The organism is Streptomyces sp. CC208A (genome assembly GCF_030010625.1).
Classification (GTDB): domain Bacteria; phylum Actinomycetota; class Actinomycetes; order Streptomycetales; family Streptomycetaceae; genus Streptomyces.
Map to the genome: position 1 here is coordinate 168,143 of NZ_JASCXN010000003.1, position 113,323 is coordinate 281,465.

Consider the following 113,323-nt stretch of genomic DNA (forward strand, 5'->3'; position numbering starts at 1 on the left):
TCGCCGCCACCAAGGCCGACGACGAGCTCTTCTCCACCTTCACCTTCCTCCCCGGCACCGGCCTCACCGACAACCTCGGCGAACTCACCGCCTACCGCGACGGCATCTACTGGAAGTGGATGGGCAACTCCGTCCTCTACGCCGGCCTCGGCGCCCTCCTGTCGACCGTCGTCTCCGCCTTCGCGGGCTACGCCCTCGCCGTCTACCGCTTCCGGGGCCGCGAGGTCTTCTTCAACGTCATGCTCACCGGCGTCCTCATGCCGCCGGTCATCCTCGCCATCCCCCAGTACCTGCTGATGGCCGAGGCCGACCTGACCGACAGCCACGCCTCCGTGCTGCTGCCGCTGATCCTCTCCCCGTACGGCGTCTACCTCGGCCGCGTCTACGCCGAGGCCGCCATCCCCATGGAACTGGTCGAGGCGGGCCGCATGGACGGCGCCGGCGAGTGGCGGATCTTCACCCGGATCGCCGTCCCGATGCTCGCCCCCGGCCTGGTGACGATCTTCCTCTTCCAGTTCGTCGCCATCTGGAACAACTTCCTGCTGCCGTTCATCATGCTCGGCGACGACGAGAAGTTCCCCATGACCGTCGGCCTGTTCACCCTCCTCAAGCAGGGTGCCAGTCAGCCCGCCCTCTACACCCTCGTCATCACCGGCGCACTGCTCGCCGTCGTCCCCCTGATCGCCCTCTTCCTCGTCATCCAGCGGTTCTGGAGCCTCGACCTGCTGTCGGGCGCCGTAAAGTCCTGAGCACAGGGGAACGAGGGGAAACACACAGCATGAGCACAGCAGCGAGCAGGCGCCGCCCCGCGACCATCCACGACGTGGCCCGCGAGGCCGGCGTCTCCCGCGGAACCGTCTCCCGCGTCCTCAACGGCGGCCACTACGTCAGCCCGGCGGCCAAGGCGGCCGTCGACGCCGCGATCCGCAGAACGGGGTACGTCGTCAACCGGCACGCCCGCTCGCTGATCACCGGCAGGTCCGACTCGGTCGCCTTCCTCCTCACCGAACCGCAGGAGCGCTTCTTCGAGGACCCCAACTTCAACGTCCTCCTGCGCGCCTGCACCCAGGCCCTCGCCGACCGCGACATCCCCCTCATCCTGATGATCGCCGGCACCGAGGACGAGCGCCGCCGCAACCTCCGCTACATCGAGGCCGGCCACGTCGACGGCGTCCTCCTCGTCTCCAGCCACTCCGGCGACCCCGTCGTGGCACGGCTCCACGAGGCCGGCGTCCCCGTCGTCGCCTGCGGCAAACCGCTCGGCCAGACCACCCGCATCGGGTACGTCGCCGCCGACGACCGCGACGGCGCCCGCGAGATGGTCCGCCACCTGTACGCCACCGGGCGGCGCCGCATCGCCACCGTCACCGGCCCCCTCGACACCCCCGGCGGCGTCGAACGGCTCGCCGGCTACCGCGAGACCCTCGCCGCCTGCGGCCTCCCCGTCGACGAGGAGCTGATCGTCACCGGCGACTACAGCCGCGCCGGCGGCGCCGAGGCCGCCCGCACCCTCCTGGAGCGGGCGGCGGACGTCGACGCCGTCTTCGTCGCCTCCGACCTGATGGCCCAGGGCGTCCTCGACACCCTCGCCCGCGCCGGCAAGCGGGTCCCCGAGGACATCGCCGTCGGCGGCTTCGACGACTCCCCGGCCGCGCTCGACTCCCAGCCGCCGCTCACCACCATCCGGCAGCCCTGGGACCGGATCAGCGCCGAGATGGTCCGCACCCTCCTCGCCCGGATAGCGGGCGAGGACCCGGCGACCGTCATCCTCCCCACGGAGCTGGTGGTCCGCGACTCGGCCTGACCTCCCGTCAGGACGCGCCCCGGACCAGGACCACCTCCAGGGTCCGGGGCCCGTGCACGCCCTCGACCCGGTCGAGCTCGATGTCACTGGTCGCGGAAGGGCCGGAGATCCAGGTCAGGGGCCGCCGCGGATCGAGCCGCGGCAGCGCCAGCGGCACGGAGGCGACGACCTGGTCCTCCCGTACGACACAGACGTGCAGGTCCGGCACGAGCGTGAGCACCCGGCGGCCCTGCCCCGGCCCGCCGTCGAGGACGATCGTGCCGGTCTCGGCGACGGCCAGCGCACAGCCCGTCACCACGGCGTCGACCGTGTCCAGGACGCCCGGCGCGAGCCCGGTGTCCGGTACGCGCTCCACCCGCGCGGCGGCCAGCCACGCCGACGGCAGCCCGTCCGGCACCGCGACCGTACGGGCTCCGCGCCCGTCGAGCAGCCGGGCGACAAGGCCGGGCAGCCCGGCCGGGTCGGTGCGGTGCACATGGGCCCGGTAGTCGGCCAGGTTCTCGTGGAGCAGATCCAGCACCGCGTCCGGATCGTCCGGGGTGTGGCGCGTCCGGTAGGCGCGGGGCGGCTCCGGCGCCTCGGGGGCGTCCGCGACGGCGGACCGGATACGGGCGAGGATCCGCTCGCGGGAGTTCTGGTTCACGTACGGTTCTTCTTCCACCAGTCACGGAACGGTTCCGCGGGCAGTCCGGGCAGGTCGCGGCTCTCCGACCACGGACCGACGCCCGGCCCGGGCAGCTTCCTGGGGTGCAGCGCACGGGTCTTCGACGCGACGCGCTCGCCCGCCGCGAGGACGCCCGGGTGGTCGAGGACCCAGCCCGCCGCCTTGATCGCGGCCTTCTCCAGGCGGTGGCCCTTGCCACCCCGGTCCGCGACCTTCCCCCGCAGATGGACGAGGACCTCGGGGATGTCGATGGCGACCGGGCACACCTCGTAGCAGGCCCCGCACAGCGAGGACGCGTACGGCAGGGAGGCGTCGACCTCGCCGGCCGTGCCGCGCAGCTGCGGGGTGAGGATCGCGCCGATCGGCCCCGGGTAGACGGAGCCGTACGCGTGCCCTCCCGCCCGCTCGTACACCGGGCACACGTTGAGACAGGCCGAGCAGCGGATGCAGCGCAGCGCCTGCCGGCCGACCTCGTCGGCGAGCGCGTCGGTGCGCCCGTTGTCGAGGAGGACGAGGTGGAAGGTCCGCGGGCCGTCGCCGTCGGTGGTGCCGGTCCACATGCTCGTGTACGGGTTCATCCGCTCGGCCGTCGAGGAGCGGGGGAGCGTCTGGAGGAAGACCTCCAGGTCCCGCCAGGACGGCACCACCTTCTCCACGCCGACGACGGAGATCAGCGTCTCGGGAAGGGTGAGGCACATCCGCCCGTTGCCCTCCGACTCCACCACCACGAGGGTGCCGGTCTCGGCGACCATGAAGTTCGCCCCGGAGATCCCGACCTTCGCCCGCAGGAACTTCTCCCGCAGGTGCAGCCGGGCCGCCTCCGCGAGCTCGGCGGGGGAGTCGGACAGTCCGTCCGGCGCCGGGCGCCCCCAACGCCCCATCTCCTCACGGAAGATGTCGCGGATCTCGCCCCGGTTGCGGTGGATCGCCGGGACCAGGATGTGCGAGGGCCGGTCCTCGCCGAGCTGCACGATCAGCTCGGCGAGATCGGTCTCGTAGGCGCGGATGCCCTCGGCCTCCAGGGCCTCGTTGAGCCCGATCTCCTGCGTGGCCATCGACTTGACCTTGACGACCTCGGTCTCGCCGGTGGCCTTCACCAGGTCCGCGACGATCCGGTTGGCCTCGGCCGCGTCCGCCGCCCAGTACACGGTCCCGCCCGCCGCCGTCACCGCCTCCTCCAACTGGAGGAGATACACGTCGAGGTGACGGAGCGTCCGGTCCTTGATCCGCCTGCCCGCCTCGCGCAGCTCGGCCCAGTCGTCCAGTTCGGCCACGGCCCGCGCCCGCTTGTCGCGGATCGTGTGCGTGGCGTGCCGCAGGTTCGCCCGCAGCGTCGGGTTCCGGGTCGCCTCCCGCGCGGCCTCCGGGAAGGCCGGCATCCCCATGAACGCCCGCCCGTCACCCGACCACCGCCCCTCATCGAGCGCTGACGCGCACCCCTTCTCGTCTTTCACCGCCAGGGCTCCTCTTCCGTGCTCGCCAGGATCTCCGCCAGGTGCACCGCCCGCAGCGGCGCCCTCTGCCGGCTCAGCATGCCGCCCACGTGCAGCAGGCACGAGTTGTCCGCGCCGCACAGCACCCCGGCGCCGGTCGACACCGCGTTCGCCACCTTGTCCGCGCCCATCGCCGCCGAAACGTCCGGGTTCTTCACCGCGAAGGTGCCGCCGAAGCCGCAGCACTCCTCCGCCCCCGGCAGCTCCACCAGACCGAGCCCCTTCACCGCCTCCAGGAGGCGGCGCGGCCGCTCGCCGAGGCCCAGAAGCCGCAGCCCGTGACAGGACGGGTGGTACGTCACCTGGTGCGGGAAGTACGCGCCCACGTCGGTCACGCCCAGCACGTCCACCAGGAACTCGGTCAGCTCGTACGTGCGCGGCCCGAGCGCCGCCGCCTCGGGCCCGAAGGGCGGATAGTGGTGGCGGACCATCGCCGCGCACGACCCCGACGGGACGACCACGTGGTCGTACCCCGCGAAGGCGCGGACCGTGCGTCGCACCAGCGGACCGGTCTCCCGCCGGTAGCCGGTGTTGAACTGCGGCTGCCCGCAGCAGGTCTGCGCCGCCGGGAAGTCGACCTCCACGCCGAGCCGTTCGAGGAGCCGGACCGTGGCCACCCCGGTCGACGGGAAGACGGCGTCGTTGACGCAGGTGACGAAGAGGGCGACGCGCATCAGCAGTTCCTCGGGGACGGTTCGACCCGGGCGGCGGCCCGGTCCCAGGCGGAGCCGTCGCCCCGCGGCTCGTAGTGTCGCAGGGGCTGGGTGCGGGCGACCAGGCGACGCACGGAGGCGAGATCGCCGACCAGGCCCGCGGCGCGTGCCTGCACCAGCACGTTCCCCAGCGCCGTCGCCTCCACGGGGCCCGCCGTGACCGGCAGCCCCGTCGCGTCCGCCGTCCACTGGCACAGCGGCGCGTTCCGCGCGCCGCCGCCCACCAGGTGGATCCGGCGGACGTCCCGCCCGGCGAGCGCGGCGGCCCGCCGCAGGGTGCGGCGGTGCGCCAGGGCCAGCGACTCCAGGACGCAGCGCAGCACCGCCGCCGGAGACCCGGGAACCGGCTGCCCGGTGCGCCGACAGAACTCCGCGATCCGCTCCGGCATGTCCCCGGGTGCCAGGAACTCCGGCGCGTCCGGATCGATCAGCGAGATGAACGGCCGCTCCCGCACCGCCTCTTCGAGCAGGGAGGGCAGGTCCACCGCGTACCCCCGTCCCTCCCAGGTCCTGCGGCACTCCTCCCACAGCCACAGCCCCATCACGTTCCGCAGGAACCGGACCGTGCCGTCCACCCCCCGCTCGTTGGTGAAGTTCGCCGCCCGCGCCTCCTCCGTCAGCACGGGCCCCGGCAGCTCCAGGCCCGCGAGCGACCAGGTGCCGCAGGAGACGAACGCCGTGTCGGGCCCGGTGGCGGGCACCGCCACCACCGCCGACGCCGTGTCGTGCGAGGCGACCGTCGTCACCGGCGTCCCCTCCGGCAGACCCGTCTCCGCGGCGACGTGCGGCAACAGCGTTCCCGCCGGGTCGCCGGGGGCCCGCAGCGGCGGCAGCAGCCCGGGAGCGATCCCGAGCCGGGCCGTCAGCTCCTCCGACCACCTGCCGGCCCGCACGTCGAAGAGCCCGGTCGTCGAGGCGTTGGTCTCCTCCGCGCCGACCGTTCCCGTCAGCCAGTACGCGATCAGGTCCGGTATCAGCAACATCGTTCGCGCCGACGCGAGTTGGGCGGTTCCGGCGGCGGACGCCAGCTGGAAGACGGTGTTGAACGGCAGGTGCTGGAGCCCGGTCGTCCGGTACAGCTCCGCCGCGCCCCCGACCCGCTCCCCCACCTTCTCCGCGACCCCGTCCGTCCGCCCGTCGCGATAGTGGTACGGGGCGCCCAGAAGGGCCCCGTCGGCGTCGAGGAGCCCGTGGTCCACCGCCCAGGCGTCCACCCCGACCGAGTCCACCGCACCCGAACGGCTCGCCGCCCGCAGCCCGTCGAGCACCCCCCGGTAGAGCCCGAGCACGTCCCAGCGCAGCCCGTCCGGCAGCCGTACCGGCACGTTCGGGAAGCGGTGCACCTCCGTCAGCTCCAAGGTCCCGGGGCCGACCTGACCGACCATCACCCGCCCGCTGGTGGCCCCGAGGTCGGCCGCCGCGAAACGCCCGCTCACCGCAGGAAGGCCGCGGCGACACCCGCGTCGACGGGGACGTGCAGGCCGGTGGTGTGGGTGAGGTCGCCACCGGTGAGGGCGAAGACCGCGTTCGCGACGTGCTCGGGCAGGACCTCGCGCTTGAGGAGGGTCCGCTGGGCGTAGAACTCGCCGAGCTTCTCCTCCTCGATGCCGTAGGTGGCGGCGCGCTGGGCACCCCAGCCACCCGCGAAGATCCCCGAACCACGCACCACGCCGTCGGGGTTGACCCCGTTGACGCGGATGCCGTGCTCGCCCAGCTCGGCGGCGAGGAGCCGCACCTGGTGGGCCTGGTCGGCCTTGGTGGCGGAGTAGGCGATGTTGTTCGGTCCCGCGAAGACCGCGTTCTTGGAGACGATGGAGACGATGTCGCCGCCGAGGCCCTGCGCGATCATGATCCGGGCGGCCTCGCGGGAGACGAGGAAGGAACCGCGGGCCATGACGGCGTGCTGGAGGTCCCAGTCGCGGGCCGTGGTCTCAAGCAGGGGCTTGGAGAGGGAGATGCCGGCGTTGTTGACGACGAGGTCGACGCCGCCGAAGGCGAGGACGGCCTCACGGAACGCGGCGGTGATCTGCTCCTCGGAGGTGACGTCGACGGTGACCGCGACGACCTTGTCCGGCCCGCCCAGCTCCTCGGCGACCGCACCGGCGTTGTCGCCGTTCAGGTCGGCGACCACGACGCACGCGCCCTCGGCGGCCAGCCGCCGCGCGACGGCCTTGCCGATGCCCGACCCCGCACCCGTCACCAGCGCCACCCGGGTGGCGAGCGGCTTCGGCTTCGGCATCCGCCGCAGCTTCGCCTCCTCCAGCTCCCAGTACTCGATGCGGAACTTCTCCGCCTCCTCGATGGGGGCGTAGGAGGAGACGGCCTCGGCGCCGCGCATCACGTTGATCGCGTTGACGTAGAACTCGCCCGCCACCCGGGCGGTCTGCTTGTCCTTCCCGAAGGAGAACATGCCGACGCCGGGCACGAGGACGATCGCCGGGTCCGCGCCCCGCATCACGGGGGAGCCCTCGGTGGCGTGCCGCGCGTAGTAGGCCGCGTACTCCTCCCGGTAGGCGGTGTGGAGTTCGCCGAGCCGGGTGAGGACGGTGTCCAGGGGCGCGTCGGCCGGCAGGTCCAGGACGAGCGGGCGGACCTTGGTGCGCAGGAAGTGGTCGGGGCAGGAGGTGCCCAGGGCCGCGAGGCGCGGGTGCTCGGTGCGGGCGAGGAAGTCGAGGACCGTGCCGGAATCGGTGAAGTGGCCGACCTGCGGCCGGTCCCGGGAGGCGATCGCCCGGACGTACGGGGCCAGGGCCGCGGCCCGCTCCCGGCGCGCCTCGGCGGGCAGAGCTCCGTACCCCTCGATCACCGGTCCGAACGGCTCGGGCCGTCCCCGCTCCGCGAGGAAGGCCTCGGCCGTGCGGATCATCCACAGGGCGTTCCGCTCGCACTCCTCGGCGCTCGCGCCCCAGGCGGTGATGCCGTGCCCGCCGAGGACCACGCCGACGGCCCCGGGGTGGTCCTCTTCGACCGCCGCGATGTCCAGGCCCAGTTGGAAGCCGGGGCGCCGCCACGGCACCCACGCCACCTTTCCGCCGTAGCACTCCGCCGTCAGCTTCTCGCCGTCGGCGGCGCAGGCGAGCGCGATGCCCGAGTCCGGGTGGAGGTGGTCGACGTGCGGCGCGTCCACCAGGCCGTGCATGGCGGTGTCGATCGACGGGGCCGCGCCGCCCCTGCCGAACAGGCAGTGGTCGAAAGCGGCGACCATGTCGTCCTCGCGTTCCACGCCCGGGTAGACGTCCCTGAGCGCCCGCAGCCGGTCGAGGCGGAGGACGGCGAGGCCGTCCTCGGTGAGGGTGCCGAGGTCGCCCCCGGAGCCCTTCACCCACATCAGCTCCACGTCCCCGCCGGTGACCGGGTCGGTGACGGAGCCCTTGGCGGAGGCGTTGCCGCCCGCGTAGTTGGTGACGGTCGGGTCGGCGCCGAGGCGGTGGGCGCGGGCGAGGAGCGCGGCGACCTCGGGGTGCGTGCCGGAAGTCATGAGGGTCTTCCTTCGGGAGATCGGGGAGAGGGAGGCGGGGGAGGGGAGGAGCGGGTCACGCGCCCCAGCCGGCCTGGGCGCCGCCGACGCGCTCGGCGGCGATCCGCTCCAGGCGGCCGGAGCGGAGGGTGGCGGCGAGCGGGTCCGGGTCGAGGCCCTGCTCCTCGCGGAGTTCGCGCAGCAGCGGGCGTACGTCGGTGTCGTAGGCGTCCATCAGGACGGCGTTGGCGCCGAGCACGTCGCCGGAGCGCTGGGCGGCGGCGAGGGCGTCGGCGTCGACGAGGAGGGCCTTGGCGGTGGCCTCCTGCACGTTCATCACGGAACGGATGACGGCGGGGACCTTCGCCTCGACGTTGTGGCACTGGTCGAGCATGAAGGCGATGCCCGCCTCGGGGGCCAGGCCGCCGCCCCGGACCACCTCGTGCATGATCCTGAAGAGCTGGAAGGGGTCGGCGGCGCCGGCCATCAGGTCGTCGTCGGCGTAGAAGCGGGAGTTGAAGTCGAAGCCGCCGAGCTTCCCCCGGCGCAGCAGCAGGGCGACGATGAACTCGATGTTGGTGCCCGGCGCGTGGTGGCCGGTGTCCACCACGACCTGTGCCCGGGGGCCGAGTTCGAGGCAGTGGGCGTAGGCGGTTCCCCAGTCCGGGACGTCGGTGGTGTAGAAGGCGGGCTCGAAGAACTTGTACTCCAGGAGCAGCCGCCGGCCGTCCCCGAGCCGTCCGTAGACCTCCGACAGCGCCTCCGCGAGCCGCTCCTGACGAGCCGTCATGTCATCCTGGCCGGGGTAGTTGGTGCCGTCCGCGAACCACAGCTTCAGATCCGTCGACCCGGTCGCGTCCATGATGTCGACGCATTCGAGGAGGTGGTTCACCGCCCTGCGGCGGACCCGTGCGTCCGGGTGGCAGACGCTGCCCAGCCGGTAGTCGTCCTCCTGGAAGGTGTTGGAGTTGATCGCGCCCAGCTCCAGACCCCGCTCCTTCGCGTACGCGGCGAGGGCGGCGTAGTCGTCGACCCGGTCCCACGGGATGTGCAGGGAGACCTTCGGGGCGACGCCGGTGCGGGCGTGCACCTCGGCCGCGTCGTCGAGCTTCTCGTACGGGTCCCGGGGCACGCCGGGCTGGGTGAACACCTTGAAGCGGGTGCCGGAGTTCCCGTAGCCCCAGGAGGGGGTCTCGATCCGCTGGGCGGCGAGGGTGGCCTTCACGGCGGCGATGTCGGGCATGTCCACCTCGGTGAGTTCAGAGTGTTCAATGAATCGATTCATTCCCGGTGGAAGCTAGTGTGCACCCAAGGTGCCGTCAAGGTCCTTGACCGTTGCCGTGGCGCCGATCTAGCGTCCGGAGGGAAGAAATCTGAAACATTTCATTCACTGCCTCTGATCCGAGGAGCCCGCCGTGCAGAGGGTCTGTTTCCTGCTGAAGGTCCGCGCCGAGCGCGCCGAGGAGTACCGGGCGCGCCACGTCGAGGTGTGGCAGGAGATGCGCGACGCGCTCACCGCCGCCGGCTGGCGCGACTACTCCCTCTTCCTGCGGGAGGACGGCCTCCTCGTCGGCTATCTGGAGACCGAGGACTTCGACGCGGCCCGCGCCGCCATGGAGGCCGCCGACGTGAACGCGCGCTGGCAGGCCGAGACGGCCGGCTTCTTCGAGGAGCTCGACGGGCGGCGGCCGGACGAGGCGATGCGCCCGCTGACCGAGGTCTTCCACCTCGCGTGAGCGGAGCCGTACATGTGAGTGGAGCCGTACAGGAACGGGCTGTGCGGAGGGAGCCGTACGTGCGCGAGCGGGCCGCATAGGATGCGACAGGTGGCGGCGACCCCGGGCGGACGGGGCGGCAGGGGCAGGACGGACGACCAGGTGGGACGCAGGTGGGACGGGTGACGGGCGCCGCGCGGACGGTCGGGATCAAGGACGTGGCCCGGGAGGCCGGCGTCTCCGTCGGCACCGTCTCCAACGTGATCAACCAGCCCGACCGGGTCTCCCCGGCGACCCTGGAACACGTCCGCCGGGTCATCGACCGGCTCGGCTACGTGCGCAGCGAGTCCGCCCGCCAGCTGAGGGCCGGCCGCAGCCGGATCATGGCGCTGCTCGTCCTCGACATGGGCAACCCCTTCTTCGTGGACATCGCGCGCGGCGCCGAGCGCACCGCCCGCGCCGCCGGGCTCGGCGTCATGGTCTGCAACAGCGACCAGAACCCCGGCGATGAGGCCGACTACCTCTCCCTCTTCGCCGAGCAGCGGGTCCGGGGCGTCCTCGTCACCCCCGCCGACCCCAGCGGCGACAACCTCCGCGACTTCCGCCGGCACGGCATCCCCTACGTCCTGGTCGACCGGGTCGGCGGGGACGGAGGCGGCTGCTCGGTCTCCGTCGACGACGTCGCCGGCGGCTCCCTCGCGATCCGCCACCTCGCCGCCACCGGCCACCGCTCCTTCGCGTACGTCAGCGGCCCCGACCGCCTCCAGCAGGTGCGGGACCGCCGCGAGGGCGCGCTGCTCGCCCTCGCCGAGGCGGGCCTGCCCGCCACCGCCCTCCAGGAGATCCCGGCCGACCGGCTCGACGTGGCCTCGGGGCGGGACGCCGGCTCCCGGCTGCTCGGCCTCGCCGATCGCCCGACCGCCGTCTTCTGCGCCAACGACCTGCTGGCCCTCGGTGTCCTCCAGGCGCTGTACGCGGCCGGGGTGCGGGTCCCGGAGGACATGGCGATCGTCGGCTACGACGACATCGAGTTCGCGGCCGCCGCCACCGTGCCGCTCACCTCCGTGCGCCAGCCGGCCCTGATCCTGGGGGCCAAGGCCGCCGAACTGCTCCTGGAGGAGACCGGCGAGGCGGCGGCGGAGCACCGGCACCGGCAGGTGGTGCTCCAGCCGGAGCTGGTCGTCCGCCGCTCCACCCTCTCCGGTCGCTGACGGCCGCCGCCCCGGGAGCAGGCCTCAGGGCCGTACGCCCAACAGGTGCTCCAGGGCGAGCTGGTCGAGCCGCTCGAAGGCCATCGAGCGGGCGGCGGCCGCGTCCACGTCGAAGGTCTCGTACGCGGTCGGGTCGGCCAGCAGCTCGGCAAGGCCCTCGCCGGCGGTCGGCACGGCCAGTTCGGGCAGCCGGGAGGCGGCCAGGGCCTCCCGGACCTCCGGGTCGGCGCGGAAGGCGGCGGCCCGCTCCTTGAGGATCAGGTAGTTGCGCATGCAGTTCCTCGCCGACTCCCAGACCCCGTCGAAGCCGTCGGTGCGCACCGGCTTGAAGTCGAAGTGGCGCGGTCCGGTGTAGCCGGCCGACTCCAACAGGTCGACGAGCCAGAACGCCTGGCGCAGATCGCCCGCGCCGAACCGGAAGTCCTGGTCGTACTTGATGCCGGACTGGCCGTTGAGGTCGATGTGGAAGAGCTTGCCCGCCCACAGGGCCTGCGCGATCCCGTGCGGGAAGTTGAGCCCCGCCATCTGCTCGTGGCCCGTCTCCGGGTTCACGCCCACGAGTTCGGGCCGCTCCAGGCGCTCGATGAAGGCGAGGGCGTGGCCGACGGTCGGCAGCAGGATGTCGCCGCGGGGCTCGTTCGGCTTGGGCTCGATCGCGAACCGGAGGTCGTACCCCTGCTCGGCGACGTACTGGCCGAGCAGGTCGAAGGCCTCCTTCATCCGGTCCAGGGCCACCCGCACGTCCTTGGCCGCGCCGGACTCGGCGCCCTCGCGCCCGCCCCAGGCGACGTACACCCGCGCGCCGAGCTCCACGGCCAGATCGATGTTCCGGATCGTCTTGCGCAGCGCGTAGCGGCGCACGTCCCGGTCGTTGGCGGTGAAGGCGCCGTCCTTGAAGACCGGGTGGGCGAAGAGGTTGGTGGTGGCCATGGGGACCTGGAGGCCGGTGCGGTCCAGGGCGTCCCGGAACCGCTTCACGGCGGCCTCGCGCTCCCCCTCCGGCGCGCCGAAGGGGATGAGGTCGTCGTCGTGGAAGGTGACGCCGTACGCCCCCAGGGCGGCCAGCCGCTCGACCGACTCGACCGGGTCGAGGGCGGGGCGGGTCGCGTCGCCGAAGGGGTCGCGGCCCTGCCAGCCGACGGTCCACAGACCGAAGGTGAACCGGTCCTCGGGGGTGGGGGAGAAGCGCTCGGGCATGGTGATCCTTCTTCTGCGGATTGCCGATGGCTGCTGACGGGCTGCTGACGGAGCTGGCGGCCAGATTTGTTTTCTGCGATAACTAATACGCCACCGGCGCCGCGCGGCGCCAGACCCGAACCGAGTGAGAAGAAGTGGGAAGAGGTGAGGACGTGTCCGTGAGCCGCTCCGTCGTGATCGGTGTGGACAGCTCCACGCAGTCCGCCAAGGCCGTCGCCGTCGACGCCGCCACCGGCGAGGTCCTCGGCATCGGCCGCGCCCCGCACACCGTCACCGGCACCGGCGGCGCCCGCGAGAGCGACCCCGAGGAGTGGTGGACCGCTCTGGTCACCGCCGTCCGCGCGGCGGTACGCACAGCGGGCATCGCCCCGGAGGCGGTCACCGGCATCGCCGTCGCCGGACAGCAGCACGGGCTCGTGGTGCTCGGCTCCGGCCACCGGCCGCTGCGCCCCGCCCTCCTCTGGAACGACACCCGCTCCGCCCCTCAGGCCGCCGCCCTCACCGAGCGCCTCGGCGGCCCGAAGGCCTGGCTGGACCGGACCGGCTCCGTCCCCGTCGCCTCCATGACCGCCGCCAAGTGGCAGTGGCTGCGCGAGCACGAACCCCACCACGCCGAGGCCGCCACCGCCGTCCGCCTCCCGCACGACCTGCTCACCGAGCGCCTCTCGGGCGAGGCCGTCACCGACCCCGGCGACGCCTCGGGCACCTGCTGGTACGCCACCGCCGACGGCGCCTACGACGCCCGCCTCCTGGACCTCCTCGGCCTCGACGCGGCGCGGCTCCCGGTGGTGGCCCCCGCCGGCGCCACCCGCGCCGGCGGCCTGACCGCTGCCGCCACCGAGGCCCTGGGCCTGCCCCGTACGGTCGCCGTCGCCGCCGGCACCGGCGACAACATGGCGGCCGCCGTCGGCCTCGGCCTCGGCGCCGCCGGCCTCCTCGACCACCCGGTCGTCAGCCTCGGCACCTCCGGCACCGTCTTCGCCGCGACCCGCACCCGCCCCGCCGACCCCGCCCTCGCGGGCTTCGCCGCCACCGACGGCACGTATCTGCCCCTCGGCTGCACCCTCAACTGCACGCTCGCCGTGGACCGTTTCGCCACGCTCCTCGGCCTCGACCGCGAGGACGCACGTCCCGGCGGAGAGACGGTCGTCCTCCCGTACCTCGACGGCGAACGCACCCCCGACCTGCCCGCCGCCTCCGGCCTCGTCACCGGCCTGCGGCACACGACCGACCCCCGTGCGGTCCTCGGCGCCGCCTACGAGGGCGCCGCCTTCACCGTGCTCCGCGCCCTCGACGGCCTCCTCGCCGCCTGCGGCCTCGACCCCGCGGACCCGGCCGTACGCGACCGGCCGCTGCGCCTGATCGGCGGCGGCGCCCGAGGCAGGACCTGGACCGACACCGTCCGCCGCCTCTCCGGCCGCCCCCTCGTCGTCCCCGCCGCCGACGAACTCGTCGCCCTGGGCGCCGCCGCCCTCGCCGCGGGCGCGGCGACCGGCGAGGACCCGGTGGCCGTCGCGACCGCCTGGGGTACCGGCACGGGACGGACCCTGGAGGCCGTCCCCCGCGACGAGGAGACCTGGCGGCGGATCGAGGGGGTGCTGACGGTGGCGACGCCCGGGTTGCTGGCCTGAGGGGGATCGCCCCCCTCCTCCCGACGGGAGCCCGGCCTAGGCTTCCTCGCCCTTCACGTCCGTACCGTCAGTCTCGCCCGTCGCGTCGGTCTCGTCCGTGCTGTCGGTCTCGTCCGCGGTCTCGTCTGTGTCGTCGTCGCGCTGCTCGGCTTTCGCCGCGGCGAACTCCGCCGCCGCCGAGTAGGTCTCCGGGACCGACAGCAGGGCCGCCACGCCGCGCGCCGCCGCACTGGTCGCCCTCACCACGGCCTCCGCCAGTTCCTCCACCATCAAGGCCCCCTCGTTCCTCGGTACTACTCGGTAGTACGTCGTGCTTCACCCCTACTGACGTGCGGAGACGTCGAAAGGTTGAGCGGCCGGCGCGGTTTTCGCGGCGGCGACGAAGGCGCGGACCAGATCGTGGTCCTTCACGCCGGGCGCCGACTCCACGCCGCTGGAGACGTCCACGCCCCAGGGGCGGGCGGCGGCGATCGCCTCGGCGACGTTGGCGGGGGCGAGACCGCCCGCGAGGAGCCAGCGGCCCTCCGGGCGGGCCGCGTCCAGAAGCGAGAGGTCCCAGCGCGCGCCCGATCCCGCCCTGGGCGAGTCGAGCAGCAGCACCTCCTCGCCCAGCGCTCCCACCCGCGTGTCCGGCCCGTCGGCGAGGGCGGTCGCCCGCCACAGACGCGGGAAGACCCCGGCGGCGGTCTCGAACTCCTCGCGGCCGTACGCCCGCCCGTGCAGCTGGAGCGCGTCGAAGCCCAGGCCGGCGGCGATCCGGGCGGCCTCGGCGGCCGGGGTGTCGTTGACGACGAGCACCGAGACCACGCCGTCCGGCACGTGCGCGACGAGCGCCGGCACACGGTCCCGGCCGAGCCCGCGGACACTGGTCCCGCTGATCACCAGGCCGATCGCGTCCGCGCCCGCCTCGGCGGCCACGTCGATGTCGGCGGTCGTGGCGAGCCCGCACACCTTGACGAACACTCTGTCGCTCCTCTGCTCCCGTCCCGGCGCCGTCGAGCCTACTGACCGCGCCCGGCGGCGTCGATCCGCCGCTGGTGGACCCGCAGGTGGAGGGTGGCCAGGTCGAGCAGCGGGGTCGGCACGCCCAGGGCGCGGGCCCGCGCGGTCAGGTCGCCGAAGAGGTGCTCGACCTCGGTCGGCCGGCCCGCCGTCAGGTCCCGGTAGAGGGAGGGGACCATCGGGGAGCCGGGGGCCGCGACCACGGCGAGCGTCGCCGCCCGCTCCTCCTCCGGCACCGGGTGCCCGGCCGCCGTGGCCACCGCCGCCGCCTCCGCCAGGACGGCGGGGCCCAGCTCGGGCCCGCCGGGCGCGTCGTACACCTCGCCGACCGTGCCGCGCATCAGGCTCGTCACCGCGCCGATCGTGGTGATGAAGACCCACTTGTGCCACATCGCGGTGACGATCGACGCGGGCACGGGCGCGTCGATGCCCGCCGCCTCCAGGACGGTACGGATCTCCTTCACGCGCGGCGAGACCACGCCGTCCCGCTCGCCGAGGGCGAGGTGCGCCAGCGGCGCGAGGCGCCGGATCACCCCCGTCCCGTCCAGCGTCGTCACCACCTTCGCGACCCCGCCGAGGACGGCCCCCGCGCCCAACCGGGCCTCCATGGCGTCGAGATGGGCCATGCCGTTCAGCAAGGGCAGCACCGCCGTGCCCGGGCCGGTGAACGGGGCCAGGTCCGTGAGGGCCGCGTCCAGGGCGGTGGACTTCACCCCGAACAGGACGAGGTCGTACGCGTCGCCCGCCGGCCCCTCGCCGGCCGTGATGAGCCGGGGCGCGTCCAGCACCCACTCCTCGTCCCGGCCCACCACCCGCAGTCCGCCCTCCCGCAGCGCCGCCGCGCGGGCGGGCCGGACCAGGAAGGTGACGTCCTGCCCGGAGCGGGCCAGCATCGTGCCGAAATAGCCACCGGTGGCACCGGCGCCGACGACCAGGATCTTCATGGGGGTTCCCTTCGGGGAAGCGTGCGAGACGGTCTGGACGGCAGCGTAACCCATAAGGTTCATTCATTGAACTGACTGGAGGGGGGGGTGCGGGGGGCCTGAGGAAGCGTTTCTGTTCGCGTGGAAGGGGCGACTAGGCTCTCGCTCACCATGAACCAGCCCACGGAACCCAAGGCCGACAAGTCGGGCGTGCGCCGGCACAACCTGAGCCTCGTCCTCAGGACCGTCCACGACGCGGGCGAGACCACCCGGGCCGCCGTCGCCGCCCGCGTCGGGCTCACCCGGCCCGCCGTCTCCTCCCTCGTGGAACAACTCCTCGACCTCGGGTTCCTGGTCGAGTCCGGCAAGACCTTCAGCGGCCAGGCCGGCCGCCCCGGCACCGTCCTCAAACCGGCCGTGACCGGCCCCGCCGGCCTCGGCGTCGAGATCAACGTCGCCTATGTCGCCGTCTGCCTCGTGGACCTCACCGGCGCCGACCGGATCCGCCGCACCGTACGGCTCGACAACCGCGCCGCCGCCCCCGAGGTCCTCGCCCGCGCCGCCGCCGTCGCCGCCGAGGCGCTCGCCGAGGCCGAGACCCTCGGCCTGGAGCCGGCCGGCGCCGCCCTCGCCCTGCCCGGCCTGGTCTCCGACGGCACCGTCCGGCAGGCCCCCAACCTCGGCTGGCACGACACCCCCGCCGAGCGCCTCTTCGGCGACGCTCTCGCCGCGCTGCGGCCCGCCGTCCGCCGGCTCCCCGTCGCCTCCGACAACGAGGCCAACATGGCGGCCCTCGCCGAACTCCGCTTCGGCGCCCCCGACGCCCCCCGCACCTTCCTCCACCTCACCGGCGAGACCGGCGTCGGCGGCGCCGTCGTCGTTCACGGCGAACTCCTGCGCGGCGCCCACGGCTTCGCCGGCGAGATCGGCCACCTCGTCGTCGACGCCGAAGGTCCCCGCTGCCGCTGCGGCTCGCGCGGCTGCCTGGAGCAGTACGCCGGTCAGGCCGCGCTGCTGAGCGCGGCGGACGCCGCCGACGTCGACGAGCTCGCCGCCCGCGCCGAGCACCGCGACCCCCGCGCCCTCGCGGCCCTCGCGGAGGCCGGCCGGATGCTCGGCCGGGCCCTCTCCGGCGCGGTCAACCTCCTCGACCCCGAGGTGGTCGTCCTCGGCGGCATCTACCCCCGGCTGATGCCCTGGCTGACCCCGGCCGTCACCGCGGAACTCGCCGAGCGGGTCGTCTCCGGCCTCTGGCCCCCCGACGCCCGCCGTCTGCGCGCCGCCTCCCCCGCCACGGACGCGGCCCGCGGCGCCGCCGCCCTCGTCCTCCACGACATCCTCGCCGACCCCCTCGCCCACACCCGCTGACGCCCGGAGGAAAAGGGCAGGTGGGAGCGGGGACGAGGCCGTTAGGGTGCGGGAATGACCGAGATCGTCGTCCCTCCCAAGCCGCGCCCCGGAGACCGGGTCGCCGTGCTGTCGCCCGCCGCCGGACTGCCCGAAGTGCTTCCCCTCCCCTTCGACCTGGGGGTGCGGCGGCTGGCCGAGGAGTACGGGCTCGTGCCCGTCGAGTACCCGACCACGCGCAAGCTCGGCGCCTCCGCCCGGGACCGGGCCGCCGACCTGCACGCCGCCTTCGCCGACCCCACGGTCACGGCGATCGTCGCCAGCATCGGCGGGGACGACCAGATCACCCTCCTCCCGTACCTCGACGACGAGTTGATCAGGGCCCACCCCAAGCCGTTCTTCGGGTTCAGCGACAACACGAACCTGCTCATGCGGCTGTGGAACCTCGGCGTGGTCGGCTACCACGGGGCCTCCGTGATGACCCAGTTCGGACGGCCCGGCGCCGTCCACCCCGTCACCGACGCCTCCGTCCGGGCCGCGCTCTTCGGCACCGGCACCTACGAACTCCCCGCCCCGACCGACACCAACGACGTCGAACGGCCCTGGGGGGACCCCCGTACCTTCGACACCGCCCCCGTGATGGAACCCGCGGGACCCTGGCACTGGCACCGGGCCGATCGGGTCGCCGAGGGCCGCAGTTGGGGCGGCTGCCTGGAGGTCGTCGCCCAACTCCTCATGGCGGGAGGGGAGATCGCGGAGCCGGAGGCGTACGAGGGCGGGGTGCTGTTCCTGGAGACCTCCGAGCTGCTGCCCACCGCCGACGAGGTCTTCCGCGTCCTGCGGGCCATGGGGGAGCGGGGCCTCCTCGGCCGCTTCTCCGCCCTCCTCATGGGCCGGGCCCGCGCCTGGTCCTTCGACACTCCCAACGACCCCGCCGCCCGGGCCGCCCACCGCGAGGCCCAGCACGCCGCCGTGCTCCGCGCCCTCGACACCTACGCCCCCGACACCATGGCCGTTCTCGACGTGGACCTCGGGCACACCGACCCGCAGGTGGTGATCCCGTACGGCGGGACGATCCGCGTCGACGGACCCGCCCGCCGGATCACCGTCACCTACTGACCGCCGTCACCGTCCGGCCGAGGCGGTGACGACAGGCCCGGTGGCGGCCGGCGGGAAGGGCTGAGACGCGGATCACGCCACCGCACCCTTGTTCGGCAATGCCGAACGCGGCGTACGGTGGCGTGACCGATCAGCGAGCGGGCAGAGGAGCCGGAGCACGCCATGTTCACCTTCACCTCCCAGGACGGCGTCCGCATCCACGTCCACACCTGGCTCCCCGAGGGCCCGGTCCGCGGCGTCGTGCAGATCGCGCACGGCATGGGCGAACACGCCCTGCGCTACGCCCCGCTCGCCGAACACCTCACCGCCCGGGGGTACGCCGTCTACGCGGCCGACCAGCGCGGCCACGGCCGGTCCATGCACGCGGGCCCGGGCCACCTGGGCGCCGACGGCTGGAACCTCCTGGTCTCCGACCTCGCCGTCCTCACCCGCACCGCCCGCGACCGCCACCCCGGCGTCCCGGTCGTCCTCCTCGGCCACAGCATGGGCTCGTTCGCCGCCCAGCAGTACCTCCTCGACCACGCGGAGCTCGTCGACGGGGTCGCCCTCTCCGGCACCACCGCCGTCGACGCCCTCCTCGCCGCCCTGGCCGAGGCCCCCGGAGCGGGCGGCGGCCCCTTCGACGCGTTCAACGCCCCCTTCGCCCCCGCCCGCACCGAGGCCGACTGGCTCAGCCGTGACGAGAAGCAGGTCGACGCCTACCTCGCCGACCCGCTCTGCGGCTTCGGCCTCGACCTCCAGGGGCTCGCCGACATGGCGGGGGCCGCCGGCCGGCTCGCCGCCCCCGCCGGCCTCCCCGCCGCCCTCCCGGTCGCCCTCTTCGTCGGCGACCGCGACCCGCTCAACGGCGGCCTCGCCCACAGCGACCTGCTGGTCTCCCGCTACCGCGAGGCCGGCCTCACCGACCTCGCCTACCACCGCTACGAGGGCGCCCGGCACGAGGTCCTGAACGAGACCAACCGCGACGAGGTCGTGGCCGACCTCACCGCCTGGATCGAGCGCGTCACCGGCTGACCGGGCCCGCCCGGCGGCTTCGCCGGAGGCCGTTGTCAGTGGCGCCCCCTACGGTTCAGATCATGACGACGACCTATCTGGAGCTGTCGCAGGACGGCGGCGGTGCCCACAAGTTCTACGAAGTGACCGTCCAGGGCCTTGAGGTGGCGGTCCGTTACGGCCGGATCGGCGCGACCGGACAGATCCAGCGCTCCTCCTTCGCGACCGCCGAGAAGGCGCAGGCCGCGGCGGCGAAGAAGATCGGCGAGAAGGTCCGCAAGGGCTACGCCCCGGCGGTCCCCGGGCAGCGCGCCGCCCGGGCCGTCACCCGCCGCGCGGTCGGCTCCGCGCCCTCCACGGCCCGGGCCGTCGCCCCCGTCCTGTGGCGCTTCCGCACCGGCTCCGCCGCCTTCGGCATCCACGTGGACGAGGAGCGGATCTGGGTGGGCAATCAGGCGGGAGACGTCTTCACCCTCGCCCACGGAGGCGAGGTGCTGGCCCGCTTCAGCCTGCCGGACGGCGTGAAGTGCCTGGTCGCCGACGACTTCTGGATCTACGCGGGCTGTGACGACGGCAAGGTCTACGACCTCTCCTCCAAGCTGCCGTTCGCCGCCTACGACATCACCGCCGACGTCGACATCTTCTGGCTCGACATCCACGAGGGCGTCCTCGACGTGGCCGACCGCGCCGGCCGGCTCACCGTCATCGACCACGAGGACGAGCACCAGTGGTCCCGCTCCGGCCGCGGCGAGTACGCCTGGATGGTCCGGGCGGACGCCCGCGCCGTCTACTACGGAGACACGAGCGGCGTGACCGCGTACGCGGCGGACGGCTCGGGCGAGCTGTGGCACACCGCCACCGACGGCGCGGTGCTGTTCGGCTGGCAGGAGGACACCGCCGTCTACGCGGGCACGGGCCGCAAGAAGGTGCAGCGGCTGGCGAAGCGGGACGGCAGGACAGAAGCCGTCTACGGCTGCGACGCGACGGTGTACTCGTGCGCCACCTCGCCCGGTGGGCGGTTCGTCTTCGCAGGCGACTCGGCCTCCTCCGTCTACTGCTTCGCCGAGGACGGCACCCGGCTGTGGAAGCTGGGCACCGGCGGCGGTTCCGCCCTCTCCATGCAGTACCGCGACGAGCGGCTGTACCTGGTGACCACCGACGGCTCGCTGGTCTGCGTCGACGCGAGCGAGGCGGCGATCGAGGCCGCCCAGCAGGGCAGTGTCCCGGTCGTACGGGACGTCAAACTGGCCGCCGCGCTGCCCACGTACACCCCGGCGACCACCGTGTCCGCCGTCGCCTCCGTCGGTTCGGTGGGCGAGGCGCCGGCCGGCTCGATCGTCGTGGAGTGCGTCCAGGACGGCGGCCGGACCCGGGTCCGGGTGGTCACCCCGGGCTACGAGCCGTCGTGGAACGTGCAGTTCCCGCGCGCGATCCGGGAGCCCGGCGTGCGGTACGTGGTGGAGGCGCTGCACCCGGCGGTGGGCGGCTTCTACCGGGTCCGCGGCGAGATCCGGCGGCTGCTGTGAGCCAGGACCCGGGCGGCAAGGGCGCGTTCGAGGCGGCGACGGGCGACGGCCCGCCGTTCACGGGCGACGCCGAGCAGCGCTCCCGCGAGGTGCGGTCCGCGCTCGACGGGCTGCGGCAGATCCGGCGGCTGACCGGCGCCCCGGGCGGCGACGCCGGGGCCGTACCGGCGCTGTGGGAGCGCCGGCAGCCGGTACGGGCGGTGGCCCTGGCCCTGGAGGCCGCCGGGCTGCCCCCGTCGGCGGTGGACGCGGACGGGGCGCGGACCGCGACCGGCTACCGGGTGCGGGCGGGGGAGCGGCCCGCCACCGCCGTGGTCGAGTGGCTGGGGCCGCCGGGCTCCGGCGCCGCGGGACAGGAGACCGAGGCGCTGACGGCCTGCGCGGAGGCGCTCGGACGGCTCGGCTGGGAGGCGCTCCTCTACAAGGGGCCCCGCGGCCGCCGCTTCCTGGAGGCGGAACCGGCCGGGACGGCCGCCGGCCCGGGCCCGTCCTGAGCGGATCGGGGCCGGGCCGGCGACAGTGGCGGCGATACCGGGCGCGTCAGGCGATCGAGGCGGAGACGATCGCGGAGACGGCGATGTTGCACGAGGCGGTCACCCAGACCGCCGGGTGCGGCTCGGGATCGACCAGCGCGGCGCCGAGCTTGCCGGGCGTCATCAGGTCCACCACCAGGAAGGCGACGGCCATCATGACCAGGCCGAGAAGGCCGAACACGGCCGTGGAGAGCAGGCCCTTGCCGAAGTTGTCGTAGGTGGTCCAGATGGAGGTGAAGACGATCCCGCCGACACCGAGCAGGGCGGAGCTGAGCAGGATGGAGGCGTTGCGGTTGCGCTGCTCCCATATGAGCCGGCTCAGCCTGCCGGGGGTCAGGATGTCCACCAGGACGATGCCGAGGATCAGCAGGACCACGCCGAGGGCGCCGTAGGCGGTGGTACGGCCGAGGCCGTTGACGATGTCGGTCATGGGAAGCCGGCTCCGGAGAGTGGTGATCGCGAGCGATCGACGGTCGGGGACCGGCAAAATCTAGCGCACGGATCAAGCCGGTCCGCCGTCTGCCCGGAGATCGAGGGGACGATCGGGCGGACGGCGGACGGCGGACGGCGGACGGCGGACGGCGGACCGGAGGAGCGTGGCCGGCCGGGCGGATCAGGCGCCGGGCGGCAGGTGCTCGGCCCGTGACCGGACCTGGAAGGCGGTGACGATCTCGGCCGCGCCGACCGCGATCAGCCAGATCCCGCCGAGCACGGTCAGCACCGCGACCGACTCCAGCGGGGAGACGATCAGCACCACGCCGGCGACGGCGCTGACGATGCCGAGGAAGACCTGCCAGCCCCGGGCCGGCATCGCGGGATCGGAGGCCGCCGCCACCGTCTGCGTGATGCCGCGGAAGAGCCAGCCGATGCCGATCCACAGGGCGAGCAGCAGGATCGACTGAGTGGCGCCCCGGAAGCAGAACAGGCCGAGCAGGATCGACAGGGCGCCGCTGATGAAGGCCATCACGCGCAGCGAGGTGGTGGCGTGCGTGCCGAAGGCGGCGACCAGCTGCATCACACCGCTGAAGAGCAGATAGAGGCCGAAGAGCACCCCGGCCGCGACCAGCGAGGCACCCGGCCACACCAGCACGAGGACGCCGAGGACGAGGGCCACGACCCCGGCGAGCAGGAGTGCCTGCCAGGCCGCCCCGGCCAGCACCCCCAGCGGGCCCGGCGGCACGTCGCTCCGCGCGGACCGGTCGTGCGGCCTGTCGTGCGGTCGGTCGTGCGTCTGCGTCATGGGTCCGTGTCCTTTCGCTTGCCGGCCGCGTGCCGGTCACCTGCCGTCACCTGCCGGCGGAGCGCGCGAACGCCTCGGTGAAGGCCCGCCCCAGTCAAGCAACACCGTGCGAACGCCGCAAAAGATGACTCATGTGGCGTATCGGTCGGTGTTCCGGGCGGCGGCGGGGGAGCCGCACGCCGAGAGTGGAGACGTACGCGTCCCCTCCCGCACCTGGAGAACGTCATGGCCCACCCCAACCGACGCGACCTCGGGCTGCTCGTGCTGAGGGTCGGCACCGGCGCCGTGCTCGCCGCGCACGGCACCCAGAAGCTCTTCGGCTGGTTCGGCGGCGGGGGCATCGAGGGCACCACCAAGGCGATGGAGGCCATGGGCTTCAACCCCGGCCGCGAGTCCGCCGTCGCCGCGGGCCTCGGCGAGGCGGGCGGCGGCGCGCTGCTCGCCCTCGGCCTCGCCACCCCCGCCGCCGGCGCGGCCGCCGCCGGAGCCATGGCGGGCGCCGTCTCGGTGCACGCCCCGGCCGGCTTCTTCGCCCAGGCCGGCGGCTACGAGTACCCGGCCTTCCTCGGCTTCACCGCCGCCGCCATCGGCATCACCGGTGCCGGCCGCTACTCCCTGGACCACGCCACCGGGCACGTCCTCGACCGCCCCTGGGTGGTGGCCGTCGCCTTCGTCGGCTCGGCGCTCGCCGCCGCGGCCGTGGTCGGCCGCCGGGCCCAGGGCAAGGCGGCGACGGCCGCCGCCACCGAGGCCGACCTGGCCCCTGACGGCAACGGCAACGGCAACGGCAACGGCAACGGCAACGGCAACGGCGAGGGCGACGAGGAGCAGGACCACAACTGAGCCACCGACCGCCGAACTCCGTGCGGGGCGTTAGGCTCGCCGCTGAGGAAGGGACGGACGCCGGGCAATGAAGATCGATCTCACGGACACCAACTCCAGCGCGGTCAACAAGGCGATCCTGCAGGGCCGGAGGGCCGCCGGCACCCCCACCGTCGGCGTCGTCCTCACCCTGGTGATCGTCACCGACGAGGAGAACGCCTACGACTCCGTGCGGGCCGCCAACGAGGCATCGAAGGAACACCCCTCGCGCACCCTCGTCGTCATCCGGCGCCGGGCGCTGTCGCCCCGCGAGCGCCATGTGACCCGGCTCGACGCCGAGGTCCGCCTCGGCACCGACGCGGGGTCCGGCGAGACGGTGCTGCTCCGCCTCCACGGCGAACTCGGCGCCCGCGCCGACTCCGTGGTGCTGCCGCTGCTGCTGCCCGACGCCCCCGTCGTCGTGTGGTGGCCGGTGGACGCCCCCGCCGTCCCCTCCAAGGACCCGCTCGGCGCCCTCGCCCAGCGGCGGATCACCGACGCGTACGCGGTCGAGGACCCGCTCGGCGCACTGGAGAGCCGGGCCGCCTCGTACGCCCCCGGCGACACCGACCTCGCCTGGACCCGGCTCACCCCCTGGCGCTCCATGCTGGCCGCCGCCCTCGACCAGGCCGGGACGGAGGTCGTCTCGGCCGCCGTGGAGGCCGAGGAGGCCAACCCCAGCGCCGAGTTGCTGGCCCGCTGGTTCGAGGTCCGGCTCGGCGTCCCGGTGGAGCGGATCGTCTCCGAGGGCCCGGTCGTCACCGCGGTCCGGATGGGCACCCTGCAGGGCGAGATCCTGATCGACCGCCCCGAGGGCCCGGTCGCCCACCTCGCCATCCCCGGCCAGCCGAGCCGCGTCATGGCCCTCAAGGTCCGCACGACCGCGGAGCTCATCGCCGAGGAACTCCGCCACCTCGACCCCGACGACGCCTACGCGGCGGCCCTGGAGGGTCGCCCCTCCTGAACCGCCGCTCGACGAGGGCCTTCCGGGCTTAGACCCGCTGCCAGAGTGCCGGTACGTTCGGCGGCTCCCAGCCGGTCTGCGCCTGGTGGCCCTGGATGCAGCGGTAGGTGGAACCGCCGTACGTGACGGTGGCACCGGCCGCGTACACCGTGCCCGCCTTCCACGTGCCGCCCGGCTCGGGCTCGCCCGGGCCGGGGCCCGGGTCGGACCCGGTGGTCCTCAGCGTCAGGCCGTAGTTCGAGAGGATCGGGTTCAGCGGCTGGAAGAAGGTGGTGCCGCCGCTGGAGCAGTTGCCCGAGCCGCCCGAGGTCACGCCCTGCGCCTGGCTGCCGGAGATGTACGAGCCGCCCGAGTCGCCCGGCTCGGCGCACACGGTCGTCCGGGTGACGCCCGAGATCGTGCCCTCCGGGTAGGTCACGCTGGTGTTGTGCTGCTGGATGGTGCCGCAGTGCCAGCCCGTGGTCGAGCCGGAGCGGCAGACCGAGGCACCGACCGGCTGCAGCACCGACCCCGTGACCTGGACGTTCGCGCCGCCCGCGCCCTTCACGTACGGGGTCGCGGTCCAGCTGCTGTTCGTCGCGACCCACGCCATGTCGTTGCCGGGGAAGACGGACGCCTGGAAGCTGCCCTGCGCGACCTGGTTGTAGCCGCTGGTGGACTGGCCTGCCCGGCCGCAGTGGCCCGCCGTCGCGAAGCCCTGCGTGGTGCCGCGGGTCACCGCGAAGCCGACCGAGCAGCGTCCGCCGCCGCCCATGTAGTACGCGTCGCCGCCCCGGATGTCGTAGAGCGGGCGCGGCGCCTCGGCGGACCGCACGGCCCGCAGGAGCTCCTTCGGCACGCCGGTGGCCGCCGCGAGGCGGGCCGCGGCCCCGGCCCTGGTCTCCTCGACGACCAGCGTGTTGGTGCGCACGTCCACGTACCGCACCGGGGCGTCGGCGGTCGCCGCCCGGTCCAGGGCCTCCTTGGCCCGCTCCAGCGAGGCCAGGTCGTGCCGGACGAGCCTGGGCGCCGCCCCGGCCTCCCGGATCGCGGCGAGGTCGGCGGTACGGGTGGTGGCCACGGTCAGCGAGCCGGACTCGGCCCCCGCGACCCAGGCCCCGGCGAAGGAGCCGCCGAGCCGGTCGCGGAGCCGGGCGGCCGTGGCACCGGCCTCGGCCTCGTTCACCAGCCGCCGCTCGGCCTGGACCTGACTGAGGCCCAGATCGCGGCCCATGGCGGCGAGCAGCTCGGGCGGCGCCTCGGCCGCCCCGAGCGCCCGGGCGGCGCTCTGCACGGCGGGACCGGTCCCGGCGGAAGGCTGCGCGGCGGTCGCGGACCCGGCCTGAAGCCCGGCCAGCACCATCCCGGCGGCGGCCAGCGCGGTACACGCCGCACGGGCGTGTCGTCGGAGCATGGGGAGTCTCCTCGGTTCTCGGTGGGGGATCTGCCGAGAACCGTAGGAACGGCGCCACTCCCGGGGGGAGCTCCCGAACGACCCCTTCCTCCGCGTTATGGCCCGCAGGGTCAAGGCCTGGGCGTCGCCGGACTGTCGGGGGCGGGGCCTACGGTGCGGTGCATGAGCGTTCCCGAGGTCATCCCGATCAAGCACGAGCCCGACCACCGCACGTCCACCATCGGCGGGTGGGACGGCGGCCGGTTCTTCGCCTCGGTCACCGCGGCCTTCCCGGAGGACTGGAGGACGGGCGACGACTGGCAGGAGCACAAGCGCTGGTACGCGGTCCTCCACCGGTTCGACGGGGCGGGCCGGCACCTGGAGTCGAGCATCGTGTCCACCGGCACGACGGCGGACGGGGAGCGGCGGGCGGTCGAGGCCGCGAGGAAGCTCCTCGACGCGTGTCTGGACGCCCTGCCCGGGCGGTGGTACGGGGACATCGCCGTCGCGCCCTTCGCCGTACGGTTCGAAGGAGCCCTGTTCGGCCTGGTCGTGGAGGACCACGGCGAGGACGGCGAGACGGAGGAGTGGGCGGAGCTCCACCCCGACGGGCTGGGGTTCTCGGCCCCTTGGGACGGCGAGTACGACACCTGACGGCCACTCAGAACACTGCCCCCGCCGCCGTCCGCCCCGCGCTGCGGGCCAGCGCCTCCGCGTGGGCGTCGCGTGCGTGGGCGAGGACGGTGGGGGCGTGGCCGGCGGCGCGGCCCTCGGGGTGCCAGCCGAGGAGGTGGCGCCAGACGAGCGGCGCGCCGGTCAGAGGGCGGGCCACGATGCCGGGGGTGGCGGGGAAGGTCGCCCGGCACAGGCCCACCGCCCGCCCCACCTGGACCAGGTGGACGCAGGAGGCGGTGTCCGTCTCGTACACCCGGGCCGGGGTGAAGCCGGCCCGTACGCACGCGGCGGCGAAGCAGTCGCCGAAGCAGCCGTCCCCGGGTACGTCCGTCCACTCCTCGGCGGCGAGTTCGGCAAGGGCGACGTGCGGGCGGGCGGCCAGCGGATGGCCGGTCGCCAGCATCACGTACACCGGGTCGCGGGCCACCTCGGTCCAGGCGAGCCGCCCCACCTCGGGCGGCGAGCTCTCGCCGCAGACGCCGACGAGCGCGAAGTCGAGCCGCCCGGCCGCCACCCCGCCGGCCACCTCCCGCTCCGACCAGGAGGTGTACGTGGTCACCCGCGCCTCCGGATCGGCCCGGGCGAGCCGGTCCACGAGGCCGCCGAGCAGCGGCCCGTGGGTCCCGCCGAGTCGGTACCCGGCGGCGCCGTCCCGGGCGAACCGGACGGCCTCCTCCTGGAGTTCGCAGACGGCGGGCAGCACCACCCGGGCCCGGTCCAGGACCAGATCGCCGAGCGCGGTGGCCCGCACGCCGTCCCGGCCGCGCACGAACAGGGCCCCGCCCAGTGCTCGTTCGATCCGCTTGAGCTGGGCGCTCAGGGCGGGCTGCGCCAGTCCGAGGGCGGTGGCCGCGCGGGTGAGACTGCCCGCCTCCGCGATGGCCCTGACCGTCTTCAGATGCCGCAACTCCAAGTCCATGCGCCCAGCTTGACGCCCTGCGCCTGACAGGTCCAGACCAAGGGACGGGCTATCGGGCGCGGAGCCGCTCCGGCAGCCAGCGCAACTGCGCGGCCTGCTGGAACACGCCGCCGCCCTCGTGGTCGTTGAAGTCGTAGACCTCGATCGCCTTGTCCTCGTGCGCGTACGCGTTGAACGCCGCGAACACCGTCGACGGCGGGCACGTCAGGTCCTCCAGGGCGGTGGAGAACAGCGCGGGGGCGGTCGCCCGGGCCGCGAAGTGCACCCCGTCGAAGTAGGCGAGCGTCTTCCGTACCCGCTCCACCCGACCCCGGTGCGTCTTCAGGTAGTTGCCGATCTCCCGGTACGGCGTGCGGTCCGTGACCGTCGTCGCGCGCGGGAAGTCGCACAGGAACGGCACGTCCGGCGCGACCGCCGCCAGGTCCCGTACGAGCCCCGCGACGGCGACGGTGATCCCGCCGCCCTGGCTGATCCCGGTGACCGCGGTGCGGGCCGCGTCCACGAGCGGGTGCGAGCGGGCCGCCTCCACCGCGCGCACCGCGTCCGTGTACACCCGGCGGTAGTAGTACGTCTCCGGGTCCTCCACGCCCCGCGTCATGAACCCCGGGAACGCGGGCGCGCTGCCCACCGGGTCCGCGGTGTCGCCCGGCGCCCAACCGCTGCCCTGCCCACGGGTGTCCATCACGAAGTGCGCGAACCCGGCCGACGCCCACAGCAGATGACTGTGCGCGAGCCCGCGCCCGCCGCCGTACCCGAGGAACTCCACGACCACCGGCACCGGTTCGGTCACCCCGGCCGGGACGACGAACCACCCCTTGACCGGCTGCCCGCCGAACCCGGCGAACGTCACGTCGTACGTCTCCACCGTCGCGAGCCCCGTCTCCACGCGCTCGAACCGCGCGTCGAGCCCGAACTCCCGGGCCTCGCCCAGCGTCTTCGCCCAGAACGCGTCGAAGTCCTCCGGCTCCACCGACCCACTGCGGTACTCCCGGAGCCGGTCGAGGGGCATGTCGAACAGGGTCATGTACACCGCCTGGTCAGCTCATCGCGTTCGAAATGTCGACCGGTCGGCCCCGGCCCGCCTCACCCTAGCCCGCATCCCCACCGAATTCATATACGTGAACGATCTCCGCCTTCTCGTACGGCCCTGGCGCCGGCACCCGCCACGGCGACACCCGCGACCAGCCGCGCCCGCAACCGCCCCGCGGCACCCGCACCCGCCGCCCGCACCGTCAGCCACGAGCCGTCGGGGAAGGCGATGTCCACCCGCCGCCGCAGCGCCCGCGGCCACGGCGTCACCCGCACCCCGGCGTGCGCCCGGGCCACCGCCTCCGCCTCGGGCAGCCACGTGGCCCGCACCGTCACGGTGCCGCCGGCCACCCCGACGTAACAGCTCGGCTCGTCGGTACGCAGCGCGTCCCGGCTCCAGTAGGCCCCGTGCACCGCCAGCAGCAGTCGGCCCGCGTCGCTCTGCCAGCCGCCCCGCATGCCGGGCCCCGCCCACAGGCGGACCAGGAGGCGCCACACCTTCCGCACCGGCTCCAGCAGGGCCGCGAACGCCTCGACCGGGTCCTCCGGCAGGGCGAGGACACAACGGACCAGGAAGAGGTTCCGCAGGGCGCGCCACCGCCGCCCGCGCCCTCCGAGCGGCGGCAGCAGCCGCACCGGAGGTCGCCGCCCGTAGCGCGGCAGGCCCACCCCGAACTCCGTCATGCTCATCCTTCCTCCCAGGTGGGCAGCATACGGACGTACCGCGCGAGCCTTCTTCACGGAGTCGCCCGCGGGGGCCAAGGTGGGGGCGAGAGCGGCGAACGGAGGAGCCTGGTGATTGTCGGAGTCCTCAGGGAGACACGGAGCGGCGAGCGACGGGTGGCGGCCACGCCCGCCACGGTCGAGAGGATCCGCGGACTCGGGTACGAGGTCGTCGTCGACCCGGACGCGGGCGCCGCGGCGGGCTTCGTCGACAGCGCCTACGAGGCGGCCGGGGCGCGCCTCGGCGAGGCGACGGCGGCGGACGTGGTGCTCGGCGTGAACGCCCCCGGCCCCGACCGGCTGGACCGGATGCGCCCCGGGACCACCGTGATCGCGATGTTCGCCCCCGCCACCGACCCGGCGACGGTCGAGGAGCTGAGCCGCCGCCCCCTCACCGTCCTGTCCGTGGACGCCGTGCCCCGGCTCAGCCGGGCCCAGTCGATGGACGTCCTGTCGTCGATGGCGAACATCGCGGGCTACCGGGCCGTCGTGGAGGCGGCCCACGAGTTCGGCCGGTTCTTCACCGGCCAGGTGACCGCCGCCGGCAAGGTGCCCCCGGCCAGGGTCCTCGTCGCCGGCGCGGGCGTCGCGGGCCTCGCGGCGATCGGCACCGCCGGCTCGCTCGGCGCGGTCGTCCGGGCCACCGACCCCCGCCCCGAAGTCGCCGACCAGGTCCGCTCCCTGGGCGGCGAGTACCTGGCGATCGAGTCCCCGGAGACGGAGGTCTCGGCGACCGGCTACGCCAAGGAGATGGGCGAGGAGTACAAGGCGCGCGAGGCCGCCCTCTACGCCGAGGAGTGCCGCGCCGCCGACATCGTCGTCACCACCGCCCTGATCCCCGGCCGCCCCGCCCCCCGCCTGATCACCGCCGACATGGTGGCCACCATGAGACCGGGCTCGGTCATCGTGGACATGGCCGCCGCCAACGGCGGCAACGTGGCCGGCACCGTACCCGGCGAACGGACCGTCACCGAGAACGGCGTGACCATCCTCGGCTACACCGACCTGGCCGGCCGCCTCCCCACCCAGGCCTCACAGCTCTACGGCACCAACCTCCTCAACCTCCTCAAGCTTCTGACGCCCGGCAAGGACGGCACCCTGGTCCTCGACCCGGACGACCCCGTCCAGCGCTCCGTCACCGTCGTACGCGACGGCGCACCGTGCTGGCCGCCCCCGCCCGTCCGGGTCTCCGCCGCCCCCACTGACGCGACCCCGCAGACCCGGCCGCCCGCCAAGCCCCCCGCCACCAAGGCCCCCATGACGCAGGGGCGCCGCTTCACCGGCGTCGCCCTCGGCGCCCTCGCCCTCTTCCTCGCCGTCGGCTTCGCCCCCGCCGCCCTCCTGCCCCACGTCACCGTCTTCGTCCTCGCGATCGTCATCGGCCACTACGTGATCGGACACGTCCACCACGCCCTGCACACCCCGCTGATGTCGGTGACCAACGCGATCTCCGGGATCATCGTCGTCGGCGCACTGCTCCAGATCGGCCACGGCGGCACCCTCGTCACCGTGCTCTCGGCCGTCGCCATCCTGCTGGCGGGCATCAACGTCTTCGGCGGCTTCGCGGTGACGCGCCGCATGCTCGGAATGTTCACCAGGAGCTGACATGTCCGCCACCCACGCCGCACAGGCGGCCTACCTCGTCGCCGCACTGCTGTTCATCCTCGCCCTCGCCGGCCTCTCGAAACACGAATCGGCCCGCCTCGGCAACGCCTTCGGCATGCTCGGCATGGGCCTCGCCCTCGTCGCCACCGTCGTCCTCGCCGCCGACCGGGGCATCGGCGCGGGCGCCGCCGGCCTGCTCGCCCTCGCCCTGCTCACCGGCGCGCTCATCGGCCTGTGGCGCGCCCGGGGAGTCGAGATGACCGGCATGCCCCAACTGATCGCGTTGCTCCACTCCTTCGTCGGCCTGGCCGCCGTCCTCGTCGGCTGGAACGGCTACCTCGACGTGGAGCACCACCCCGACGGCCCCGAGGCCGCCGCCCTCGACGCGCTCGGCACCCTCGGCATCCACCACGCCGAGGTCTTCATCGGCGTCTTCATCGGCGCGGTCACCTTCACCGGCTCGGTCGTGGCCTACCTCAAGCTCGCCGCCCGGATCGCCTCCAAGCCGCTCATGCTCCCCGGCAGGAACGTCCTCAACCTCGGCGCCCTCGTCCTCTTCGCCGCCCTGACCGTCCGGTTCACCGCCGCGCCCGCCCTCTGGCCGCTCGTCGCGGCGACGGTCCTCGCGCTGGCACTCGGCTGGCACCTGGTCGCCTCCATCGGCGGCGGCGACATGCCCGTCGTCGTGTCGATGCTGAACAGCTACTCCGGCTGGGCGGCCGCCGCTTCAGGCTTCCTCCTCGGCAACGACCTGCTGATCGTCACCGGCGCCCTCGTCGGCTCCTCAGGCGCCTACCTGTCGTACATCATGTGCAAGGCGATGAACCGCTCGTTCCTCGCCGTCATCGCCGGCGGCTACGGCATCGAGGCCCCGGCCGGCCCCGAGACCGACCACGGCGAGTACCAGGAGATCACCGCCCAGGCCGCCGCCGAACTCCTCGACGCCGCCCGCTCGGTCATCATCACCCCCGGCTACGGCATGGCCGTCGCCCAGGCCCAGTACCCCGTCGCCGAACTCGTCTCCAAGCTCCGCGCCAAGGGCGTCGACGTCCGCTTCGGCATCCACCCCGTCGCCGGCCGCCTCCCCGGCCACATGAACGTCCTCCTCGCCGAGGCCAAGGTGCCGTACGACATCGTCCTGGAGATGGACGAGATCAACAGCGACTTCGCCGACACCGACGTCGTCCTCGTCATCGGCGCCAACGACACCGTCAACCCGGCCGCCACCGAGGACCCCGACAGCCCCCTCGCCGGCATGCCCGTCCTCACCGTCTGGGAGGCCGACCAGGTCATCGTCTTCAAACGCTCGATGGCCTCCGGCTACGCCGGCGTCCAGAACCCCCTCTTCTTCCGCCCCAACACCGCGATGCTCTTCGGCGACGCCAAGGACCGAGTCGAGGACATCGTCAGCGCCCTGTGAGTCCCGGTGCCGGCCGTGACCGGCCGCACCGGAGGAGCCTGCTCATGGCCGGCCTGGTCACGAGGCGGCCTCCTCTTGCGTGGGTTCTTCGGGGTGGATGACGCCGTCCTCGTCGAGGGGCGGATGGAGGGCGCTGGGGGCGTGGTTGTCGATGTCGGACGGCCGTGGGCCCTCCGGTCCGTCGGGGCCCCAGCGCAGCAGGCGGCGGGTGCGGCCGATCCGGTAGGTGGTGCCGTGGACCTCGACCTGGTCGAGCCGCTGGGCGCGGAGCCGGTCCGCGGTCTCGACGAACACCGCCAGTTCCGCGACCGCGGGGTCGGTCCCCTCGGCGACGAGGGTGCGCGCGTCGACGGGCATGCGGATGTCTCTCGCGATGTCGTAGGGGATCAGGCCGATCCGACGGGGTTCGCTCCAGACCAGGAGGAAGTCCAGCGACCGGCGTGTGTCGTGAGGGGTGGCGTGCAGTCCGCCGCCCAGCGTCCAGGGCTTGTCGCCGGACCGCTCCATGATCCTGAAGAGCGCGGGCATGAGGAGGACGTCGGGATGGCTCTCCACGGCCCGCGCGGAGTCCCGCAGCACGGCGCCGGGGAACCTGGTCCCGGTGTAGGCCAGAGTACGCAACGACAGCCGCTCCGCCGCGCGGACGGGGGAAAGGGGCGCCTCCGGGTCCAGAACAAGGCCCTGGTCGATCTTCGCGTCCCGGGCGCCACGGCTCCAGTCGGGGGAGAGGGGCTCGGGGTCGGTGGGCCGCGGCACTTCGACGTCGCCGTGCGCGTCCAGGCCCGTGTACTCCTCGGCCCTCACCACGCGGTAGCGGGTGCCGAGCACGGTGAGTTCGTCGACGCGCTCGCGCTCCAGCCGGGCGACCGCCTCCAGCAGCGCGCGCCGCTCCTCCCTGCTCCCGGCCTCGTCCTTCGCCCGGAACCAGAAGAAGGAGTTCAGCGCGTCCCGGGCATCCTGCGGACAGGGCTCGGTGACCTCCAGGACCACCCGCCACCGCCGCCCGTCCTCCGCGCCCTGCGCCGCCACTCCGAACAGCGGGCCCCGTACGGCCAGGGCCCGGGAGCGCATCGCCGCGTCGAGGGCATCGGCCTCCACCGCGGCCTCCACCGGCTCCACCGGAACCCTCACCGTCACCGGCCACTCGCCCGGCCCCGCACTTTCATGGCTCATGTCACCATCCTGGCGGCAACCACGAGCCCGTATCACGGTTTCGCCGGATCGGCCGGATTGAGCAGATGTCCCTGTGCACGGCTCATGTGGTGGGTGGGACAAGGCCCGTCCCATCCACCGGGGACAAGGCCCGGTCGCGGAAGTCGGCCGGCACACTGTGGTGGACACCGGGATCGTCCAGCTCCATGGCCATGGCGTACATGAAGTCGATGCGGCAGCGCACCGCCTCGGTGACCTGCCGGTTCGACAGACCGAGCACGAACTGCGGCACACAGGCGGTGGACGACTGGGCAGGTGAGAGACCCGGCCGCCCGTCACCCGGATACCGGTCGGTGAAGTCCTCGCCACGTCACGGCCCGTCCAGGCGGTCTCCCACCCCCGTCGCCGCCCCTCGCGACGCCGGTGCCCTGGTGTCATCGGGTGACGCATGCGCACCTCGTCGCCGACGGTCGACCTCCGGGGTGTGGAGCGGGTGGGGCACCGACACCGACGCCGAGGGCGCGGTCTCGGCGTCGTGCATTGCGTACAGGAACGCCGGGCGGCCTGTCGAGACCGATCGTCATCTGCCTCTGACAGGTGTCGAATGTGTCTGGTTTCGGGGGAGTTGTGGGCGAAGAGTCGTCTGGGACAGGTGGCACGCCTGGGCACGCTTTCCGGCCATGGGGGGTGGGGGCTCTCGCTGCGTGAGCGGGGACGGAGCGGGTGCGCCTCACCGTGAACCGATCTAGATCATCACGTGCGTGGGTCCGCAGGTCAAGGCCCTGATGGCGACTGGCCGTCCAGGTGGTCGCCTGCACCGGGCAGGACCCGGGGCAGTGCCGCCTTCCCGTGCGAGGCCACCGCGCCGTCAGCGAGATTCTGGCGGAATCTTCACAGGACCCACAACCGCGTGGCTTTGTTGACTGGTTCATGGCGGATGTGCGAGTCTCTGCCCCGCCCGAGGATCTCCGACACTCCGCCTCGGGTCACGCGTGACCGACCACACTTTGTGCCGGGAAGGGCAGCCCCTCTCAACCAGCAGTGTCCAGAGCGCTCTGATGGAGCGCCTCCCCCACTTTTCAGAAGCATCCACCGTCTGCGCCAGCCTGCCTCCACCACCCTTGGACGCGCCGGCCGAGCTCAGTCATGCTCCGAACCACACGAGGGAATCGCATGGGCAAGATCGCCGTACTCACCAACGACCTGCAGTCCGACGTCGTTCACAAGACGCCCGAGCGGACCGCCGCCATGGCCGAGGCGCGGCCCCGCTTCGTCAACTTCCTGGAGGAGATGCGCCGTCGTGGGCACGGCATCTACCACCTCCAGCTGGTGAACCTCCCCGACGACCCCAACGTGGAAAGGGACTTCGACGGCACCCTGCCGCTGCAGCGCGGCAGCGAGGGCGCGGCCATCCTGGAGTACTTCCTGGACCCCTCCGACACCGTCGTCGAGAAGAACAAGGACAGCGGTTTCTACGAGACGGAGCTGCACGACCTGCTGCAGAAGAACGGTGTGGACACCGTCCTCGTCACCGGCCTGCAGACGCAGATCTGCGTCCAGACGACCGCCGCCGACGCGTTCTTCCGCGGCTACAACATCTGGGTCCCCTCCGACTGCGTGGTGTCCGGTGACCCCGAGGCCCGCGACCGCTCCCTCGAGTGGCTCAGCGGCTACTGCGCCACCGTCGCGAGTTCCGAGGAAATCCTCGCCACGCTGGACGGCGAGGGCGAGCTGCCCCGCAAGGTCGTCAAGATCCTTCCGTAGCAACTCCCTTCCTCCGCGCGACACAGCGCCCACCCCCTACGCCTCGAAGGGAAACCCGATGACCACCCCTGCGACCGAACTCGGTGAAGTCGTCCTCGACCACGGCAGCGGCACACAGCTCAGCCACGAACTGCTCGCGCTGATCGTGGAGACTCTCGGCGATGTCTACATCGGCGAGATGGAGGACAGCGCGATGCTGCCCATCGCCACCGGGCAGATAGCCATGACCACTGACTCGTTCGTCGTCGACCCACCCTTCTTCGGCAACGGCGACATCGGCAAGATCGCGGTCTGCGGAACCGTCAACGACCTTTCCGTGGTGGGCGCCAAGCCGCTGTACCTCACCCTGGGCATGATCCTGGAGACGGGTCTGCCGATCGCCCGCCTGGTGCAGGTGCTCACCTCGATCCGGGAGACCGCGCGAGAGGCCGGCGTCCAGATCGTCTGCGGCGACACCAAGGTCGTGCGCAAGGGCGAGGCGGACCAGATCTACCTCAACACTGCCGGAGTGGGCGTGTTCGAGCGGACCCCGCTGAGGATGCGGAACGTCAGGCCGGGCGACCGGGTGATCCTCAGCGGTCCGATCGGCAACCACACCGTGCACCTGCTCTCGATCCGCGAGGGACTGGGATTCGAGCAGCGGGTCCTGAGCGACTGCGCCCCGGTCAACGGCATGCTCGACAAGCTCTTCGCCGCCGTGGACGAGGGCGACGTGCGCTCCGTGCGTGACGTCACCCGGGGAGGCCTGGCCGCGGTCCTGCACGAGTACGCGGAGGCCGTCGACCGCACCATCCGCATCGACAAGGAAGCGCTTCCGATCCAGTTCGAGACTCTCATGGCCACGGACATGCTCGGTATCGACCCGATCCACTCCGCGAACGAGGGGTGTGTCTGCCTGTTCGTCGACCCCTCGGCCGAGCAGAAGGTCCTGGACGCCCTGCGCTCCCACAAGTACGGAGCCGGGGCCGTCACCATAGGCGAGGTCACCGAGCAGGACGGCGCGGTCGTCCTGATGCGGGACGCCGAGGGCCGCGACTCCGTGGTCGAGGAACTGCTGGGCGCCGAACTCCCGCGGCTCTGCTGACCCATGACCGCCACCGAACAGGATGTGTGCGGAGACCCTCGACGGGGCGGCTCCGCCACGACCGCGAGCGGGACCGCCGGAGACCCCGGCGCGGCACCCGTCCGCCGCCTCGCCCGTGTCACCGGAGTGGTCCAGGGCGTCGGTTACCGGCCCTTCGTCTACAAGTCGGCACACGCGTACGGTCTGACCGGATGGGTCCTCAACGACCCCGAGGGCGTGCTCACCGAGGTCACCGGCCCCCTCGCCACCGTGGAGGCCTTCCTCGCGGACCTCACCGACCAGGCGCCGCCCCAGGCCCGGGTCACCGGGGTTCACGTCGAGGAACTGCCCGCGTCGGCCGACCCGCCGGACGGGTTCGTCATCCGGACGAGCGTGCACACGGGCAGCAAGGACACCATCGTCCCCGCCGACGGCCACGTCTGCGCGGACTGCCTCGCCGAACTGCGCGACCCGGAGGACCGCCGGTACCGCTACCCCTTCATCAACTGCACGAACTGCGGGCCGCGTTACTCGATCGTCCAGGCGCTGCCGTACGACCGGGCGCAGACCACCATGGCGGACTTCACCATGTGCGCCGCCTGCGCGGACGAGTACGCCGATCCGCTCGACCGCCGCTACCACGCCCAGCCCAACGCCTGCCCGGACTGCGGCCCTCGGCTCCTGGCGGCCGACGCTGCGGGGAACCACCTGCGGGACGAAGCGGCACTGGCGGCCGCGGTGGCGGCGCTGCGCGAGGGGAAGATCGTCGCGGTCAAGAGCGTCGGAGGCTTCCACTTGGCGGTGGACGCCCGCGACGAGGCGGCGGTGCGAGGCCTGCGGGCGGGCAAGCGCCGTGACTCCAAGCCCTTCGCCGTCATGGCCCGTGACCTGGAGACCGCGGCCGGCTTCGCCGAGATCGGACCGGCCGAGGCGGAGCTGCTGGCCTCGTCCTCGCGGCCCATCGTGCTCGTCCGCAAGAAGCCGGCCGGGCTGTCCGAGGCCATCGCGCCCCGCAACCCGAACATCGGCGTCATGCTGCCCTCCGCGCCCCAGCACCATCTGCTGGTGGCCGAGGAAGGACTGGACACGCTGGTCATGACCAGCGGGAACATCTCTGGGTATCCGATCGCGTACCGCAACGAGGACGCGCTGGAGCACCTCTTCGGCATCGCGGACCTGATCCTGTACAACGACCGCGACATCCAGACCAGGGTCGACGACTCGCTCGTCCGGTGCTCCGCCCACCCGGAGCTCGGCGCTCCCCTGGTCAGCTTCCTGCGCAGGGCCCGCGGCTATGCCCCCTACCCCGTCGAGGTCGGCGTCGAGCTGGCTCCGACGGTCGCCTTCGGCGCCGAGCTGAAGACCACCGTGGCGCTCTCCCGCGGCACCCGGGTCTATCTGAGCCAGCACATCGGCGACCTGAAGAACGACGAGACCTGGGAGTCCCACCAGCGGACGGCGCGCCATCTGGCTGCACTGCACGAGCTGACGCCCCTGAACGCGGCCGTCGACCTGCACCCGCAGTTCCGGGCCACGCGGCTGGCGCTGAAGGAGGAGGGCGCCGGCTACGACCGGGTCGTCCAGGTGCAGCACCACCACGCGCACATGGCCTCCTGCATGGCCGAGAACCGGCTGACCGGACCCACCCTGGGCGTCGTCTTCGACGGGGCCGGCTACGGGCCGGACGGCACCACCTGGGGCGGCGAGTTCCTCCTCGGGAGCTACCGGCAGGCCCACCGGGTCGCACACCTGCGCACCGTCCCCCTGCTGGGCGGCGACCGCGCCGTGAAGGAACCGGTCAGGACCGGTTTCGCGCTGGCCCTGGACGCCCTGGGCGGACCGGAGGAGGCGGTGGGCGCCTTCCCGGTGCTCGGACGGTGGGACGAGCAGCAGTTGCACGTCTTCGCCACCATGGCCCGGCGGGGCGTCAACGCGCCGCACGCCTCCAGCATGGGGCGGCTGTTCGACGGTGTCGCCGCGCTGCTCGACGTCACCACCCACGCCGAGTACGAGGCACAGGGACCGATCGAGCTGGAGGGCCTCCTCGCCAGGGACCTCTCCATGACCGTCCCGGACCAGCGCTACCGCTTCGCGCTCGATGCCACCGCGGAGACCGTCGAGATCGACCCCAGGCCCGTGGTCCGGGCCCTGGCCCGCGACCTCGCCGACGGCGTGGACCGTGCGGAGATCAGCAGACGCTTCCACTCGGGAGTCGTCGACATGGTCGTCGAGCGCTGCCGGGCCGTCCGCGAGGACCGGAGCGCGGAGGGCTTCGAGCAGGTCGTGCTCTCAGGCGGGGTCTTCCTCAACGAGTTCCTGCTGGTGAACTGCCTGGTGGAGCTGCGGCGCGCCGGGTTCCGCGCGTACTGCCAGCAGCAGGTGCCCACCAACGACGGGGGCATCGCGCTGGGGCAGGTCATGGTGGCCCATGCCCAGCTCACGGCGCCCGATGAGGGGCCGCGCGGATGAACGGACGCGAGGGAACGGGCCCGGAGCACGTGGTGGTCCTGCACCGCTGGCGGGACCACCACGCCCGGTACGCCGCCTACCTCGACCACCGGGCCCACCGGGTCACTTACGTCACGACGGAGCTCGGCCGCTCCTCGGTCCCCGAGGAGGCGGCGGCGGTACGGACCGTCCGCGCCACCGACGACCACGTGGAGACGCGGGCCGCGGTCGCCGAAATGATCGAGCGGTTCGGCCCGGCGAGCCGCCTGGTGGCGCTCAACGAGGGGGACCTCGACAACGCGGCCGCGCTCCGCGCGGCCTTCGGGCTGCCCGGGCAGACCCCGGCGGAACTGGAGCGCTTCCGCGACAAGCTGACCATGATCCGCCTGGTCGACGCCGCCGGTGTGCGGGTGCCGGAGTACGCCGACGCCGACACGGCCGAGGACGTCCGGGCCTTCGCCGGGCACCACGGCTGGCCCGTGGTGGTCAAGCCGCGGCGTGGCACGGCCAGCAGGGGGGTGCTCCTGCTGCACGCGGAGGACGACCTCGACGCCCATGCCGGGATCTTCCTCCCGGACCGGCACGAGCCGCGCGTCGTGCAGTCCTTCGTCGCCGACCCCGTCCTGCACGTCGACGGGCTCTGGACCGGCGGTGCACTCGGTCCCTGGCGCGTCTCGCGGTACGTGAACAACTGCGAGGAGTTCACCAAGGGCAGCTTCCTGGGGTCGGTCGAGTTCGACGACCCGGAAGTCCTGGGTCCACTGGGTGACTTCACCACCGCAGCGGCCGAGGCACTCGGTGACGGCCGGCCCTGGGTGTTCCACATGGAGGCGTTCCTGAGCAGGGCTCCCGACGGCTCGCCCCGACCGGTCTTCCTGGAGGCGGGAGCCCGAGTCGGGGGAGGGGAGATTCCGTTCGTGTGGCGCGAGGTGCACGGCCTCGACCTGATGTCCGCGGCCGCGGACATCCAACTGGGGCGCCCTCCGGCCGTGCCCGTGGTCGACCCGGAGCCCGCCGCAGGGACGACCGGCCCGTCCGCGCGGGACACGATCCGCACGGACGGGCACACGACCGCCGGGTGGCTTCTGCTGCCGCTCCCCGTTCCGCCCCCGTGCGAGGTCACGGCGGTCAGCTGGGCCGAGGGAACCGACGAGGACGGTCCGTACACGCAGGTGGTGCCCGGCCCCGGCGACGTGCTGCCCGCCGTGGGCGGCTACGAACACGTCGCCGCGCGGTTCCGCTTCCGCGGAGACTCCAGCCGCTCGGTGGAGGCCGCGATCCGCAAGACCGCGGAGTCCTTCGCCATGAGCTGCCGGCCCCGGCCCTTCTGAACCCCCCGACGACAGAAAGTGTGAAACCCGGATGCAAGAGCGCCGACCCCGACTCGTCGTCGTGGGCAGCCGACTGAAGGCCTACCGCGAGTATGCGATGGCCTCCCTGGCCCGTGAGTACGAGATCTCGCTGGTCACCTCCCAGGAACTCACCTGGGAGAAGCCCTACGTGGCTTCCTTCCGGATCGCCGACACCACCCGTGCGGAGACCCTGCGCAAGGCGGTCGAGGAGCTGCACGCGGAAGCGGCGGAGTCCGACGAGGCCGGCCCCCGGGCCGGTCTGTTCACCTGGGACGAACTCTCGCTGATCGCCACGGCCCGGGTCGCCGAGCAGCTCGGAATGCCCCACCTCTCCGCCGAGGCCGCCGAGGCATGCCGGGACAAGTACACCACCCGGACCCTGCTGGACCGGGCCGGCCTGTCCGGTGTCCGGCACCGCCTCGTCCACAGCGCGGAGGAGGCTTCCGCCGCGGCGGACGAGATCGGCTACCCGATCGTGCTCAAGCCCCGCTCCCTCGCCGGCAGCATGGGGGTGACGCTGGTGCGTGCCGCGGACGAACTGGCCGACGCCTACGCCCTGGTGACCGGCACCACGTTCCCCGGCATCCGGACGGAGCGGGGCGTGCTGGTCGAGGAGTACCTGACCGGACCGGAGATCAGCGTGGACAGCTGCGTGGTCGACGGCGAGGCGGAGCCGGTGTTCGTCGCCCGCAAGCGCCTCGGCTTCGACCCCGCTTTCGAGGAGGTCGGCCACCTGGTCGGCCCCTGGCGGCACGAGCCGTGGGCCGAAGAAGTCGACGCCCTCGTCCGGGCGGCCCACCGTGCCCTCGGCATCGACCGGGGCATCACCCACACCGAGATCCGCCTGACTCCCTCCGGCTGCCGCCTCATCGAGCTCAACGGCCGCCTCGGCGGCGACCTCATCCCGTACGTCGGCACCCTGGCCCGCGGCATCGACCTGACGGTCGCCGGAGCCGCGCTGGCCTCGGGCCGCACACCCGACCTGACCCCCCGACACGAGCGGTACGCCGAGGTGCGGTTCCTCTACCCGTCGTACGACGGCGTCCTGGAACGGCTGGAGCTCGGGCGGGCGGACGAGGTCCCCGGCGTGACGGACGTGGTGCCGCTGGCCGCCCCGGGAGACGAACTCCTCTTGCCGCCGAAGGCGCTCACCCCCCGAACCGCCGCCGTCATCGCGGCCGGCGACGACGAGACGTCCTGCACCGTCGCGCTCGACCGGGCGGAAGCCGAGATCCGGCCGGTTCTCGGCGGATCCCCCCACGACGGCCTCGGAGCGCTCCTGGAGAATCCGGTCACCCGGCGCTACCTGGCGGCGGAGCGGGAGGCGGCGCACATGATCGTCCCTGAGCTGCGCAACGACTGGAACAGCTACGGAGCAGGCGGTGGCAAGGCGCTGAACCGGCCGGTCTTCCTCGACTCCTCGGACCGCGTCCGCCTCGAAGCCGACCTCAACGGCCTGTTCGAGTTGCTGACCACCATCCCCGACCGCCTCTTCGACGGCGACCGCCGCGCCTTCGCCCGCGCCGTCGGCATGACGGACACCCAGGTCGACCTGGTGATGCGGGGGGCGGGACGCCGCATGCCCGCCATGTCCCGGGCGGACATGTACCGCCAGCCGGACGGCTTCAAGCTGATGGAGCTCAACACCGGAAGCTCGCTCGGCGGTTGGCAGATGGGCGAGTTCTCACGCCCGGCGGACCGCAACAGGGCGTTCCAGGACTTCGCGCACAAGGAGCGCCTGACCCATCCGGACCCCATCGGGCGGATCGCCGACGTGCTGCGTGCCGAGGCCGCCGACGCGGGGTTCGAGCTGCCGGCGCGCCCGGTCCTCGCCCTCACCGAATGGCCCGACGGATACGCCTACACCAAGCCGTGGCTGGACTTTGTCGTCCCCGACTGGCTCCGTCACGGCTTCGACGCCGTGGTCTGCAGCCTTGCCGAGTTCGACTACCGCGACGGCGTCCCCCACGTCCACGGGCGCAAGGTGGACGTGGTGTACCGGATCTTCCTCCCCGGCGAGATGGCCGACGAGCAGCGCAGCCGCGACCTGGTCGACCCCCTGCTCGACGCGGTCCACGCCGGACACACCTTCCTGTTCGCCGGACTGGACTGCGAGCTGTACGGCAACAAGGGCAGCCTCGCCATGCTCAGCGACGAGCGCAACCGCAGTGCCTTCACCACGGACGAACTCGCCCTGGTGGAAAGGATCCTGCCCTGGACCCGCTTCCTCCGCGACGAGGTCGTGCACCGCGGCGGCGACACCGTCGACCTGCTCCCGTACGTCCTGGCGCACAAGGACCACCTGGCACTCAAGCCCACGCTGCTGTACGGAGGGGTCGGCGTCATACCGGGCTGGTCGGTCGGCCAGGAGGAATGGGAGAAGCACGTCAGGGGCGCGGTCGGCGGACCGTTCGTCGTCCAGGAGCGCGTGCTGCCCGTCGCCGAACGCTTCCTGGCCGAGGACGGCCTCGGCTTCGAGCGCATGGTCGTCGCCTACGGCGTGCTCATGGTCGGCGGAGCCTACTCCGGAATGCTGGTGCGCGGTACGCCCGACCCGCGGGTCGGCATCGTCAGCATGTCCAACGGGGCTCAGATCGGCTGCTGCTACCACGTCACCGACGAACCGGGAGACGAGGCGTGAACGCCCCGCGCCCCGGCGGGCTGTGGCGGGACGGCGAGTTCCTCAAACTCTGGGGCGGCGAGTCGGTCTCGCTGATGGGAGCGCAGATCACCCAGCTGGCACTCCCCCTCGCGGCGGTCTACCAGTTCCATGCCTCGTCCACCCAGCTGGGACTGCTCAACGCCGCCGGCTTCGCCCCCTTCCTCGGGGCGACCCTGTTCATCGGGGTCTGGGTCGACCGTCGCCGCCGCAGGCCCCTCATGATCTGGAGCAACATCGGGCGGGGCCTGCTGGTGGGGAGCGTCCCGCTGTGCGCCTACCTGGACGTCCTGGGAATCGAGTACCTGTACGTCACGGCGCTGCTCGTCGGCGTGCTGACCGTGCTGTTCGACGTCTCCTACCAGTCCTACCTGCCCTCGTTCATCAAGCGGGAGCACCTGGTGGAGGGCAACAGCAAGCTTCAGGCCAGCAGCTCCCTGGCACAGATCGGCGGGCCCGGCTTCGCCGGCCTGCTGGTCGGCTGGCTGACGGCACCGGTCGCCCTCCTCGCCAACGCCTTCTCGTACGCCGTCTCCGTGGCGAGCCTGCTCGCCATCCGGCGGCCGGAGCCGGCCCCGGACATTCCCGAGGAGAAGACCTCCACCGCCCGGAGCATCGCCGAAGGGCTGCGCGTGGTGCTGCGCAACGCCTCCATCCGGGCCATCGCCCTGGAGGCCGGCACCTACAACTTCTGCTGGATGTCCCTGCAGACCGTCTTCGTGCTGTACGCGGCCCGGGAGCTGGGGATGAGCCCCGGCACCATCGGACTCGTCCTGGGCGTGGGCGCCGTCGGTTCGCTGACGGGAGCGGTCGCCGCGACCTGGCTCAAGAACCGGCTGGGCCTCGGCCGGGCCGTGGTCGCCGAACTGGTGCTGTGCTGCGCGGCCCCGCTCCTCGTCCCCCTGGCCCCCGGGGCGGGACCGCTGTCGTACGCGATGTACGTGACGGCCTTCGCCTGCTGCGGCATCGGTTCGACGATGTCGACCATCCACGTCGTGAGCCTGCGCCAGGCGATCACCCCGGACCGCCTGCTGGGCCGGGTGAACGCGGGCTGCCGGTTCATCGCGTGGGGGCCGCTGCCGCTCGGCGCCCTGGTCGGCGGGCTCCTCGGCGACGCGATCGGCCTGCGCAACACCCTGTACGCGACGGCCTTCGGCTTCCTCGCAGCCCTGCTGTGGATCGTGTTCTCGCCGGTGCCCCGGCTGAAGGACTTCCCCGTGCAGCCGACCGCGGAGCCGGTCGACGAGAAGGCGTGACCGTCCCGTTCTTCCTCCCGCGCGGTGGCGCCCGGCCCGCTCGGGTGTCCCGCGCGGGAGCCCTTCCCCGCTCTCCGTCATCGCCGTATGCCGTTTCTGTCCCGAGTACGGCACACCCCCCATCGCAGAGGAGATTTCTCGTGTCCACGTCCGCATCCGGACCCCTGTTCCGGACCGCAGGAACCACCGCCGGTCTGGAGAGCGTCCGGACCCTGATGAACGCGGCCCTCGACATCCTCCAGGAAGTGTCCGCACAGCGCACCGGACCAGTGGCGGCCGGCGGCCCCGAGGGAGCCAGGGCCGCGGCACGAAAGGCACTGGCCGGCCCGCTGCTCCCGGAGGACGGCAGCGCCCCCGAGACGGCCCTGGCCGAGCTCGTACGCCCGTACGCGCAGTGGTCGGCGGACCTCACCCACCCGGCCGCCCTCGCCCGCATGCAGCCGCCGCCGATCGACGCGGCCGCCGTCGCCGAGCTGGTCGCCGCGGTGCTCAACCAGTCCCTCCACGCCTGGGAGAGCGGCCCCTTCGCCCTGGAGCTCGACCGCTGGGTCGTCGCCCGGCTGGCCGAGCTGGCCGGCTACGACCCCGAGGAGGCGGGAGGCACCCTCACGCCCGGCGGCAGCGTGTCCAACCTCATGGCGATGACCATGGCCAGGGACACCGTCCTGGCGGACAAGACCGGTGAGTACCCCTTCCTCGGCGGGATGCGGGCGTGCGCCGGGCAGCCCGTGGTCCTCTGCCCCGTCGGCGTCCACTTCTCCATCGAGCGGGCGGTGCGACTCCTCGGCATAGGCGAGGCCAACATCGTCGCCGTCCCGGTGGACAAGGCCGGCCGGATGATCCCCGAGGAAGCCGACCGGATCCTTCGCGAACTCCCCGAGGACAGGATCGCGGTCGCCATGGTCGCGGTGGCCGGCTCCACCGACCTCGGCATCGTCGACCCCCTGCCGGAACTGGCGGCCGTCGCCCGCCGCCACGGCGTCTGGCTGCACGCCGACGCGGCGTACGGGGCCGGCGCCCTCTTCTCGCCCCGCCTGCGCGGCCTCCTCGACGGCCTGGCCGAGGCCGACTCGATCACGGTGGACCTGCACAAGTTCGGCTGGTCCCCGGCCTCCTCGGCCGTGCTCCTGGTCCGCAGGGCCGAGACGCTGCTGTCCTTCGGCCTGCAGCCCACCACCTGCCTCAGCGCGGACGACGACACGTGCGCCGGCTTCATCGGTCTGCAGGGCAGCTCCCTGCAGACCACCCGCCGCTCCGACGCACTGAAGATCGCGGTCACGATGCGCACCCTCGGCGCCCGGACCATGGCGGCCATGGTGGACACCTGCCACGACCTGGCGCGGTACGCGGCGGAGCGGATCGACCGAGAGGAACGCCTCGAACTCTTCGCGGAGCCGCCGCTCACCTCGGTGCTCTTCCGCTGCCTTCCGTCGCAGGGCGACGACGCGGAAGCCGACGCGTTCAACGGGCGCCTGCGCCGCCGGCTGATGGAGGAAGGCCGCTCCCTCATCGCTCGCACGCACATCACGGGCGAGGACGGCGTGAGCCGTGTCTATCTGAAGCTGATGCTGCTCAACCCCGAGACCACCCCGGAACAGCTCGACCGCGTCCTGGACGACCTGCTCGCCGCCGCGGAGGAGCAGGAGACCGGAGAGCAGGCGTGACGCGTCACGTCACGCACCGGGAGAGTCCAGTGGAGAGAGAACGGAAATGCCCGAGGTGAACGCTCCGCGTCCGGCGCCCCCGGCCGGTCCTGGCGAGCCGGACCCCGTACGCGAGTCCATGCAGGTGCTGCCGGGTGTGTTCGCCGCGCCGCTCACCCTGCTGACCGGCCGGCCGTACGCGGGGCAGCGGCCCGTCCACCACACGGCCACCCGGCACCTGGTGAACGCCCTCGTCTCGTGCGCGTTCGGCCTGGTCCTCAGCACGACCGGACTCGCGGCCGGTGGCCCGCTGCTCGTGCTGCTGGTCCCCGGCTGGGCCGCCGCCCTGCACGGCGCCCGGAACCTGCGGATGATGATCTACCATCAGTGCGCCCACCAGAACATGTGGCGCGAGCGGAAGAGGGACGTACTGGTGGGCCGGCTCATCGCCGCCGCGCTCATGATCCAGGACTTCGACCGCTACAGCACCGAGCACGTCGGCGATCACCACGCCCTGCACCACATGACGACCCGTGACCCCACGGTCCAGGCCTTCCTGGTGACCCTGAGGCTGCGGCCCGGCATGAGCCGCGGCCGGATGTGGCGCAGGGTGCTGGGCGTGTGCGTCTCGCCCTGGTTCCACGTCCGCTTCCTGGTCGCCCGGGTACGTTCGTACTACACCTACGCTCCGCCCGCCTGGCGGGTCGGCACCACCCTGGCGTACGCGCTCGTCGCGGCGGCCGTCACGGTGCTCGGCGCGTGGGTGCCGTTCCTCGTCGCCTGGGTCCTGCCGATGACCCTGTTCTTCCAGATCAGCAACGTCTTCCGGCTCTGCGTGAAGCACAGCTTCCCGCAGCCGCACCAGACGCCCCGCCGCGGCCGGGAGTACTTCGCGAGCCTCACCAACGCGATCTTCGTCGGTGAGCGGGCGCCCTCCCCGCAGCTTCCGGCGCCGCGCCGCCACGCGGCCTGGGCGCGCTGGTGGTTCCGCGTGCTGTTCGTCCACTTCCCGGCCCGCTATCTCGTCCTTACCGGGGACACGGTCGTGCACGACTACCACCACCGCTACCCCATGAGCCGGGAATGGGCCTCGTACCTCTTCGCGCGGGAGGAGGACCACCGGCGCGGAGCACCCGGCTGGCCTCCGTACCACGAGGTGTGGGGACTGGTCCCGGCCATCGACCACGTCTTCGACTCGCTGCGGACGGCTGATCCCGAGGAGTTCGACCCCGACCGGCTCGTCGAGGTCAACCACCGTGCCCTGTTCATGGCGTTCGAAGACTGACCGACCACACCCGGGTCCGCAGGACACCGGAATCCGAGAGGAAGCTGCCGATGCACGCGCTGCCAGGCGGGGGCGAACGCCTCGTCGTCCTCGGCGTCGCCGAGAGCGATGCCCACGCCGTCGCCAACCAGCTCATCGCCCTGCAACTTCGGGACTACGGCTTCGCCGTGGTCAACCTCGGCGTCTGCACCCCGCTCGGCGACTTCGCCGACGCGGTGGACGCACACCCGCACGCCGAGGCCGTGCTGATCGGCAGCCTCAACGGCCACGCCCACCACGACCTCCGGGACCTGCCGAAGCTGCGTGCCGCCGGCCGGCTCGGCCTCCCGGTGGTCGTCGGTGGCAACCTGTCCGTGGGCAGCCGTACGACCGAGGCGGATCTGCGGCGCCTGCGTGACCTGGGGGTCGACCACATCCTGAGCGACGGCAACGAGATCGTGCTGCTGCTCGACCGGCTGCGGAGCACGGGCAAGGTGGCCGAACTCCAGCATGGCTGATCTGGACGCACTCGAGCTGGACCCCGACGTCGCTGCCTCGCTTCCCGACTGGTCCGACGTCGTGGCCCACCTCGCTTCACCCGCGCTGCCGAAGGTGGTCGACGTGCTGCGCGCCGCCGAGGCCCGGGACCGCCCCGCCCTGCAGCCACGCTGCGGGGTGGGCGGCCACGAGCCGATGCGGGAACTGCTGCGCGAACTGGAGGGTGCGGGGCCGGACATTCTCTCCGTCACGGTCGACTCGCACACGAGGCTGAGGAAGTTCCGCGCGGCGCGTGACGTCCTGCTCCGCGACCCGGCCGAGCTGAACGGCTACCCGCTGGTCAGCCACGGGTGGCGACGGGGCCGGGAGCTCGTCGAGACGGTGAAGGCTCCCCTGGAGGTACGCCACGGCTCACCGGACCCGCGCGAACTGTTCGCCGTCTCCCTGGCCTCGGGCATCACCTCCTTCGAGGGCGGCGGCATCGGCTACAACCTGCCCTACTCCAAGGACGTTCCCCTCTCCCGCTCGCTGCGGGCGTGGCAACGGGTCGATGCCGTGTGCGGCGCACTCGCGCGCTCCGGAGTCGTCGTCGACCGGGAGCTCTTCGGCACGCTCACCGCCGTGCTCGTCCCGCCGTCGGTGAGCCTCGCCATGACGCTCCTGGAAGGGATCGCCGCCGTCGAGGAAGGCGTCCGCTGTCTGTCGATCTCCTACCCCCAGGGCGGGGAGGTCCACCAGGACATCGCGGCCCTGCGCGCCCTGCGCAGGCTGGCCGGCCGCTACCTGGGCGCGGACGTGGAGGTGTACCCCGTCCTCCACGAGTTCATGGGCGTCTTCCCCACCACCCCCGAGTTCGCCGGTGGACTCATACTGCTCGGCGGCCTGACCGCCCGGCTCGGCGGGGCCACCAAAGTGATCACGAAGACGGTGCAGGAGGCGCACGGGATCCCCGACGCGGCCGCGAACGCCTCCGGACTGCGTACCACAGCGCTCGGGGCCTCTGACCTGCTGGACTTCGTCCGCGTGGACGAGGACCGCGTCGCGGAGGAACAGTACTGGACCGAGCGCGAGGTGGCCGAGATCGTCGAACCGGTCCTCGCGGCCGGCGGTCTCTTCGAGGGGATCGAGCGGGCCTTCCGGGAGGGAAGGCTCGACATCCCGTTCAGCGCCAGCGTCCACGCCCGTTCCGAGATCGTGCCGCGCCGTGACGCCCACGGCGCGGTCCGGTACGGAAGCAGCGGGAACCTTCCCTTCTCCGGTCCGGTGCTGCGCCGCCAGGCCGGGCTGCTGAGCGCGGCCGAGGAGACGCCGCCGCGCAGTCGGATGGCAGCCGTCCACGCCGACATCCACCACTTCCTCGCCAAGGAGAGGTCGCTGTTCTTCCCCGGCCCCCGGCCCTCCGGCGTCCCCCGTCCCCCGTCCTCCGACCCCTCTCGCACATCGTTCTCCCTACCACCGATCGAGGTACCCATGACGAGCACCGCATCCGGCCCTTCCGCCCCTCTCCCCGCCGGTCTGCCCGACCCGGAGGCCGGCGCCCGCGTCGTCGCCGACGACCGGGCCCACTTGTTCCACTCCTGGGCGGCGCAGGGTGCCGTGAACCCGATGCCGGTCGCCGGGGGAGAGGGCCGGTACTTCTGGGACTATGAGGGCAGGCGCTACCTGGACTTCTCCTCGCAGTTCATCAACCTGAACATCGGTCACGCGCACCCCAAGGTCGTCGCCGCCATCAAGGAGCAGGCCGACCGGATCTGCATGATCGCCTCGACCTTCGCCAACGACAGGCGCGGTGAGGCCGCCCGGCTGATAGCCGAGATCGCGCCGGGCGACCTCAACCGGGTGTTCTTCACCAACGGCGGTGCCGAGGCCAACGAGCACGCCGTGCGCATGGCCCGCATCCACACCGGCCGTCCCAAGGTCCTCTCCGCGTACCGCTCCTACCACGGGGGGACGGCGACCGCCATCAGCCTCACCGGCGATCCGCGCCGCTGGGCCAACGAGAACTCCGGCAGCGCGTCCGGAAACGTCGCCCACTTCTTCGGTCCCTACCTGTACCGCTCGCACTTCCACGCGACCACGGAGGAGGAGGAGTGCGCGCGCGCCCTGGCTCACCTCGAGCAGGTCATCGCGTTCGAAGGGCCGTCCACGATCGCGGCGATCGTGCTGGAGACGGTCGTCGGCACGGCCGGGATCCTGGTCCCGCCGGCCGGCTACCTGGCCGGGGTCCGGGAGCTCTGCGACCGGTACGGCATCCTCTACATCGCGGACGAGGTCATGTCCGGCTTCGGCCGTACGGGTGCCTGGTTCGCCGTCGACCACTGGAACGTCACTCCGGACCTGATCACCTTCGCCAAGGGCGTCAACTCCGGTTACGTGCCGCTCGGCGGGGTCATCCTCTCCGACGCCGTGCACGAGACCTTCCGCGACGTGGCCTACCCCGGTGGGCTCACCTACTCCGGCCATCCCCTGGCGTGCGCCGCCGCAGTGGCCACCATCACCGCGATGCGGGAGGAGGGTGTCAACGAGAACGCCGCGCGAGTGGGAACCGAGGTCATAGGCCCGGGACTGCGCGAGATCGCCGACAGGCACCCGTCGGTCGGAGAGGTGCGCGGGCTGGGCGTGTTCTGGGCCGTGGAACTCGTCCGTGACCGGGACAGCCGCGAGATGCTCGTCCCGTACGCCGCCGGCGGTGAGCTGGCCCGCCCTGTCGACGAGGTGGTCGCCGCGTGCAAGGAGGGCGGTATGTGGCCGGTGTACAACTACAACCGCATCCACGTCGTTCCCCCGTGCACCATCACCGACGATGAGGCCCGTGAGGGTTTGGCCATTCTCGACCAGGCCCTGTACGCCGCCGACAAGTACGTGGGCTGACCGCCTCCCGGGAGACGTCGTGGAGAGGGCGCCGTGGATCCCTCTCCACGTGTCTTCGCGGCCGGGGCGACGAGGGCACGGTGTCGGCACCCGAAGTCCCGGCGCCACGGACCCGGCGAGAGCGCCGGGTCCGTGGCACGCAGCGGCTCGGCGCACGCGCGCTCGAGGCCGGTCGGGCTTGTCGCTTCTCGCTGCCCCGTCCCGCTGGTCGCCGCCTACGAGCGGACGAACCTGCCCCGGCGGCGGCCGGCCCCCTGTCCGGGATCTCGAAGTCGGCCGCAGGCCGGCCCGTTCCCGGCGACCCCGACGACTGCAAGGCGCGGGAACCGCCCGGAGCCAGGAAGCCGGTCGGCGACACCACCGTGATCGCAGACGGCGGCCGCCACGGCACCGGCACGACCATCCCGCACCGCCGAGAACGCGGCCGGACCGAGCCACCGGCCCGGAAGGAAGCCCACAGGGCTCTCCACCGCAAGGCCCGCGCCCGAATCGAGCCCTCTGCTGCCCCCTGCCTGGCGCAAGGGCCGCTGACCTGTGATGACGCGGTGTCCGAGCGGGTTGTGGTGGAACTTCGCGAGCTGCACGAACGGAGGAGATCCGCCGGGCAGCGAGGACTGGACGGCAGGTGACCGATTCGGTGCCCCGGTGAGTTGCACGGGTTCCGCTGCGTGATCGACTCGATGAACATGAAGGCCACCGCCACGAGCACTATCCCCGCGACCACCCGGCATTTCTCGGCCTCGCCGCAGCCATCCGCCGCCACAGGCGACTCCTCAGCCTCACCGCGTAGGCCGCCGCCCCAAGGACCTGACGCACCTCCAGGCAAGCCGGCATTCGGTCAGCATGAGTCCCTGGGCGTTCCGGGGCGGTCGCCCCAACAGGCGTCGGTACGACGGGAAAGCCCAGGTGGGAAGCCGTCCAGCCCCACCGGAGCGATGTTCCTCACTAACATCGGACGGGGGTGCCGGTGTAAGGTCGAGGGCGCCCTTGACCTGCACAAAGCAGGCAGGGAGCCGTCTCGGAGGAGTCCCAAGTGCTGCGTACTCTGTTCAAGTCCAAGATCCACCGCGCCACCGTCACCCAGGCGGACCTGCACTATGTGGGCTCCGTGACCGTCGACGCCGATCTGCTGGACGCCGCCGATCTGCTGCCCGGTGAGCTGGTCCACATCGTCGACATCACGAACGGGGCCCGGCTCGAGACCTATGTCATCGAGGGCGAGCGGGGGTCCGGTGTCATCGGGATCAACGGTGCCGCCGCCCATCTGGTGCACCCGGGCGACCTGGTGATCCTCATCAGCTACGGGCAGATGGAGGACGCGGAGGCGCGGGCGTACGTGCCGCGCGTCGTGCACGTCGACGGGGAGAACCGCATCGTGGAGCTGGGCGCCGACGCCTCGGCGCCCGTGCCCGGCAGCGACACCGTGCGTCCGCCGCACGCCGTGCCGGCGTCGGCCTGATCCAGGTGGTTCGTCCGGCCCGCGCGTGACCCGGACGGAGTCGCGCGCGGGCCGGGACGGTGGGGCGGGTGCCACCCTGGAGGGAAGAGGAGGTCCGTCATGACCCATCCGTATCCCGATCCGCTGCCACCCTCGCCCATTCCGCCGCCGGAACCTTCGCCCCCGCCGGTGCCGCCGCCCAACCCGGTGCCCGTTCCGCCCGAGCCGGCCCCGCCCGGGCCGCCGCAGCCCGGAGGGCCCGTACCGCCGCCGGAGCCCCAGCCGCAGCCTGGTCCCGCCGGGCTCGGCGGTGGACCGCGCGGGGTGTCAACGACCCGGTGACGCAAGGGAGTCCGCCTCCCTGACGGACTTCCGCGTTCGGCTTGTCACGCAGTGTGCGGCCCCCGTAACTTGGACCGCTGTCGCTGTGTTCCTAGGGGGGCCCATGGCCGTACGCGGACGTCACCGCCGCCACCAGCCGAGCCGGATCAACCGCGCCTCGCTCACCGTCACCGCCGGAGGGGCCGGCATGGCCCTGCCGTTCATCGGCGCGGGTGCCGCCCAGGCGGCCTCGCTCGACGTCTGGGAGAAGGTCGCCTCCTGCGAGTCCTCCTCCAACTGGCGCATCAACACCGGGAACGGCTACTTCGGCGGTCTCCAGTTCAGCCAGTCCACCTGGGAGGCGTACGGCGGCCGCGAATTCGCGCCCCGCGCCGACCTGGCCTCCAAGGACCAGCAGATCGCCGTCGCCGAGCGGGTCCTCAAGGGGCAGGGCCCCGGAGCCTGGCCCGGCTGCGGCCCCCGTGCGGGGCTCGCCCGCGGCGGGAACGGCGTACAGGCCACCTCGCTGCCCGCGCAGCGCGCGCTGCCGCAGAAGCCGGAACGCGGGGCCGATCCGACCACCGTCCCCACCGTCCGCGAGATGTACACCGTCACGCCCGGCGACTCGCTCTCCGCGATCGCTCGCGACGAGAGGGTCCGGGGCGGCTGGCAGCGCCTGTACGAGATCAACCGCAAGGTCGTCGGCGACGACCCCGACATGATCCACCCCGGCCAGCGTCTCACCCTGCGCATCACCGCCCCGCCCCGTCCCGCCACCCCGCCGAACCCCCGCCCCGAGGCCCCGCAGACCCCGGGCTTCAAGAAGCCCTCCCTCCCGAAGCCCCCGGCCACGGCCTCGCCCGCCCCGAAGCCCCCGGCCGTCGAGCCCGCCGCCCACGAGCCCGCCGCGAAGCCGGACGCCGGGACACCGCGGCCGAAGACCCCGGTCAAGGCGGCCGCACAGCCCCAGAAAGCACCTCCGAAAACCCCCGAGCCGCAGAGCGGCAAGCCCGCGGCCCCGCCCAAGCCCGCACCGGTCCGCGAGGACCGCTACTCCGCGCCGGTCTCCGCCGACACCGGTACCCGCTACGGCAAGCCCGGCTCCTCCTGGTCCAGCGGCTACCACACCGGTGTCGACTTCCCCGTCCCCACCGGCACCACCGTCAAGGCCGTCGCCGACGGGAAGATCGTCTCCGCGGGGTGGGGCGGGGCGTACGGCTACCAGATCGTCGTCCGCCACGACGACGGCCGCTACAGCCAGTACGCCCACCTCTCCGCCGTCTCCGTCCGCGAGGGGCAGCGCGTCTCCGGCGGCCAGCGCATCGGGCGCTCAGGGTCGACCGGCAACAGCACGGGACCGCACCTTCACTTCGAGGTGCGGACGGGGCCCGGATACGGCTCCGACATCGACCCCCTCGCCTACCTCAGGGCGCGCGGCGTCTCCATCTGAGAGCGAGGAGCCCGAGGCGGAAGGGTCTGAGGCCGGGGGCGCGTCCGTGGCCGGGCGGGCCAGCCGGTCGAGGGTCAGCTCGACGAGGCCGCCCGCCGCGACCGTCCCGCAGACCAGCGCCGCGACCGTGCCGGCCGCCCCGTACCGGAAGCCCTCGCCGAAGAGGGTGAGGCCGACGGTGGCGGCCACCACCGGGTTCACCACGGTAAGCGTGGCGAGCGGGGCGGCGAGCCCGGCGCCCCGGTAGGCCGCCTGGGACAGCAGCAGGCCGGTGACGGCGAGCGCCGACAGGATCAGCGCGGGGCCCCACTCGGCGAGCGGGGCGTCCGGCGACCACTCCTCGGCGACGGCCTTGGTGAAGACCGACGCCACCCCGAAGGCCACGCCCGCGGCCGTGGCCAGCGCCACCCCGCGCAGCGCGGGCCGCCCGGCGAGCCGCGCCGGCACGAACAGCGCCGCCACCACCGCGAAGGTGGTCCCGGCCAGCAGCCACCGCTCCCCGTCGGCGGGGGTGCGGCCCTCGCCGCCGTCGGTCACGCTGAGCAGGCCCGCCAGGCCGGCCGTGGCCATCAGCGCCCCGTGCCAGGCCCGCCGCCCCGCCCGGCGCCGTACGAACAGGGCGGCCATGGGCAGCGCGAAGACGATGGTGAGGGCCCCCAGCGGCTGCACCACGCTGAGCGGCCCGTAGGCGAGGGCGACCACGTGCAGGGTCGCGCCCACCCCGTTGAGCAGCACGGCACCCCACCAGACCGGGTTGCGCAGCGGCGCGTAGGTCGGTCCGGTGGCGGACGCCGCGACCCGTTCCTGCACGATCGCCGCGCCCGCGTAGGCGATCGCGGAGACCAGCGACAGGACGACGGACCACAGCAGCGGACTCATACCCTCCACGATCCCGCGCCGGACCGCTCCCGTCGTCAGACCAGGGAACGCCTTCACCGGTACCGCCGACGCAGTACGCGGTCGGCCCGTACACCAGAGGTCGTACGTCACCGCAGGTCACAGCGGGTGGAACCGGGATGAAACGGGCTGCGGGAGCGGTACCGGCCACCCCTTTCCCGCCGGTACGGGAGCCACATCCCGAGCCACTCGCCGTACGGCCCGGTCCACTTTGGTACGGAAAGCGGGCGCGGGTCCGCGGGATACGGTGGGCCCGCACCGCCGGGGCCGTACCGGCGGGCGGGAGACGAGGGGGAACGGTGGAGTCCGACGAAGGCGCGCCCCCCGAGGCCCCGGAGCACGCCCCGAAGCGGCCGCCGGAGCACGCCTCGGACCACCCCCTGCCAGAGCCCGCCTCGGACCGCACCCCACCGAAGCCCGCCTCGGACCGCACCCCCGAGTACATCCCCGAAGGGTCCGAGGCCGCCTCCCCGGGCGGCTTCTTCGTCCTGCGGACCTCCCCGCCGCCCACCGGCGGCGACCACCGCCCCCTCGCCCGGCTCTACGCCGGCGCGGACCCGGCCGGCGACGCACCCCTGCACGCGCGCGTGGACCGGGTCGCCGCCGCGATCGGTGCGCCCGAGCGGCGTGTCGGGGCCTCCGTGGCCCATCTGGGGCTCGTCGCCCGGCTGTGGTCGACGGCGCTCGGGCCGGCCGTCCTGCACGGGCGCTTTCCCGCCCTCGACCCCGCCGAGGTGCACTGGGACCCGGCCCTCACCGCCCCCGACGACCTGTGGTGGAGCGGCACCGGCACCCTCCCGGGCACCGCCGCCGCGCTCCGGGAGGCCGTCCACGAGGCGCACCTCGTGCCGCTGCACGCGGCCTTCGCCCGCGACGGGCGGATCTCGCACCGGCTGCTGTGGGGCAACGCCGGGTCGGCCCTCGCCGGCGCGCTGCGCGAACTGACCCGCTGGGCCCGCGCCCACGGCCGGCCCGAGGCCGCCGACCGGGCCGCCGCCCTCGTCCGGGACCTCTTCGCCCATCCCGACCTGGCCGGTACCGTCCGCGGGCCCGCCCTGCGCCGCACCAGCTGCTGCCTCTTCTACCGCTGCCCCTCCGGCGGACTCTGCGGCGACTGTGTGTTCGACCACGCCCCGCGAACGGGTTTGGAGCGGCGGCCCCCCGCTCCGTAAAGTTGACACTTCGAACCCCACGTTGACACTTCACACCCGGCGGACCACCACGGCGGCATTCCGCCCGCGAGCGATCGAGGAACGACGAAGGCCATGACGGTGACAGAGGAGACCCAGGAGTACGGGCCGGGCATCGACCCCGAGCGCCTGGCCGTCTGCCTGAGCGTGCTGGACGAGCTGGAGAAGATCGAGGTCGACCACCCCGACGCGATCGCCGTCCGCCGCGCCACCGCCGGCATCTACCGCACGGTCAAGCAGCGCCGCCGCCAGGAGCGGCGGGCCGCCAAGACCGCCCACGACCGGGCGGTCACCGAGGCCACCGCCACCGGCTCCGCCCAGCGCATCGACGACGAGACCGAGGGCATCCTGCCCTCCTCGGTCACCGAGGCCGGCAAGATCGCGGGCATACTCCAGCGCCCCCGGTCCTGCTACACCTGCAAGACCCGGTACGTCGAGGTCGACTACTTCTACCACCAGCTCTGTCCGGAGTGCGCGGTCCTGAACCGGACCAAGCGGGAGGCCCGCGCCGACCTCACGGGCAAGCGCGCCCTGCTCACCGGCGGCCGGGCCAAGATCGGCATGTACATCGCGCTGCGGCTGCTCCGCGACGGCGCGCACACCACGATCACCACCCGCTTCCCCAAGGACGCCATCCGCCGCTTCAAGGCGATGGAGGACTCGGCGGACTGGCTCCACCGCCTGGAGGTCGTCGGCATCGACCTGCGCGACCCGGCCCAGGCCGTGGCCCTCGCCGAGCAGGTCGCCGAGGCGGGCCCGCTCGACATCCTGATCAACAACGCGACGCAGACCGTCCGCCGGCTGCCCTCCGCGTACGCCGCCCTGGTCGACGGCGAGACCGCCCCGCTGCCGGCCGGCGAGCTCCCCGCCCACCACGTCATCGGCGCCTTCAACTCCGGAGCGGTCGACGGCCTCGCCGCGCTGCCCGCGGGCATCAGCGGCCTCGACGCCCAGAAGGTCGCCGACCTCGCCCTCGTCGCGGGCAACGCCTCCCTGGAGCGGCACCACGCCGGCACCGCGATCGACGCCGGCGGCCTCCTGCCCGACGTGGTGGAGTCCAACACCTGGGTGCAGACCATCGACCAGATCTCCCCGGTGGAGCTCCTGGAGACCCAGCTCTGCAACTACACCTCGCCCTTCATCCTGATCAGCGCGCTGCGCCGGTCGATGGCCGAGGCCGCCGCCAAGGCGGCGAGCGGGCGGTCCTACGTCGTCAACGTCTCCGCCATGGAGGGCGTCTTCTCCCGTGGCTACAAGGGTGCTGGTCACCCGAACACCAACGCGGCGAAGGCCGCCATGAACATGGTGACCCGGACCAGCGCCCAGGAGATGTTCGAGGCCGACAAGATCCTCATGACCTCGGTCGACACCGGCTGGATCACCGACGAGCGCCCGCACTTCGACAAGCTGCGGCTCGCCGAGGAGGGCTTCCACGCCCCGCTCGACCTGGTCGACGGCGCCGCCCGCGTCTACGACCCGGTGGTGCGCGGCGAGGCCGGAGAGGACCTGTACGGCGTCTTCATGAAGGACTACGCCCCCGGCAAGTGGTGATCAGGTCACCACGGTCCGCCACGAGAGCGCCCTTCCCTTCGGGAAGGGCGCTCTTTTCGGTCTCCGCCGGCCTCCCTCGGGGTCCCCGTCACTCGAACGCGTCACACTTTTGAGCCCGGTGGAGCGCGGGGGCGCTCATTTGGTTACTCTGATGCCCACGGTCGGCCACCGGAGCGACACACCAGCTTCACGGCCGGCCAGGGGACTGGCCGTCCATCTCGGCCGCGGTCCCGCCCGGAGAACGGCGCCACCGCGACCGAACGGCCTCACATCCTCATCTGAACGCGACACGAAGGAGTGCGCGGTGACACCCGAACTGACGAAGCAGGAAGCCGGCCCGTCGGAACCCTCTGAACGGAAGCGGCAGGACGGCGAGCTGGGAAGTCTCGAAGTCTGGGCCCGTTCGGCCCCGATCCGGCTCGCGGGCTACGAGGACGACCTCGCCGAACCCCACATCCTGCCGGGCATCGACTGACCCCTGCCCCGCCGTACGAAACCTCCCGTACGAAACCTTCCTCACGGACCCGCCGTACGCCCCTCCGTACGACTCCGGCGCCCCCGGCCCCTCCACGGGCCGGGGGCGCCGTCGTGTCCGCCTCAGTCCCGCAGCCGGACCTGCGGCATGTACGTGCGCAGCAGCCGGCGCTGCCACCACGCCCCGGTCGTGCGGAGCTCGTGCCAGGTGGAGAAGCGGTAGCGGTAGAGGCGGGCGCGGACGTGGACCGGCGGGGCGTCCGGGAAGGGGTTGTGGGCGAGGAGGCGCAGGGTGTCGCGGTCTCCGGTGAGCAGGCGTTCCACGAAGGGGCCGAACCAGTCGCCCGCGTAGCCGGGGGAGAGGGCCGCGAACCACATCAGCCAGTCGAGCCGGAGGTGGTACGGGGCGAACTGGCGGGGCAGCCGGCGGGGGTCGCCGGGCTTGCCCTTGAAGCCGTACTCGCGCCACTCCGCGTCCGGGCCGGGGTCCGGGTCGCTGGTGCCCTCGATGACGATCTCGTCCCGGACGCGGCCGACCGTGCCGAAGGCCCCGTAGGTGTTGACCAGGTGGAAGGGGTCGTACGAGCGGTTCATGGCCTGGTGGCGGGAGAGGAGGTTGCGGACCGGGCGGTAGCTGCGGACGAGGACCATGACGGCCAGGGCGAGGACCAGCGCCACGTACCAGAGCGGGGGGTCCGGGCGGGGGCGGTCGCCGGTGAAGGAGGAGAGGTCGAGGGCGGGGACGGCCAGGACGATCGTGAGCCAGTTGAGCCAGGCGAAGTTGCCGGAGAGGACCAGCCACAGCTGGGTGACGATCATCAGCCCGGCCGCGACCGAGGCCACCGGCTGCGGGGCGAAGAGGAGGAAGGGGACGCCGAGCTGGACGACGTGGTTGGCGGCCGCCTCGACGCGGTGCAGCGGGCCGGGCATGCGGTGGAAGAACCAGCTCAGCGGGCCCGGCATCGGCTGGGTCTCGTGGTGGTGGTACAGGCACGTCAGCTTCCGCCAGCAGGCGTCGCCCCGGATCTTGATCAGACCGGCGCCGAACTCGACCCGGAAGAGCAGCCAGCGGAGCAGGAAGAGGACGAGGACGGGCGGGGCGATGTCGTCGTTGCCGAGGAAGACCGCGAGGAAGCCGGTCTCCAGGAGCAGCGACTCCCAGCCGAAGCCGTACCAGGTCTGGCCCACGTTCACGATCGACAGGTACAGCCCCCACAGCACCAGCCACAGCAGCATGGCGACGGCGAGCGGCACCGCGTCCCCGGCCCCGGCGGCGAGCGCCACGGCGAGGACGACGCCGGTCCAGGCGACCGCCGCGAAGAGCCGGTCCGAGTAGCGCCAGTGGAAGAGCGAGGGGGAGCGGAGCGGGGTGGTCCTGCGCAGGAAGTCCGGTACGGGGAGCATTCCGCGCTCGCCGATGAGCGCCCGGAACTGGAGCGCGGCCGACAGGAAGGCCACGCAGTACAGCACCGCCAGGCCGCGCTGGAAGACGGTCCGGCTCAGCCACAGCTCGGGGGCGGTGAACCACTCCATCGTCTCCAGTATCGGCCCGGCGGGTTCACCCCGCGGCCAGACGGGCCAGGGTGCGGCCCAGCCGGCGGGCGTAGGCGAGCTGGAGGCGGGGGACGAGGGGGCCGGCGAGCCGGGTGTACCAGGCGGCGGGCCGGCTGAAGGCGGTGACGGTGAAGCGGACGGTGCCGTCGGGTTCGAGCTCGACGAGGAAGGACTCCTCGCCGCACTCCGGATGCCCGGTGAGGGTGCCGTACGCGAAGCCGGCCCGGTGCTCCTCCTCGGGGAGCCAGATCACCCGGCAGGGGACGCCGAGGGCGAGCGGGCCGAGCCCGAGCGCGACCTCCAGGGTGACGCCCGGGGCCGCCCGGTCCGCCGAGGCGCGGACCCGGGCGCCGGAGGCGCGGTGCATCCGCCAGGTGGTGACGGCCTCGGCGGCGGCCCGGAAGGCGGCGGGCCCGTGGCCGACGGGAGTGCTGTGGCGCAGGTGGTGGTAGCCGGCGGGGAGGGCGTCGGGGGTGTGGGTGGCGCCGACCTCGCGGTAGGTGAGGGTGCGGCGCGGGGCCAGGTCTCCGAGGAGGCGGGTCATGACGGGAGCTCCGTTCGCGGAAGAGGGACCGGGGGAGGGGCGGGGAGGGGAGTGGGGCGGTGGACGCCGGTGGAGGAGCGGAGCCGGCGGTGGGCGAGCAGGGCGCAGACGGCGAAGCCGAGCGCGTTGCCGAGGCCGTGGGTCGCGGCCATCCAGGTCAGGGTGGGGTGCGGAAGCCCGGTGGCCTCGCCGAGCGCCCACCAGAGCGCGAGCGCCATGGTGCCGGTCAGGACCAGGGCGGAGACGCCGAGGAGGGCCCTGGTGACGGGGTCGGCGGCGAGGTCGCGGCGCTCCCGCAGGGTGAGGACGGCGACGGCGGCCATCCCGGCCGTGAGCACCACCGCTCCGATCAGCTCCGCCCAGTCGTCGACGAAGTAGCCGACGAGCACCAGCAGGGTGCCGGTCGGCACGCTGAGCGCGGCGGCCCGGGCGAGGGGACCCTCGCCGGCGGTGCGGCAGAGCAGCCCGGCGACCAGGGCGGCGGCGAAGCCCGCGTAGTGGAAGTGCGGCACGGTGAGCGCCAGCAGGTCGAGTTCGAAGCCGAAGAGCGGGTACCCGGCCCGCTCGGCGACGAGCGCGAGGCCCGCGACGGACGGGGAGACGAGCGCCGTGAGGACGGCGAGCTCGGCCTGCCGGAGCGGGCGCGGCGAGAGGGGGGACCCGGGGAGGGCGAGCACGAGCCGGGCCGGGGCCTGGAGCGCCAGTGCCAGGGTGGCGAGCGCGTAGCAGGCGGCGAGCGCGGTCGCCACACCGGAGCGGGGCAGCCAGAGCGAGACGGCGCCCGGCAGGGCGAGCAGCGGCCAGGCCCGTCGCAGGAGGTCCCAGCCGGGCGGCCGGGGTCCTTCGACGAGACCGAGCCCGGTCGGCACCACCCAGAGCATCCCGACCGTCACGACCGGGACCACGAAGGCCGACAGTGCGGTCATGACACCCACCCCCTTGGGTTTGAACACGTTCAATGCGTGACGGGACCGAGCGTAGAGCCTTCCTTGAACGTGTTCAAGTCTCGGGGGCGGTCGGCCTGCCGCCCGATCGGACGCGCTCCGCTTGCCCGCCGTCACCCGCTGCGACAGAACGGGAGGAACCCACCCGTGACGACCGGGAGAAGCACGTGCGCCCCACGCAGCGCCGGAGGCGGGGCAACCCCGCCGCCCGCACCGCCACCGGAGCGGCCCGCCCCCAGGGCCGTGCCGCCCTCGCCGCGGCGCTCGGCGCCGCCCTGCTCCTCGCCGGCTGCACCGACGCCGAGCACGGCGGCGCCGCCGGCCGGGCCGCCGCCGGCACCGCCCACGAGGTGCACCTCCAATCGGTCGCCGCCCAGGGCCCCGACCCCTTCACCGCCTCCACCGCGCGCGGCGCCGGACTGCGCGCGCCCCAGGAACCGGCCCCCGGCGCCCAGCCGGCCAGCGCCCCCGGCATCCGCGAGGTCACCGGCTCCACCCCCGGCCTCTACGGCGGCACCCGCGCCGAGGCCAGCTGCGACGTCGAGCAGCAGGTCGCCTACCTCGCCGCCGAACCCGCCAAGCTCCGCGCCTTCGCCGAGGCCGCCGGCATCCCCGAGGGCGGCGTCGCCGACTGGCTGCGCGACCTGACCCCCGTCCTGCTGCGCGCCGACACCCGCGTCACCAACCACGGCTTCCGGGACGGCCGGGCCTCCGCCTTCCAGGCCGTCCTCCAGGCCGGCACCGCCGTCCTCGTCGACCCCTACGGCGCCCCCCGCGTCCGCTGCGCCTGCGGCAACCCGCTCCGCACGCCCGTCAGCGTCTCCGGCGCCGTCCACCACGGCGACCCCTGGGCCGGCTTCGACCCCGACCGCGTGATCATCGTCAAGCCCACCACCGCCGTCGTGACCAGCCTGGTCATCGTGAACGTCGCCGACGCCACCTGGATCGAACGGAAGGCGGGCAGCGACGGCGACCAGGACCGCAAGCCCGACACCGTCCCCGACTGCGACCCCGCCACCTGCGCCCTCGGCGACCCCGTCACCCCGGACACCGGTACGGAGGACCCCGACGCCCCGGAGAACGTCACCCCCCGGCCCCCGACGAGGCGCCCGGCCGCGCCGCCCACCCCCGAGGCGCCCGACACCCCCGCCGTACCGGACGCGCCCACGGCTCCGGACACCCCCGTGACGCCGGACGCGCCCCCGGAGCCGTCCTTCACCGAGCCGGACGCGCCCGCCGACCCGTATGCCGAACCGCCGGCCGACCCGTACACGGATCCCTACACCGACCCCTACACGGACCCGTACACCGACCCCTACGCCGACCCGTTCGCCGTCGAGCCCGAGCCCGCCGGGCCCGACACCTTCGCCGGCTGAGAGATCGGCCGAAAGATCTTCATGGTGCGCGAGGAACCCGACGGCCCTAGCGTGGCTCCATGAGCGTGGGCAGCGGGGGAGCGGAGACGGTGGGCCGGCCGGACACGGCGCAGGCCACGGACGGCACCACGGTGCCGATCCTCAGCAGGTTCGGTGCCGCCTTCCGCATGGGCGGCTTCGACTGGGACCTCGTCACCGGCACCATGCGGATGGACGACGCCGCGCTCGACGTCTTCGACTTCGACCCCGCCGAGTACGACGGCCGCCCCGAGACGCTGGGCAGCCGCGTCCTGCCCGACGAGGGACGCCAACTCGACACCCTCGTCGCCCAGGCCCTCAAGGAGGGCAGCGAGCAGTACGGGGCGTACTTCCGCATCCGCCGCCGCGACGGCTCCCACCAGTGGACCCACACCCAGGGCCTCGTCCACCGCGACGCCTCGGGCCGCCCCGTACGGATCATCGGCGTCATCCGGGACGCCACCCACGAGCTCACCGAGTCCGCCGCCCGCCTCGGCCTCGACGAGGGACGCAGGCGGCGCGCCGGGGTCGTCGAGGGCACCACCGCCGCCCTCGCCTACGCCCGCACCGTCCAGGACGTCATCGACATCCTCAACGACTCGCACGCCCTGGAGCACTTCGGCGCCGCCAGCCTCGTCATGGGCCTCCTGGAGGCCGGCCGCATCCACCTCGTCGCCGAGGGGCCCGCGGGCGCCTTCGTCCCCGGCACCCGCTTCACCCGGGTGGACGAGCCGTACCCGATGAGCGAGGTCGTCCGCACCCTGCGGCCCCGCTTCATCGAGACCGCCCAGGACTTCGCCGCCTCCTACCCCGTCCTGTGGCCGCACATCAGCGGTCTCGGCATCACCTCCGCCGCCTACCTCCCGCTCATCGCCCAGGCCCGCCCCATCGGCGCCCTCGGCCTGCTCTACAGCGACCGCACCGGCTTCAGCGAGGACGAGCGGACCCTCCTCGTCGCCCTCGGCAGCAGCATCGCCCAGAGCCTCCAGCGCGCCATGCTGTACGAGCAGGACCACGACCTCGCCGAAGGGCTCCAGCAGGCGATGCTGCCCCGCCGGATCCCCGACGTGCCCGGCGCCCGGATAGCCGTCCGCTACCGCTCCGCCCGCCTCGGCCGGGACATCGGCGGCGACTGGTACGACGTCATCCCGCTCCCCGGCGGCCGGGTCGGCGCCGTCATCGGCGACGTCCAGGGCCACGACACCCACGCCGCCGCGGTCATGGGCCAGCTGCGGATCGTGCTGCGCGCCTACGCCGCCGAGGGCCACACCCCCGCCACCGTCATGGCCCGGGCCTCCGTCTTCCTCCACGAGCTCGACACCGACCGCTTCGCCACCTGCACCTACGCCGAGGCCGATCCCGGCACCGGGGTCGTCCAGGTCGTCCGCGCCGGCCACGTCGACCCGCTGGTCCGCGAGTCCGACGGCACCTGCCGCCGCGTCCCCGTCGAGGGCGGGCTCCCGCTCGGCCTCTCCGCCGAGTTCGGGCGGCTCGACTACCCCGTCACCACCCTCGAACTCGACCCGGGCCAGACCCTCATGCTCTACACCGACGGACTGGTCGAGAAGCCCGGCGCCGACCTCGACGAGGGCCTGGAGTGGCTTTCCTCCCTCGTCCGGCACGGCCCCTCCGACCTCCACCGGCTCGCCGACCTCCTCTGCGACGTCGTCTCCGAGCGCGGCGGCGAGGACGACGTCGCCATCCTGCTGCTGCACCGCCTCGGCGCGTACGCCCCCACCGGCGGCCGCTTCCGCCAGCACGTCGCGCAGAGCGACCCCGAGGCCCTGAGCGCGGCCCGCCACATGATCCGGGCCGCCGTCCGCGCCTGGGGCGCCGGCTCCCGTGCCGACGAGATCGAACTCGTCGCCGACGAGCTGATGACCAACGCGCTGATGCACACCGACGGCGGCGCCATCGTCACCCTGCGGATCCTGCCGGGCGCCGGACGGCGGCTGCGGGTCGAGGTCGAGGACCGCTCCAGCGCCCTGCCCCGGCGCCGCGAGGCCGGCGAGGCGGGCGTCTCCGGCCGGGGCCTCCTCCTCGTCGACCAGCTCTCCGACGACTGGGGCGTGGAGCCCCGGGGCGGCGGCAAGTGCGTCTGGTGCGAGTTCGCCGTCACGGACGAAGCAGCCACGGACGAAGCAGCCACGGACGAAGCAGCCACGGACGAAGCAGCCACGGACGGAGCGGTCACGGACGGAGCGGTCACGGACGGCACCGGCACGGACGGAGCCGCTGCGGACTGACCGGCCGGCCGGGCGGCCGACCTGGTCCCGCCGCCCGCCGCCCGCCGCCCGCCGCTGAAGTAGGCTCCCGCGCATGCTGCGCGTACTGGCCGTCGACGACGAGGAACCCGCCCTGGGGGAGCTGCTGTACCTGCTGCGCGCCGACCCCCGGGTGCGGACCGCCGAGGGCGCGGGGGACGCCACCGCCGCGCTGCGCCGGATCGGGCGGGCGCTGGAGGCGGGGCCGGACGGAGAGGAGGCGATCGACGTCGTCTTCCTCGACATCCACATGCCCGGCCTGACCGGGCTCGACGTGGCGCGGCTGCTCGCCGGCTTCGCCCGGCCGCCGTTGGTCGTCTTCGTCACCGCCCACGAGGGCTTCGCGCTCCAGGCCTTCGACCTCAAGGCCGTCGACTACGTGCTCAAGCCGGTCCGGCGCGAGCGGCTGGCCGAGGCCGTGCGCCGGGTCCACGAGCTGGTCCACGCCACCGCCGCGCCCGTCCCGGCCGCCGCGCCCGAGCAGATCCCCGTCGAACTCGGCGGCGTCACCCGCTTCGTCGCCGTCGACGACATCGCCTACGTCGAGGCCCACGGCGACTACGCCCGCCTCCACACCGACCACGGCAGCCACCTCGTCCGCATCCCGCTCTCCACCCTGGAGGAGCGCTGGGCCGACCGGGGCTTCGTCCGCATCCACCGCAGCCACCTCGTCGCCCTCGACCGCATCGAGGAGCTCCGCCTCGACGGCGGCGCCACCTCCGTCCGGGTCGGCGCCACCGACCTCGCCGTCAGCCGCCGGCACGCCCGCCCCCTCCGTGACCTGCTGATGCGCCGGGCCGGCGGCTGACCGCCACCCCTACCGGCCCCCGCCCCCTTCTGCCTACACTCCACGGGCCCACCCGCCCGTCAGAGAGCGACGCCGATGCCGGAGCACCCCCAGCGCCGCCCCCGGCGCGAGACCGTCACCTACGCCTCCGCCCTCGGCGACCGGTCCGCCCCGCCCCTCCGGCCCCGGCCGCTGCACCCGCCCGCCCGCTCCGAGATCGACGAGCAGACCACCCTCGGCCACACCTACGTCCGCTCCCTGATGCGCAGCCAGCTCCGCGCCGCCCTCACCGCGCTCGGCGCGCTCGCCCTGCTCGTCGGCACCCTCCCGCTGCTGCTCGCGCTGCCCGCCCCCGAGGCCCTGGTGTGGGCCGTGCTCGGCGTCGGCGTGTACCCGGTCGTGTGGGCGGTCGCCCACTGGTACGTCCGCCGGGCCGAGCGCAACGAGCGCGACTTCACCGGCCTCGTCGAGCGCTGAACCCCGTGGACCGCCCCGCATGAACCAGACCTACGCGGTCGCCGCCGTCACCGCCGTCGTCCTCGCCACCGTCCTCATCGGCGCCCTCGGGCTCCGGGTCTCCCGCACCACCTCCGACTTCTACGTCGCCTCCCGGACCGCCGGGCCCCGGCTCAACGCGGCCGCCATCAGCGGCGAGTACCTCTCCGCCGCCTCCTTCCTCGGCATCGCGGGACTCGTCCTCGTCCAGGGCCCGGCCATGCTCTGGTACCCGGTCGGCTACACCGCCGGCTACCTGGTGCTGCTCGTCCTCGTCGCCGCCCCGCTGCGCCGCTCCGGCGCGTACACCCTCTCCGACTTCGCCGAGGCCCGCCTGGAGTCCCGGCGGGTCCGCCGGCTCGCCAGCCTCTTCGTCGTCGGCATCGGCTGGCTCTATCTGCTGCCGCAGCTCCAGGGCGCCGGGCTCACCCTGGAGATCCTCACCGGCGCCCCCGACTGGGTCGGCGGCCTCCTCGTCGCGCTCGTCGTCACCGGCACGGTCGCCGCGGGCGGCATGCGCAGCATCACCTTCGTCCAGGCCTTCCAGTACTGGCTGAAGCTCACCGCCCTGCTCGTGCCGGCGTTCTTCCTGGTCGCCGCCTGGCACGGGGACGGGGCGCCCCGGGCCCGCTTCGACGCGCCCGCCGTGCTCCGCGAGCACACCGTGGTCCGGATCGCCGACACCGTACGCATCGGGCTCGACGCGCCGCTCACCCTCACCGTCACCGGCACGGTCGACTCCGTCCGGTACGAGGAGCGGCCGGTCACCCTCGACCCCGGCACCCACCGGGTGCAGGGCGGCACCGTCCTCGCCCTCCCGCCGGGCAGCGCCGTACCCGAACGGGCCGGCACCGGCACCGACCCCCTCAGCTGGTCCCAGCCGTTGGCCGGCGGCCGCGACGGGCACCAGCTGTACGCCACGTACGGACTGATCCTCGCCACCTTCCTCGGCACCATGGGCCTGCCGCACGTCGCCGTCCGCTTCTACACCAGCCCCCACGGGCGGGCCGCCCGCCGCACCACCCTCGTCGTCCTCGGCCTGATCGGCGTCTTCTACCTGCTGCCGGCGCTCTACGGGGCCCTCGGGCGGATCTACGCCCCCGAACTCGCCCTCACCGGCTCCGCCGACGCCGCCGTGCTCGTCCTCCCCGACCGGATCGTCGGCGGCGTCCTCGGCGACGTCCTCGGCGCCTGCGTCGCCGGAGGCGCCTTCGCCGCCTTCCTCTCCACCGCCTCGGGACTCACCATGTCCGTCGCCGGCGTCCTCGCCCAGGACGTGCTGCCCTCCCGAGCGGTCCGCCACTTCCGGCTCGCGACGCTGCTCGCCGCCGCCGTCCCGCTCGCCGTCGGCGTCGCCGCCACCAAGGTGCCGGTCGCCGACGCCGTCGGGCTCGCCTTCGCCGTCTCCGCCTCCTCCTTCTGCCCGCTGCTCGTCCTCGGCATCTGGTGGCGGCGGCTCACCCCGCCGGGCGCGGCCGCCGGACTCCTCCTCGGCGGCGGCTCCGCGCTCGCCGCCGTGATGGCGACCCGGGCCGGCCTCGCCCCGGCGGGCTGGCCGCACACCCTGATGGCCTGGCCCGCCGTCTGGTCCGTCCCCCTCGGCTTCCTCACCATGGTCCTGGTCTCGCTCGCCACCCCGCGCCGCATCCCGGCCGGCACCGCCGCGACCCTCGCCCGGCTCCACCTGCCGGAGCGTTTCACCGCACCCGCACCCGCACCCGTACCCGTGCCCACCCAGGAGGCCCGCCGGTGAGCGGCATCGCCCTGGCCGCGGCGGCCGCCGCCGGAGCCGTCCTCCTCGCCGCCGGCGTCGTCCTCGGCCGGTTCACCGCCCGGCGCGGCGGCCGCTTCGCCGACCTCGACCTCGGCACCCCCGTCGAACGGGCCACCCTCCACACTCTGCACACCGCCTCGCTCGCCGCCCCGCCGCTGCGCGCCGGGCTCACCGAGGAGACCGCCCGCAGGGCCGCCCGCCCGCTGCGCTCGCTCCTCGGCACCGAGGCGCTGTGCCTCACCGACGGCTCGGCCGTCCTCGCCTGGGACGGCCCCGGCGAGGCCCACCACCACGCGGGGGTGCCCGGCCTGGCCGCCGCGACCCTGGAGACCGGCCGCAGCCGCTCCGCGCCCACCGGCTGCGCCGACCCCGGCTGCGAGCTGCGGTGGGCGGTGACCGCCCCGCTCACCGGGGAGGAGGGCGTCCTCGGCGCGCTGGTCGCCTACGGGCCCCGGGAGTCGGCGGTCCTCGTCCGGGCGGCGACCGAGGTGGCCCGCTGGGTCTCGGTCCAGCTGGAACTGGCCGAGCTGGACCGTTCGAGGACCCGCGTGGTGGAGGCGGAGATCCGCGCCCTGCGCGCCCAGATCTCCCCGCACTTCATCTTCAACTCCCTCGCCGCCATCGCCTCGTTCGTCCGCACCGACCCCGAGCGCGCCCGCGACCTGCTCCTGGAGTTCGCCGACTTCACCCGCTACTCCTTCCGCAGGCACGGCGATTTCGCCCAGCTCGCCGACGAACTGCGGGCGGTCGAGCAGTACTTGGCGCTGGCCGGGGCCCGCTTCGGCGACCGGCTCAAGGTGACGCTCCAGATCGCCCCCGAGGTGCTGCCGGTCGCGCTGCCCTTCCTCTGCCTCCAGCCGCTGGTGGAGAACGCCGTCAAGCACGGCCTGACGGACCGGGAGCGGGGCTGCCGGGTCACCATCGCCGCCCGGGACGCCGGTGCCGAGGCGGTGGTGACCGTCGAGGACGACGGCGTCGGCATGGACCCCGAGCGGCTGCGGGCGGTGCTGCGCGGCGAGCACCCCGGCGGCTCCGGAATCGGTCTGTCCAACGTCGACGAACGGCTGCGTCAGGTGTACGGGGCAGAGCACGGACTTGTCATCGAGACCGGGGTCGACGCCGGCATGAAGGTGACCGTGCGGGTCCCCAAGTACCGTCCTGGGGTGCACCCTTCGCCGGTTCGCTGACGGTTCGACAGACGTGCCGACGGATCAGGCGAGCCACACGGCGAGATGGGCGAGCGGCAGCCCCAACCGCCAGGCGGGCAGCCAGGTCCGGGCCGTCTCGTCCACCAGGAGCACCGGCCCGCCGCCCGGCACGGCGTCCAGGTCGGCGGCGTGCACCCAGGTCTCCCGCAGGGCCCGCCAGGCGCCGCGCGCGAGGGCCAGGTCGGCCCCGCCGGGGTCCTCCGCCTCCTCGGCGGCGAGCCGTTCCTCCACCCAGCCCGGCCAGCCCGCCTCGTACGAGGTGAGGCGCAGCCACTCGTCGGCCGCGGGCTCCCCGGACAGGTGGACCGTCAGGGCCAGGGCCCGCAGGGAGGCGCGGTGCTCCAGCGAGCCGGGCTCGGCGAGCCCGGCCGCGGTCAGGTACTGGTCGGCCAGGTACTCGGCGCACAGCCAGGCCATCGGTACGGCCAGGCCCCCGCCGCTCCTGCGGCCGGCGCCGTTCGTGCTCTCGGGCGGCAACGCTCCCACCTTCTCCCGGACGTCGGGGCCCGCGGTTCGAGGGACCCGTGCAGAGCCTCCCCCGCTCGGGACGTCCGCGGGGACCGCTTTGCTCAACTCGCCGGTGTGGTTTCGGATACGTTCCCCGGCCGGATCGGTGCGGAGGGGACGGAGGGGCCGGGCGAGGCGGGTGGGACGGACGGGACGCTCTAACCGAGCAGCGCGTAGACCGCGGTGGCGTGGGCGGCCGGCTCGTCCGTGCCCTCGGCGGTCATCGTGATGTCGGCGAAGGCCATCCGCCTGCCGAGCTTGGTGAGCCGGGCACGGACCAGGACGTCGGCGCCGAGGACCGCCCGCTGGAAGCTGGTGGACTGCTGGACGGTCGTCATGGGGACGAAGCCGCCGCGGGCCGCCGAGACGGCGACGACCGTGGCCGTGTCGGCCGCCGCCATCAGGGCCTGTCCCGACAGGCCGCCGCCCTCGCGGGCCAGCCGGTCGGACCAGGGGAGCCGGAGGACGGCCTCGCGGCCGTCGACGGAGTCGACCGTAAGCCCCAGGTCGAGGACCCAGGGGGCGAAGTTGTCGGCGAGGATCTTCTCGGCGGCGGCGGGCGTCAGCACCGCGGTGTCAGGGAGCGTCACGGCGTCATTGTGCGGCCACGGCCCGGGACCGGGCAACGGAGCCCCGACGCGGCCGGTAGCCGGGCAGTGAGCGGCCCAGCTGCCGGAGGGCGTAGTGCGAACGGGACTTGACCGTGCCGGCCGGGATCCCGAGGTCGACGGCGGCCTCCTTGACGGTGAGCCCGTGGAAGTAGAGCCGTACCAGCACGGCTTGGTGCTCCGGGCTCAGTTCCCGTACCGCCGCCCGTACGTCGAGCGCCGCCTCGGCGGACTCGGTGGCGTCGGAGGGATCGGGGGTCACCGCGAGCACCCCGTCGCCGATCTCGGCCGGTCGGGCGAGCCGGGAGCGGCGGGCGTCGATGGCCAGGCGGCGGGCCACGGTGAAGAGCCAGGGCCGCATGGAGTCGTACGCGCCGCTGAACGCCTCGGGGTGGAGCCAGGCCCGGACCAGGGTCTCCTGGACCAGGTCCTCGGCGCGCTGGCGGTCCCCGTAGGTCAGCCCCAGGAGGAACGAGAACAGGGCGGGGCCGTGCTCCCGCTGGAGCTCCTGGAGCGTCCGCTCGTCGGTCGTCGCCGTGCCCGCCGTCGCCGTCGCCATGGTTGCCACCCTTCTCCGCCCGCTCCGCGGTTCGTCGTCCGCGCCGTATACGAACGCATCCGGCCGGGAGGGGACAGGGAACGGACAGGGGGCTGCGACGAACGGTCGTAACGAGCGGCGAACGGCGCGGTGAGCGGTCGGACGGCGGCCGGACGGTGATCGCGCGGCGGCCGGACGGCGGTCGTGCGGCGATCGGGTGGGGCCGTACCTCCGATGCGGTGGGGTTCGCCGCGGCCTCCGGCCGGGTCCCTTGACCCGGGGTCGACCACGAGGTCAATTCGGCAGAACACATGTTCTTCCTATGATCAGGGTGGCAGTCGTCATGACCTCAGGCACCAGACCGGCACGGGCCCGACTCGTCCGTACCGGCTCCACCGTCCTCGCCGGCTCCCTGCTCGCCGTCGTCGCCGCCTGCAGTCAGGGCGGTCCCGTCGGCGGCCCGGCCGCCACGAACGGCGCTCCGCCCGGCTCCGCCGGGCCCCGCCCCGCCGCCCCGCCCGCGAAACCGGCCGGCTTCACCCTGGTGGCCTCCGGTGACGTCCTCCCGCACGACTCGATCATCCGCCGCGCCGCCGCCGACGCGAGCGACGGCGGCTACGACTTCCGCCCCATGCTCGCCGGGGCGAAACCGGTCGTCTCCCGCGCCGACCTGGCCATCTGCCACATGGAGACCGTGTACGGGAAGGAGGGCGGGCCCTACACCGGCTACCCCGCCTTCAAGTCCCCGCCCGAGGTCGCCGCCGCCCTGAGGGCCACCGGCTACGACTCCTGCTCCACCGCCTCCAACCACACCCTCGACGACGGCGCCGCCGGCCTCGCCCGCACCCTCGACGCCCTCGACGCGGCGGGCGTGAAGCACGCGGGCTCGGCCCGCACCGCCGCCGAGGCCGCCCGCCCCACCCTGCTCAAGGCCGGCGGCGCCACCGTCGCCCAGCTCGCCTACACCTACGACACCAACGGCTACCCGCTCCCCCAAGGGCAGCCCTGGGCGGTGAACCTGCTCGACGAGGGCAAGGTGATCGCCGACGCCCGGGCGGCCCGCGCCGCCGGTGCCGACGTCGTCGTGGTCAGCGTCCACTGGGGCACCGAGTGGCAGACCGAACCCGACCAGCGACAGCTCTCGCTCGCCCGCGCCCTCACCGCCTCCGCCACCCGGGGCCGCCCCGACATCGACCTGATCATCGGCACCCACGCCCACGTCCCCCAGGCGTACGAGAAGGTCAACGGCACCTGGGTGATCTACGGGATGGGCGACCAGATCGCCGGCGACATGATCAACCACCAGGGTGCCTTCGACCCGCGCGGCAACCAGAGCAGCATCGGCCGCTTCACCTTCGCCCCGCCCAAGGAGCCCGGCGCCCGCTGGGAGGTCACCAAGGCCGAGTTCCTGCCCCAGTGGTTCGACACCGGGCGCGGCCGGATCGTCAACCTGGGCGCGGCCGACGGCTCCGACCCGAGCCACCCCGGCATCCGCGAGACGATCCGCCAGGTCGTCCTCGGCCGGGGCGCCGACAAGGACGGCCTGACCCTGGGCAAGTGACCCCGGGCCGGCGCCCGCTCACCCTTCGGGGCGTCGGCCCAACGGGTGCAATCGGGCGGCGGCCCGGTGTCGGTGAAGGGCCCGAGGCCCTCCCCGTACGAACCATTGGTCATGAAAAACGATCAGCTGCCCACCGGGCGGAGGTCGGTGCTGCGCCTGGCCGCCGCCCTCGGGGTCACCGTCACGGCCGGTGCCCTCGCCGTCGACCGGCTCGGCCTCGGTGAAGGCACCGGCGATGGCGCCGCCGCGGGCACCGGAACCGCCGCCGCCCCCAAGGGCCCGCCCGCCGCCGGGCCGCCGGCCTCCTCGCCGCGGCTCCGCCCCTCCGCGTACCGGCTCCAGCCCATGACCGCGTACGCCCCCGCCGTCCGGCCCCGCGCCCTGCCGCCGGTCCGGCAGCGGCCCTTCCTCTCGCTCAGCGGCGTCGGCCGCTCCATGGTGCTCACCTTCGACGACGGCCCCGACCCCCGCTACACCCCCGGCATCCTGGCCGCCCTGCGCCGCTACGACTGCCGGGCGGTCTTCTTCGTCTGCGGAGAGATGGCGGTGGAGAACCAGGACCTGTTGCGGGAGATGGCCGACGACGGACACGTCATCGGCAACCACTCCTGGTCCCATCCGCTGGTCCCGAAGCTCCGCCCCTCCCGCATCCGGGACGAACTGGGCTCCACCAGCGAGGTCGTGGAGCAGGCCGTGGGCGCCGCGCCGCTCTGGTACCGGGCCCCGTACGGTGCCTGGAACCGGCACTCCTTCGAGATCGGCGCCGAGCTGGGCATGGAACCGCTCGCCTGGACGGTCGACACCCTGGACTGGACGGAACCCGGCAGCGACACCATCGTCCGGCGGGTCATCGACGGGGCCGGGCCCGGCGTGATCGTCCTCTCGCACGACGCCGGCGGCAACCGCTCCCAGAGCGTGGCCGCGCTCCGCCGCTATCTGCCCGCCCTCCTGGACGAGGGCTACCAGATCACCGTGCCCCGGCGCTGACCGCGCCACCGCACGCGGACGGGCCCCGGGAAGTGTCCCCGGGGCCCGTCCGCGTGCGCTTCCCGCTCAGCGGGAGCCGACCATCCGGGCGTAGACGACCACGTTGCCGTCGTACCCCTTCGCCCGGCTGTAGCCGCCGCCGCAGGTGATCACCCGGAGCTCCGGCTGTCCGGTGTCCCCGTACACCTGCGGGCCGGGGAAGTCCTGCTTGGAGTACACCTCGACGCCGTAGATCTCGAAGACCGCCACCCGCCCGTCGTACCGCTCGACCTCGATGTGCTGGCCCTTCTCCAGGGCGCCGAGGCCGTAGAAGACGGCCGGGCCGCTCTTGTTGTCGACGTGCCCGACCATCACCGCGGTGCCGCGCTGGCCGGGCGCGATGCCGTTCTGGTACCAGCCGGCCATGTTGGCGTCCTGCGGGGGAGGGGCCGCCACCCAGCCCTCCGCGTCGAGGCCCACGTCCATCACCGGGGCCGCGACGTCGATCGCCGGGATGCGGATCCGGGAGGCGGGCGCGAAGGGAAGCGGCCGGAGACCCGTGGACGCCTCCGCGGGCGGCGGGACGACCGGCCGAGCCACCGGACGGGCCGCGGCGGCCGGCTGCGGAGGCCCTCCCGCGGCGTCCACGCCGTTGCGCATCATCGCGAGTCCGGACAGCATGGCGAGGGCCAGGACGCCCCAGGGGTGTCGTCTCCTGCGCTCAGGGACGCGGAAGTCCTTCGGGGGCATGGTTCTCCCTTCGTGGCGACGTGTGAACGGTAAGGGCGACCGCGCGTTCCCGCGCTCCGGGAGGGCCGAAGGGGTGGCCCGCCGCCTCCGTACGGGTGCCGACGCGCCGGAGCGGCCCCCGGCCCGGAGCCGTACCGGAACCGATGTGCCGTCAGAAACCGTGCGGGCGGCGGCCCTCGGACGCCGCTGGTCGCCTCGGGTGACAGGACGCTGACCCATCCGAGTACTCGTCGGACAATCATTCCGCGCGGCCCTGACCTGCGGTTGTGTCTGGCGACACAACTCGATCGGCGGCATGGGCGCTCACCGGACCGGCCCAGTGCCGAGGTGCGACGGGGTGCCCGAGTTGTGATGGTTCGTCATGGAAGGCGTACTCGTCGAATCTCCCGGAGCACCGCTTTGGGGCGTCTTCCACTGGAGGTTCAACCATGCGTGCTGCACGCACTCTGGCGGTGACCGCCACCGCGTTCGCGGCGGTCGGCCTGGCCGCGCCCCTCGCCGCCGCCACCAACGGTCCCAGCAACGTCCAAGTCAACCCCTTCGACGTCCACGCGGGGTCGACGATCACGATCACTGCCAAGGGCTGTGGCCACGGCGGCACCGTCACGTCCAACGCGTTCCCCGAGACCAACCTCTCGGTCAACTCCAACGGCCTGTCCAGCGCGATCGCCCGCGTCTACAACAACGCCACGCCCGGCAACTACAACCTGGCCGTCAAGTGCAGCGACAACTCCAAGGTCGTCACGCACCCCTTCCGCGTGCTCGCGGGCCGGGGCGCCCAGGGCGGTCTCGGCGGTTCGCTGGCGCCCAGCTCCACCGAGATGGCCGTGGGCGGCAGCCTGGTCGCCGCGGCCGCGCTCGGCGGCGGTGTCTTCGTGCTCCGCCGCCGCCGTATGACCGGCGCAGGCGTCTGACCGGCCGAACCTCCCGGTCGGCCGACTGTGCCCACCGCCCCCGTGTCCCGGAAGGGAGCCGGGGGCGGCGGGCTGTCCGGCACACGGGGGCGGTACGCCGGGGCTCGCGTCGGGGTCACGGCTCAGTGCCGGCGGCGGGCCGAACGGCGCCGGACCGCGTACACCGATCCGCCCGCGGCGGCGAGCACCAGGGCCGTACCGGCCACCAGCTCGGCCGTCCCCGGCCCGTCCTGCGAACCGCCCAGACCGCCCCGTACGCCGCGCGGGGGCAGCAGCACCGTCGAGCCGGTCGTCGGCGCCGGGGTCAGCGTCGCGAGACCGCTGATCGTCAGGTCCACGGTGCCCTGCCCCCCGCCCGAACAGTTGAACGCCACCGTGTACACGGCGCCGCGCTTGGCGTCCGCGTCCACGGTGGCGGTGACCGCCGAACCGGGGGCGATCTGGACGGTGTCGAAGATGCCCGCCGTCGCCGTCGCCGTACTGGAGCAGCCGGGGGCGCTGAGCGTCACCCGGCCGCCGGGGGAGACGAGCGACGGGGAGACGACGAAATCGCCCGGGGCCTTCGCGTCCCGCACCCGCGGGTTCGGCGCGGGCGCGCCGTCGGCCGCGTGGGCGACGGCGACGGGGGCGGCCAGGGCGAGGGCGGCCGCCCCCCACAGGGCGGTGGACGCGGCACGTATCGCGCGCATGGTGATTCCTCCGGGTCCCGAGGGCCGGCCGCGGCGGGGTGGCCGCGTGGAGCCGGCGTAGACCTCGTTGCCCGAAACGCTAGGAGCGCTCTACCACAGCCGCGATCCCAGACGCGCGAACGGGTCATCCATGTCCCCCGGGCGGCCCAGTCCCGCCCCGTCGGTCAGGCCGTGGCCCGTGGGAACGTCACTCCATGACCTGCGGGAACAGGGCGGTGAACGGCTCGGCGGTGTCCGCCAGGCCGCGCCCGAACGGCGCGTCGAAGTCCCAGATGAGGAAGAGCAGGAAGGCGATCAGCGCGCTGTAGAGGCCCGCGAGGAGCAACTCGCGCCCGGTGCGCCGGATCTGGAGCGTGAAGATCAGCCCCACCGACACCAGGGCGCCGATGATCAGACCGAACCAGACGACCCCCGGCATGGTCTCCCCGGCGCTCTGGCCGCGGGCGCCCCGGGCGTCGTCGGCGATCATCACCTGGTCGACCAGCGGCTGGTACGCCTGCCCCTCGAAGTCGTTCGCGGGCACGTAGTCGGTGACGCTGCGCCGCAGCTTCCGCAGGAGGGCGTCGCCCTCCTCGGTGGTCCCGCCCACCTCGTCCCTGTCCGCGAACTCCTGGTTCACGACGTAGTCGACGTACGCGCCGACGTCGGCGCGGATCTGATCGCGGACCGTCACCGGGTAGACCTCGACCCGCTCGGAGATCTCGTGCATCGCCTGGGCCTCCTGGCGCACCACCTCCTCGGCGGCGCCGCGGGCCTCCCAGACACCGGCGATGGCCAGGCCGAGGACGATCGCGTAGATCACGCCGATCATCATCGTCATGTACTCGATGACGTCGGGGGTCTCGCTGGGGTCGTCGTCCGCGGGGATCCGGCGGTGGTTGATGACGACGATGGTCAGGACGACGGCGCAGGCGGCGGCCATCGCCAGGGTCAGGACAAGCCATTCGGACATGGATTCCTCGGTTTTTCTCGGGGAGTTGAGGGTGGATGGGGGCTGTACGCGGGCTCGGGGCCGCGTCAGCGGGAGCGCGGGCGCAGGATCGCGGTGGCGAGCACGGCCGGCACGGCGATCAGGAGCAGCCTGGTGACGGGTGACGAGGTGCTCTTCGGCTGCGGCCGGGAGGTCCGCTTGTAGTGCGGGAGCGCGACCGGCGGTGCCGGCGCGGGGCGCGGCTCCGCCTTGCGGGTGGGCGGCGGGGGCGCGGGGGCGGGCGGCTCTCCGGGTGCCGGGGTGATGGGCGCGGGGGAGGGCGGTGCCGGGGTCGGCCGCGGTGCCGGGGTGGTGGCGGGCGCGGGCGGCGGCGGTACGGACGCGGACGGCGGCACCGGTACGGGCTCGGGTGGCCGTACCGGCGCCGGGGGCGTCGGGAGGGGGAGGGGCGGCGGCTCCGGGGCGGGTCGCTTGGTCGGCTCCGGTGGCTCCGGTGGCACTGGTGGCTTCTGAGGCTTGGACGGCTTGGACGGCTTGGGCGGGTGAGGTGGGTGAGGAGGGTGGGGTGGGTGAGGCGGATGGGTGGGCTTCGACGAGGGCGAGCACGCACCCGGTCCGGCGACCGCCACCGAGGTGTGCGAGCCGTCCGCTCCGCCCGTGGCATAGGCGCAGGAGTCGGCGGCCGCCGGCGGGGGCGCGGTGAGCAGCCACACCAGGGCGGTGGCCGCCAGCGACCGCGTGAGAGGTGATCCGTACAGAGACACGCCGACGAGCTTGAACACACGGACGCCGAACCGGGGCGCGAATGCGGTCCGATTCCCCGGATGGTGGGGATCTTGGGATGCACAGGTTTGACGTTTCGGCACCGACGGGCTGCTCCGCCACGGGAGTCGGGCCTCCCGGAAAGGTGTGAAACGGCTAACAGGGGTCGTGGCGGGGCTCGTTCGGGGGAACTGTCCGGTTGTCGCTCTGCCGCGGTTCCGGGCCCGTGGCGCACGCCGCACCGGCGGACGGGCCCCGAGGCGCCGACCAGCGAGGTACGGGCGGGTGCGGCGACGCACAAGTGCCGTGCGGCGCGGGGCCGTAGAAGCGGCGCACAGCCATATGCACGTGAATATGCACGGGCCGAAGGCGTGAACTCTTCGTTCCGGCGGGACGCGTCAAAGACGTGTGACCAAGAACGGATCGCTAATTTCCGTTTCCACTCGCTCTCTCGGCGGACGATCAGTAGCCTCACCTCGAACACGGCCGCGAACACCGGGCCGCATCCCCCATGGCGACTTGTTGGAGACATCGATGGAGCGTCCCGCCTGGGCTCCGCCCGGTATCGACATCTCGGTACCGAGCGTGTCCCGTATGTACGACTTCTATCTGGGCGGCTCGCACAATTTCGAAGTGGACCGGGAAGCGGCCCGCAAGGCCATGGAGTTCATGCCGGGCCTTCCCAAGATCATGCAGGCGAACCGGGCGTTCATGCGCCGCGCCGTTCGCTTCGCCGTCGCGGGCGGCGTCACCCAGTTCCTCGACATCGGCTCCGGCATACCGACGTTCGGCAATGTGCACGAGGTCGCCCAGGCCGCCGACCCCGCCGCCCGGATCGTCTACGTCGACCACGACCCCGTCGCCGTCGCCCACAGCCGGGCCGTCCTGGAGGGCGTCGACGGCGCGGCCGTCGTCCCCGCCGACCTCCGCAAGCCGGCCGACATCCTGCGCAGCCCCGAGGTCACCGCCCTGCTCGACCTCGACCGGCCGGTCGCCCTGCTGCTCGTCGCCGTCCTGCACTTCCTGGAGGACGCCGACGGCCCGCACGCCGCCGTCTCCGAACTCCTCGACGCACTCGCCCCCGGCAGCCTCCTGGTCGTCACCCACGCCTCGTACGAGGGCATCCCCGTGGACCAGGAACGCGCCGGCGGCACCGTCGACGTCTACCGCAGCACCCGCAGCCCGCTGGTGATGCGGACCGGGGAGGAGATCGCCCGCTTCTTCGACGGCACGGAGTTCGTCGAACCCGGCCTCGTCCCGATGCCCCACTGGCGGCCGGAAGGACCGGTCGAGGAGGAGGACCCGTACGCCTTCTCCGGGTTCGCAGGGGTGGGGCGCAAAGCGTGAAGGAGCCGTCACAGCCGTCCGGGACCACCGCGGAAGCCGACGGCCCGGAGGACAGACTCAGGCGGTTCGCCACCATCTGGAGCCGGGCCATCTTCCCGGTGACCGCCACCTCCCTCACCCGCACCGAGTTCGAGGGCCATCTCCTGCCGCTCGCCCGCCTGTTGAGCGGCGCGCTGCTCGCCAGGCCCTTCGACACGGCCCCCGCCCAGCGGGCCGGCGCCGGTCTCGTCGACGCCCACTGCACCGACCCGGACGCCCTCGGCCGCAGCCTCGGCGTGGTCGACTCGTACCTCGTCCTGTACTGCGGTACGGACCCGGAACTGACCGGCGACGAGCTGCGGGCCCGCTGCGCCCGCCTCCAGCACGCCATGGCCACCGGCTACGCCCAGGCCCTGCGCGAGCGGACCCGCACCGAGCAGGAGTCCATCGCCCGCTCCGCGCTCTCCGCCCGCAGCGCCGCCGAGATCGCCCTGCACGCCACCGAGAGCCGCTTCCGGGCCGTCTTCGACGGGGCCGCCATCGGCATCGGCATCGCCGACCTCGACGGCCGCGTCGTGGAGGTCAACGACACCATGACGCGGATGTTCGGCGGCGTGGAGGCCCAGGTCCGCAGCCGCAACGTCAGCGAGTGGGTGCACCCCGAGGACGGGCCGCACGTCTGGCGGCTCTACGAGGAGCTGGTGCGCGGCGAGCGCGAGCAGTACCGGGTGGAGAAGCCGTACTACCGGAGCGACGGCACGGTTCTGTGGACCAACCTCACCGTCTCCCTCCTCCGCGACGCCGACGGCCGTCCCCAGTACCAGCTGGCGCTCATGGAGGACATCACCGAACGGCGCCTGCTCCATCTGCGCCTGCGGTACGAGGCCACCCACGACGCCCTCACGGGACTGCCCAACCGGACGCTCTTCTTCGAGCGCCTGGAGAAGGCCCTCGCCCCCGGCCCGTCCGGCGAGAACGGCCGCTTCGGCCTCTGCTACCTGGACCTCGACGGCTTCAAGGCCATCAACGACAGCCTCGGCCACTCCGTCGGCGACCGGCTCCTCGTCGAGGTCGCCGACCGGCTCCAGGCCTGCGTCACCGGCCCGAACGAGATGGTCGCCCGGCTCGGCGGCGACGAGTTCGTCGCCCTCACCACCGGCACCGGAGGCGAACGGGACGCGGCCGCGCTCGCCGACCGCATCCTCGCCGCCCTCGCCACCCCCGTCGGCGTCGACGGCCGCGAACTCGCCGTGCGCGGCAGCCTCGGCGTCGTCGAGGGACCGGCCGGCGAGCGCACCGCCGCCGAGGTGCTGCGCAGCGCCGACATCACCATGTACCGGGCCAAGTCCGCGGGCGGCAACCGCTTCGAGCTCGCCGACCCCGAGGCCGACGCCCGCGCCATCACCCGGCACGGCCTCACCACCGCCCTGCCGACCGCCCTGGAGCGCGGCGAGTTCTTCATCGAGTACCAGCCCCTCGTCCACCTCGACGACGGCAGCGTCCACGGCGCCGAGGCCCTGGTCCGCTGGAGCCACCCCCAGCACGGGGTGCTCGGCCCCGACCGCTTCATCCCGCTCGCCGAGGACACCGGCCTCATCGTCCCGCTGGGCCGCTGGGTCCTCCAGGAGGCCGTCCGGCAGGCCCGCTCCTGGCAGCTCGACACCCCCAGGCCCGGCGCCGCGGGCCCGCTCCGCGTCAACGTCAACCTGTCGCCGACCCAGCTCCACCACCCCCGGCTGGTCGCCGACACCGTCGACGTCCTGGAACGCGCGGGCCTCGAACCGGGCGCACTCTGCCTGGAGGTCACCGAATCCGCCCTGATCGGCGCCGACGAGGGCCTCCTCAAACCGCTGCGCCAACTCGCCGAGATGGGAGTCGACATCGCCCTCGACGACTTCGGCACCGGCTACTCCAACCTCGCCAACCTCCGCCGCCTCCCGGTGAGCATCCTCAAACTGGACCGCTCCTTCACCCGCGGCATGCAGCAGCACCCGGTCGACCCCGTCGACCTGAAGATCGTCGAAGGCATCGTCTCCCTGGCCCACAGCCTCGAACTGGCCGTCACCGTCGAAGGCGTGGAGACCGCCGCCCAGGCCGAACGCCTCCGCGAACTCGGCTGCGACACCGCCCAGGGCTGGTACTACGCCCGCCCCGGCGCCCCGGACCGCATCCACTCCCTGGTCCTCGCCGACGCGGTGTGAGCACACACGCGTGTGGGCCCGGTCCTCCTGAGGACCGGGCCCACACCGGTGAAGCGCGAGGGGGCGAGGAAAGCGAAGGGACTATGTCATCAGGAGTATGAGAAGGAAGCCCCTTCATGGCCTCGCCCCGGACCGACCGTAGCACTCAGGCGGGGACCAGGTCGCGCAGATTTTCCGGCGTCACCACCCGGGAACCCGGCGCCAGCCCCTCGGGACGGGCCAGGCCGAAGTACGTCACCGGCTCCGCCGGCACCGCACCGCCGGACCACTCCGTGACCTCGGCGCCCGACTCCCGCAGCAGCGCCACGAGATGACGGACCGTCACCGGGGCGTGCTCGACGGCACCGCGCAGCAGGACCGCCAGCGAGACCCGGTGGTCCTCGACCCGGTTGTCCGACGGCGTGCCCCGCAGGCACAGGTGGAGCCAGTGCGCGTGCCACCGCCCCTCCTCGTCCCGCCGGAAGGCCACCGGCAGCGCCACCCGGCCCGGTCCGCGCAGGTCGGACTTCATCCGGACGGTGCGCGGCTCGAAGGGACGGCCGCCCTGTTCGCCCTCGCGGAGCATGTACCCGAAGAACGACTCGGCCGTCTCCTCGAAGTCCTCGCCCGCGTACACGTGCACATGCGGGACCACGAACGCGCCGCGCACCGCGCCGAGCCGCAGCTCGATGAACTCCGAGGCGCCGTCCGGGGCTTCGGTGATGTCCCCGGAGTGCCGGCCCTCCACCGTGGTCAGCTCCGTGTACGACAGCCAGGAGATCGTCGCGTACCGCTCGTCGAGGAGCAGCGCGGACAGGTCCAGGTCCGTCCGGCGCCGTGCCTCCTTCCAGTACATGAAGAACCGGAGCAGCTCGCCGTCGACCGGGGAGACCGAGCCGCGCGGCAGCACGCCGAACCCGCCTGACGAGGCCCGTCCGCTGAGCGGCAGCGCCACGTCCAGGACGGCGGGATCGACCAGCAGGCGCCCGGTCGCGGGAAGCCGCCGCCGGGTCTCCCCGTCGAGCAGCGCGAGCAGCCGCCGCTGGACGCCCCTCGGCAGGTCGCGGCGGGTGTCCGTCGCCACCCACGCGGTGCCGTTCCGGTTCACGAACAGGCGCCGGGGCGCGCCCGCCGCGTCGTGACGGTTCTGCAGGTGCTCCCGCACCGACAGCACCACCCGGCCCGCCACCCGCGGCGCGACGCGTTCCGCCGCCGCGAGGACGGCCTCCCGGCCGGCGTCGTCCGCCGCCGTACGCAGCAGCCGGTCCAGGGCCCGGAAGAGCCCCCCGGGCGCGGCCCCGGCCAGCAGGTCCGCCGCCGCCGGAACGTCGCCGTCCGCGAGCAGCGCCTCCACCCGGGAGTCCAGGGACGGCGCCCGCAGCTCGCCGCGGGCCACCGCGAACACCCCGGCCGCGTGCGGCCACGCCGGGTACTCGTGCGGGTGCAGCCGCTCCCCGAGCCGCTTCCACGCCTCCCGGTGCCGTCCGACGTCGGCGAGCTTCGCCGGAGCCTGGGCCACCACGGCGTCGAGGCCGGCCAGCAGGGTCCGCCGCAGCGGCCGGGGCAGGGCACGGAACCGGGTCGCCTCGCGCAGCGTCACGTCCCCGTCCGACAGCGCGCACGCCAGCCGCAGCACGTCCGTGACCGTGTCGAGCAGCGGCGCCGCGCCGGCCCGCAGCCGGGCCGCGTTGACCACGGCCCGGTTCTCCCGGACCGGGATCTCCGCCGGCTGCGGCCCGTCCGCGCAGTGCGCGGCGAGCACCGCCAGATCGGCCAGGTGCTCCTCGCCCAGCGGCGTCACCGACCCCGCCAGGGACCGGTACAGGGCGCCGATCTCCTCGTCGAGGGCGCCGCCGAGGTGCAGTACGGTCAGCCGGTCGCTGCTCGCGGGGGTCAACTCCTCGTGTGCGGCGAGCAGTTCCTCGTACGTGTGCTGGTACCGGCCGTAGGCGGGCAGGGTCAGCAGGTTCAGGACCCCGGCACTCAGCTGCGCCTCGACCGCCTCCCGGGCCTCGGGGTCGTCGAGCGCCTTCAGGACGCACGACAGCCAGAACTCCTGGGTGTCGGGGACGTTGGCCGGGAAGTCGATGAAGTACGTGTTGTGCCGGACGTGGTCGCCGACCCGCTCGCGGACCGCCGCCAGCGCCCACCGGGCCAGCTCGACCACCGTCTCGGCGGACCGCCCGGACAGCCGCCTCAGCAGCGGGGCGGAGAGTGCGAACCCCGCCGTCCTCAGTGCGGCGTCGAACCGGAGGGCGGCGGCGGAGCCGTCACCGGCGGGGCCGGCGGGGACGGAAAGCCGCAGGGTGTGCCGGACGAGCATGCGTTCGAGAGCGTGGTCCATCCCGCGATGCTGGCAGCCCGCACGGCCGGTCCGCACGCGGATTTCGCGGGTGTGATCCGCCGGGCGGGCCCTCCTACGGGACCTGTGGTGCCGGCTTGCCCCGCCGTGAGGCCATCAGCAGCTTCTGGAGTTCGCGGGCGGCCCGGGGCGGGGCCACGTCGCTGCGGTGGGCCAGGGCGATGGTGCGGCGGAGGCCGGGGCGGGCCAGGGCGGTGACGCGGAGGTCGCGGCCGGCGCGGGCGGCGACCATGGCGGGGACGACGGCGAGGCCGAGGCCGGCCCGTACGAAGCCGAGGACGGCGTCCAGCTCGCCGCCCTCCACCGTGAACGTCGGCTCGAAACCGGCCGCACGGCAGGCGCCCACGGTCAGCTCCCGCAGGTCGTAGCCGTGCCGGAACATCACCAGGGGCTGGTCGCGCAGGTCGGTGATCCGCACCGGGCGGCGCGGTGGCGGCGCGGAGGCCGCCGAGACCACCACCAGGTCCTCGCGGAGCAGCTCCACCGTCGTCAGCGCGGGGGACGGGGACGGCAGCGGCAGGACGACGAGGGCGAGGTCGAGGGAGCCGCGGGCCAGCTTGCGCACCAGGTCGTGCGAGCCGCCCTCGTCGATGAGCAGCTCGATCCCCGGGTGCAGGTCGTGGAAGGCGCGCAGGACGTCGGGAAGGAGGCCGGTGCAGAGGCTGGGGGTCGCGCCGAGCCGCACCCGGCCGCGCTTGAGCTGGGCCAGCTCCTGCACCTCGCGGCGGGCCGTCTCGGTGTCGGCGAGGATCCGCCGGGCCAGCGGCAGGAGGGCCTCGCCGGCGTCGGTGAGCGCGATGTTGCCCCGCGCCCGGCTGAACAGCTCGGCGCCCAGCTCCTGTTCCAGCGCCTTGATCTGCTGGGAGAGCGAGGGCTGCGAGACGTGCACCCGTTCGGCGGCCCGGGTGAAGTGCCGGGTCTCGGCCACGGCCACGAAGTAGAGGAGCTGCTGGAACTGCATGCGGCCAGGTTAGGGCATGTGCATAGCTTTCACCTATGGAGATCAGCCGGACCATGTCTTGGACCACTCGGGTCCTCCGGCCCTAGCGTCGAGGGCATGGCTCTGGCACCCGGCAAGGACCTGGCGGCGCCCGCCCGCCCGCCGTCCCGCACCCCCTCCCGCGGCTTCTGGTCGTCGACCATCGGCAAGAAGACCGTGATGGCCGTGAGCGGCCTGATCATGCTCGCCTACCTGGTCGCCCACGTGGCCGGAAACCTCAAGGTCTTCTTCGGCCCCGACGAGTTCAACGGCTACGGCCACTGGCTGCGCGTGATGGGCGCCCCCGTCCTGCACCACGGGTGGGGCCTGTGGGCGGCCCGGATCGTGCTCCTCGCCGCCGTCGTGGCCCACGCGGTCTCGGCGTACCAGCTCAGCCGCCGCGGCATCGGGGCGCGCCCCACCCGGTACGCGCACCGCCGCAAGGGCTCGTCCTACGCCACCCGCACCATGCGCTGGGGCGGGATCATCCTCGCCCTCTTCATCGTCTGGCACGTCCTCGACCTCACCACCGGGACGGTCCACCCCGGCGGCTTCGAGGAGGGCCGGCCCTACCAGAACGTCATCGACACCTTCTCCACCTGGTACGGCAACGTCATCTACATCGTCGCCATGCTCGCCGTCGGCCTCCATGTCCGCCACGGCTTCTGGAGCGCCGCCCAGACCCTCGGGGTCGGCAACGCCCGGCGCGAACGCGCCCTGCGCCTCGGCGCGAACGCCCTCGCCCTCGTCCTGACCGCGGGCTTCATCGCCGTCCCCGTCGGCGTCATGACCGGAGTGGTGAACTGACCATGAGCTACCTCGACTTCAGCCTCGGCGAGCCGATCGCCGACACCAAGGCCCCGGCCGGCCCGATCGCCGAACGGTGGGACACCCGCCGCTTCCAGGCGAAGCTGGTCAACCCCGCCAACCGGCGCAAGCACCGGATCATCGTCGTCGGCACCGGCCTCGCCGGCGGCTCCGCCGGCGCCACCCTCGCCGAACAGGGCTATCAGGTCGTCCAGTTCTGCTTCCAGGACTCGCCGCGCCGCGCCCACTCCATCGCCGCCCAGGGCGGCATCAACGCCGCCAAGAACTACCGCAACGACGGCGACTCCATCCACCGCCTCTTCTACGACACGGTCAAGGGCGGCGACTTCCGCGCCCGCGAGTCCAACGTCCACCGGCTCGCGCAGATCTCCGTCGAGATCATCGACCAGTGCGTCGCCCAGGGCGTGCCCTTCGCCCGCGAGTACGGCGGACTCCTCGACACCCGCTCCTTCGGCGGCGTCCAGGTCTCCCGCACCTTCTACGCCCGCGGCCAGACCGGCCAGCAGCTCCTCCTCGGTGCCTACCAGGCGCTGTCCCGGCAGATCGCCGCCGGCAACGTCGAGATGCACGCCCGTACGGAGATGCTCGACCTGATCGTCGTCGACGGGAGGGCCCGGGGCATCGTCGCCCGCGACCTGATCACCGGCCGGATCTCCACCCACTTCGCGGACGCCGTCGTCCTCGCCAGCGGTGGCTACGGCAACGTCTTCTACCTGTCGACGAACGCGATGAACTCCAACGCCACCGCCGTCTGGCGGGCCCACCGGCGCGGCGCGTACTTCGCCAACCCCTGTTTCACCCAGATCCACCCCACCTGCGTCCCGCGCACCGGCGACCACCAGTCCAAACTGACCCTGATGAGCGAGTCGCTGCGCAACGACGGCCGCATCTGGGTGCCGAAGGCGAAGGGCGATACCCGCCCCGCCGCCGAGATCCCCGAGGACGAGCGCGACTACTACCTGGAGCGGGTCTACCCCTCCTTCGGCAACCTCGTCCCCCGCGACATCGCCTCCCGCGCCGCCAAGAACGTCTGCGACGAGGGCAGGGGAGTGGGCCCCGGCGGCCAGGGCGTCTACCTGGACTTCGCCGACGCCATCGCCCGGATGGGCCGCCCCGCCGTCGAGGCCAGGTACGGCAACCTCTTCGACATGTACGAGCGGATCACGGCGGAGAACCCGTACGAGGTCCCCATGCGGATCTACCCCGCCGTCCACTACACGATGGGCGGACTCTGGGTCGACTACGACCTCCAGACCACCGTCCCCGGGCTCTTCGCCATCGGCGAGGCCAACTTCTCCGACCACGGCGCCAACCGGCTCGGCGCCTCCGCCCTCATGCAGGGCCTCGCCGACGGTTACTTCGTCCTGCCCGCCACCATCAACGACTACCTGGCCCGGCACCCGAAGCCCGAGCCCGTCACCGACGCACACCCCGCCGTCCGCGAGGCGCTGGCGGAGACCGAGGACCGGCTGAGCCTGCTCCTCGCCGTCGACGGCGACCGCACCCCCGACTCCTTCCACCGCGAACTCGGCGAGGTGATGTGGGAGTTCTGCGGCATGGCCCGCACCGAGGAGGGGCTGCGCACCGCGCTCCGCCGGATCCCGGAGATCCGCGAGGAGTTCTGGCGCCGCATCAAGGTCCCCGGCAGGGGCGAGGAGTTCAACCAGTCGCTGGAGAAGGCCAACCGGATCGTCGACTACCTCGAACTCGCCGAGCTCATGTGCCTCGACGCGCTGCATCGCGAGGAGTCCTGCGGCGGTCATTTCCGCGAGGAGTCCCAGACCCCGGACGGCGAGGCCGCCCGCCGTGACGAGGAGTTCTCGTACGCGGCCGCCTGGGAGTTCACCGGGGACGCCCCCGTCCTTCACAGGGAAACCCTCGACTTCGAGTACGTCCACCCCACCCAGCGGAGCTACGCATGAAGCTCAACCTGCGCGTCTGGCGCCAGAAGAACGCCGGCGCCGAGGGCGCCATGGCCACCTACGAGGTGGACGGGATCTCCCCCGACATGTCCTTCCTGGAGATGCTCGACACTCTCAACGAGGACCTCATCCTGCGCGGCGAGGACCCCGTCGCCTTCGACCACGACTGCCGCGAGGGCATCTGCGGCGCCTGCAGCCTCGTCATCGACGGCGCGGCCCACGGCCCCGAGCCCACCACCACCTGCCAGCTCCACATGCGCTCCTTCCGCGACGGCGACACCATCGACGTGGAACCCTGGCGCGCCTCCGCCTTCCCGGTCGTCAAGGACCTCGTCGTCGACCGCTCGGCCTTCGACCGGATCATCCAGGCCGGCGGTTACGTCACCGTCCCCACCGGCTCCGCGCCGGAGGCCCACGCCACCCCGGTGCCGAAGGCGGCGGCCGACTCCGCCTTCGAGCACGCCGAGTGCATCGGCTGCGGCGCCTGCGTGGCCGCCTGCCCCAACGGCTCGGCGATGCTCTTCACCTCCGCCAAGGTCAACCACCTCAACGTGCTGCCGCAGGGCGCCCCGGAGCGCGAGACCCGGGTCCTCGACATGGTCGCCCGGATGGACGCCGAGGGCTTCGGCGGCTGCACCCTCACCGGCGAGTGCGCCACGGCCTGCCCGAAGGGCATCCCGCTGTCGTCGATCGCCGCCATGAACAAGGAGTGGCTGCGGGCCCGGCGCAAGGCGAGGTGAGGAGAATTCCTTCCGGCGGGAACAAAGCGCCGGCCCGGGCCGTTCTTCCCGGGCCGACGCTTCCCCGACCGAGGAGAACCTTGCCCGACGCGCCGACCACCGCCCCGTCCGCCTTCACCACTCCGTTCCCGCTGCCCCCGCTCGCCGACCAGGCCGAGCGGCTGATCGAGCTGGGGGTGCCCACCCTCACCGGCATCGACGCCGGCGAGCTGCGCGCCTACGCCGAGAAGGCCGCCGCCGGGGTCGAGCCCGGCGGCCTGCTCGCCGTCCATCCGGACGCCGCGCCCGCCTCCGTCCTCGCCCCGCTGCTGCGTCGCGCCGACAAGCCCGGCTTCGTCGTGGTCGACATGCCGGACGTGGACGACTTCACCCCGCAGGGCATGGAGCTTCCCGGCGGCCCGTTCTACCTGGTCCACGACCTGGACCGGGGCGACCACATGGGCAACTGGAGCCCCGAGGAGGCCCTTCCGGCGATCACCGCCGCCGGACGGACGCCGCTCGTTCTCACCGAGGGCATCCACTGGCTGCTCCAGCGCCCCGACGTCCTGGAGCGCAACAAGTGCTTCATGGCGATCGGTTCACGCCTGCGCAAGCCCAACGGCTCCTTCGACGCCCGGACTCCGGCCATCTGGATCAGCAACGGAACCGGCCGGGACGGCAAGGAGCGCCGCGACGCCCCCAAGGTGGGCTGGTGCTGGTGGAACAACCGGCACACCTGGCTGGGCTTCGCCTCCACCACCGGCCGGAACGGCTGACCGGCGGGTCCGTCAGCCGTCGAGCCCCAGGGCCCGGGCCAGATACGGCGCGGTGCGGCTGCCCGCCGCCCGCGCCACCCGGGCCGGGGGGCCCTCGGCGACGATCCGGCCGCCGGCCTCGCCGCCGCCGGGGCCGAGGTCGATCACCCAGTCGGCCCCGGCGGCCACGTCCATGTCGTGCTCGACGACGACCACCGTGTGACCGCCGTCCACCAGGCCGCGCAACTGCCGTACCAGCACCTCGACATCGGCCGGGTGCAGCCCGGTGGTCGGCTCGTCGAGGACGTACAGGGTGTGGGCGCGGCGCGGCCGCTGGAGCTCGGAGGCGAGCTTGATCCGCTGGGCCTCGCCGCCGGACAGCTCGGTGGCGGGCTGGCCGAGCCGCAGATAGCCGAGGCCGACGTCGAGGAGGGTCCTCAGACTGCGGTCCGCCGCCGGGACCTCCGCGAAGAACTCCGCCGCCGACTCCACCGTCAGGTCGAGGACCTCGGCGATCGTCAGGCCGCGCAGCCGCACCTGGAGGGTCTCCGCCTTGTAGCGGGCGCCGCGGCAGTCGGGGCAGGGCGCGTACGTGCTCGGCAGGAACAGCAGCTCCACCGAGACGAACCCCTCGCCCTGGCAGGTCTCGCAGCGGCCCCCGGGCACGTTGAAGGAGAAGCGGCCGACCTTGTAGCCGCGGGCCCGTGCCTCCGCGGTCTCCGCGAAGAGCCTGCGCACCACGTCGAAGAGCCCGGTGTACGTGGCCAGGTTGGAGCGCGGGGTACGGCCGATCGGTTTCTGATCCACCATCACCATCCGCCCCACTCCCTCGACTTCACCGGTGAGCGCGCCGGCGAGGGTGGACTTCCCGGAACCCGAGACGCCGGTGACGGCCGTGAGGGCGCCCCGGGGGAAGGCGGCGTCCACACCGTGCAGGTTGTGCCGGGTGACGGGACCGGTCCGCAGCCACCGGTCCGGGGCGAGGGCCGGCCGCTCGGGCACGGGCGTCCGGTCGAAGAGGAAGCGGCGGGTGGCCGACTCCCCGACGTCCGCGAGGAGTCGGGGCGGCCCGCTGTGCAGCACCCGCCCGCCGTGCTCCCCGGCGCGCGGGCCGACGTCCACGAGCCAGTCGGCATGCCGGACGACGTCGAGGTGGTGCTCGACCACGAAGACCGTGTTGCCCGCCGCCTTCAGCCGGTCGAGGACCACCAGCAGGGCCTCGGTGTCGGCGGGGTGGAGACCCGCGGAGGGCTCGTCGAGCACGTACACGACGCCGAAGAGCCCGGCGCGGAGCTGGGTGGCGAGTCGCAGCCGCTGGAGTTCGCCGCTGGAGAGGGTGGGGGTGGTGCGGTCCAGGCTGAGGTAGCCGAGGCCGAGTTCGGTGACGGTGGCGATCCGGGCGAGCAGGTCCCCGGCGAGGACACGGGCGGTCTCCGTCCCCGGCCCGCCGGGCGCGGCGGCCGGCGCCAGGACCTCGGCCAGGGCCGTCAGCGGCAGCGCGGCCAGCTCGGCGATGGTCCGGCCCGCGAAGGTGACGGCCAGCGCCTCGGGGCGCAGCCGGCTCCCGCCGCAGACCGGGCACGGGGCACTGGTGAGGAAGCGTTCCGCCTTCGCCCGCAGGGCGGGGCTCTTCGACTCGGAGAAGGTACGCAGGACGAGCCGTCGGGCGCCGGTGTACGTGCCCTGGTACGGGCGCTGGATCCGGCCGGCCTCGCGGACCGGGTGCACCGTGACGACCGGCTGCTCGTCGGTGAAGAGGATCCACTCCCGGTCCTTCGGATCCAGCTCGCGCCAGGGCCGGTCGACGTCGTGGCCGAGGGCGTCGAGGACGTCCCGGAGGTTCTTGCCCTGCCAGGCGCCCGGCCAGGCGGCGACGGCACCCTCCCGGATCGACAGGTCAGGGTCGGGGACGAGCAGTTCCTCGCTGGTCTCGTGGATCCGGCCGAGACCGTGGCAGGACGGGCAGGCCCCGGCCGCCGTGTTGGGGGAGAAGGCGTCGGAGTCGAGACGGGGCGCACCGGCCGGGTAGTCGCCCGCGCGGGAGTAGAGCATGCGCAGCGAGTTCGACAGGGTGGTGACGGTGCCGACGGAGGAACGGGCGCTCGGGGCACCGCGGCGCTGTTCGAGGGAGACCGCGGGGGGCAGCCCGGTGATCTCCCCGACCTTCGGCGCGCCGACCTGGTGGATCAGGCGGCGGGCGTAGGGCGCGACGGACTCGAAGTAGCGGCGCTGGGCCTCGGCGTAGACGGTGCCGAAGGCGAGGGAGGACTTCCCGGAGCCGGAGACCCCGGTGAAGACGGTGAGGGTGTCGCGGGGGATGTCGACGTCCACGTTCCGGAGGTTGTGCTCGCGGGCGCCGCGGACGCGGACGAAGGGGTCGTGGGCGGAGACGGGATCCTGCATTCGGAGATTTTATCCAATATCCATTCCCCCTCCCTTTCCTGCCGCCCGCGAGGACAACCCACGCTCGACGACAAGATCGAGAATCATGACGCTGTAAGCATTTCGTCATCGGTCAGGGCTGTCCGGCGGAGGCCGGATCGCCTTGGATGGTGGACGAAGAGATACGGGACGTGGAAGGAGAGCCTGGTGGAGCGCGCCACGAGGAAGAAGTGGTGGTTCGCGGCGGTCGTCGCGGGCCTTGCGGTGGCGACGGCGGGGCTGCTGTGGTTCAAGCCCTGGGCGCTGTGGGTGGACGAGACGGTGAACGAGGCGCTGCCCTCCGCGAGCACGGCCCCGAGCACCGCTCCGAGCACCGCCCCGAGCGAGCCCGCGCAGGGCGCACCCTCCGCGTCGGCCACTCCCTCGTCGGCCACGCCCGAGCCGGCGGTCCCGGTCACCGTCGCGCAGGGCACCTTCATCAGCCACGAGCACGACACGACCGGCACGGCGAAGATCGTCCGGCTCACGGACGGCACCCACACGCTCCGGCTCGAGGGCCTGGACACGAGCAACGGCCCGGACCTGCGCGTCTGGCTGAGCGACGCGCCCGTGAAGGAGGGCAAGGCGGGCTGGGGCGTCTTCGACGACGGGAAGTATGTCAACCTCGCCAAGCTGAAGGGCAACAAGGGCGACCAGAACTACCCGCTGCCCGCCGACGTCGACTGGTCGAAGTACCCGAGCGTCAGCATCTGGTGCGACCGGTTCGACGTCTCCTTCGGCGCCGCGGCGCTCGCGCGCGTCTGAGACCGGGGCACAGGGGGCCAGCGGGGCGTCGGCGCGTGAGCGGGTCGGAGAGCGTGGTGTTCGAGGGCAGGGGCGGCAGCCTGCGCCTCGACGACGGCACGGTGCGGGTGAGCCGGGGCCGTGCCACGGCGATCGCGTCCCTGCGCGCCGTGCATCGTGTGGACGTCGAGGAGGGCCGCGGCTGGGCCCATGTGCGCCTCCACCTCACGGACGAGGACGGCGGCGGGGCCGTGAGCACCACCCCGTACACGGTGAGCAGCCGCAACAGCGCCGCCGCCCACGCCTTCCGGCGGGTGGTCACCGCGGCCGTCGAGAACGCCCGCCGCGACCCGGAGGCCCGGGTCGAGGTCCGTCGTGTGGAGGCTCCCGGCTGGTCGCCGCGGAAGCGCCGGTGGGTGACGGCCGGCGTCCTGTACATGTGCCTGGTGATCGGAGGGTGCTCCAAGGCGGACGCCGAGACCGGGGCGGCCCTGCTCCTGCTCCACCTCGGCCTGGCATTCCTGGGACTCGCCTGGTACCTCCTGCGCCCGCTGGTGGTGCTCCGCCGCCGCGGCGTCACCGTACGGGCCGACGTGGTCCGCTACCACCACCTGAGCAACACCGTCCGCCCCCGCTACCGCTACACCACCGTCGAGGGCGTCACGGTCACGGCCGACTCGGCCGTCCAGCTCTTCTCGACCCATGCGGGCGACCGCGTCGACGTCACGTACGACCCGAACCGGCCCGAGTTCGTGGCCCCCAGGTCCGAGCTGCGCGGTCGCCGGCACGTCCCGGAGTTCCTGTGCGCGGCGCTCGGGTTGTGGTGGACCGCCGCCGCGGCGGCGGAGCTGACCGGCATGGCCGCGCAGGCCCTCACGCGCTGACACCGGGCACGTGCCGCGCACGTCCCGGTCGGGCTCTGCCGCCCGGCGGGGAGGGCGGCCTAGGCTGACGCCGTGACAGGCGACAACCGGCCGCTGGCCGTCTTCGATCTCGACAACACCCTCGCGGGGACCGCCCACCGGGAGCACTTCCTGCGGCGCAGGCCCCGGGACTGGGACGCCTTCTTCGCGGCGGCGCCCGACGACCCGCCGCTGGGCGAGGGCGTGGCCCTGTGCCGGTCGGCGGCCGAGGAGTGCCAGGTGGTCTACCTCACCGGGCGCCCGGAGCGCTGCCGGCGGGCCACCCTCGACTGGCTCGCGGAGCACGGGCTCCCCGAGGGGCCGCTCCACATGCGACGGAACCGCGACTTCCGGCCCGCGCGGGTCACCAAGGTGGAGATCCTGCGGCGGCTCGGCGCCGACCGCGAGGTCCGGATGCTCGTCGACGACGACGAACTCGTCTGCGCCGCCGCCGAAGAGGCCGGTTTCGCGGTCGTCCGCGCCCGCTGGGCGCTCCCGTCGGGGGAGCTGAGGGAGGCCCAGGAGCGCGAGGGCCGGACCTGAAAGGCCTTGAAGCCCCCCGGCACGCGCGTGCCGGCGCCGTACGGCCGGGTCAGGCCCGGCGTACGACGGCTCAGGCACCGTCCTCCAGCCGGAAGCCGACCTTCAGACCGACCTGGTAGTGCTCGATCCGCCCGTCCACCAGGTGCCCGCGCACCTGGGTGACCTCGAACCAGTCGAGGCCGCGGAGCGTCTGCGAGGCGCGGTCGATGCCGTTGCGGATGGCCTGGTCGACGCCCTCGGTGGAGGTGCCGACGATCTCGGTGACGCGGTAGGTGTGGTTCGACATGGGGGCCGGACTCCTCTCGTACGGTCCCTCCCACCGTGCCCCAGGGCCGGGCGCCGCGCGACACGGAGCGGGCGGTCGTACCCCCTTCGCCCGTACCCGTGGGTAACCGCATCGATCGTCCCCGCCTGCCGGGAACGAGGTGGTCAAGGACTTGACCACTCGGTTGGTCCAGACCAGAATCCCGTGTCACATACCCGTGCGAACAACCCGTTCGGTCCCCCCACATCGGGTCAGCCCCCCATGCCGCACCGCCGTGTGCTGAACCGAAGGTGACCTCCGTGAAGAACCGCTTCCTCGCATGCCCCCTGGCTGCCGCCACCGCACTCGCCCTCGCGGGCTGCGGGCTGTTGCCGGGCGCTGGGAGCCAGACCCGCACGGTCGACATATGGCTCATGCGGGACAGCGTCAGCGAGGACTTCCTGAACCGCTTCACCGAGGCGTACGAGGACGAGCACGACGGCGTCGAGCTCAACGTCACCATCCAGGACTGGACCGGCATCGGGAAGAAGGTCACCGAGGCCATCGAGGGCACCGGCGGACCCGACCTCATCGAGGTCGGCAACACCCAGGTCGCCCAGTACGCCGACACCGGCCGGCTCTTCGACCTCACCCTGGAGTCCGTCCGCGACCTCGGCAGCGAGGACTGGCTGCCCGGTCTCGCCGAACCCGGCAGCATCAGCGGATCCCAGTACGGCATCCCCTGGTACGCCGCCAACCGCATCGTCATCTACAACAAGGACCTCTTCGCCGAGGCCGGCGTCGACGAACCGCCCGCCACGCGCGCGCAGTGGCTCAGCGCCACCGAGAAGCTCAACCGCCAGGGCTCCCAGGGCATCTACCTGGCGGGCCAGGACTGGTACACCCTCGCCGGCTTCATCTGGGACGAGGGCGGCGAGCTCGCCGTCGACAAGGGCGGGCAGTGGACCGGCGCCCTCGACAGCCCCCAGGCCCTGCGCGGCATGGAGTTCTACAAGGAGCTCCAGTCCCTCGGCTCCGGCCCGAAGGACGCCGACGAGCAGAACCCGCCGCAGGCCGAGGTCTTCGCCCGCGGCGACGTCGCCCAGATCATCGCGGTGCCCAGCGCCGTCTCCGCCATCCTCAAGGCCAACCCCGGCCTCAAGGGCAAGCTCGGCTACTTCCCCATCCCCGGCAAGAAGGCCGGCACCCCCTGCGCGGTCTTCACCGGCGGCTCCGACCTGATCATCCCGGAGAACGCCTCCGACCGCGGCGCGGCCCTCGACGTCGTCAAGGCGCTGGCGGGCGAGAAGTGGCAGACGGAACTCGCCCGCGCCATGGGCTACGTGCCCAACAAGAAGAGTCTCGCCGCCGTCGTCTCCGGCCAGGAGGCCACCGCCGCCATGGCCGCCGGCGCCGCCAACGGCCGCGCCACCCCCAACTCCCCGCAGTGGGCGAGCGTCGAGGGCGACAACCCCATCAAGCCCTTCATGACCACCGTCCTGGAGGGCGGGAACGCCGAGAAGGCGGCCCGCGCCGCCTCGGAGGCGATCACCAAGGCCCTGGACGAGTAGGCCGCCCGCTGTGCCCCCGCTCAGGGGCGCAGCGGAGCATTCAGCCTTCCCACACCCGCGATCCCCCGGCCGGTCATGTCGAATCCAGCCGGCGGCGGAAGAAACGAGGGGCCGGGCCGTGCGGCTCGCGGACCGGCGCCGACCCTTCACCTTCCGTACGCCGGAGGAGACCGCCATGACCGCCCTCTCGCCCGCGCTCGCCGACCCCACCACCCCTGCCGTCCCCCTGCCGGCGGGCATCCAGCCCCCGGCCACGGCGCTCCCCGCGCAGCCCGGCCCGGCCGACGGACCGCAGCCCGCACCCCGCTACCTCGTGGGACTCGCCCGCGACCAGGACGACGTCCGCGCCGCCCAGCGCCTGCGCCACCTGGTCTTCGCCGGAGAGATGGGCGCCCGGCTCGACGGCCCCGAGCCGGGCCTCGACAGCGACGCCTTCGACGCCTACTGCGACCACCTCCTGGTCCGCGAGGAGACCACCGGCGAGGTCGTGGGAACCTACCGGATCCTGCCGCCCGAGCGGGCCGCCGTCGCCGGACGCCTCTACGCGGAGACCGAGTTCGACCTCACCCGGCTCGCTCCCCTCCGCCACGACCTCGTCGAGGTCGGCCGCTCCTGTGTGCACCCCGCCCACCGCAACGGCGCCGTCATCGCCCTCGTCTGGGCCGGCCTCGCCCGCTACATGACCCGCACCGGACACGAGTGGCTGGCCGGCTGCTGCTCGATCCCGCTCGCCGACGGCGGCGCGCTGGCCGCCGCCACCTGGGACACCGTCAAGGCGAAGCACCTCGCCCCCGAGGAGTACTGGGTCACCCCGCACCGGCTGTGGAACTCCGACGGCGTCCCCCGCCCCGAGGGCCGCACCGAACTGCCCGCCCTGCTCCGCGGCTACCTCCGGCTCGGCGCCCAGGTCTGCGGCGCCCCGGCCCACGACCCCGACTTCGGCGTCGCCGACCTCTACGTGCTGCTCTCGCTCCGCCGGACCAACCCGCGCTACCTGCGTCACTTCCTCTCGCTCGTCCCGGCCTCGTGAACGGCGCCGACCCGATCCCCTCGCCGTGGCTCCCCACGGCCCCCTGCACCCCGGGCCGCCACTGCGCGGCCCATCCGGAGGCGGCCGGGGCGGCGGCCCCGCGGACCGCGCCCGTGCCGCTGGCGTGCGCCCGCCTGGTGGCCGGGATCGCGGCCGTCCTCCTCGGTGTGCTCCTCCTTCCGGTGGCGGGGCCGCTGCCGGCCGCCGCGCGGCTCGCCCTGGTACGGCTCTGGGTACGGGCGGTCGTCCGCGCCTTCGGCGTCCGGCTGACCGTCACCGGCGTCCGGCCGCCCGCCGGCCGGCCCCTGCTCGTGGTCGCCGACCACGTCTCCTGGCTGGACATCCCCCTGGTCGCCGCGGTCCTGCCCGGCCGGATGGTCGCCAAGCGGGAGGTGCGCGGCTGGCCGGTGCTCGGCGCGCTCGCCGCCCTCGGCGGCACCGTGTTCCTCGACCGCGACGGCCTGCGCCGGCTGCCCGGCACCGTGCGCGAGGTCGCCGGGGCGCTGGCGGTCGGCGGACGGGTGACCGTCTTCCCGGAGGGCTCCACCTGGTGCGGGCGGGCCGGCGGGCGGTTCCGCCCGGCTCTCTTCCAGGCGGCTGTGGATACTGGATCCGATGTCCAACCGGTACGGATCGGTTACCGGCCGACCTGGGCGGCGGCGTACGTGGGGGAGGACCCGCTCGGCGCGTCGCTGTGGCGGGTGGTGCGGGCCCGGGGGCTCACCGCCGAGATCCGGATATTGGATCCGATATCCGTGATCCAGTATCCGGACCGCAGGCTCCTGGCCGCCGCCGCCCAGCGAGCCGTCCAGCAGCCCGTCATCCAGCAGACCTCCGCTCAGCAGCCCGCCACCCGGCTCCCCGCCGTCCCCCGACAGTCAGCCCCGGCTGTCCTGGCCACCCCGGCCGCCTACCGGGCCGTCGCCAGCGACAGCGCGAACCGGCCCTCGTCGTCGGTCCACCACCGCGCCAGTTCGAGCCCGGCCTCGGCCAGCTCCGCCCGTACCCCCTCCTGACGGAACTTCGCCGACACCTCCGTCCGCAGCTCCTCGCCCGCCGCGAACGGCACCACCAGATCGAGGTCGGGGATCTTCACGGTCAGGGCGTGCCGGGCCCGGAGCCGCATCTCGATCCACTCCCGCTCCCGGTCCCACCGGGCCACGTGCTCGAAGTCGTCCGGGTCCGCGTCCGCACCCAGCTCACGGTCGATCACGGCCAGCACGTTCTTGTTGAACTCCGCCGTCACCCCGGCCGCGTCGTCGTACGCGGCCACCAGGGTCGACTCGTCCTTCACCAGGTCGGTGCCGAGCAGGAAGGCGTCGCCGGGCGCCGTCATCGACCGGACCGAGCGCAGGAAGGCCCGCCGCTCGTCCGGCAGCAGATTGCCGATGGTCCCGCCCAGGAAGGCGACAAGGCGCGGCCCCGGGGTCTCCGGCAGCACGATCCCCTGGGTGAAGTCGGCGACCAGCGCGTGCACCCGCAGCTCCGGACGGTCGGCGAGCAGCGCCTCGGCCGCCCCGGTCAGCGCCGACTCGCTCACGTCCACCGGTACGTACGCGGCCAGCCCCGGCAGCAGCGCGTCGATCAGGAACCGGGTCTTCTCCGACGAACCGGAACCCAGCTCGACCAGCGTCCGCGCCCCGGTCGCCGCCGCGATCTCCGGCGCCCGCGCGACGAGGATCTCCCGCTCGGCCCGGGTCGGGTAGTACTCGGGCAGCCGGGTGATCTCGTCGAACAGCTCGCTGCCCCGCGCGTCGTAGAACCACTTCGGCGGCAGCTCCTTGGGCGAGCGGGTCAGCCCGTGCAGCACGTCGGCGCGCAGATCGGCGGCGGCCGCGTCCGGGGCGAGGGTGCGGGTCAGCTGGAACGTGCTCACGCGGGCGACTCCTTGAGCGGGGTGAGGGTGACGTCCGTCCTGGTGGCGGTGACAAGCGTGTGCTCGGGCACCTCCCGCCAGCGCGGGTCGTCGTCGTACGGTTCGGAGGCCACGACCACCCGGCCGGGCCCTGACAGGCACCACAGGCTGTTCCCCCACGCCGTCGCCGCGATCTGCTCGCCGTCGGTGAGCAGCAGGTTGAGCCGCGCCTCCGGAGCCGCCTCCGCGGCCGCAGCCACTGTCCCGGCGAGCGCGTCCCCCGGGCCCTGCCCGGCCCGCAGCCGGTGCAGCGTCAGAGCCCACAGCAGTGCCGAGTCGGTCCGCGCCTCCATGGCGAGCAGTTCGGCCGCCGGCAGCGCCGCCGCCGGCGGCTCCAGCGCCCCCGGCCAATCCGGCACCGCCCCGTTGTGACTGAAGAGCCACGGCCCCGAGCCGAACGGCGCCGCCGCGGCCTCCCCGTCCGCCCCCGGCAGCGTCGCGCCCCGCACCGCCCCGAGCAGCGCCCCGCTCCGTACCACCCGGGCGAGATCCGCGAAGGAGAGGTCGCCCCAGATCGGACCGGTGCGCCGGTACCGGGCCGGGACGGGGTCCCCGTCCGCGTACCAGCCGACGCCGAAGCCGTCCGCGTTCACCACCCCGCTGCTCTGCGTCCGCGGCGCCCACGCCTGCCGCAGCAGCGCGTGCGGCGGCCGCACCAGCAGCTCGCCGAGCGCCACCGGATCGCCCAGGTAGGCGATGTGACGGCACATCAGTCGAGCTCCGCGGAACGGGCCGTGCGGAAGCCCGCGAAGATCTGCCGCCGTACCGGGTAGTCCCAGTTGCGGAAGGTGCCCCGGCAGGCCACCGGGTCCACCGCGAAGGAACCACCGCGCAGCACCTTGTAGTCGGGACCGAAGAAAACCTCCGAGTACTCCTCGTACGGGAAGGCCCGGAAGCCCGGATACGGCAGGAAGTCGCTCGCCGTCCACTCCCACACGTCACCGATCAGCTGCCGCACCCCGAGCGGGGAGGCGCCGGCCGGATAGCTCCCGGCCCGCGCGGGCCGCAGGTGCCGCTGGCCCAGATTGGCGTGGTCCGGGCCCGGATCGGCGTCGCCCCACGGATAGCGGCGCGAGCGTCCGGTCACCGGATCGTGTCGCGCCGCCTTCTCCCACTCCGCCTCCGTCGGCAGCCGCCGCCCCGCCCAGCGCGCGTACGCGTCGGCCTCGTACCAGCTCACGTGCACCACCGGTTCGTCCTCCGGCACCGGCTCGGTCGCCCCGAACCGGCGGCGCAGCCACTGCCCGCCCTCCTGCCGCCAGAACAGCGGCGCCACGATGGAGTGTTCGCGGATCTGCGCCCACCCTTCCGGACGCCACCAGCGCCGGTCGGTGTAGCCGCCGTCCGCCATGAACGCCAGGTAGGAGCCGTTGGTGACCGGCACGGTGTCGATGTGGAAGGCGGGCACGGTACGGGTGTGCGCGGGCCGCTCGTTGTCCAGTGCCCACGGCTCGTCCGAGGTGCCCATCGTGAACGGGCCGCCGGGGACGAGGACTTCGGCCGGCAGCGGACCGGTGGGGTGGACCGGAGGCGGGGAGGCGTCGAGGGCGGCCGGGCCCTTCCTCAGCTGATGGGTGATCAGCATCGTCTCGTCGTGCTGCTGTTCGTGCTGGGCGATCATCCCGAAGGCGAAACCGGAATCCAGCAGCGGAGCCCCTTCGAACCGCGCCCCGGCCAGCACGTCGAGGACGCGGGTCCGTACGTCGGCGGCGTACGCCCTGGCCTCGGGCGGCGGCAGCAGCGGCAGCGAAGGGCGCTCGGAGCGCGGATACGTGAAGGCGTCGTACAGCGGGTCGATCTCGGGCCGCAGCGCCTCCCGCCCCGCGACCGCCCGCCACAGCCACTGCTCCTCCTGGTTCCCGATGTGTGCCAGGTCCCAGACCAGCGGTGACATCAACGGCGAGTGCTGGGCGGTCAGTTCACCGTCCTCCACGCAGTCGGTGAGGAGCGTGGTGCGGGCCCGCGCGGCGGTCAGCGCCTCCAGCGCCCGGGTCCGCAGCGCCTCCGCGCCCGTCGCCGTGTCCGTGCTTCCCGTGCCGGTCATGACGTCATCACCTGAAGTTCGTCGGCCGGGCAGCCCCCGGGATCCACGTACCGTTCCTGGAAGGCGTCCACCGCCCGTCGCACCCGCTCGCTCGCGCCGGTCCGCCGCAGCGCGGGCCGGGCCGCGGCGAAGACCTCCTTGGCCACCGCGTGCAGCACCGGATCGGCGAGCCCCTCCCGGGCCGCTCGCCGCCACAGCCGGTTGCGGGGCGCCGGTTCCGGGCCGTCCAGCTCCGCCAGCGGCCGTACCGCCCGGTAGACCCTCTCGGCCGCCTCCGCGTCGTCGAAGACCGCCGCCGTCACCGCCACCGGCACCATCCAGCCGTCCGCGCCCGGCTGCGCGTCGATCATCCGCAGTTCCAGGTGGCCGCGCGGACGGACCGGCGGGAAGAGCGTCGTCATGTGGTAGCGCAGGTCGTCGACGTCGGCCGGCCGCGGAAGCCCGGTGCGCAGCCACTCCCGGAAGGTCAGCCCCTCCGGCACCAGCCATGGGCCCTCCTCGGCCCGGACGCAGAGCACCGGGGTGTCCAGGACGTGCGCGGTCCACTCCGCGCGCGGTTCCCCGTCCGCAGACGGCGCCAGCGTCCGCAGCGGGTCGAGGTCCGCCCACAGTGCCTGCCGGGTGGAGCGCCAGCCGGTGCGCCGTCCGCCGTGCTGCGGGGAGTTGGCGAAAACCGCCACCAGCACCGCGCCGAAGAGACGGGCCAGCTCCCAGCGCCGCAGATAGCCGAGCGGGCCCGGCTCCTCCAGACCGGCGTCCAGACAGACCTGGACCGAGGCCGACTCGCACATCATGGCCCGGCCCGCCGGGCCGGTCCGGGCGAGCGCGACCTCCATCGCGTCGTACCGCGGCTCGCGCAGCACCCGCTCGCGCGGCGAGTGCCAGGGGTCGACTCCGTACCCGCTCAGCGTCAGGCCGAGCGGGCCCAGCGCCGCGCGCACCGCCGTCAGGTCGGAGGCGAGCGAGTCGAGGCATTCCATCAGGGATCCGGCCGGACGCGAGCTGAGCTCCAGCTGCCCGCCGGGTTCGAAGGTGAGCGCCGACACCAGCGGCAGGGACCGTACGGCGTCGAGCGCGGCGGCCAGCCGGGACGGAAGGACCGGCTCCCGGGGGTCGCGCAGATCGTGGACGAGCCATTCCAGCTCCGCGCCGACGGTCCGGGGCGGGCCGGTCTTGAAACAGATACAGCGCAACAGGTCCTCCGCCGCCTCCTCGGTGAGGGGCGGGCCGCCGCGCGGGGTGCCGCTGGACGCCATCCGTGCACCTCCAGGTGCTGATCGCGGAACCGGTCGGGAAGCCGCTGCCTTCCACCTAATGCCACCGCCGGGCAGCGTGCAAGAGCGCCTACGCGCCCCTCGTACGCGCCCCCTGCGCCCCCGATCGGCCGTCGACCGTCCGTGGAACAGCCCTCGGCACCGTACGCGCCACCGCGTGGAACCGACGGAAAAAGGTTTGTCCCGGACGGGCCGAAACGATCATCCTTCGGGGCATGAGTGCACGACTGCGCGAGATCGCGCGGCAGACCGAGGCGATCGTCGCCGCGGGCTCCTACACCGCCCCCGACGGGCGGACCGTCTCCCTCCGCGAGAGCATCGCGGCCGCCCTGGCCGGAACCCGTCTGTACGGCCCCGGGCCGGTCCCCGTCACCCCCGTCACCGGCCGCGCCGGCCGGATCGAGGTCACCGGCGAGAGCAGCCTCGCCGCCGCCCGCCGGATGGCCGCCGCCGACCCGGACGGGCCGGTCGCCGTCCTGAACTTCGCCTCCGCCCGCAATCCCGGCGGCGGCTACCTCAACGGGGCCCAGGCCCAGGAGGAGGCCCTGTGCCGCTCCTCCGCCCTCCACGCCACCCTGCTCCGCGCCCCCGCCTACTACGAGCACCACCGGGCCGACCGGGACACCTTCTACACCGATCGGGTGATCCACTCGCCCCGTGTCCCGGTCTTCCGCGACGACCGCGGCGCCCTGCTCGCCACCCCGTTCACGGTCGGTTTCCTGACCTCGCCCGCGCCCAACGCCGGCGTCGTCCGCCGCCGGAACCCCGAGCTGGCCCACCGCCTGCCCGCCGTCCTGGCCGCCCGTGCCGAGCGGGTCCTGGAGACGGCCGCCGCCGAGGGCTATCGGCGGCTGGTCCTCGGCGCCTGGGGCTGCGGTGTCTTCCGCAACGATCCGGCCGACGTGGCCGGCGCCTTCAAGGCGCTGCTGACCGGTGACGGGCGGTTCGCCGGCCACTTCGACGAGGTCGTCTTCGCGGTGCTGGACCGCGCCTCCGGGACCCCGACCCTCGCTGCCTTCCATCGGATATTGGATCCGATCGCCTGATCCGCCCCTTGATCCGCCCCCGCCGTGCCCGTAGTGCGAGCTTCGCACTCCCGTGCGAGCCTGAAGGGACACGGGCACGCGTCCGAGCCGCGTCCGAGAGCCGTCGCACGGGAGGCACGATCGTGGGCAGGAAACAGACCCGGGTGAACAAGGGCGCCCGCACGGGCGGTCACGAGCACCGCGAGACGGCGTCCGCCAAGGAGAAGACCAGGACCACGGCCGCCGGCGAGCCGCCGCGGCCCGTCATCGAGACGGCGTCCCACCGCAAGGAGCGGAAGTTCGGCCACAACTGAGTGCGGGGATCCGGGGAGACGGGGGAACGGGCCGGGACCCGACGCCGACACGGCGCGGGCCCCGGCCTTCGCGGTGGCTGTCCTTTGTGGCGCCCGGCCTTTGCGGCGTCCGTCTTTCGCGGGCCCTGGCTTGCGCGGCGCCTGACCTTCGCAGGGCCTGGCCTTTGTGGCGCCAGGCTTTCGTGGTGCCTGGCCCGCGCGGTCCTTGGCCTGCGCGGTGTCCGGCCTGCGCGCCGCCGGGTCTGCGCGTGCCTGACCTGCGCGGCACCCGGCCCTTCCTGACGCCTGGCCTGCGCGGTACTCCGCTCTTCACGGCGCCCGGTCTTCCCGGACCCTGTTCTTCGAGGCGCCCCGGTCTTCCTGGGCCCGCTCCTCACGGCGGACCGGTCTCCGTGGCGCCCCGCCCTCCAGGGCTCCCACCCGGACGGCGTCCGGGCCGATCGCCGTCGCCGACGGTGATCCCGGCCGTCGCCGCCTGCTCACCCCGCTCCGCCCCGTGGGGCCGGCACGGAGCAGGCCGGCCGACCGGCCGCGCTCGCCGTCGCCATGCTCACCGGCTCAGCCCCCCGCGGCTCAGCGGACGGAGCGGATCGGCCGGACGGCCAGGGCGCCCAGGACCGACAGGGCGGCCGCCAACAGGAACAGGGGCGTGTACCCGCCGCCGATCGAGACCACCGCGGAGGCGACGAAGGGCGCCACGATCTGCGGTCCGGCGTTGGCGATGTTGAGGACGCCCATGTCGCGGGCCGCGTCCTCCGCCTTCGGCAGCACCATCGTCACCAGGGCCGTGTCCACCGCCATGTAGCAGCCGAAACCGAGGCCGTTGACGACGGAGAAGGCGAGCATCCCGGGCCAGCTGGTGGTGAGCGCAGGGATGAGCAGGGCGCCGGCCGCGAGCGTGGCCGAGGCACCGACGAAGAGCTTGCGGCGGTCGAAGCGGTCGGACAGCCAGCCGCCGAGGACCGTGGAGACCACCATGGCCACCGAGTTGACCGGCATGAGGATGGCGACGGCCTCCTCTGCCGAGAGCCCGGCCGGCAGGTCGGTGTGGTCCTTGAGGATGTACAACTGGAAGCCGGCGACCGCGAAGTAGCCGAGGACGAGCAGCGCCCGACCGATGAACGCCCAGCGGAAGTCATGGTCCTTGAGGGCGCTGCCGAAGGCGGCGAGCTGCGCCTTCACCGGCATCGGGGCCTTGGCGGGCATCCGCTCCTCGCGGGCGAGCGAGGTGAAGACGACGGCGGTGACGGCGACGATCGAGCCGAAGACCAGGTAACCGGTCCGGTAGTCCTCGGAGAAGGCCGCGCCGAGCAGGGCGCCGATGGTGGAGCCGATCGGCAGTCCGAGGCCGACGGCGGCCGACGCCTTGCCGCGCGAGGCGAGCGGGACCCGGTCGGGCACCACGGAGGTGATCGCCGCCTGGTAGACGTTCATCACCGCCTGGCCCAGACACCAGGCGATGGTGATCAGCAGGATCGTGTGCACGTTGCCGAGGAGCAGCATCACCGGCACGGCGAGCAGACCGCCGCCCAGGATCCACGGGTTGCGGCGGCCGGAGCGGTCGGAGAGTGCGCCCGCGACCGGGTTGAAGACCGTCGCGAAGATCGCCGATATACCGGAGACCAGGCCGAAGTTGGCCACCTTGTCGGCCGGGTCGACGGCCTCGATCTGGAGCGCGAGCAGCAGTCCCGGCACGCCGACGTAGAGCGCGTACATCGCCGTGTTGCCGAGGAGCAGCAGCGGCAGCAGTCCGCGGGTGAGGCGGGGAGCGGCGGGAGAGGCGGAGCCGGTACCGGAGCGGGAGTCGGGGCCGGAGCCGGTACCGGAGCCCGTACCGGCTCCGGCCCCGGGGGAGGAAAGGGCCACGTTGCCCTCCAGGGGAGAACGCCCGACGAGAGGGCGGTAAGCGGATGGTTTCGGGGGAGTGACACGTGTCAGTGACTCGTGTCAGCATTGTGTAGCACCCAGTTCCGGCCATCCGCCAGACCCTGCGCCGGATTGTTCTGGAAAGATGCCGAAGCGATGAGTCAGTCGATCGAACAGCCCGCCGACGGCGACCCGGGCCGCACCCCCGCCCGCGCCGTGCCGACCAGCGCCGACGTGGCGCGACTCGCGGGCGTCTCCCGGGCCACCGTCAGCTACGTCCTCAACAACACCTCGGCCGTCCGCATCAGCGAGCCGACCCGCGCACGGGTCCGCGAGGCGGCCCGGGAGCTGGGCTACGTCCCCCACGCGGCGGCCCGCACCCTGCGCGCGGGCCACAGCCGGATGGTGCTCCTGCCCACCGCCCACGTCCCCGTCGGCTCGCTCTACAGCGGGTTCTTCCACGACCTGCAGGGCGCCCTGCGCCGACTCGACTACACCGTCGTCCAGTACGGCAGCATCGGCCTCGACCCCGAGGACGCCGCCCGCGCCTGGGCCGAACTGCGCCCCGCCGCCGTGGTGTCGACCGGCGAGGTCGAGGTGACCTCCGAGGCCGTCGACATCCTCCGCCGCTCCGGGGTCAAGGCGGTGATCACCATCGGCACCGGCCGGACCGAGGGCACCCGCTCCCTCGTCCTGGACCAGCCGCGGGTCGGCGAGGTCGCCGTCGAGCACCTGACCGCGACGGGCCGCCGCCGCATCGGCGTCGTCGTACCGGAGGAGCCGGGCCTCGGCATGTTCTCAGGGCCGCGCCTGGAGGGCGCCCGCCGCGCCGCCCGGGCCGCCGGCGCCGCCGTCGTACCGCTGCCCCTCGCGTACACCGAGGAGTCCGCCGGGGAGCTGGCGGCGCGCTGGCCCGAACTCGGGCTCGACGCCGTCTTCGGTTACAACGACGAGTACGCCATGCTCCTCATGCGGGCCCTCCAGGACGCCGGTGTGGCCGTCCCCGAGGAGACCGCTGTGATCGGCGCCGACGACCTCCTCCTCGGCCGGCTCCTGCGGCCGCGCCTGAGCACCGTGCACATCGACCTGATCCCCGGCCGAGAACTGGCCGAACTGGTCGACAACGCCGTCAACGGCACCGTCGACGATCCGGCCACCCGCGTCCTTCTGAACTCACGCGTCGTCCGACGCGAGTCCACCTGACGCCCGGCCCGGCGACAGCGAGCCCCGAGCCCCGGCGACACGCCCCCACTCCTCCGACCGCCCCGAGCCCGGCGATTCTCGGCCCGGCCCCCCGTAGCGCGCGGCCAACGCGGCGGCCCGGTCGCGCAGCGAGACACGCAGCGACTCCGGTGCCAGGGCCTCCGCGTCCGCCCCGAGCTGCCACAGCGCCCACTCGGCGTGCCGCAGGTCCTGGAACGTCGCCTCCAGCAGCGGCCGGCCGTCGTCCGTGTCGCCCGTCGCGGCCCGGACGGCCACCGCGGTGGCCAGCAGCTCCTCCCTCCGCTCCGGCCGCACCCGTACCAGCACGGCGAGATGACCGGTGGACAGGAACCGCGCGCACCGCTTCCGCCATGCCCCGTCGAGATCGACCCGGCTCGGCCGCTCGGCCGGTTCGGGAAGCTCTTCGGCGGCCAGCACCCGCGACAGCCGGTAGGTGCGGTCGGCACCGGCCCGCGTGGCCAGCAGATACCCGCGGTCGCGCACGGTGACCAGGCCGATCGGATCCACCGTGCGCCACCGGGGCGCCTGGTCCGTGGCCGCGTAGTGGAGGCGCAGTCTGTGCCCGGAGAGCACCGCGTGCCGGATCTCGCTCATCGCCGGGCGGGGCACCTCGTCCGTGGCCGTACGGCGGGGGAGCAGGTCGGTCTCCGGCTCGACGAGGAAGCGCCGGGCCGCGTCGCTCGCGAGGGCCCGGTGCCCCTCGGGCAGCGCGTCGACCACCTTGCGGACGGCCGAGGCGAGCGCCTCGCCCAGACCGAACGCCTGCTCGCCGCGCCCCGGTCCGGCCGTCAGCAGGGCGAGCGCCTCGTCATGGTTGAGGCCGGTGAGCTCGGTCCGGAAACCGGGCAGCAACGCGAACCCGCCGTGCCGGCCGCGCTCGGTGTAGACCGGCACACCGGCCGCGGAGAGCGCCTCGATGTCGCGCAGCACGGTACGGGTGGACACCTCCAGCTCCCGGGCGAGCGCACCCGCGGTCATACGGCCGCGCTGCCGCAGGAGCAGCACCAGGGAGACCAGACGATCGGCGCGCATACGGGGACCGTATCCAATACACGACATCCCATACACCGCATCCGATACACAGCCTCCCCTGCACGACCCCCACCCGCCGCCCCATACATGACCAAGGGTGTCGTGATTCGCTGGAAGCCTCGTCAATACCACCCGCAAGAAGCGCAACAAGCGCACGCATGCATGGGAGTTGACGTGACAGTGGAACGAACGGCGGTCAACCCGGTGACCTGGTCATTGGATATGGGATTCAATCAGGGCGAGCTCGTCCCCGGGCAGACCCGGACCCTCTACGTCTCGGGGCAGACCGCGATGAGCGCCGACGGCAGCAGCCGGAAGAGCCGGAGGACCTCCTCGCGGGCGACCTCGCGCAGCTCACCCGGGGCCGCGGATTCCTCGTCCGGGTTCTCCCAGATCAGCAAGCCCTCGCGGAACGCGCTGAGGCACCAGCCGCTCTCATGGGTCAGCGAGACGTCGGGGTGCTCGTCATCCGCCTCCGCGAGGCCGTCGAGCACACGCCCCATCATCTCCGGGTCGGGCTCGTCGACCGTTCCGCCCATGATGTCGTACATGAAATGACTCATCCGCCCATTACCTCACGCCATGATCCACGGAACACTGCCCGGAACTCGTCCCCATGCCGTTCCGGCCGGTCCGCGGGGTGTGGCGGGCCGGGCGGCGGGAGGCGGGGGGAGCGCTTAGCGTCGGTGCATGAGTACTCATCCGAAGCGTTACGAGATCCTGCTGGTGCCGGCGCACGTCGAGGACCGGGGCGGGGCGCTCTCCGCCGACAGTGCCGTCCGGTCCGCCGTCGTGGAGCTGACCGGGCGGTACGGGGCGTCCGGGTACCCCATCTACGAGGGGCACGGCGTCGTCGCCGACATCGACCCCGAGACACGCGCGGTGGAGGCCCTGCTCGTGGACGGGCGGGAGCTGGACTACGGCCTCGTCGCGCTGGTCCAGGACGCCCCCGCGGCTTGAGCCCCGCGGCCGGGGGCCGTTGACACGGCGGACCGGCGGGCCCAGACTCTGCGCGCGCACCAGCGCGAAACTTGTTTCACCAGGCGAACAGAGTCGTTCCGCCGGTCACCCGGGAGAGATCCGATGAGCATCCGCGACGTGTACATCGTCGACGCCGTCCGCACCCCGATCGGAAAGTTCGGCGGCGCCCTCGCCTCCGTACGGCCGGACGACCTCGCCGCCCATGTCGTCAAGGCCCTCGTGGGGCGCACGCCCGACCTCGACCCGGCCCTCGTCGACGACGTCTACTTCGGCGACGCCAACGGCGCGGGCGAGGACAACCGCGACGTGGCCCGCATGGCCGTCCTGCTCGCCGGGCTGCCCGTCACCGTCCCCGGCGTCACCGTGAACCGGCTCTGCGGCTCCGGCCTGGAGGCCGTGATCCAGGCCGCCCGCGCGATCGCCCTCGGCGACGCCTCGGTGGCGATCGCCGGCGGCGTCGAGTCCATGTCCCGCGCCCCCTGGGTGCTCCAGAAGCCCGAGCGCGCCTTCCCCGCAGGACACCAGCAGCTCCACTCGACCACCCTCGGCTGGCGCATGACCAACCCGAGGATGCCCGCCGAGTGGACCGTCTCGCTCGGCGAGGGCGCCGAACTCGTCGCCGACAAGCACGGCATCGGCCGAGACCGGCAGGACGCCTTCGCCCTCGACAGCCACCGCAAGGCCGCCGAGGCGTGGGCCAAGGGCCTGTACGACGGCGAGGTCGTCCCGTACCCGGGCGCGGAGCTCGACCGGGACGAGTGCGTCCGCGAGAACACCTCCCTGGAGGCGCTGGGCCGCCTCAAGCCCGCCTTCCGCCCCGACGGGGGCACCGTCACCGCCGGCAACGCCTCCCCGCTCAACGACGGTGCCGCGGCCCTCCTCCTCGTCGACGAGGACGGGCTGCGCGAGACCGGCCGCGAGCCGCTCGCCCGGATCCGCGCCTCCGCCGTCACCGGCATCGAGCCGCAGCTCTTCGGTCTCGGCCCGGTCGAGGCGGTCCGCCGCGCCCTGACGAAGTCCGGCCGGTCCTTCGCCGACCTGACCACCTTCGAACTCAACGAGGCCTTCGCCGCCCAGGCCCTCGGCTGCCTTGCCGAGTGGCCGGAACTCGACCCCGCGGTCGTCAACCCGCGCGGCGGCGCCATCGCCCTCGGCCACCCGCTCGGAGCCTCCGGCGCCCGCCTCGCGGGCTCGGTCGCCCACCAGCTCGCCGCCGCCGGCTCCGGCACCGGCCTCGCCGCCCTCTGCATCGGCGTCGGCCAGGGCCTGGCCCTGGTCCTGGAGCGCTGACGGGAGCGGATCCCCGAAGGAGACACGAAGGCGACAGGTGAGAGCCCCCGCCGGAGCGGGGGCTCTCACCTGTACGCGGGGCGTCCGGGTCATCCGGCCTGCTGGGCCGCCACCGCCTTGCGCACCTCGTCCATGTCCAGGTTCCGCGCCTGGCCGATGACGTCCTCGAGCGCGGCCTCCGGCAGGGCGCCCGGCTGCGCGAACACGGCCACCTTGTCGCGGACGATCATCAGCGTCGGGATCGACCGGATCTCGAAGGCGGCGGCCAGCTCCTGCTGCGCCTCGGTGTCGACCTTGGCGAAGACCAGGTCCTGGTGACGCTCGGAGGCGGCCTCGTAGACCGGGCCGAACTGACGGCAGGGTCCGCACCAGGAAGCCCAGAAGTCGATCAGGACGAAGTCGTTCCCGCTCACGACCTCGTCGAAGTTGTCCTTGGTGAGCTCGATGGTGCTCATGCTTCCGCCTCTCCGGTCTCCGGTGGTGTCCCTGGACGGTCCCCTCGGGACTCGCCCCGCACAACGGCGTATCGAGCCGCGCTATTCCGGCCCCTGACCACCAGACTGGTTCCCATGACGCGAACGGTGGCGAACGAGCAGGAGTCCGCACGCGAGCACGCGCACGCGTACGACGTGGTGGTCCTGGGCGCGGGACCGGTCGGCGAGAACCTCGTCGACCGGGTACGGGCGGCCGGTCTGACCGCGGCCGTCGTCGAGGCCGAACTGCTCGGCGGCGAGTGCTCCTACTGGGCCTGCATGCCCAGCAAGGCACTGCTCCGCCCGGTCCTGGCCCGCTCCGACGCCCGAAAGGTCCCCGGCCTCCGCGAGGCCGTCTACGGCCCGCTGGACGCCCTGGACGTCTTCGCGCACCGGGACGAGACCGTCGGGCACTGGAAGGACGACGGACAGGTCGACTGGCTCGACTCGATCGGCGCACGCGTCTACCGCGGCCACGGGCGCCTGGCCGGGCCCCGCAGGGTCGCCGTCGACGGCCCCGAGGGCGAGCACCACGTGCTGACCGCCCGGCACGCGGTGGCCGTCTGCGTCGGCAGCCGCCCGGTCCTGCCCCCGCTGCCCGGACTCGCCGGCGCCCGCCCCTGGACCAGCCGCGAGGCGACCAGCGCCGACCGGGTGCCGGGACGCCTGGTCGTCGTCGGCGGAGGCGTCGTCGGCGTGGAGATGGCCACCGCCTGGCACGCCCTCGGCTCCCACGTCACGATGCTGGTCCGGGGCGACCGGCTGCTGCCCCGCATGGAGCCCTTCGTCGGCGAACGGGTGGCGGAGGCCCTGCGGGCGCGCGGCGCCCACGTCCGTACCGGCGTCGACGTGGCGGCGGTCGTACGGGACGGCGGCACCGGCCCCGTCACCGTGGTCCTGGAGGGCGGCGAGGCGGTCGAGGGCGACGAGGTCCTCTTCGCCACCGGCCGCGCCCCGCGCACCGAGGACATCGGCCTGGAGACCGTCGGTCTGGAACCCGGCTCCTGGCTCGACGTCGACGACAGCCTCCGCGTCACCGGCAGCGACTGGCTCTACGCGGTCGGGGACGTCAACCACCGGGCGCTCCTCACCCACCAGGGCAAGTACCAGGCACGGATGGCGGGCGGCGCGATCGCCGCCCGCGCGGCCGGCACCCCGCTCCCCGAGGCCGCGCCCTGGGGCCCGCACGCCGCCACCGCCGACCACGCGGCCGTCCCGCAGGTCGTCTTCTGCGACCCGGAGGCCGCGGCCGTCGGAGTCAGCCTGGCCGAGGCCGAACGCGCCGGGCACCGGGTCCGCGCGGTCGACGTGGACATGCGCTCGGTCGCCGGCGCGGGCCTCTACGCCCGCGGCTACCGGGGCCGGGCCCGCCTCGTCGTCGACCTCGACCGCGAGGTCCTGCTCGGCGCCACCTTCGTCGGACCGGCCGTCGGCGAACTGCTCCACGCCGCGACCGTCGCCGTCACCGCCGAGGTGCCGATCGCCCGCCTGTGGCACGCCGTCCCCTCGTACCCGACCCTCAGCGAGGTCTGGCTCCGCCTCCTGGAGGCGTACCGGGACGGCGCCTGAGCACGCGGGGACCTCGTCGAGGGCGCCCCGGCCGCTCAGGGCCTTTCTGTACGGCTCCGCTCAGTGCCCGTCCGCCCCGGACGCCACCTCCATCCGGCGGACGAACGAGCGGCCCGCGTCCTTCGACTCGTACACGCCGTCCGCCGTGGCCACGAGCAGCCGGCGCGCGTCGACGGCGGTGAGCGCCTGCGGACCGCCGCCGGGCACGGGACCGACCCTGGTCCACGCTGCGCCGCCGTCCCCGGAGCGGAAGAGGTCCCCGTCCGGCGAGATGCCGTAGAGCGCGTCGGCCGCGCCCCAGGAGACGTACGCGAGCACCTGCCCGCTGCCGGGCGCGAAGGTCCTGCCGCCGTCGGTGCTGCGGGCGACGCCCGTCTCGGTGGTGGCGAGCACGGTCTCCGGGTCGGTGGGGGAGACGGCGATGTCGAGGGCGCGGAGGGAGGCGCGGTCCTCCCAGGTCTTCTGGTCGCGGGTGACCCGCAGCCGCCCGTTCGTACTGTCGTACCCGTAGACGGTCCCGCCCGCCGTGTCGAGGGAGTGGAAGTCGACCTCACCGCCGAGGGACTTCTCCGTCCAGGTGCGGCCGGAGTCGGCGGAGGCGATGAGCCCGAGGTCGGAGGGGCCGTCACCGCCCGCCGCCGGGTGGCCGCCGGCCAGGAAGGTGCCGTCGTCGGCGACGGTGAAGCCCATGAAGTCGTCCCGCCGGTCGCCGACGAGGACGGGGGTGTCGCCGGGGCCGGGGGAGTAGAGCCCCTGGTGCGTGGCGACGTACAGGGTGCCGTCGTGGAGCCCGAGGCCGTGGATGTGGGCGAGGGCGGAGCCTGCCTCTCCGCCGGGATCCGGGGGCTGTGAGCAGGCGGTCAGGGCGAGGGAGAGGACAGCCACGGCGGAGGCGGCCGCGGCCCGGGGAAGGCGATGCTTGATCATCGTTCTTTCGTCAGGGGGAGGCTTCGCAGGGGGAGAGGAAGGGACGTCACGGGCCCGGGCCCGCCCCGAGAGGTCGGGGCGGGCCCGGGACAGCCGCGAAGCCGGGGCGTTCGAGGCCCCGGCCGCCGCGGATCAGAGGCGTTCGAGGATCTTCCTCAGCTCGGCGATCTCGGCCGACTGGGTGCGGACCACATCGGCGGCGAGGGCCTTGGCCTCGGCGTTGCCGCCGTTCTTCTGCTCCTCCTTCGCCATCTCCACCGCTCCCTCGTGGTGGGCGATCATCAGCTCGGCGAACGTGCGGTCGAAGTCCTTGCCCTTGGCGGCGGCGAGGTCCTTCATGTCCTGCTCGGACATCATTCCGGCCATCGAGGCCGTCGAGTGGCCCGCGTGGGCGGACTCGGGCTTGCCCCAGCCCTTGAGCCACGCCTTCATCTTCTGGATCTCGGGGTCCTGCGCCTGCTCGACGGCGGCGACGATCTTCTTGACGTCGGCGTCCTCGGCGCGCCCGTCGGCGAGCTTCGCCATCTCCAGGGCCTGCTGGTGGTGGGGGATCATCATCTGCGCGAACGTCACGTCCGCGTCGTTGAAGGAGTCGGAGGCGGGAGCCGAGGCGGGGGCCGAGGCCGAAGTGGTCGGGCCCTGGCCCGTCCCGTCCGTGGAGCCGTCGTCGCCGCAGGCGGCCAGGAGCAGGGCGGCCCCCGCGACGGCGCCGGCCAGGGCGAGGGTGCGGGAGGTGCGGTGGGTGCGCTTCAGGAAAGTACGCATGGTGATACCTCGGGTGCTGTACGTACGGATGATGGCTGGTACCGGTGGGACGCGGGCGGCGCGAAGCGGCCCGCGGCGAGGCGGTACGGCCTAGATCCGCAGGACGGACAGCAGGGCGAGGTCGGGCGGGCGGCGCGGCGGGGCGTGCGGCCCGGGCGTGGCGGCGAGCCGCGCGAGGAGCAGGACGAGCCAGTCGGGGCGGCGGCGGAGCGCGGCCCGGACGAGACCGGCGAGCAGCCAGCCGGCGAGGACGGCCACGCAGAGCGTGGTCATGTCCATCCCCGAGCCGGGAGCGTGGCCCTCGTCGTGCTCGGTGGAACCGTGGGCGCCGGAGGTGCCCGGCACATGCGCCCCGGTGCTCGCGTGCGCCCCGGCGCTTGCGGGGGCCCCGGTCGTGCCGGTCGCACCGGAGGACGCCCCCTCGGGATGGCCCACCGAGTGCATCATGAACACCCCGAGCGTGAGCACGACGACGAGCAGGAGGTGCGCGAGGGCACCTCCCGCTCGCTCGCCGTGGCGCGGCCGGGGTGTGGGCATGATCAGGACCTCCTGGGCCCCGACCATACCGTGCCGGGGTATCAGATCCGCGTCAGGACGGCAGGTCGCCGCTCATCGCGGCGGCCAGCCGCAGATGCGGGGCGGCCTCCGCGTCGCGGCCCTGGCGCTCCAGCGTGCGGCCGAGCATCAGCCGGGCGTAGTGCTCCACCGGGTCGCGCTCCAGGACGGCGCGGAGCTCGTCCTCGGCGAGCCGGAGCTGGGCCGAGTGGTAGTAGGCGCGGGCGAGCAGCAGCCGCTGGGCCGTCTGGTCCGGGTGCTCGGCGACGAGGCCGCGCAGGATGCGGACGGCGGTCTGGTACTCCTTCGCGTCGAAGAACAGCCGCGCGCGGCTCCAGCGGTCGGCGGCCGTTCCGAACTCGTAGTACGTGTCGCTCACTTGCTCTCCCTGTTCCGGGGTGCCGGATCTGCCACCCTGTGGGTGGCCCGCCCTCGTCAACACCGAAGATAAGTTGAACATTCCACTATCGCTTTCCTTCCCCGGCCCCACGGGACCGGACCCCACTGGAGAGGTGTCGATCCCCATGAGCAATCTCGACCGCCAGGCCGAGCTCGCCGTGTGCGGTGGCCGCGGCTTCGTCGTCGCCGAGCCCGTACGCGAACTCCTCAGCCCCCGTCACGTCCGGCTCGGCGAGTCGACGGAGGTGCGCAGACTGCTGCCCAACCTCGGCCGCCGGATGGTCGGCGCCTGGGTCTTCGTCGACCACTACGGCCCCGACGACATCGCCGACGAACCCGGCATGCAGGTCCCGCCCCACCCCCACATGGGCCTGCAGACCGTCAGCTGGCTGCACGAGGGCGAGGTCCTGCACCGCGACTCCACCGGCAGCCTCCAGACGATCCGCCCCCGCGAACTGGGCCTCATGACCTCGGGCCGGGCGATCTCCCACTCCGAGGAGAGCCCCCGGCCGCACGCCCGCTTCCTG

General features: G+C 73.5%; 102 protein-coding genes and 4 pseudogenes (2 of these 106 cut by a window edge). 61 read left to right on the plus strand and 45 right to left on the minus strand.

All coding sequences use genetic code 11. The features are described from left to right. Positions 1-749: the 3' portion of a carbohydrate ABC transporter permease gene (locus QK442_RS05195; protein ID WP_282692610.1), read on the plus strand. It extends 160 nt beyond the left edge of the window; the window shows 749 of its 909 coding nt (coding positions 161-909); its start codon lies off the left edge, out of view; it ends in the stop codon at positions 747-749. 29 nt (positions 750-778) lie between these two features. Next, a complete protein-coding gene (locus QK442_RS05200) occupies positions 779-1,804 on the plus strand; it encodes a LacI family DNA-binding transcriptional regulator (protein WP_282692611.1) in 1,026 nt (341 codons plus the stop codon). 7 nt (positions 1,805-1,811) lie between these two features. On the opposite strand, the gene QK442_RS05205 is transcribed toward QK442_RS05200, so the two are convergent. The 6 genes from QK442_RS05205 to rhaI form a co-directional block, all read right to left on the minus strand. Next, positions 1,812-2,447: a lactate utilization protein C gene (locus QK442_RS05205; protein WP_282692612.1), complete on the minus strand. Its 636-nt coding sequence runs from the start codon at positions 2,445-2,447 to the stop codon at positions 1,812-1,814. Further along, positions 2,444-3,853 (minus strand): LutB/LldF family L-lactate oxidation iron-sulfur protein, encoded by a 1,410-nt coding sequence (locus QK442_RS05210; RefSeq protein ID WP_282692794.1) that lies wholly within the window; start codon positions 3,851-3,853, stop codon positions 2,444-2,446. The genes QK442_RS05205 and QK442_RS05210 overlap by 4 nt, the downstream gene beginning before the upstream one ends. A gap of 65 nt (positions 3,854-3,918) precedes the next feature. Then, a complete protein-coding gene (locus tag QK442_RS05215; RefSeq protein WP_282692613.1) occupies positions 3,919-4,635 on the minus strand; it encodes a (Fe-S)-binding protein in 717 nt (238 codons plus the stop codon). Continuing rightward, on the minus strand, positions 4,635-6,059 hold the full coding sequence (locus tag QK442_RS05220) for a rhamnulokinase family protein (protein WP_282692795.1): 1,425 nt from the start codon (positions 6,057-6,059) through the stop codon (positions 4,635-4,637). Before QK442_RS05220 ends, QK442_RS05215 begins: the two co-directional genes overlap by 1 nt. Positions 6,060-6,106: 47 nt before the next feature. After that, the gene (locus QK442_RS05225; RefSeq protein ID WP_282692614.1) at positions 6,107-8,152 is read right to left on the minus strand and encodes a bifunctional aldolase/short-chain dehydrogenase; all 2,046 of its coding nucleotides are present in this window, start codon (positions 8,150-8,152) and stop codon (positions 6,107-6,109) included. Positions 8,153-8,207: 55 nt separating this feature from the next. Then, positions 8,208-9,374 carry an L-rhamnose isomerase gene (gene rhaI, locus QK442_RS05230; protein ID WP_282692615.1) on the minus strand — a complete coding sequence of 389 codons (1,167 nt, stop codon included), beginning with the start codon at positions 9,372-9,374 and terminating at the stop codon, positions 8,208-8,210. 172 nt (positions 9,375-9,546) lie between these two features. On the opposite strand from rhaI, the gene QK442_RS05235 reads away from it, so the two are divergent. Next, a complete protein-coding gene (locus QK442_RS05235) occupies positions 9,547-9,867 on the plus strand; it encodes an L-rhamnose mutarotase (RefSeq protein WP_282692616.1) in 321 nt (106 codons plus the stop codon). A 161-nt stretch (positions 9,868-10,028) separates the two neighbouring features. Continuing rightward, a complete protein-coding gene (locus QK442_RS05240; RefSeq protein ID WP_282692796.1) occupies positions 10,029-11,057 on the plus strand; it encodes a LacI family DNA-binding transcriptional regulator in 1,029 nt (342 codons plus the stop codon). Between the two features lie 24 nt (positions 11,058-11,081). On the opposite strand, the gene xylA is transcribed toward QK442_RS05240, so the two are convergent. Then, the gene (xylA, locus tag QK442_RS05245) at positions 11,082-12,254 is read right to left on the minus strand and encodes a xylose isomerase (RefSeq protein WP_282692617.1); all 1,173 of its coding nucleotides are present in this window, start codon (positions 12,252-12,254) and stop codon (positions 11,082-11,084) included. A gap of 152 nt (positions 12,255-12,406) precedes the next feature. Here xylA and xylB point away from each other — a divergent pair, with 152 nt between their 5' ends. Beyond that, complete coding sequence (gene xylB / locus QK442_RS05250; RefSeq protein ID WP_282692618.1) at positions 12,407-13,885, plus strand: xylulokinase; 1,479 nt, start codon at positions 12,407-12,409, stop codon at positions 13,883-13,885. A gap of 36 nt (positions 13,886-13,921) precedes the next feature. On the opposite strand, the gene QK442_RS05255 is transcribed toward xylB, so the two are convergent. From QK442_RS05255 to QK442_RS05265, 3 genes are read right to left on the minus strand one after another with little or no spacing between them, the layout of a single operon-like run. Next, positions 13,922-14,155, minus strand: coding sequence for a hypothetical protein (locus QK442_RS05255; RefSeq protein ID WP_282692619.1), 234 nt, complete (start codon positions 14,153-14,155; stop codon positions 13,922-13,924). A gap of 51 nt (positions 14,156-14,206) precedes the next feature. Beyond that, positions 14,207-14,848 (minus strand): phosphoribosylanthranilate isomerase, encoded by a 642-nt coding sequence (locus QK442_RS05260; RefSeq protein ID WP_282692620.1) that lies wholly within the window; start codon positions 14,846-14,848, stop codon positions 14,207-14,209. A 38-nt stretch (positions 14,849-14,886) separates the two neighbouring features. Further along, entirely contained in the window at positions 14,887-15,831 is a 945-nt protein-coding gene (locus QK442_RS05265; RefSeq protein WP_282692621.1) for a ketopantoate reductase family protein, read from the minus strand. A 150-nt stretch (positions 15,832-15,981) separates the two neighbouring features. Here QK442_RS05265 and QK442_RS05270 point away from each other — a divergent pair, with 150 nt between their 5' ends. The 5 genes from QK442_RS05270 to QK442_RS05290 all read left to right on the plus strand — a co-directional run bounded on the left by QK442_RS05270 (position 15,982) and on the right by QK442_RS05290 (position 21,289). After that, complete coding sequence (locus tag QK442_RS05270) at positions 15,982-17,178, plus strand: ROK family transcriptional regulator (RefSeq protein WP_282692622.1); 1,197 nt, start codon at positions 15,982-15,984, stop codon at positions 17,176-17,178. A gap of 54 nt (positions 17,179-17,232) precedes the next feature. Further along, on the plus strand, positions 17,233-18,276 hold the full coding sequence (locus QK442_RS05275; RefSeq protein WP_282692623.1) for an LD-carboxypeptidase: 1,044 nt from the start codon (positions 17,233-17,235) through the stop codon (positions 18,274-18,276). A 162-nt stretch (positions 18,277-18,438) separates the two neighbouring features. Beyond that, positions 18,439-19,290: an alpha/beta hydrolase gene (locus QK442_RS05280; RefSeq protein WP_282692624.1), complete on the plus strand. Its 852-nt coding sequence runs from the start codon at positions 18,439-18,441 to the stop codon at positions 19,288-19,290. A gap of 62 nt (positions 19,291-19,352) precedes the next feature. Continuing rightward, on the plus strand, positions 19,353-20,795 hold the full coding sequence (locus tag QK442_RS05285; protein WP_282692625.1) for a WGR domain-containing protein: 1,443 nt from the start codon (positions 19,353-19,355) through the stop codon (positions 20,793-20,795). Beyond that, positions 20,792-21,289, plus strand: a complete 498-nt coding sequence (locus tag QK442_RS05290; RefSeq protein ID WP_282692626.1) for a hypothetical protein — start codon at positions 20,792-20,794, stop codon at positions 21,287-21,289. Before QK442_RS05285 ends, QK442_RS05290 begins: the two co-directional genes overlap by 4 nt. A gap of 46 nt (positions 21,290-21,335) precedes the next feature. Here QK442_RS05290 and QK442_RS05295 read toward each other — a convergent pair whose 3' ends face one another. Both QK442_RS05295 and QK442_RS05300 read right to left on the minus strand, forming a co-directional pair. Beyond that, positions 21,336-21,758, minus strand: coding sequence for a DUF350 domain-containing protein (locus QK442_RS05295; protein ID WP_282692627.1), 423 nt, complete (start codon positions 21,756-21,758; stop codon positions 21,336-21,338). A 183-nt stretch (positions 21,759-21,941) separates the two neighbouring features. After that, positions 21,942-22,568: an HdeD family acid-resistance protein gene (locus QK442_RS05300; RefSeq protein WP_282692628.1), complete on the minus strand. Its 627-nt coding sequence runs from the start codon at positions 22,566-22,568 to the stop codon at positions 21,942-21,944. A gap of 225 nt (positions 22,569-22,793) precedes the next feature. On the opposite strand from QK442_RS05300, the pseudogene QK442_RS05305 reads away from it, so the two are divergent. Both QK442_RS05305 and opcA read left to right on the plus strand, forming a co-directional pair. Continuing rightward, positions 22,794-23,297: pseudogene (locus QK442_RS05305) on the plus strand (DoxX family membrane protein); the annotation flags it as partial. A 181-nt stretch (positions 23,298-23,478) separates the two neighbouring features. Further along, complete coding sequence (gene opcA, locus QK442_RS05310) at positions 23,479-24,393, plus strand: glucose-6-phosphate dehydrogenase assembly protein OpcA (RefSeq protein WP_282692629.1); 915 nt, start codon at positions 23,479-23,481, stop codon at positions 24,391-24,393. 28 nt (positions 24,394-24,421) lie between these two features. Here the strand turns inward: opcA and QK442_RS05315 are convergent, their stop codons facing one another. After that, entirely contained in the window at positions 24,422-25,786 is a 1,365-nt protein-coding gene (locus QK442_RS05315) for a carbohydrate-binding protein (protein ID WP_282692630.1), read from the minus strand. A gap of 162 nt (positions 25,787-25,948) precedes the next feature. Between QK442_RS05315 and QK442_RS05320 the strand changes: the two genes are divergently transcribed. Continuing rightward, on the plus strand, positions 25,949-26,419 hold the full coding sequence (locus tag QK442_RS05320) for a hypothetical protein (RefSeq protein WP_282692631.1): 471 nt from the start codon (positions 25,949-25,951) through the stop codon (positions 26,417-26,419). A gap of 7 nt (positions 26,420-26,426) precedes the next feature. Here the strand turns inward: QK442_RS05320 and QK442_RS05325 are convergent, their stop codons facing one another. The 3 genes from QK442_RS05325 to QK442_RS05335 all read right to left on the minus strand — a co-directional run bounded on the left by QK442_RS05325 (position 26,427) and on the right by QK442_RS05335 (position 29,072). Further along, positions 26,427-27,359: a LysR family transcriptional regulator gene (locus tag QK442_RS05325; protein WP_282692632.1), complete on the minus strand. Its 933-nt coding sequence runs from the start codon at positions 27,357-27,359 to the stop codon at positions 26,427-26,429. Positions 27,360-27,408: 49 nt separating this feature from the next. Next, positions 27,409-28,383, minus strand: a complete 975-nt coding sequence (locus tag QK442_RS05330; protein ID WP_282692633.1) for an acetylxylan esterase — start codon at positions 28,381-28,383, stop codon at positions 27,409-27,411. Between the two features lie 86 nt (positions 28,384-28,469). Next, positions 28,470-29,072: a hypothetical protein gene (locus tag QK442_RS05335; RefSeq protein ID WP_282692634.1), complete on the minus strand. Its 603-nt coding sequence runs from the start codon at positions 29,070-29,072 to the stop codon at positions 28,470-28,472. Between the two features lie 111 nt (positions 29,073-29,183). Between QK442_RS05335 and QK442_RS05340 the strand changes: the two genes are divergently transcribed. Both QK442_RS05340 and pntB read left to right on the plus strand, forming a co-directional pair. Further along, positions 29,184-30,716, plus strand: coding sequence for a Re/Si-specific NAD(P)(+) transhydrogenase subunit alpha (locus QK442_RS05340; RefSeq protein WP_282692635.1), 1,533 nt, complete (start codon positions 29,184-29,186; stop codon positions 30,714-30,716). Between the two features lies 1 nt (position 30,717). After that, positions 30,718-32,136 carry a Re/Si-specific NAD(P)(+) transhydrogenase subunit beta gene (gene pntB / locus QK442_RS05345; protein ID WP_282692636.1) on the plus strand — a complete coding sequence of 473 codons (1,419 nt, stop codon included), beginning with the start codon at positions 30,718-30,720 and terminating at the stop codon, positions 32,134-32,136. A gap of 57 nt (positions 32,137-32,193) precedes the next feature. Here pntB and QK442_RS05350 read toward each other — a convergent pair whose 3' ends face one another. Together QK442_RS05350 and QK442_RS05355 are read right to left on the minus strand one after the other, a co-directional pair. Beyond that, positions 32,194-33,309, minus strand: a complete 1,116-nt coding sequence (locus tag QK442_RS05350; protein WP_282692637.1) for a DUF5954 family protein — start codon at positions 33,307-33,309, stop codon at positions 32,194-32,196. A gap of 82 nt (positions 33,310-33,391) precedes the next feature. Further along, positions 33,392-33,580, minus strand: coding sequence for a transposase (locus QK442_RS05355; RefSeq protein WP_282692638.1), 189 nt, complete (start codon positions 33,578-33,580; stop codon positions 33,392-33,394). An 881-nt stretch (positions 33,581-34,461) separates the two neighbouring features. Here QK442_RS05355 and QK442_RS05360 point away from each other — a divergent pair. The 14 genes and pseudogenes from QK442_RS05360 (at position 34,462) to QK442_RS05425 (ending at position 53,315) form a co-directional block, all read left to right on the plus strand. Continuing rightward, positions 34,462-35,052: a cysteine hydrolase gene (locus QK442_RS05360; RefSeq protein ID WP_282692639.1), complete on the plus strand. Its 591-nt coding sequence runs from the start codon at positions 34,462-34,464 to the stop codon at positions 35,050-35,052. A 58-nt stretch (positions 35,053-35,110) separates the two neighbouring features. Continuing rightward, entirely contained in the window at positions 35,111-36,136 is a 1,026-nt protein-coding gene (gene hypE / locus QK442_RS05365) for a hydrogenase expression/formation protein HypE (RefSeq protein WP_282692640.1), read from the plus strand. 3 nt (positions 36,137-36,139) lie between these two features. After that, positions 36,140-38,584: a carbamoyltransferase HypF gene (gene hypF, locus QK442_RS05370; RefSeq protein WP_282692641.1), complete on the plus strand. Its 2,445-nt coding sequence runs from the start codon at positions 36,140-36,142 to the stop codon at positions 38,582-38,584. After that, positions 38,581-39,894, plus strand: coding sequence for a biotin carboxylase (locus QK442_RS05375; RefSeq protein WP_282692642.1), 1,314 nt, complete (start codon positions 38,581-38,583; stop codon positions 39,892-39,894). Before hypF ends, QK442_RS05375 begins: the two co-directional genes overlap by 4 nt. Before the next feature lie 61 nt (positions 39,895-39,955). Beyond that, the gene (locus QK442_RS05380; RefSeq protein WP_282692643.1) at positions 39,956-42,556 is read left to right on the plus strand and encodes an ATP-grasp domain-containing protein; all 2,601 of its coding nucleotides are present in this window, start codon (positions 39,956-39,958) and stop codon (positions 42,554-42,556) included. Beyond that, entirely contained in the window at positions 42,553-43,830 is a 1,278-nt protein-coding gene (locus QK442_RS05385) for an MFS transporter (protein WP_282692644.1), read from the plus strand. The genes QK442_RS05380 and QK442_RS05385 overlap by 4 nt, the downstream gene beginning before the upstream one ends. 140 nt (positions 43,831-43,970) lie before the next feature. Further along, the gene (locus tag QK442_RS05390; RefSeq protein WP_282692645.1) at positions 43,971-45,494 is read left to right on the plus strand and encodes a pyridoxal-dependent decarboxylase; all 1,524 of its coding nucleotides are present in this window, start codon (positions 43,971-43,973) and stop codon (positions 45,492-45,494) included. A gap of 46 nt (positions 45,495-45,540) precedes the next feature. Further along, entirely contained in the window at positions 45,541-46,758 is a 1,218-nt protein-coding gene (locus tag QK442_RS05395) for a fatty acid desaturase (RefSeq protein ID WP_282692646.1), read from the plus strand. 50 nt (positions 46,759-46,808) lie between these two features. After that, positions 46,809-47,255, plus strand: coding sequence for a cobalamin-dependent protein (locus QK442_RS05400; RefSeq protein ID WP_282692647.1), 447 nt, complete (start codon positions 46,809-46,811; stop codon positions 47,253-47,255). After that, a pseudogene (locus QK442_RS05405) lies at positions 47,248-48,495 on the plus strand (methylaspartate mutase); the annotation flags it as partial. The gene QK442_RS05400 and the pseudogene QK442_RS05405, both read left to right, overlap by 8 nt. Positions 48,496-48,705: 210 nt before the next feature. Continuing rightward, positions 48,706-50,106 (plus strand): aspartate aminotransferase family protein, encoded by a 1,401-nt coding sequence (locus tag QK442_RS05410; protein WP_282692797.1) that lies wholly within the window; start codon positions 48,706-48,708, stop codon positions 50,104-50,106. 275 nt (positions 50,107-50,381) lie between these two features. Next, positions 50,382-50,600, plus strand: a pseudogene (locus tag QK442_RS05415) (IS5/IS1182 family transposase); the annotation flags it as partial. 539 nt (positions 50,601-51,139) lie between these two features. Further along, positions 51,140-51,565 (plus strand): aspartate 1-decarboxylase, encoded by a 426-nt coding sequence (gene panD, locus QK442_RS05420; protein ID WP_282692648.1) that lies wholly within the window; start codon positions 51,140-51,142, stop codon positions 51,563-51,565. A 424-nt stretch (positions 51,566-51,989) separates the two neighbouring features. After that, entirely contained in the window at positions 51,990-53,315 is a 1,326-nt protein-coding gene (locus QK442_RS05425; RefSeq protein ID WP_282692649.1) for a transglycosylase family protein, read from the plus strand. Here the strand turns inward: QK442_RS05425 and QK442_RS05430 are convergent. Then, positions 53,196-54,194: a DMT family transporter gene (locus tag QK442_RS05430; protein ID WP_282692650.1), complete on the minus strand. Its 999-nt coding sequence runs from the start codon at positions 54,192-54,194 to the stop codon at positions 53,196-53,198. The genes QK442_RS05425 and QK442_RS05430 overlap by 120 nt on opposite strands. A 506-nt stretch (positions 54,195-54,700) precedes the next feature. Between QK442_RS05430 and QK442_RS05435 the strand changes: the two genes are divergently transcribed. The 3 genes from QK442_RS05435 to QK442_RS05445 all read left to right on the plus strand — a co-directional run bounded on the left by QK442_RS05435 (position 54,701) and on the right by QK442_RS05445 (position 57,428). After that, positions 54,701-55,384 (plus strand): (2Fe-2S)-binding protein, encoded by a 684-nt coding sequence (locus tag QK442_RS05435; protein WP_282692798.1) that lies wholly within the window; start codon positions 54,701-54,703, stop codon positions 55,382-55,384. A gap of 93 nt (positions 55,385-55,477) precedes the next feature. After that, complete coding sequence (locus QK442_RS05440) at positions 55,478-56,953, plus strand: SDR family NAD(P)-dependent oxidoreductase (protein WP_282692651.1); 1,476 nt, start codon at positions 55,478-55,480, stop codon at positions 56,951-56,953. Between the two features lie 304 nt (positions 56,954-57,257). After that, a complete protein-coding gene (locus QK442_RS05445; RefSeq protein ID WP_282692652.1) occupies positions 57,258-57,428 on the plus strand; it encodes a hypothetical protein in 171 nt (56 codons plus the stop codon). A 122-nt stretch (positions 57,429-57,550) separates the two neighbouring features. Here the strand turns inward: QK442_RS05445 and QK442_RS05450 are convergent, their stop codons facing one another. Genes QK442_RS05450 through QK442_RS05460 form a run of 3 tightly spaced genes read right to left on the minus strand, consistent with a single transcriptional unit; the run spans position 57,551 to position 60,451 of the window. Continuing rightward, positions 57,551-58,960 (minus strand): lipase maturation factor family protein, encoded by a 1,410-nt coding sequence (locus QK442_RS05450; RefSeq protein WP_282692653.1) that lies wholly within the window; start codon positions 58,958-58,960, stop codon positions 57,551-57,553. A gap of 25 nt (positions 58,961-58,985) precedes the next feature. Continuing rightward, the gene (locus QK442_RS05455) at positions 58,986-59,525 is read right to left on the minus strand and encodes a DUF1990 domain-containing protein (RefSeq protein ID WP_282692654.1); all 540 of its coding nucleotides are present in this window, start codon (positions 59,523-59,525) and stop codon (positions 58,986-58,988) included. Continuing rightward, complete coding sequence (locus QK442_RS05460) at positions 59,522-60,451, minus strand: YndJ family protein (protein ID WP_282692655.1); 930 nt, start codon at positions 60,449-60,451, stop codon at positions 59,522-59,524. The genes QK442_RS05455 and QK442_RS05460 overlap by 4 nt, the downstream gene beginning before the upstream one ends. A 185-nt stretch (positions 60,452-60,636) precedes the next feature. Between QK442_RS05460 and QK442_RS05465 the strand changes: the two genes are divergently transcribed. From QK442_RS05465 to QK442_RS05490, 6 genes are all read left to right on the plus strand, one after another. Continuing rightward, positions 60,637-61,845, plus strand: coding sequence for a DUF6777 domain-containing protein (locus QK442_RS05465; RefSeq protein ID WP_282692656.1), 1,209 nt, complete (start codon positions 60,637-60,639; stop codon positions 61,843-61,845). Between the two features lie 167 nt (positions 61,846-62,012). Further along, entirely contained in the window at positions 62,013-64,109 is a 2,097-nt protein-coding gene (locus QK442_RS05470) for a SpoIIE family protein phosphatase (protein ID WP_282692799.1), read from the plus strand. Positions 64,110-64,182: 73 nt separating this feature from the next. Beyond that, positions 64,183-64,935 (plus strand): LytTR family DNA-binding domain-containing protein, encoded by a 753-nt coding sequence (locus tag QK442_RS05475; RefSeq protein WP_282692657.1) that lies wholly within the window; start codon positions 64,183-64,185, stop codon positions 64,933-64,935. A 75-nt stretch (positions 64,936-65,010) separates the two neighbouring features. Beyond that, positions 65,011-65,391: a hypothetical protein gene (locus tag QK442_RS05480; protein ID WP_282692658.1), complete on the plus strand. Its 381-nt coding sequence runs from the start codon at positions 65,011-65,013 to the stop codon at positions 65,389-65,391. 19 nt (positions 65,392-65,410) lie between these two features. Then, the gene (locus QK442_RS05485) at positions 65,411-67,162 is read left to right on the plus strand and encodes a cation acetate symporter (protein ID WP_282692659.1); all 1,752 of its coding nucleotides are present in this window, start codon (positions 65,411-65,413) and stop codon (positions 67,160-67,162) included. After that, positions 67,159-68,370, plus strand: coding sequence for a histidine kinase (locus tag QK442_RS05490; protein ID WP_282692660.1), 1,212 nt, complete (start codon positions 67,159-67,161; stop codon positions 68,368-68,370). The genes QK442_RS05485 and QK442_RS05490 overlap by 4 nt, the downstream gene beginning before the upstream one ends. 24 nt (positions 68,371-68,394) lie before the next feature. Here QK442_RS05490 and QK442_RS05495 read toward each other — a convergent pair whose 3' ends face one another. From QK442_RS05495 to QK442_RS05505, 3 genes are all read right to left on the minus strand, one after another. Beyond that, on the minus strand, positions 68,395-68,808 hold the full coding sequence (locus QK442_RS05495) for a hypothetical protein (protein WP_282692800.1): 414 nt from the start codon (positions 68,806-68,808) through the stop codon (positions 68,395-68,397). A gap of 248 nt (positions 68,809-69,056) precedes the next feature. Continuing rightward, on the minus strand, positions 69,057-69,488 hold the full coding sequence (locus QK442_RS05500; RefSeq protein WP_282692661.1) for a PaaI family thioesterase: 432 nt from the start codon (positions 69,486-69,488) through the stop codon (positions 69,057-69,059). Between the two features lie 4 nt (positions 69,489-69,492). Continuing rightward, positions 69,493-70,065, minus strand: coding sequence for a sigma-70 family RNA polymerase sigma factor (locus tag QK442_RS05505; RefSeq protein ID WP_282692662.1), 573 nt, complete (start codon positions 70,063-70,065; stop codon positions 69,493-69,495). Between the two features lie 322 nt (positions 70,066-70,387). On the opposite strand from QK442_RS05505, the gene QK442_RS05510 reads away from it, so the two are divergent. Next, the gene (locus tag QK442_RS05510; protein ID WP_282692663.1) at positions 70,388-71,605 is read left to right on the plus strand and encodes a CapA family protein; all 1,218 of its coding nucleotides are present in this window, start codon (positions 70,388-70,390) and stop codon (positions 71,603-71,605) included. Positions 71,606-71,716: 111 nt separating this feature from the next. Then, entirely contained in the window at positions 71,717-72,592 is an 876-nt protein-coding gene (locus tag QK442_RS05515) for a polysaccharide deacetylase family protein (protein ID WP_282692664.1), read from the plus strand. Between the two features lie 66 nt (positions 72,593-72,658). On the opposite strand, the gene QK442_RS05520 is transcribed toward QK442_RS05515, so the two are convergent. Then, positions 72,659-73,321 (minus strand): class F sortase, encoded by a 663-nt coding sequence (locus QK442_RS05520; protein ID WP_282692665.1) that lies wholly within the window; start codon positions 73,319-73,321, stop codon positions 72,659-72,661. A gap of 428 nt (positions 73,322-73,749) precedes the next feature. Here QK442_RS05520 and QK442_RS05525 point away from each other — a divergent pair, with 428 nt between their 5' ends. Further along, the gene (locus QK442_RS05525) at positions 73,750-74,235 is read left to right on the plus strand and encodes a hypothetical protein (RefSeq protein ID WP_282692666.1); all 486 of its coding nucleotides are present in this window, start codon (positions 73,750-73,752) and stop codon (positions 74,233-74,235) included. 122 nt (positions 74,236-74,357) lie between these two features. Here QK442_RS05525 and QK442_RS05530 read toward each other — a convergent pair whose 3' ends face one another. From QK442_RS05530 to QK442_RS05540, 3 genes are all read right to left on the minus strand, one after another. Next, positions 74,358-74,924, minus strand: coding sequence for a hypothetical protein (locus QK442_RS05530; RefSeq protein WP_282692667.1), 567 nt, complete (start codon positions 74,922-74,924; stop codon positions 74,358-74,360). 187 nt (positions 74,925-75,111) lie between these two features. Continuing rightward, positions 75,112-75,876, minus strand: a complete 765-nt coding sequence (locus QK442_RS05535; protein ID WP_282692668.1) for a DUF4239 domain-containing protein — start codon at positions 75,874-75,876, stop codon at positions 75,112-75,114. 65 nt (positions 75,877-75,941) lie between these two features. After that, a complete protein-coding gene (locus tag QK442_RS05540; RefSeq protein ID WP_282692669.1) occupies positions 75,942-76,250 on the minus strand; it encodes a hypothetical protein in 309 nt (102 codons plus the stop codon). A gap of 901 nt (positions 76,251-77,151) precedes the next feature. Between QK442_RS05540 and QK442_RS05545 the strand changes: the two genes are divergently transcribed. Both QK442_RS05545 and QK442_RS05550 read left to right on the plus strand, forming a co-directional pair. Next, on the plus strand, positions 77,152-77,964 hold the full coding sequence (locus tag QK442_RS05545) for an SAM-dependent methyltransferase (RefSeq protein WP_282692670.1): 813 nt from the start codon (positions 77,152-77,154) through the stop codon (positions 77,962-77,964). Continuing rightward, complete coding sequence (locus QK442_RS05550) at positions 77,961-80,144, plus strand: EAL domain-containing protein (RefSeq protein ID WP_282692671.1); 2,184 nt, start codon at positions 77,961-77,963, stop codon at positions 80,142-80,144. The genes QK442_RS05545 and QK442_RS05550 overlap by 4 nt, the downstream gene beginning before the upstream one ends. A gap of 145 nt (positions 80,145-80,289) precedes the next feature. Here the strand turns inward: QK442_RS05550 and QK442_RS05555 are convergent, their stop codons facing one another. After that, entirely contained in the window at positions 80,290-82,467 is a 2,178-nt protein-coding gene (locus QK442_RS05555; RefSeq protein WP_282692672.1) for a hypothetical protein, read from the minus strand. A 73-nt stretch (positions 82,468-82,540) separates the two neighbouring features. Then, complete coding sequence (locus tag QK442_RS05560) at positions 82,541-83,446, minus strand: LysR substrate-binding domain-containing protein (protein ID WP_282692673.1); 906 nt, start codon at positions 83,444-83,446, stop codon at positions 82,541-82,543. Between the two features lie 198 nt (positions 83,447-83,644). On the opposite strand from QK442_RS05560, the gene QK442_RS05565 reads away from it, so the two are divergent. The 4 genes from QK442_RS05565 to QK442_RS05580 all read left to right on the plus strand — a co-directional run bounded on the left by QK442_RS05565 (position 83,645) and on the right by QK442_RS05580 (position 87,709). Next, on the plus strand, positions 83,645-84,271 hold the full coding sequence (locus tag QK442_RS05565; protein ID WP_282692801.1) for a succinate dehydrogenase: 627 nt from the start codon (positions 83,645-83,647) through the stop codon (positions 84,269-84,271). 2 nt (positions 84,272-84,273) lie between these two features. Continuing rightward, positions 84,274-86,214, plus strand: coding sequence for a fumarate reductase/succinate dehydrogenase flavoprotein subunit (locus QK442_RS05570; RefSeq protein WP_282692674.1), 1,941 nt, complete (start codon positions 84,274-84,276; stop codon positions 86,212-86,214). Next, positions 86,211-86,954, plus strand: a complete 744-nt coding sequence (locus QK442_RS05575) for a succinate dehydrogenase/fumarate reductase iron-sulfur subunit (RefSeq protein ID WP_282692675.1) — start codon at positions 86,211-86,213, stop codon at positions 86,952-86,954. Before QK442_RS05570 ends, QK442_RS05575 begins: the two co-directional genes overlap by 4 nt. An 80-nt stretch (positions 86,955-87,034) precedes the next feature. After that, positions 87,035-87,709 (plus strand): DUF5701 family protein, encoded by a 675-nt coding sequence (locus tag QK442_RS05580; protein ID WP_282692676.1) that lies wholly within the window; start codon positions 87,035-87,037, stop codon positions 87,707-87,709. Positions 87,710-87,721: 12 nt separating this feature from the next. Here the strand turns inward: QK442_RS05580 and QK442_RS05585 are convergent, their stop codons facing one another. Further along, complete coding sequence (locus tag QK442_RS05585) at positions 87,722-90,091, minus strand: excinuclease ABC subunit UvrA (protein WP_282692677.1); 2,370 nt, start codon at positions 90,089-90,091, stop codon at positions 87,722-87,724. Positions 90,092-90,277: 186 nt separating this feature from the next. On the opposite strand from QK442_RS05585, the gene QK442_RS05590 reads away from it, so the two are divergent. The 3 genes from QK442_RS05590 to QK442_RS05600 all read left to right on the plus strand — a co-directional run bounded on the left by QK442_RS05590 (position 90,278) and on the right by QK442_RS05600 (position 92,298). Continuing rightward, the gene (locus QK442_RS05590) at positions 90,278-90,874 is read left to right on the plus strand and encodes a DM13 domain-containing protein (RefSeq protein ID WP_282692678.1); all 597 of its coding nucleotides are present in this window, start codon (positions 90,278-90,280) and stop codon (positions 90,872-90,874) included. Positions 90,875-90,909: 35 nt separating this feature from the next. After that, positions 90,910-91,737 (plus strand): DUF3592 domain-containing protein, encoded by an 828-nt coding sequence (locus QK442_RS05595; RefSeq protein WP_282692679.1) that lies wholly within the window; start codon positions 90,910-90,912, stop codon positions 91,735-91,737. A gap of 72 nt (positions 91,738-91,809) precedes the next feature. Continuing rightward, complete coding sequence (locus QK442_RS05600) at positions 91,810-92,298, plus strand: hypothetical protein (protein ID WP_282692680.1); 489 nt, start codon at positions 91,810-91,812, stop codon at positions 92,296-92,298. Positions 92,299-92,368: 70 nt separating this feature from the next. On the opposite strand, the gene QK442_RS05605 is transcribed toward QK442_RS05600, so the two are convergent. Next, complete coding sequence (locus QK442_RS05605) at positions 92,369-92,584, minus strand: dodecin (protein ID WP_030496210.1); 216 nt, start codon at positions 92,582-92,584, stop codon at positions 92,369-92,371. A 278-nt stretch (positions 92,585-92,862) separates the two neighbouring features. On the opposite strand from QK442_RS05605, the gene QK442_RS05610 reads away from it, so the two are divergent. From QK442_RS05610 to QK442_RS05620, 3 genes are all read left to right on the plus strand, one after another. Further along, the gene (locus QK442_RS05610; protein WP_282692681.1) at positions 92,863-94,113 is read left to right on the plus strand and encodes an extracellular solute-binding protein; all 1,251 of its coding nucleotides are present in this window, start codon (positions 92,863-92,865) and stop codon (positions 94,111-94,113) included. 175 nt (positions 94,114-94,288) lie between these two features. Beyond that, positions 94,289-95,143: a GNAT family N-acyltransferase gene (locus QK442_RS05615; RefSeq protein ID WP_282692682.1), complete on the plus strand. Its 855-nt coding sequence runs from the start codon at positions 94,289-94,291 to the stop codon at positions 95,141-95,143. Continuing rightward, a complete protein-coding gene (locus QK442_RS05620; RefSeq protein ID WP_282692683.1) occupies positions 95,140-96,159 on the plus strand; it encodes a lysophospholipid acyltransferase family protein in 1,020 nt (339 codons plus the stop codon). Before QK442_RS05615 ends, QK442_RS05620 begins: the two co-directional genes overlap by 4 nt. On the opposite strand, the gene egtD is transcribed toward QK442_RS05620, so the two are convergent. Genes egtD through egtA form a run of 4 tightly spaced genes read right to left on the minus strand, consistent with a single transcriptional unit; the run spans position 96,054 to position 100,358 of the window. Continuing rightward, positions 96,054-97,019, minus strand: a complete 966-nt coding sequence (gene egtD, locus QK442_RS05625) for an L-histidine N(alpha)-methyltransferase (RefSeq protein ID WP_282692684.1) — start codon at positions 97,017-97,019, stop codon at positions 96,054-96,056. The genes QK442_RS05620 and egtD overlap by 106 nt on opposite strands. Further along, positions 97,016-97,768, minus strand: a complete 753-nt coding sequence (egtC, locus tag QK442_RS05630; protein WP_282692685.1) for an ergothioneine biosynthesis protein EgtC — start codon at positions 97,766-97,768, stop codon at positions 97,016-97,018. The genes egtD and egtC overlap by 4 nt, the downstream gene beginning before the upstream one ends. After that, a complete protein-coding gene (gene egtB / locus QK442_RS05635; RefSeq protein ID WP_282692686.1) occupies positions 97,768-99,102 on the minus strand; it encodes an ergothioneine biosynthesis protein EgtB in 1,335 nt (444 codons plus the stop codon). Before egtB ends, egtC begins: the two co-directional genes overlap by 1 nt. Beyond that, on the minus strand, positions 99,099-100,358 hold the full coding sequence (gene egtA, locus QK442_RS05640; protein ID WP_282692687.1) for an ergothioneine biosynthesis glutamate--cysteine ligase EgtA: 1,260 nt from the start codon (positions 100,356-100,358) through the stop codon (positions 99,099-99,101). The genes egtB and egtA overlap by 4 nt, the downstream gene beginning before the upstream one ends. Positions 100,359-100,591: 233 nt before the next feature. Here egtA and QK442_RS05645 point away from each other — a divergent pair, with 233 nt between their 5' ends. Then, entirely contained in the window at positions 100,592-101,422 is an 831-nt protein-coding gene (locus QK442_RS05645; RefSeq protein ID WP_282692688.1) for a TIGR02452 family protein, read from the plus strand. A 122-nt stretch (positions 101,423-101,544) separates the two neighbouring features. After that, positions 101,545-101,715: a hypothetical protein gene (locus QK442_RS05650; RefSeq protein WP_282692689.1), complete on the plus strand. Its 171-nt coding sequence runs from the start codon at positions 101,545-101,547 to the stop codon at positions 101,713-101,715. A 573-nt stretch (positions 101,716-102,288) separates the two neighbouring features. Here QK442_RS05650 and QK442_RS05655 read toward each other — a convergent pair. Then, positions 102,289-103,581: an MFS transporter gene (locus QK442_RS05655; protein ID WP_282692690.1), complete on the minus strand. Its 1,293-nt coding sequence runs from the start codon at positions 103,579-103,581 to the stop codon at positions 102,289-102,291. A gap of 156 nt (positions 103,582-103,737) precedes the next feature. Here QK442_RS05655 and QK442_RS05660 point away from each other — a divergent pair, with 156 nt between their 5' ends. Continuing rightward, a complete protein-coding gene (locus QK442_RS05660; protein ID WP_282692691.1) occupies positions 103,738-104,784 on the plus strand; it encodes a LacI family DNA-binding transcriptional regulator in 1,047 nt (348 codons plus the stop codon). Here the strand turns inward: QK442_RS05660 and QK442_RS05665 are convergent. Then, positions 104,755-105,837: a WYL domain-containing protein gene (locus tag QK442_RS05665; protein WP_282692692.1), complete on the minus strand. Its 1,083-nt coding sequence runs from the start codon at positions 105,835-105,837 to the stop codon at positions 104,755-104,757. The genes QK442_RS05660 and QK442_RS05665 overlap by 30 nt on opposite strands. 180 nt (positions 105,838-106,017) lie before the next feature. Between QK442_RS05665 and QK442_RS05670 the strand changes: the two are divergent. Next, positions 106,018-106,143 (plus strand): annotated as a pseudogene (locus QK442_RS05670) (RidA family protein); the annotation flags it as partial. Here QK442_RS05670 and QK442_RS05675 read toward each other — a convergent pair. Then, positions 106,107-106,400: a hypothetical protein gene (locus tag QK442_RS05675; protein ID WP_282692693.1), complete on the minus strand. Its 294-nt coding sequence runs from the start codon at positions 106,398-106,400 to the stop codon at positions 106,107-106,109. The pseudogene QK442_RS05670 and the gene QK442_RS05675 sit on opposite strands and share 37 nt — an antisense overlap. 127 nt (positions 106,401-106,527) lie before the next feature. Here QK442_RS05675 and QK442_RS05680 point away from each other — a divergent pair, with 127 nt between their 5' ends. Both QK442_RS05680 and QK442_RS05685 read left to right on the plus strand, forming a co-directional pair. After that, positions 106,528-106,797 carry a hypothetical protein gene (locus QK442_RS05680; protein ID WP_282692694.1) on the plus strand — a complete coding sequence of 90 codons (270 nt, stop codon included), beginning with the start codon at positions 106,528-106,530 and terminating at the stop codon, positions 106,795-106,797. A 123-nt stretch (positions 106,798-106,920) separates the two neighbouring features. Next, entirely contained in the window at positions 106,921-108,108 is a 1,188-nt protein-coding gene (locus QK442_RS05685; protein WP_282692695.1) for a thiolase family protein, read from the plus strand. Between the two features lie 89 nt (positions 108,109-108,197). Here QK442_RS05685 and trxA read toward each other — a convergent pair whose 3' ends face one another. Beyond that, on the minus strand, positions 108,198-108,563 hold the full coding sequence (gene trxA / locus QK442_RS05690) for a thioredoxin (RefSeq protein ID WP_282692696.1): 366 nt from the start codon (positions 108,561-108,563) through the stop codon (positions 108,198-108,200). Between the two features lie 114 nt (positions 108,564-108,677). On the opposite strand from trxA, the gene QK442_RS05695 reads away from it, so the two are divergent. Continuing rightward, positions 108,678-110,150, plus strand: a complete 1,473-nt coding sequence (locus QK442_RS05695) for an NAD(P)/FAD-dependent oxidoreductase (RefSeq protein WP_282692697.1) — start codon at positions 108,678-108,680, stop codon at positions 110,148-110,150. A gap of 60 nt (positions 110,151-110,210) precedes the next feature. Here QK442_RS05695 and QK442_RS05700 read toward each other — a convergent pair whose 3' ends face one another. The 4 genes from QK442_RS05700 to QK442_RS05715 form a co-directional block, all read right to left on the minus strand. Beyond that, a complete protein-coding gene (locus QK442_RS05700) occupies positions 110,211-111,077 on the minus strand; it encodes a F510_1955 family glycosylhydrolase (RefSeq protein ID WP_282692698.1) in 867 nt (288 codons plus the stop codon). A gap of 132 nt (positions 111,078-111,209) precedes the next feature. Beyond that, positions 111,210-111,842 (minus strand): DUF305 domain-containing protein, encoded by a 633-nt coding sequence (locus QK442_RS05705; RefSeq protein ID WP_282692699.1) that lies wholly within the window; start codon positions 111,840-111,842, stop codon positions 111,210-111,212. A 90-nt stretch (positions 111,843-111,932) separates the two neighbouring features. Beyond that, a complete protein-coding gene (locus tag QK442_RS05710; protein ID WP_282692700.1) occupies positions 111,933-112,379 on the minus strand; it encodes a DUF6153 family protein in 447 nt (148 codons plus the stop codon). 52 nt (positions 112,380-112,431) lie between these two features. Beyond that, positions 112,432-112,776 (minus strand): tetratricopeptide repeat protein, encoded by a 345-nt coding sequence (locus tag QK442_RS05715; protein ID WP_282692701.1) that lies wholly within the window; start codon positions 112,774-112,776, stop codon positions 112,432-112,434. Positions 112,777-112,921: 145 nt separating this feature from the next. Between QK442_RS05715 and QK442_RS05720 the strand changes: the two genes are divergently transcribed. Continuing rightward, positions 112,922-113,323, plus strand: partial view of a pirin family protein gene (locus QK442_RS05720; RefSeq protein WP_282692702.1) — the 5' end (the start) only. It continues 564 nt past the right edge of the window; 402 of the gene's 966 nt are visible here — the first part of the coding sequence; the start codon lies at positions 112,922-112,924; its stop codon lies beyond the right edge, outside the window.

Excerpts from the sequence above, each read along its gene's own strand:
- QK442_RS05200 (WP_282692611.1), top strand. The coding sequence starts at position 779 with ATGAGCACAGCAGCGAGCAGGCGCCGCCCCGCGACCATCCACGACGTG.
- QK442_RS05210 (WP_282692794.1), bottom strand. The coding sequence starts at position 3,853 with ATGGGGATGCCGGCCTTCCCGGAGGCCGCGCGGGAGGCGACCCGGAAC.
- QK442_RS05215 (WP_282692613.1), bottom strand. The coding sequence starts at position 4,635 with ATGCGCGTCGCCCTCTTCGTCACCTGCGTCAACGACGCCGTCTTCCCG.
- QK442_RS05220 (WP_282692795.1), bottom strand. The coding sequence starts at position 6,059 with ATGGTCGGTCAGGTCGGCCCCGGGACCTTGGAGCTGACGGAGGTGCAC.
- QK442_RS05225 (WP_282692614.1), bottom strand. The coding sequence starts at position 8,152 with ATGACTTCCGGCACGCACCCCGAGGTCGCCGCGCTCCTCGCCCGCGCC.
- rhaI (WP_282692615.1), bottom strand. The coding sequence starts at position 9,374 with ATGCCCGACATCGCCGCCGTGAAGGCCACCCTCGCCGCCCAGCGGATC.
- xylA (WP_282692617.1), bottom strand. The coding sequence starts at position 12,254 with ATGCCCGAGCGCTTCTCCCCCACCCCCGAGGACCGGTTCACCTTCGGT.
- QK442_RS05255 (WP_282692619.1), bottom strand. The coding sequence starts at position 14,155 with ATGGTGGAGGAACTGGCGGAGGCCGTGGTGAGGGCGACCAGTGCGGCG.
- QK442_RS05265 (WP_282692621.1), bottom strand. The coding sequence starts at position 15,831 with ATGAAGATCCTGGTCGTCGGCGCCGGTGCCACCGGTGGCTATTTCGGC.
- QK442_RS05270 (WP_282692622.1), top strand. The coding sequence starts at position 15,982 with ATGAACCAGCCCACGGAACCCAAGGCCGACAAGTCGGGCGTGCGCCGG.
- QK442_RS05275 (WP_282692623.1), top strand. The coding sequence starts at position 17,233 with ATGACCGAGATCGTCGTCCCTCCCAAGCCGCGCCCCGGAGACCGGGTC.
- QK442_RS05280 (WP_282692624.1), top strand. The coding sequence starts at position 18,439 with ATGTTCACCTTCACCTCCCAGGACGGCGTCCGCATCCACGTCCACACC.
- QK442_RS05285 (WP_282692625.1), top strand. The coding sequence starts at position 19,353 with ATGACGACGACCTATCTGGAGCTGTCGCAGGACGGCGGCGGTGCCCAC.
- QK442_RS05295 (WP_282692627.1), bottom strand. The coding sequence starts at position 21,758 with ATGACCGACATCGTCAACGGCCTCGGCCGTACCACCGCCTACGGCGCC.
- QK442_RS05300 (WP_282692628.1), bottom strand. The coding sequence starts at position 22,568 with ATGACGCAGACGCACGACCGACCGCACGACAGGCCGCACGACCGGTCC.
- opcA (WP_282692629.1), top strand. The coding sequence starts at position 23,479 with ATGAAGATCGATCTCACGGACACCAACTCCAGCGCGGTCAACAAGGCG.
- QK442_RS05315 (WP_282692630.1), bottom strand. The coding sequence starts at position 25,786 with ATGCTCCGACGACACGCCCGTGCGGCGTGTACCGCGCTGGCCGCCGCC.
- QK442_RS05320 (WP_282692631.1), top strand. The coding sequence starts at position 25,949 with ATGAGCGTTCCCGAGGTCATCCCGATCAAGCACGAGCCCGACCACCGC.
- QK442_RS05325 (WP_282692632.1), bottom strand. The coding sequence starts at position 27,359 with ATGGACTTGGAGTTGCGGCATCTGAAGACGGTCAGGGCCATCGCGGAG.
- QK442_RS05330 (WP_282692633.1), bottom strand. The coding sequence starts at position 28,383 with ATGACCCTGTTCGACATGCCCCTCGACCGGCTCCGGGAGTACCGCAGT.
- QK442_RS05335 (WP_282692634.1), bottom strand. The coding sequence starts at position 29,072 with ATGACGGAGTTCGGGGTGGGCCTGCCGCGCTACGGGCGGCGACCTCCG.
- pntB (WP_282692636.1), top strand. The coding sequence starts at position 30,718 with ATGTCCGCCACCCACGCCGCACAGGCGGCCTACCTCGTCGCCGCACTG.
- QK442_RS05350 (WP_282692637.1), bottom strand. The coding sequence starts at position 33,309 with ATGAGCCATGAAAGTGCGGGGCCGGGCGAGTGGCCGGTGACGGTGAGG.
- QK442_RS05360 (WP_282692639.1), top strand. The coding sequence starts at position 34,462 with ATGGGCAAGATCGCCGTACTCACCAACGACCTGCAGTCCGACGTCGTT.
- hypE (WP_282692640.1), top strand. The coding sequence starts at position 35,111 with ATGACCACCCCTGCGACCGAACTCGGTGAAGTCGTCCTCGACCACGGC.
- hypF (WP_282692641.1), top strand. The coding sequence starts at position 36,140 with ATGACCGCCACCGAACAGGATGTGTGCGGAGACCCTCGACGGGGCGGC.
- QK442_RS05375 (WP_282692642.1), top strand. The coding sequence starts at position 38,581 with ATGAACGGACGCGAGGGAACGGGCCCGGAGCACGTGGTGGTCCTGCAC.
- QK442_RS05395 (WP_282692646.1), top strand. The coding sequence starts at position 45,541 with ATGCCCGAGGTGAACGCTCCGCGTCCGGCGCCCCCGGCCGGTCCTGGC.
- QK442_RS05400 (WP_282692647.1), top strand. The coding sequence starts at position 46,809 with ATGCACGCGCTGCCAGGCGGGGGCGAACGCCTCGTCGTCCTCGGCGTC.
- QK442_RS05410 (WP_282692797.1), top strand. The coding sequence starts at position 48,706 with ATGACGAGCACCGCATCCGGCCCTTCCGCCCCTCTCCCCGCCGGTCTG.
- QK442_RS05425 (WP_282692649.1), top strand. The coding sequence starts at position 51,990 with ATGGCCGTACGCGGACGTCACCGCCGCCACCAGCCGAGCCGGATCAAC.
- QK442_RS05430 (WP_282692650.1), bottom strand. The coding sequence starts at position 54,194 with ATGAGTCCGCTGCTGTGGTCCGTCGTCCTGTCGCTGGTCTCCGCGATC.
- QK442_RS05440 (WP_282692651.1), top strand. The coding sequence starts at position 55,478 with ATGACGGTGACAGAGGAGACCCAGGAGTACGGGCCGGGCATCGACCCC.
- QK442_RS05450 (WP_282692653.1), bottom strand. The coding sequence starts at position 58,960 with ATGGAGTGGTTCACCGCCCCCGAGCTGTGGCTGAGCCGGACCGTCTTC.
- QK442_RS05455 (WP_282692654.1), bottom strand. The coding sequence starts at position 59,525 with ATGACCCGCCTCCTCGGAGACCTGGCCCCGCGCCGCACCCTCACCTAC.
- QK442_RS05460 (WP_282692655.1), bottom strand. The coding sequence starts at position 60,451 with ATGACCGCACTGTCGGCCTTCGTGGTCCCGGTCGTGACGGTCGGGATG.
- QK442_RS05470 (WP_282692799.1), top strand. The coding sequence starts at position 62,013 with ATGGGCGGCTTCGACTGGGACCTCGTCACCGGCACCATGCGGATGGAC.
- QK442_RS05475 (WP_282692657.1), top strand. The coding sequence starts at position 64,183 with ATGCTGCGCGTACTGGCCGTCGACGACGAGGAACCCGCCCTGGGGGAG.
- QK442_RS05480 (WP_282692658.1), top strand. The coding sequence starts at position 65,011 with ATGCCGGAGCACCCCCAGCGCCGCCCCCGGCGCGAGACCGTCACCTAC.
- QK442_RS05485 (WP_282692659.1), top strand. The coding sequence starts at position 65,411 with ATGAACCAGACCTACGCGGTCGCCGCCGTCACCGCCGTCGTCCTCGCC.
- QK442_RS05495 (WP_282692800.1), bottom strand. The coding sequence starts at position 68,808 with ATGGCCTGGCTGTGCGCCGAGTACCTGGCCGACCAGTACCTGACCGCG.
- QK442_RS05505 (WP_282692662.1), bottom strand. The coding sequence starts at position 70,065 with ATGGCGACGGCGACGGCGGGCACGGCGACGACCGACGAGCGGACGCTC.
- QK442_RS05510 (WP_282692663.1), top strand. The coding sequence starts at position 70,388 with ATGACCTCAGGCACCAGACCGGCACGGGCCCGACTCGTCCGTACCGGC.
- QK442_RS05515 (WP_282692664.1), top strand. The coding sequence starts at position 71,717 with ATGAAAAACGATCAGCTGCCCACCGGGCGGAGGTCGGTGCTGCGCCTG.
- QK442_RS05520 (WP_282692665.1), bottom strand. The coding sequence starts at position 73,321 with ATGCCCCCGAAGGACTTCCGCGTCCCTGAGCGCAGGAGACGACACCCC.
- QK442_RS05525 (WP_282692666.1), top strand. The coding sequence starts at position 73,750 with ATGCGTGCTGCACGCACTCTGGCGGTGACCGCCACCGCGTTCGCGGCG.
- QK442_RS05530 (WP_282692667.1), bottom strand. The coding sequence starts at position 74,924 with ATGCGCGCGATACGTGCCGCGTCCACCGCCCTGTGGGGGGCGGCCGCC.
- QK442_RS05535 (WP_282692668.1), bottom strand. The coding sequence starts at position 75,876 with ATGTCCGAATGGCTTGTCCTGACCCTGGCGATGGCCGCCGCCTGCGCC.
- QK442_RS05545 (WP_282692670.1), top strand. The coding sequence starts at position 77,152 with ATGGAGCGTCCCGCCTGGGCTCCGCCCGGTATCGACATCTCGGTACCG.
- QK442_RS05555 (WP_282692672.1), bottom strand. The coding sequence starts at position 82,467 with ATGGACCACGCTCTCGAACGCATGCTCGTCCGGCACACCCTGCGGCTT.
- QK442_RS05560 (WP_282692673.1), bottom strand. The coding sequence starts at position 83,446 with ATGCAGTTCCAGCAGCTCCTCTACTTCGTGGCCGTGGCCGAGACCCGG.
- QK442_RS05565 (WP_282692801.1), top strand. The coding sequence starts at position 83,645 with ATGGCCGTGAGCGGCCTGATCATGCTCGCCTACCTGGTCGCCCACGTG.
- QK442_RS05570 (WP_282692674.1), top strand. The coding sequence starts at position 84,274 with ATGAGCTACCTCGACTTCAGCCTCGGCGAGCCGATCGCCGACACCAAG.
- QK442_RS05575 (WP_282692675.1), top strand. The coding sequence starts at position 86,211 with ATGAAGCTCAACCTGCGCGTCTGGCGCCAGAAGAACGCCGGCGCCGAG.
- QK442_RS05585 (WP_282692677.1), bottom strand. The coding sequence starts at position 90,091 with ATGCAGGATCCCGTCTCCGCCCACGACCCCTTCGTCCGCGTCCGCGGC.
- QK442_RS05605 (WP_030496210.1), bottom strand. The coding sequence starts at position 92,584 with ATGTCGAACCACACCTACCGCGTCACCGAGATCGTCGGCACCTCCACC.
- QK442_RS05615 (WP_282692682.1), top strand. The coding sequence starts at position 94,289 with ATGACCGCCCTCTCGCCCGCGCTCGCCGACCCCACCACCCCTGCCGTC.
- egtC (WP_282692685.1), bottom strand. The coding sequence starts at position 97,768 with ATGTGCCGTCACATCGCCTACCTGGGCGATCCGGTGGCGCTCGGCGAG.
- egtB (WP_282692686.1), bottom strand. The coding sequence starts at position 99,102 with ATGACCGGCACGGGAAGCACGGACACGGCGACGGGCGCGGAGGCGCTG.
- egtA (WP_282692687.1), bottom strand. The coding sequence starts at position 100,358 with ATGGCGTCCAGCGGCACCCCGCGCGGCGGCCCGCCCCTCACCGAGGAG.
- QK442_RS05645 (WP_282692688.1), top strand. The coding sequence starts at position 100,592 with ATGAGTGCACGACTGCGCGAGATCGCGCGGCAGACCGAGGCGATCGTC.
- QK442_RS05660 (WP_282692691.1), top strand. The coding sequence starts at position 103,738 with ATGAGTCAGTCGATCGAACAGCCCGCCGACGGCGACCCGGGCCGCACC.
- QK442_RS05665 (WP_282692692.1), bottom strand. The coding sequence starts at position 105,837 with ATGCGCGCCGATCGTCTGGTCTCCCTGGTGCTGCTCCTGCGGCAGCGC.
- QK442_RS05675 (WP_282692693.1), bottom strand. The coding sequence starts at position 106,400 with ATGAGTCATTTCATGTACGACATCATGGGCGGAACGGTCGACGAGCCC.
- QK442_RS05680 (WP_282692694.1), top strand. The coding sequence starts at position 106,528 with ATGAGTACTCATCCGAAGCGTTACGAGATCCTGCTGGTGCCGGCGCAC.
- QK442_RS05685 (WP_282692695.1), top strand. The coding sequence starts at position 106,921 with ATGAGCATCCGCGACGTGTACATCGTCGACGCCGTCCGCACCCCGATC.
- trxA (WP_282692696.1), bottom strand. The coding sequence starts at position 108,563 with ATGAGCACCATCGAGCTCACCAAGGACAACTTCGACGAGGTCGTGAGC.
- QK442_RS05695 (WP_282692697.1), top strand. The coding sequence starts at position 108,678 with ATGACGCGAACGGTGGCGAACGAGCAGGAGTCCGCACGCGAGCACGCG.
- QK442_RS05700 (WP_282692698.1), bottom strand. The coding sequence starts at position 111,077 with ATGATCAAGCATCGCCTTCCCCGGGCCGCGGCCGCCTCCGCCGTGGCT.
- QK442_RS05705 (WP_282692699.1), bottom strand. The coding sequence starts at position 111,842 with ATGCGTACTTTCCTGAAGCGCACCCACCGCACCTCCCGCACCCTCGCC.
- QK442_RS05710 (WP_282692700.1), bottom strand. The coding sequence starts at position 112,379 with ATGCCCACACCCCGGCCGCGCCACGGCGAGCGAGCGGGAGGTGCCCTC.